The following is a 112,616-nucleotide window of genomic DNA, read 5'->3' as shown; positions in this document are numbered from 1 at the left end:
TGGTGCCCCAGTCTTCGTGCAGCTTCAAGCCGATGGCGCCGGCCTTGACCTGCTCGATCAACGGCTCGGGCAAGCTGGCGTTGCCCTTGCCGGTCAACCCTATGTTCATCGGGAACGAGTCGCTGGCCTGCAGCATGCGCGCCAGGTGCCAGGGCCCGGAGGTGCAGGTGGTGGCGTTGGTGCCGGTGGCCGGCCCGGTGCCGCCGCCGATCATGGTGGTGACGCCGCTGGTCAGCGCCTCTTCGATCTGCTGCGGGCAGATGAAATGCACGTGGGAGTCGATGCCGCCGGCGGTGAGGATCATGCCTTCGCCGGCGATCACTTCGGTGCTGGCGCCGATGGCCATGGTCACGCCGGGCTGGATATCCGGGTTACCGGCCTTGCCGATCGCGTGGATGCGGCCGTTCTTCAAGCCGACGTCGGCCTTGACGATGCCCCAGTGATCGATGATCAGCGCGTTGGTGATCAGGGTGTCGACGACTTCATGGGCGAGCAATTGGCTCTGGCCCTGGCCGTCGCGGATCACTTTGCCGCCGCCGAATTTCACTTCTTCGCCGTAGACGGTGAAGTCCTGCTCGACTTCGACGAACAGCTCGGTGTCGGCCAGGCGGACCTTGTCACCGACGGTGGGGCCGTACATGTCGGCGTAGGCTTGGCGGCTGATTTTCATGTGTGTGCCCTGAAATATTTGTGTTGAATGTGAAATCGCTATCGGGGGCAAGCCCCCTCCCACCTTTGGAATGCGTTCCCCTGTGGGAGGGGGCTTGCCCCCGATGAGGCCCTAAAGGTCGCCCATGATCCGCCCGGCAAACCCGAACACCCGCCGCCCGCCGCTCAAATCCACCAGCTCGACCTCACGGCTCTGCCCCGGCTCGAACCGCACCGCCGTGCCCGCCGGAATATTCAGGCGCATGCCGCGGCTCAATGGGCGGTCAAATGTCAGCGCGTCATTGGTCTCGAAAAAATGGTAGTGCGAACCCACCTGGATCGGCCGGTCGCCGCTGTTGGCCACGCTGAGGGTGACGGTGCGTCGGCCGACGTTGAGTTCGATCTCGCCAGGCTGGATCTGATATTCGCCAGGAATCATGCAGGTTGCCCCAGGGTCTTGAAGTAGATGGCGGTCGGGCTGTAGCGCCCGTCCGGGCTTTGGCAGTAGTCGGGCAGTTCACCGATCTTGGTGTAGCGCAGCGACTGGTAGAAGGCTTCGGCAGGCGAGCCGGCTTCGGTGTCCAGGTACAGCAGGCCGCGCTTGTGCTGACGCGCGGCGAGTTCCAGGGTGTTCATCAATTGTTGGCCCAGGCCGTGGCGCCGCGCGTTGCTGTGCACCAGCAGCTTTTGCACTTCGGCGCGGTTCAGGCCGTTGGCTTTCTGGCACAGCGCCAACTGTACGCTGGCGATCACCTGCTCATCGCGCACCACCACCCACAGCAACAGGCTGGCGTCTTCAATGCTCGCCTGTACCCCGTCCAGATAGGCACGGGCCTGGGCCTCATCGAAGTCGGCCATGAAACCCACCGACGCACCGTGCTTGACCGCATCCAGCAACAGCTCGATCAGGCCCCGACGGTAGTGGGCAAAACTTTCAGCATTGACTCGACGCAGTTGCGCGGCGTTCATCGAACTCACTCCTTGGGCGGTTGCGCGCCCGGATTCAATGTCAGTTGCATAAAGGTCAGGTCCAGCCAGCGGCCGAACTTGATGCCCACTTGGGGCATTTGCCCGGTGGTGACGAAACCCAGGCGTTCATGCAGGCGGATCGAGGCCCGGTTGCCGCTTTCGATGGCCGCCACCATTACGTGTTTGCCGCCACTGCGGGCGCGCTCGATCAGGGTTTGCATCAGGCGTGGGCCGAGGCCCTTGCCGCGCTGGTCGTTGCGTACGTACACCGAGTGTTCGACGCTGTAGCGAAAGCCTTCGAACGGGCGCCAGTCGCCGAATGAGGCGTAGCCGGTGACTTCATCGTTCTCCACTGCGACCAGGATCGGATAGCCCTGGGCCTGGCGTGCACTGAACCAGGCCTGGCGGTTGCCGAGGTCCACCGGTTGTTCGTTCCAGATTGCCGTGGTGTTGAGTACCGCGTCGTTGTAGATGTCGCGGATCGCCGGCAGGTCTTGCTCGGTTGCATCACGAATCATGGCCGTGCCTCACGCGATGGGTTGGTGGACGGTCACCAGCTTGGTGCCATCGGGGAAGGTGGCTTCCACCTGGATATCCGGGATCATTTCCGGGATGCCTTCCATCACCTGTTCACGGCTGAGCAGGGTGGTGCCGTAGTGCATCAGGTCGGCCACGGTGCGGCCATCGCGGGCGCCTTCCATCAAGGCGGCGGAGATATAGGCGATGGTTTCCGGGTAGTTGAGCTTCACACCGCGCGCCAGGCGCCGTTCGGCGACTAAGCCGGCGGTGAAGATCAGCAGTTTGTCTTTTTCCCGTGGGGTCAGGTCCATGGTTCAAGGTCCTTCAAAGAATGCATTCTTAAATACAACAGAGATCAAGTGTGGGAGGGGGCTTGCCCCCGATGGGGGGTGTCAGGCAATACATCTTTCACTGACCCACCGCCATCGGGGGCAAGCCCCCTCCCACATTTTGATCTTCATGTGCTCCATATTCGTGGTGAGACTGCTTCCCGTCCTAGCACCGCCGGGCGTAACAATTTCCATAAATCAATCAACCACCCCCGCGCCAGCAGCGCTTCGCTGGCCAGGCAGCGGGCGACCAGCAAGCCGGGCAGTTGGGTCAGATCGCCGCGCACGGCGTGGGGCATGGCGCGGCAGTGTTCGAGTAATTCGGGCTCGATATCGCCGGTCACCAGCAGCGTGGCGAACACCGGTTGGCCATCCAGGCCGATGGGCGAGTCGAGCAGGCCATCGGCGCCCACAATGCGCTGGCGCTCGTGCCAGAGCAACTGGCCGTCGCGGCGGATATCCAGGTGCGATTGAAAGTGGCCCAGGTCGAAGCGCTCGCCACTGGCCGGACGCCCCAGGGCGATCACGTCCCAGTAGAACAGCCGGGCATCGCCGTGCAGGTCGATGCGGGTGCTGAGTTCGGCCTGGGCGGCGCTGAACACGATGGTTTCCTGGGGCAGCCATTCCAGGGTCGCGCCGGCCTCCACCGTGAGATCAAGTTGCTGATACGCCGGGCCGCTGGCGCGATACCACTTCGCCGCGCCGGGGCTGGTCAATTGCGCCCAGGCACCCTCGGCGACATGGGCGCGGATGTCCAGGCGGTCGCCGCCGGCAATCCCGCCGGGCGGGTGCACGATGATGTGCTGGCACACCTCGGGGCCTTCGGCGTACAGGTGCTTTTGCACCCGCAGCGGGCCAAGGTGACGGCGCATCACCGGGCGCGTGGTGTCGCCGAAACGCGCGTAGCCGAGGTCCAGCTCGGCGTGCCAGCTGGGGGTGAACAGGGCAGGGGAAACGGGCAGGTTCATGGTTTCTTGTGCTTATCGTCAGGACGCTACAGGTTAGATGGTAACCAAACCGCGCACACCCTCACTCTCCATATTTTCACCACGGCCCTGCTGCACGATTTCACCGCGCGACATCACCAGGTACTGGTCGGCCAGTTCGGCGGCAAAGTCGTAGAACTGCTCCACCAGCAGGATCGCCATATCGCCGCGCGCCGCGAGCTTCTTGATCACGGCGCCGATCTCCTTGATCACCGAGGGCTGGATGCCTTCGGTGGGCTCATCGAGGATCAACAGGCGCGGGCGGCTGGCCAGGGCGCGGCCGATGGCCAACTGTTGCTGCTGGCCGCCGGACAAATCGCCGCCACGTCGGTGCTTCATTTGCAGCAAAACCGGGAACAGTTCGTAGATAAACGCCGGCACTTCCTTGGCTTCGGAACCGGGAAAACGCGACAGCCCCATCAACAGGTTTTCTTCCACCGTCAGCCGCCCGAAAATCTCCCGGCCCTGGGGCACGTAGGCGATGCCGGCGTGCACGCGCTGGTGCGGCTTGAAGCCGGTGATGGCCTTGCCCTCCCAGTTCACCGCGCCTTCCTTGGCCGGCAGCAACCCCATCAGGCATTTGAGCAGGGTGGTCTTGCCCACGCCGTTACGGCCGAGCAGGCAGGTGACTTCGCCGATCCTCACGTCGAAGGACAGCCCGCGCAGGATGTGGCTACCGCCGTAGTACTGGTGCAGCTTGTCGACTTGCAGCATGTTCAGTTCTCCTTAGCGACCGAGGTAGACCTCGATCACCCGCTCATTTTCCTGCACCTGTTCCAGCGACCCTTCGGCCAGCACGCTGCCCTGGTGCAACACGGTGACGTGGTCGGCAATCGAGCCGACAAAGCCCATGTCGTGTTCCACCACCATCAACGAATGCTTGCCCGCCAGGCGCTTGAACAGTTCGGCGGTGAATTCGGTCTCGGCGTCGGTCATGCCCGCCACCGGTTCGTCCAGCAGCAACAGTTGCGGGTCTTGCATCAGCAGCATGCCGATTTCCAGGAACTGCTTCTGGCCGTGGGAGAGCAAGCCGGCGGGCCGATGCATTGAGGCGGTGAGGCGGATGGTATCGAGCACTTCATCGATTCCATCCTTTTGCTCGCCGCTCAGGCGCGCACGCAGGCTGGCCCACACTGACTTGTCGGTCTTCTGCGCCAGCTCCAGGTTTTCGAACACGCTCAGGGCTTCGAACACCGTGGGTTTCTGGAACTTGCGGCCGATGCCGGCCTGGGCGATCTGCACTTCGCTCATGCTGGTCAAGTCGAGGGTTTCGCCAAACCAGGCCTTGCCGTGGCTGGGCCGGGTCTTGCCGGTGATCACGTCCATCAGTGTGGTCTTGCCCGCGCCGTTGGGGCCGATGATGCAGCGCAATTCACCGACGCCGATGTACAGGTTCAAGTCGTTGAGCGCCTTGAACCCATCGAAGCTGACGCTGATATCTTCCAGGGTCAGGATGGTGCCGTGGCGGGTGTTCAGGCCGGTGCCTGCGGCCTGGCCGATGCCGATGGCATCGCGGCCGCTGCCCGCATCGAAAATAGGTTCGAGCATGACGTTCCTCATTTCTTCAACAGCCCGATAACGCCCTTGGGCAGGTACAGGGTGACGATGATGAACAGCGCCCCGAGGAAGAACAGCCAGTACTCCGGGAAGGCCACGGTGAACCAGCTCTTCATGCCGTTGACCACGCCGGCGCCGAGCAACGGCCCGATCAGCGTGCCACGTCCGCCCAGGGCCACCCACACGGCGGCTTCGATGGAGTTGGTCGGCGACATTTCACTCGGGTTGATGATGCCCACCTGCGGCACGTACAACGCGCCTGCCAGGCCGCACAGCACCGCGCTCAGCACCCACACGAACAGCTTGAAGCCGCGCGGGTCGTAGCCGCAGAACATCAGGCGGTTCTCGGCATCGCGCAGGGCGGTCAGCACCCGGCCGAACTTGCTCCGGGCCAGGCGCCAGCCGATGTACAGGCTCGCCACCAGCAGCACCACCGTGGCCACGAACAGCACGGCCCGCGTGCTCGGTTCGGTGATGCCGAAACCGAGGATGCTGCGGAAGTTGGTGAAGCCGTTATTGCCACCGAACCCGGTCTCGTTGCGAAAGAACAACAGCATCCCGGCAAAGGTCAGCGCCTGGGTCATGATCGAGAAATACACGCCCTTGATCCGCGAGCGGAACGCGAAGAAACCGAACACCAGCGCCAGCACGCCCGGCGCCAGCACCACCAGGCACAGGGCCCAGAGGAAGTGCTCGGTGCCGACCCAATACCAGGGCAATTCGGTCCACGACAAAAACGTCATGAACGCCGGCAGCTCACTGCCTGCGGCCTGGCGCATCAGGTACATGCCCATGGCATAACCGCCGAGGGCAAAGAACAGGCCGTGGCCCAGGGACAACATCCCCGCGTAGCCCCACACCAGGTCCAGGGCGAGGGCGACAATGGCGTAGCAAAGGATCTTGCCCACCAGTGTCAGGGTGTAGGCCGATACATGCAGCGGGTTTTCCGGCGACAGCAGCGAACACACCGGCAGGGCCAGCAGCAGCAACAGCACCACCGCGCCGACTGCAATCGTCACCTGGGGGCCGGCCTTTTGCGTGGCCGTAAGCATCAATGGCTGGTTCATCAGTCGATCACCCGTCCTTTCAGTGCGAAGAGTCCCTGCGGGCGTTTCTGGATAAACAGAATGATCAGCGCGAGGATCAGGATCTTGCCGAGCACGGCACCGATCTGCGGTTCCAGGATCTTGTTGGCGATACCCAGGCCGAACCCTGCCATCACGCTGCCGGCCAACTGGCCGACGCCGCCGAGTACCACCACCAGGAACGAGTCGATGATATAGCTCTGGCCCAGGTCAGGGCCGACGTTGCCGATCTGGCTCAGCGCCACGCCGCCCAAGCCCGCGATACCGGAGCCCAGGCCAAACGCGAGCATGTCCACCCGCCCGGTGGGCACGCCGCAGCAGGCGGCCATGTTGCGGTTCTGGGTGACGGCGCGCACGTTGAGGCCCAGGCGCGTCTTGTTCAGCAGCAGCCAGGTGAGCACGACCACAAACAGCGCGAAGGCGATGATCACGATGCGGTTGTAGGGCAGCACCAGGTTGGGCAGCACCTGGATCCCGCCGGACAGCCACGCAGGGTTGGAGACCTCGACGTTCTGCGCACCGAACACCAGGCGCACCAGTTGGATCAGCATCAGGCTGATGCCCCAGGTGGCGAGCAGGGTTTCCAGCGGGCGTCCATACAGGTGACGAATCACCGTACGCTCCAGGGCCATGCCGATGGCGGCGGTGACGAAGAACGCCACCGGCAGTGCGATCAACGGGTAGAACTCGATGGCCTGGGGCACGTAGCGCTGCATCAGCAGCTGCACCACGTAGGTGGAGTAGGCACCGAGCATCAGCATCTCGCCGTGGGCCATGTTGATCACGCCGAGCAGGCCGAAGGTGATCGCCAGGCCCAGGGCCGCCAGCAACAGGATCGAGCCCAGGGACATGCCGCTGAAGGCCTGGCCGAGGATCTCACCCAGCATCAGTTTGCGTTTGACCTGGGCCAGGCTGGTCTCGGCGGCGGTGTGCACGGCGGCGTCGGTTTCCACCCCGGGCTCCAGCAGCGCTTCGAGGCGCGTGCGGGCCAGCGGGTCGCCGGTACTGCCGAGCAGACGCACGGCGGCGAGGCGCACGGCCGGGTCGGTGTCGACCAGTTGCAGGTTGGCCAGGGCCAGGCTGAGGGCGGAGTGCACGTCCTCGTTGGTCTCGGCGGCGACCTGCTGGTCGAGGAATTTGAGTTGCGCCGGTTGCGCGCTTTTTTGCAGGGTGCGTGCCGCGGCCAGGCGCACCTTGGGGTCGGCGGCGAGCAGTTGCTGGCTGGCCTGCACGTTGTCGATCAAGCCGCGCAGGCGGTTGTTCAGGCGTACGGTCCTGGTCTCGCCGTTGAGCGTGAGCTGGCCCTGTTGCAGGGCGTCCACCAACTCGATGCGCGCCGGGTCGGGCTGGGCGGCCCAGTCCTGGAGGAGCTTGGCTTGTTGCGTCGGGTTGGCGGCCAGGAAGTCTTCGGCGTCGCCGGCATGTACCGCCAAAGGCAGCAATAGCAGGGCCGTGAGGATGAAACGGTGCAGGGCAGTGGGCATACAAATTGTCCTGATCGTACGCGGTCAATTGTGGGAGGGGGCTTGCCCCCGATTGCGGTGCATCAGTCAGCACATGCAGTGCCTGACACTCAGCTATCGGGGGCAAGTCGAATCGTCGCACCGCCCCTCCCACATTTTTGATCTGTCGTGAGACTTAGTTGCTCTTCACCGCATAGTCCGGCTTCTTGTCATTGCCAGGAATGTACGGGCTCCACGGCTGCGCCCGGATCGGCTCCTGGGTCTGCCACACCACCGAGAACTGCCCGTCGGACTGGATCTCGCCGATCATCACCGGCTTGTGCAGGTGGTGGTTGGTCTTGTCCATGGTCAGGGTAAAGCCCGATGGCGCGGCAAAGGTCTGGCCGGCCAGGGCTTCGCGCACTTTGTCGACGTCGGTGGACTTGGCTTTCTCGGCTGCCTGCGCCCACATGTGGATGCCCACGTAGGTGGCTTCCATCGGGTCGTTGGTCACCGCTTTGTCCGCGCCCGGCAGGTTGTGTTTCTTCGCGTAGGCTTTCCAGTCGGCGACAAACTTCTTGTTCACCGGGTTCTCCACTGACTGGAAGTAGTTCCAGGCCGCGAGGTTGCCCACCAGCGGCTTGGTGTCGATGCCGCGCAGCTCTTCTTCACCCACGGAGAAGGCCACCACCGGTACGTCGGTCGCTTTCAAGCCCTGGTTGGCCAGCTCCTTGTAGAACGGCACGTTGGAGTCGCCGTTCACGGTGGAAATCACCGCCGTCTTGCCGCCGGCGGAGAACTTCTTGATGTTGGCGACGATGGTCTGGTAATCGGCATGGCCGAACGGGGTGTAGACCTCTTCGATGTCCTTGTCCGCCACGCCTTTGGAATGCAGGAACGAACGCAGGATCTTGTTGGTGGTGCGCGGGTACACGTAGTCGGTGCCGAGCAGGAAGAAACGCTTGGCGCTGCCGCCTTCTTCGCTCATCAGGTATTCCACCGCCGGGATCGCCTGCTGGTTCGGCGCCGCACCGGTGTAGAACACGTTCGGCGACATCTCTTCACCCTCGTATTGCACCGGGTAGAACAGCAGGCCGTTGAGCTCTTCGAACACCGGCAATACCGATTTGCGCGACACCGAGGTCCAGCAGCCGAACACCACGGCGACCTTGTCCTGGGTCAGCAGCTGCCGGCCCTTTTCCGCGAACAGCGGCCAGTTCGACGCCGGGTCCACCACCACCGGCTCAAGCATCTTGCCGTTCACCCCGCCCTTGGCGTTGATCTCGTCGATGGTCATCAGCGCCATGTCTTTGAGGGACGTTTCGGAGATGGCCATGGTCCCGGACAGCGAGTGCAGGATGCCGACCTTGATGGTCTCGGCGGCCTGCACGGTCCAGGTCAGGCCCATGGCGACAATGGAGGCGGACAGGGTGAAAGCCTTGATCAAGCTGCGACGCTTCATGGTGCGGTCTCCGTAAACGTTTAGTTTTTTTTGATAGGCCGATGTGAACGCTGAAGGGGTACTAGCAAGGGCTGTGCCCGATGGCGCAACGCCCGGTTTTGCGGGGGCTGGAGCCCGGTGCCTGGCGTTGGCGCACCAATGCGGAGCGTGCGGGCGTTGGCGGTGCAGGGGATGCGCCTAAAGAGTGCCGGTGGCCTCGATAACTATGCAGCGCCCTGCTGGCGGTTCAAGCGAGGACGCTTCTGCATGGCAAGCGTTGTGCGAGCCCGGTGCCCATGGGCACCGACGACGAACATGATCAAGGGAGTGTCATGCAAGAGCATTTATCCAGAGAGGAGCGCGCGGCAGCGAGGGGCCTTCGATATACCCTCAGCCCTGGGTTTATCAGTGCCGACGATGCTGCACGCTATGTGCACGAGCGCATTGGCGACAAGCGCGACCGCGAGTACGGCAGTGTCATTCTCCAGCGCCTGGCCGATAGCAAAGTGTTTGCCACCGAGCCGATTCCCGGCAAGGCGGCGACGTTCGACTTTTCGCTGTTGCTGGAGCGCGGGGCGCAGAACGAGTTCCTCGATCCTGAGGGCTACAAACTGGTGGGCGGGGTGCATTCTCACCCTGACCAGTTTGCCCAGCTCAAGGCCCTCAATCCCGGTTATCGGGACCGCCAGGTGCGTATCTTCAACAGCTTTTTTTCCACCCGCGATGTGGTCTTCAACCACTACGAAGGGCGTGCGTTCGGCACCGCCTACTTGTCGGGCCCCCAGGGCGTATTGCTCAAGTACCAGCCGGGTTTTTCCGAGGCCGAGCGCAAGTTTGTCGACTGGATCGACGACGTCAGTACAGCCGTGCCCGCCGATGGTCACGATGGCACGCTCGAAGGCTTTATCAGGAAAGTGGCGTCGGTAGGCCGCCTGTCGTTGCTGGTCGCCAGCGATGACTGGGGCGGGGTGCCCGGTGTCATCGATCAGCGCTGGCGGCCCTATCTGCCATTGAACAGCGGCCAGCCCACCATCGCCTGCGGGGCGGTGTATCCCGAGGTCACCCAGGCGCTCAACGCCGTGCAGGCGCGCATGCGGCGCATGCCGAATGTCAGCCAGATGGCCCTGCTGCTCAAGCATGAGCTGCGCGATGAGTTCGCCGCCACCCAGCCCTTCGTACTCAGCAGTGCAGAGCAGTTGCCCACCGACAACCACCTGCCTTTGCTGGCGGGCGGGCCACCCTTGCCGGAGGGCTTTCACCTGCAGGGCTTCTTCTATCTGTCGCGGCCGGTGCCGGCGCAGTTTCCGACGGTGGAACCGTGGCTGTACCAGCAGTTCTTCAGCCCTCGGGAGCTGGCGGCCTACATCGCCAAGGCCCGCCGCTACATGCATACGGCGCCCTCCGTGCTGGGCATCTCGCTGTACCTGCGCACCAAGGACAATGCCTTGCTGCGCTACCGGTTCAGCGGCTCACCGGCGGAAACGCGATTGTTCACCACCGATGAGCCCGGCCTTGACCTGGCCCTCGCGGCGGGAACCCTGACCCCGCGCCAGTTTGTGAAACAGGTGGCCGAAGCCGGTGAGTTGAGCGTCGAACAGACCAGCCCGCTGTGGGACGTGGAAGGCGTGGTCGAGAACAACTGGACGCCCTATGCACGCTTCCCCTTCAAGCAGGCCAGCCTCGGCCAGGCGTTTTCGTCGGCCGACAAGGCCGCACAGTTTGCCCATGCGCAGGTGGGCGAGCGCCGTGACCGCGCCTATGTGGCGCTGATTCTGAAGCACCCCGACCAGCACTTTGTACTGACGCAATTGCTGCAGGCGGGCACCAACCCTTATGGGTTCCAGGGGTTCTATCCGTGGGACGCTTACAGCAAACAGTTGGCGTTGCCCGGTGGTTATCAACTGCACGCCTGGTTCGGCTCGCACATGGCGTTGTCATGGGAGAACCTCGATGCCGACTTCAAGACGAAGTGGACCCGCGACGATGCCAGTGTCTACTTCCAGGGCTTTACTGACGTCGAGGCCCACAGGATTCATCAACTGCGCGTGCCGGGCTACCTCTCCGGCGCTGCAGACAGCCTGCTTGTGCTGGAGCCGGAAGGGGCGGACCAGGCCGCATTCACGCGATTGTTCGCGCCGGCGCCGGGCGGCAGCCTGATTGCCAGAGACCTGGCGGACGGTACCTATGCGCCTGCCGAAGGCGTGCGCAAGTTGGCTGGGGTCAGTCGCCTGCGGGTGGTCCTGGGCAATGCGCTATGGGGGCCGCCTGGCGCCATTGACCGGCACTGGCGAGCGTTTGCCGCTGCGCCGTCCCTGCCGAGCGCCGCGACCGCCGTGGCTTCCCTGCCGGCCTTGAGCCCGGCGTTTGTGTCTGCGGATGATGCGGCACTGTGGGCTCACCGGCGTATCGGGACGCGACGCGAGCGTGAGTTCGGTGGAGTCATCCTGAAAAAGCCTGGCGGGCATTTCTTTGCCACCGAGCCGCAAGTCAGCACCGGCGTGCGGTTCGACTTCCTCACCCTCCTGGGCACGGATGATCGCGCCCGGTTCATTGCTCCGCCCTCTTATGAATGCCAGGGCTTCTACCGTTCCTATCCGGCCGAGCCTGGCGAGGTGGAGCGCTACAACCCGGGCTTCAACCCGGACCAGGTTGCGCTGACCGGCAGCTTCTTCTCGAATGCCGATCAGGTGTTTGCCCTGTCCCACCGTGATTTCACCCCGGTGCATTATCTGTCCGGTCCTGACGGCGCATTGCTCAAGTACACGAGCAGCGGTTCCCAGGCCGAACAATCCCTGTTGCGGCAGTTGACGGGGATCGAGCCGGCGCAGCCTCTCACCGCGTTCGAGGGGGCGGTGTGGAACCTGGCGCAGGCCGGGGACCTGCGGGTCGTGGTGGGCAGCAAGGTCTGGGGTGGGGTGCGGGGGCGTGTGCTGCACGGCTGGACCCTGGGCAGCCCTGTCACCTCGGTGCAGGACCTGCCGTTTTTTACCCCGCTGCTGTCGATGGGGCACAGCGCGGTGCTGGTCGCCCTGAGCAGCGTCGACTTGCTGGGGCAGGCGGCGGTGGGCGTGGTGCTGAAACACCGTACCACCTCGAATTACATCGCTACGTTGCCGGCGCCGTTGGGGACGACCCTGGACAGTCTGTTTCCCGTGGGGGACCGCGGTGAGCCAAGGCTGGTGCCGAATTATCGCCTGGTGGGCCTCTACCACGCCCAGCCGGCCCAGGCGCCGGAGCGCCTTCCGCCCAAGGAGGCGTGGCTGTACAAGCGGTTTGCTACGCCGCCGTTGCTGGTGGACGCCATGAGGCAAGCGATCGCCAGCACCGGTATCCAGCTCGCTGAGCTTGGTCTCAAGCTGTATCTGCGCACCGCTGATAACGCTTTGCTGCACTGGCAGGTGCCGAGTGCCTCGTCTGCCAACGAGCTGTTTGTCGTCGACGGCCAAACCGTGACCGACAACGGCAATGAAGCGGCCTTGCTCGACGGCACGTTGTCGCCGCGGGACTTCGTGCGCCGAGTGATTCGCGCGGGCGCGTTGTCGGTGGTCCAGCAAGGCGGCCTGTGGAACACCCTCGGGCCGTTGTATGACAGCGAGCACTTGCCGCTCGGTTCAGGCGCGCTGCCCTTGAGCGGGATGTTCCTGACCGCGGACGACGCCGCGCGGCATGCCCATGAACGCATCGGCGTTCGCCGCAGCAATGCCTATGCCGGGTATGTCCTCAAGCGGGACGATGGGCGATTTGTATTCACTGAGCCGGTGGCCATTTCCGGCGACGGCTTCGCCTCCGACCTGCTGCGCCCTGCCAACGGCAGTGCTTATCTGGTGCCGCCTGCGGGCCATCAGCTGTATGCGCGCTACAGTTCGCATACCGCGTTATCCGTGGCTGACCTGGAACGCCAGCGGCGTCTTGGCTGGACGCTGGCCGATCTGGAAGTCAACGCCACGCTGTTCTCCGATGTGGAGATCCGTTCGGTGATCGAGTCGCGGCTGCCGGCCTATCTGAGCGGTTCGCCGAATAACCTGATCAGCTATCGCCCCAGTGGCTCGGCCAATGAGCTGCTGGTACTGAGCAATACCCGGCGCGAAGCAGGCCAGCATGGCTATTTCGAGCGGTTGGAGAGCGGCCGGCTCAAGCCGGTGGACATCGTCGCCCGGCTGGCCGATGCCGGCACCTTGAGCGTGCTGGTGCGCAGCGCGTTGTGGGGGCCGCGCGGCCGGGTCTACAACGACTGGACGCCCAACTTCGACTACGCCGAAGTCGATCTGCAGGCACCGGCGTTCGGCGCGATCTTCGACAGTCTCGATGCCGCGGCACTCAATGCCCATGTGCGCTGGTACGGCAGGAACCTGGATGCGCAACGCTGCACGGCGTACATCCTCAAGCATCCGCAGCGCGATGAGTTTGTGGTCAGTGAACTGCTGGCGATCACCTCCGGCGGGCGTTGGTTGAGTGACTCCTCCAGGGGCGTCGGTTATCTGGCCGGTGGCGAATTCGCCAAGGGGTTCGAGCTGGCCGGCCTGCTGTTTTCGCAGCAATGGGTGCCGGCGGGATTGCCCACCCCCGAGGCCTGGCTGGCACGGTTCTTCATCACCCCCGAGGTGCTGCTGCGCGCCGAACAGGATGCCCGGCATCTGCCGCGCCCGGCAGCCACTGCGATACTGCCGGTGTATGTGTCGACACACGATGGCGCCTTGTTGCGCTACCAACCTCCGGCATCCTCCCTGCTCAAGGAGGCCACCGACGGCACGGGCGTGATCATCGCCGGGATGAACCTGCACAACGGGACGCTGGACGTCCAGCGCTATGTGTCACAGGTCGCCCAGCCTGCGGACCTGCGGGTGCTCTACACCAGCCAGTGCTGGGACCGCCGGGGAGCGGTAGGCCAGGGTGGCGTGGCCTGGCGCCCCTACGCCAACTTCATCCGCCGTCGCCTGGGCCCGGCCTTTCATTCCCAGGACGATGCGGCCCGGCACGTCCGTTCGCTGCTGCAGGGCAATGGTCTGCTGGGCGGGTTGATTCTGCAGCGTCCCGATGGCCTGTTTGTCGCCACCGAACCGCTCAAGGTGCCCCAGGAAGACTTCGACCCCAAGTGGATTTTCCCGGATGAGGTGGTCAGTACCGGTGGCTTCCCGGCGGCCCATACGGTGGTTGCACGTTACCGCTCCAGCCCGGCCCGGGAGTTGCCCTTCGTACTCGAACTGGCGCAGGCCGGCCTCTATCGCAACATGCTGTCCACCCGCGTGATTTCTTCGGCCCTCGCAGGCCAGGACGCACGCCTGAACCGCGAGTACCTGCTGGGTTCCGATGGCTGTGTGGTGAGCTACACACGCAGCCACTCCGCGCTGGAGGAAGCGCTGAGAAAACAGCTTTTGCCCCTCGACGAGACACGACGCGATCGCCTGGAAAACCTGCTCGAACGTCAGATTCGCAACGCCGCGCTGGCGCCTGGCGAATTTGTCACGCGCCTGGCCAATGCGGGTGTCTTGCGGGTGGTGGAGGGCAGCCCGACGTGGGGCACGCCACGCCGGATCCTTGGCGCCTTCATCGTCAATAGCGACCGCCCCGCGCCATTGGCGATCCGGAACGCACTGGCAGACCCGGCGTTCAGCCCGCTGTTCACCCAGGAGCAGGACGCGGTGCGGTATGCCCATCAGCATCGTCGGCATGGCGAACACCTGCAGTTCGGCTACGTGTTCAAATCGCAGAAAAACGGGCACTACATGGTCAGCATGCCGCTGGTGCGCCAGAGTTATCGTGACTTTGCGCAAGTCTTTCCCGACGGTCTTTTCCCCCAGGGCTATGGGCTGGAAGGCTTCTACCTGTGTGCCAGCAGCGACAGCGTCACGCCGGCCACGGATCCGTTGCACCAGGCATTTTTTTCGCCCACGGACATGGACATCGGCATCCGCTTCTCGATTCACGGAATCAGGGGCAAGCAACTCACGTTTTACCTGTCATGCGCGGATGGTGCCCTGCTCAGGTATCAATACCTGGGCACGGATGCGCAGCTGGATTCGTGGGGCTCGCTGCTTGAAACACGGCAGCAGTTGCGCGCAGGCCGGATGACCCTGCTCAGTTACGTCCATCGCCTGCTCGACAAAGGGGTCCTGGATACGCTGGTCCGAGGCGAGGTCTGGACCACGCGCAATCGTGTCGATACGTTCTGGAAACCCGGTGTCGATGAGGTGTTTGTGCCGCCTTGGCGTGCGGCCTGCGGTCCGGTTTTTTCCGATGGGGATGATGCCGCGCGCTATCTCCGGCGCCAGCTTTCGCCGTATCAGGGCAAACAGTACCTCTCGGCGATACTCGCCAATGCGGCGGGCACGTCGTTCCTGGCTACCTTGCCGGTAGCGGCCGGGGCCGACCAGTCGCTGATTCTGCGCCTGTTCTACAGCGGGCCGCTGGGCCCTGTACAACCGGCGGTGCCGCCAGCGCCCCTGCCGGACTTTCCGCAGCCATATGCGGTTGCGGGTGTCCATCTGCTCTACAACAGCATGCCGGCCACCGACAGCCGGGCGCCGAAAGATATCGCCCTGACGCGTCATTTCGTGGCGCCGACCTTCCTGAGTTATTTCATCAGGGTGTTGCGCGGGCTGTCGCGGCCGTCGCCGGGTCTGTATCTGTCGAGCCAGGCCGGGGCGTTGTTGAAGTACCTGCCCAGTTATTCGGCGCAGGAAAGCCGGGTCCTGGTGGGCGGTCCCGACGTGTATCCCACCGTGTTCCTGAAGGGCGTGGCCAGGACCGGCAAGCTGTTCGTGCTGGACAAGGACGACTTCTGGATGAACGAGGGTCTACTGTCCGAACGGCAAGTGGAGCGCTCCAATGGCCTGGAAGTCGCCGTGCCCGAGGTCGACGAACCGCTGAGCCTGCGCGACCGCGACGAGCTGTAAACGTCAGCGCTTGCGCATCAGGCCGATGAAGAACAGGCCGCCGATCGCCGCCGTGGCCACGCCGATCGGCAGGTCTTCGGGGGCGATCAAGGTGCGCGCCGCCACATCGACCCAGATCAGGAACAGGCTGCCCAGCAATGCACACACTGGCAGCAAGCGACGATGCTCGGCGCCCACCAGGCGCCGGGCGATGTGCGGCACCATCAGCCCGACAAAGCCGATGGAGCCGCTGATGGACACCAGCACGCCGGTCATCAACGAGGCGACCAGGAACACCTTCAGCCGTACATTGCGGGCGTTCAGGCCAAGGGTCACGGCGGTCTGTTCGCCGGCCATCAGCGCGTTCAACGGGCGGGCCATGCCCACCAGCACCAGCAGCCCGAGCACTACGCTGGCGCCCGGAATCGCCAGCAGTTCCCAGCGTGCCAGGCCGAGGCCGCCGAGCATCCAGAACATCACCGCCGAGGCGGCGCGATGGTCGCCCATGAACAGCAGCAGATTGGCCGCCGCCATCATCACGAACGACACTGCCACGCCGCACAGCAACAGGCGATCACTCTCCAGCCGGCCATTGCGACTGGCTACCGCGAGCACCACGATCATGCTCGACAGGGCGCCGATAAAGGCGGCGATGGGCAAGGTCAGCAGACCGATGATCTCGCCTACATGCAGCACCACGATCACCGCGCCCAGGGTCGCGCCGGAAGTGACACCCAGCAGGTGCGGATCGGCCAGCGGATTACGCGTGACCGCCTGCAACACCGCACCGATCAACGCCAGCCCGGCCCCCACCAACGCCCCCAGCAGCATGCGCGGCACGCGGATCAGCCAGACGATAGGTGCCTGCCCGGCCGACCAACTCACTTCGCCGATGCCGAAGACCTTGTACAGCAGGATGCGCCACACCACGTCCGCCGGTACCCGCGCCGGGCCAAAGCCCAGGGATATCACACAGGACACCAGCAGCAATGCGCCCAGGACGGCAAGCAACAGGGGGTAACGACGGGTGATCATTCGCCGTGGAACCCCTTGGCCAGGGTTTCCACCGCCAGCACGTTATCGATGCCCGGCGTGGCTTGTACATACGGGATCACGATAAAGCGCTGGTTCCTGATCGCGTCCACCCCTTGCAGCGCCGGGTTGTTGAGCAGGAACTGCTGTTTTTGATCGGCGGTGACTTCGCTGTAGTCGACGATCACGATCACCTGTGGATTGCGCTCCACCACCATCTCCCAGTTGACGCGGGTCCAGCTGGCGTCGACGTCATCGAGGATGTTGCGCCCGCCGGCCGCGTCGATCAGCGCCTGGGGCATGCCGAGGCGGCCGGAGGTCATGGCGCGGTCTTCACCGCTGTCGTAGAGGAACACGCGCGGCTTGTGGGCGGGCAGGTCTGTCTGCACCTCGGCGACCTGTGCCTGCATCTGCGCGATCAAGGCATTGGCGCGGTCCTGCACGTCGAAAATCCTGCCCAGGTTGCGCAGGTCGTTATAGGTGTCGTCCAGGGTCGCGGCCGGGCGCTTCATCACGAAGGCGCACGACTCGGTCAGCTCGTACACGTTGATCCCCAGCGGCTGCAGGGTGTTCGGCGTCAGGTCGCCGCCCACGCGCATGCCGTAGTCCCAGCCGGCAAAGAAGAAATCCACATTGGCATTGAGCAGGGTTTCCACTGACGGGTACTTGCTCGCCAGTTCCGGCAGGCCATCGAGAGTCCGGGCCATGTCCGGGGTGACCGACTTCCAGCCGGTGATGCCGCTGTAGCCGGCCATCCGCGGTTTGAGGCCCAGGGCGAGCATCATCTGGGTCATGTTGATGTCATGGCTCACCGCATGCTTCGGCGCCTCCCGGAAGGTCACGTCGCGGTTGCAGCTTTTGACGGTGACCGGGTAATGGGTGGCTTCAGCGAAGGCTGACGAAGCACCGAACAGCAGGGCCACAAGGGCGAAGGCGCGCAGGATCATGGTTGGGTTATCCAGGTGATGCGGGGATGGTCGGCCAGGGGATGAGTGTCGATCAGCGCCTCGACGCCGAACACATCGCGCAGCAGTTCAGTGGTCAGCACCTGGTGAGGCGTGCCGCTGGCGACGATGCGCCCGTGGTCGATCACGTAGAGCCGATCACAAAAAGCGGCGGCCAGGTTGAGGTCGTGGATGCTGGCCAGGGTGCCGATACCCAGGCGCTTGACCAGCCTCAACAGCTCAAGCTGGTAGCGTGGATCGAGGTGGTTGGTCGGCTCGTCGAGGATCAGTAATTGCGGTTGCTGGGCCAGGGCGCGGGCGAGGATGACGCGCTGTTTTTCACCGCCCGAGAGGGTGGCGAAGGCATGCGCTTCAAAGCCCTGCATGCCCACCGATACCAGCGCCTGTTGCACCAGCTGCCGATCCTCCAGGGTGTCGCTGTCGAACAGGCCCTTGTGGGGCGTGCGGCCCATGGCGACCACTTCATCGACTCGCAGGCCAAAGGCATCCGGGAACTCCTGCAACACCACGGCGATACGTTGCGCACACCACTTGGCGCCTTGCTTCCACAGGTTCCGGTGGGCGAGCAATACGTCGCCGCGCTCCGGCTGGGTGAACCGATAGGCGCAGCGCAACAGGCTGGTCTTGCCGCTGCCATTGGGGCCGATCAGCCCGACGAACTCCCCCGCAGCGACGTGAAGGCCTGCGTCACGCAGTTGGAACGGGTGTTGGCTGTGGTTCGCTGGGGCCCAGTTGATGCGGGTGAGGGTGAGTGAAGTCATCAAGTCTCTCAAGGCCTGCAGGGATCCAACGGTGTTTGGGTCAGTTAGAAGGTGTAGTCCGCCGTGACGAAGAACGAGCGCGGTTCACCGAGGATCCATTGCTGGCCGTCGTTGTACTGGCTGACCGCGTAGGTGCGGTCGAACAGGTTGTTCAGTTGCAGGCCCAGGGTGGTGTTGCGCATCGCCTTCCACGACAGCGTGGCATCGACCACGGTGTAGCTCGGCAGCTCGTTCTGGTTGGCCATGTCGGCATACCGTGCATCGACATAGCGCACCCCGGCACCGGCGCGGATGTCGTCGCTCAGGGCCTTGCTCAGCCAAAGGTTGGCGGTGCGGCGTGGCACGTCCACCGGGCGATTGCCGTCGCGGGACACTTGTACGCCGTCGACAGCCTGTTTGAAGTCGTCGTACTGCGCCCGCACGACGGCTGCGTTGGCTTGCAGCGCCCAGGCGTGCGGCAGTTGCAGGTCGAGGCTGGCTTCCAGGCCGCTGGAGGATTGCTGGCCGACTTGCTGCTTGAGGTCCGGGTTGCCGGGGATGTCGGTGAGCAGTTTCTTCTTGACGATATGGTAGGCCGCCACTGTCCATTCGCCGCGTTGATCCCAGAAGGCCTGCTTGAGGCCGATCTCGGTTTGCCTGGCGGTGGAGAGGTCGAACTGCTGCTGGCCAGGGCTCAGGGAAATCAGGCCGCCGACCCCGTCGGTGCTGGTGGCGTACTGGCCGTAGACCGAGGTGTCGGGGGTGATTGCGTAGACCAGGCCGGCCTTCCAGTTATTACCGGTGAGGGTCTTGTCGCTTTGGCTGGCGTCACGCAAATCATCGCGCTCGACGTGGGCATAGTCGCGGCGGATGCCGGTGACCAGCGCCAGTTGGTCGGTGAGTTGCAGGCGGTTTTCGGCGAAACCGGCAACGGTTTTGGTGGTGGTGGCGAACAGCGGTTTGAACGGGTTCTGGCTGTCGAACCGAGCGGGCGCCGGATCGTTGATATCCACCGGCTGGCCGCCGGGCAGTGCGTCGTTGAACGGTGAGTTGCTGGCCAGGCGGAAACGGATGCGGTTGTATTCCACGCCCGTCACGGTCTGGCTGTCGAGGCCGAACAGGCTGTGCTTGAAGGTGAAGGTCTGGCGATCGCCGACCTGTTCCTGGTTGTGCTTGATGCCGAAGTTGCCGCTGCGGGTCAGTTGCCCGTTGGTGACGTTGTAGTTCTCGGCGTTCTGCCAGCGGCGCTGGTTCTTCAGGTAGAACAGTTCATTGGTGGCGCTGACGTTGTCAGTGATCTGCCACTCGCTGGTCAGGCGCGTCCACTGGTCGTTGTAGTGCTGGGTGTCGTTACTGACGTTGTAGTTCTTGTCGCGCAGGCCCTTGTGCAACTGGCCATTGATCAGCGGCGTGCCGAAGTAGTTCTGCGGGCGCTGGTCGCCGTAGTCGCTGGCCAGGGTGAAGCTCAGGTTGTCCGCCGCCTGCCAGCGCAGGGCGCCGCTGACGAAGTCGCTGCTGGAGTCGCCATGGTCGATAAAGCCGTGGCTGCGCAGGCGGTTGAGGTTCAGGCGATAGCTCAGGGTGTCGGTCAGCGAGCCGCCGCTGTCCAGGGCCTGTTGCTGGCGATCGTAGGCGCCGTAGCCGAGGCGGAGGTGGTTTTCGATCTCACCTTCGAAGGGTTTTTTCGGCACGGTATTGATCACCGCACCGGTGGCGCCTTCGCCGTACAGCACCGAGGCGGGGCCGCGCAAAACGTCTACGCGTTCCACCGCCCAGGTGTCCACCGGGAAGGTCGAGGTGCCCATGCCCATGTACATGCGGGTGCCGTCGTACAGTTGCATCACCGAGCCCTGGCCGGTAAAGCCACGGGCCGCCAGCGAGGTGCCGCCATCGCCCGGTGTGCCGGTGCGGCTGATGCCGGTGGCACGGGAAATGGCGTCCTGCACGCTGGCGTCGCCACGCGCGCGGATCTGCGTGCCGGTCTGGCTTTCGACACTGCCCGGGGTTTGCAGCGCGCTGAGATTCAGGCGCGAGCCTGCGGTGGTCGGTGTGTTCAGGTCGACGTGTTGGTCATCCACGGCCGCTGCGGTCACCGGGCTGGCGGGCAGGGTCAGGGCCTGGGCGCTGTCATGCAGGGCGAGCAGGCACAGGCCGGACACTAGGTACTTGTTCATTGGGCGGAAAATCGCTTCTTCGAGGCGGTGCTCGCCGCTGGGCGCGGCGAGCTGAGGTATGCAGTAAGTGTTATAAGTTAACACTTCCTGCGTCTTTGGCGAAAGCCCGCGTAAGACTACCTAACGCCTCTATGTAGGGCATCTCGCCTACTTCATAGCGAACCTGAGGTGGATTCACGTTGGCTGAACAACCGTGAAAACACCAGGCGATCCAGCGCCCAGACCGCGATCAACGAGGCGCCCACCAGCGGGAACAGGAGCGCCAGCCCGAGCATGATCACCATCGCGGTTTTCCACTTCGGCAGGTCATGACGCAACGGCGGAACTCCCAGGCCGCCCTGGGGCCGACGCTTCCACCAGATCAACACGCCACTCACCGCGCTGAGCAGGATCATCAGGCAGATCAGCAGCACGATCAGCTGGTTCACCCAGCCGAACATCTTGCCCTCGTGCAGCATCACGCCGGTCTCGGTGGCCCGCGCCACGGTGTTGTAGTGCGCCCAGCGCACATCGGCGAGGACTTTGCCGGTGTACTGGTCCACATGCAGGGTGGCGTCGTTGCGCGGGTCGTCGGCGAACACCGCGACGGTGAACACGCCTTCGGCAGTGGTGGGGAAAGTGATGCTGTAGCCGGGCTCGACCTTGCGTGCCGTGGCCAGGTCCACCACCTGTTGCAGGCGCACCGTGGGCGCGGCGGGAGCAGCGTGCATGGCGCCGTGGTTCATGTGTTCGGCATGGTCGCCGGACATCGGCATCGGCGTGTTTTCCATGGCCCAGGGCACGGTCTGTTGCGTTGCGGTATTGAGCACCCGCGCCTGCTGATCGGACTGCGGCACGTTGTTCCACATCGCCGCCGGGAAAGTGTTCCAAAGGTCGGCGTATTGCTTGCCCCAGAAGCCGGTCCAGGTCATGCCGCTGAGCAGCATCACCAGCAGAAACGCCGCGCCCCAGAAGCCGGCGACGGCATGCAGGTCACGCCAGAACACGCGGCCACGGCTCGTGAAACGCGGCCATAACACCCCGGCCGACGTTTTGCCGCGCGGCCACCACAGGTACAGGCCGGACACCACCAGCATCACGCCCCAACCGGCGGCGAGCTCCACCAGGCGATCGCCGACGGTGCCGATCATCAGCTCGCCGTGCAGGGCGCGGGCGATGGCTTGCAGGTTGTTTTTCGCATCCTGCTCACCGAGTACGGTGCCACGATAGGGGTCGACGAACACTGTCACTTCGCGCCCGCCGTCGTGCATCACGAACTGCGCGCTGCTGGTGGCGTCGGCGGGTGGCAGGTACTTGCTGATCTTGCCCTGGGGAAAGGCCGCCTGGGCGCGTTGCAACTGTTCGTCGGCGCTCAAGGCGTGCTCGGCGCTTTGCACCTTGAGCAGGTCGCTGTACATCAGCGGATCGAGCTGGGGTTTGAACAGGTAGATGATGCCGGTCAGGGCCAGCAGCACCATGAAAGGGGCGACGAAGAGGCCGGCGTAGAAGTGCCAGCGCCAGGCCAGGTTGTAGAAGGAAACTTTTTGAGTGGTCATCAGGGATGCTCCGCAAAGCTTGAATTTTTTGTCGTTGGTCAGACTGCTATCGGGGGCAAGCCCCCTCCCACATGTGGAATGCATTCCAACTGTGGGAGGGGGCTTGCCCGCGATGCTTTTAGAAGCTCATGTCAACCTTGGTCCACAGGGTGCGCCCCGGCTCCTTGATGGCCTGCGGGTCGTTGGCCGGGTAGCCGAACCCGGCGTTGCCGGCCAGGTTCAGGTGCTCGGCGTAGGCTTTGCCGAACAGGTTGTCGACGCCGGTGCTGACCTTGAAATTCTTGTTGATGCGATAGGCGCCATTGACCGAGAACACGCCAAAACCGCCGCTCTTGTCGTAGTCCTTGCCGACCACATTGCCCTTGTTCTGGTCGATGCGGTTCTGCGCCGCCACTACCCGCCACAACGCGCCGGCACTCCAGTCGTCTTCGCTGTAGGTCAGGCCGAAGCGTGCATCCAACGGTGGCATTTGCGGCAGGGCCTTGCCGTCGCTGCTGTTCTTGCCCCAGGCGTAGGCGAGGGTGGCATCGGCTTTCCAGTTCTGCGTCAGTTTGTAGGCCGCGCCGAGTTCACCGCCCATGATGCGCGCGTCCACATTGCGCGCCTGGGAGGTGGTGCCCATCATCCCCGCCCGGTAGTCGAACAGGATGAAGTCACGCACCTGGCCGACGTAGCCCGAGGCCCAGGCTTCGAGGTTGTCGGCTTTGTACTGCGCGCCGACGTCGAGCTGGGTGGTTTTCTCCGGCTTCACGCCGTCGAAGGCGTTGACCGAGCCGACTGCGCCGGTGTTGGGCGAGAACAGCTCCCAGTAATCCGGGAAGCGCTCCGAGTGGCCCAGGCCGGCATAGAGGGTGGTCGGGCTGTCGGCCAGGTCGTGCTCATAACGCATAAAACCCGAGGGCAACGTATCGGCGCGGGTGTCGTCGGCGGTCGGGTTGGCGCGTGCACTCATCCCGGAGCCGGTGGTTTGCCGGAAATCCTTGGCCGAGGTGCGGTCCAGGCGCGCGCCGGTGATCAGGCGGTCACGGTCGGCGGCGTACCACGTCAGTTCGCCGAATACGCCGTAGTTGTGGAAGTTGGCGTCCTTGACCTTGGGCAAGTCCTTGTAGGTGTCGATGCCCATGCTGCTACGTTGGCGGTGTTCGTTGGTCTGCGCATCCAGGCCGCTGATCAGTTGCACATCGGCCCAGCGCCAGGTGGCCTTGATGCGCGCGCCGAGGGTGCGGCGGTCGACGTTGGAGGCCATGGGGCCGGCCATCATCCCGGTGCCCGAGGGCGTGCGCAGGCTGTAGTTGTCCATCACATGGTCGGCGTAGTTGTAGTAGACCTGGGCTTCGACCTTATCCAGCACTTCGCCGATATTCGATTTTTCGAAGCGCAGACCCAGGCTTTCGCGCAGGAACTGCGAACCGTCCATGCCGCGCCCGGCGTAACGCGCTTCGCCGTCGCCACGGCCGGCGGTGAGCTCCAGCAGGGTGTCGGCATCCGGGGTGAAGCCGACGGCGACGTCGCCATTCCATTTGTCGTAGCGCGAGGCGACGGTGTCGTTGTTGCCGTCCTTGTAGTCATCGGCATGGGCCTGGTTGCCGATCACCCGCACATAGCCCAGCGGCCCACCGGCGGCGGCATCGATGACCTTGTCGAAGCGCCCGTTGGAGCCGGCCAGCACACTCGCGTTGAGCCGCGTGCCGAGTTCACCGAAGTGTTCCGGTTCGCGCTCGAACAGGATGGTGCCGGCTGAAGCACCGGGGCCCCAGAGTACGGTCTGCGGGCCTTTGATCACGGTGAGCTTGTCGTAGGTTTCCGGCGAAATGTAGGAGGTCGGCGCATCCATCCTGCCGGGGCAGGCGCCGAGCATCATGCTGCCGTTGGTGAGGATGTTCAGGCGCGAGCCGAACATGCCGCGCAGCACCGGGTCGCCATTGGTGCCGCCGTTGCGTACCAGGGCGAAGCCGGGGATGGTCTTGAGGTAGTCGCCGCCGTCGCTGGCGGGCACCGGTTGGCGTGGGTCTTTGGGGTTGGTGACCACGGTCAGCGGCGAGCTGGGCGCAATGGCGGTGATCACCGTGGGCGTCAGCTCATGCTCGGCGTGTTCATCGGCCTGGGCGTGGGGAACGAGCAGGGCGCCGCATAGGGCAGCGAGCACAGAGGTGCTTCCCAAACGGGAGTCAGCAGTAAACCTGGACATGACAAATTCCATCAATCAATCGTAAACAACACGGCCAGCAGCCTGCGGCTGTCTGTCTAAAGTCGGCCGGGGTGAAGTAACGGTGTCAGGTGCTTACGAGGCGATGGGCGGGGCGCGGCTGCGGGCGCCGGGGAAGATGCTCTGCCGGGCATGGCCCAGGCGCGGTGCGGGGGTAAGGGCATTGGCCGGCGGCGGGGTACCGATGGCCGTGAATGACACGCTGCCGGGCAGGGCCGGGCAACTGTAGAGCAAGTCGCAATAGCCGCACTTGGACCAGAGCGCGTGGTGTTCGTCAGGGGCTTTCTTGTGATGGACGTCGCCGTGGTCGCCGGGCATGTCCATGGACATGTTCATCGACATACCGGCGTGATGATCCATCGGCATCGCTTGGGAAATCAGCGGACCGATAAAGATCATCAGCATGGCGAACAGGCTGATCCAACTGCCGCGCTTCACGCGGCGGTGTGGGGATAGCCTGGCGCGAGGGGCGCCCATCTGGAGTCAGTCTATTGAGGGTGCTTGTGCGCGTGGCCGGCCATCGGCGGTACTTTCTGTACCGACACTTCCACCTCGACCTTGCCGGCTTTTTCAAAGGTCAGGGTCAGCGGGAATTGCTTGCCATCGGCCAGCAGGCTGCGGTCCTTGAGGCCCAGCAACATGACGTGATACGCCATGGGCGCGAAGGTCAGGTCACCCTTGGCCGGTACGGCAACGCTGGGGACTTGCTGCATCTTCATCAAGTCGCCCTGCATCACATGCTCATGCAGCTCGGCCTTGTCGGCCACTGGTGTGTCGACACTGAGCAGGCGGTCCGGGGTAGCGCCGGTGTTATGAATCACGAAATACGCGGCGACGGTGGGCGCGTTGGGCGGCAATTCCTGGGACCAGGGATCGCTGACCAGCAGGTCGCCGGCCTTGTAGTCTTCGGCATTGGCAGCACTGAACACCGGCAGCAGCAACGCAGCCAGAAGCAGGGAAGATTTAAGCATGGCAGTTCTCCAGAACGGTTCTAAACGCAGTTCACTTGCGAAGAAGATCAGGACGTTGGAGAGGCGCGGGGGTTAAGGCTCGGCCATTGCTGGCGCGGGGTGGGGGTTTGCAATGGGGTGTGTGGTTGACGCTGTACCGTCTCGAATCGCGTGAGATACAACTGCGGCACATGCCCCGGCAACGCCACCAACGGCGCCGAGCCCGAGCAACACCAGCAATGCTGCATGGTGGAATGATCGTCCGGCTGCGGCGCCGGAATCTCCAGCTTGCCCAGGGCAATGGTCTTCAGGCTGGCGCCATTGGACGAACAGAAACTGCCCCACAGCAATTGCTGCACGGGGTCCTTGGATTGTTGCATCGCGCTGGCCATTGGCATGGCAAAGGCGTTGAACAGCACTGCAAGGCAGGCGATCCAGGCAATTGCAAAGCGTTGACGGGCCATGGCGGACAATCCGTAGGGTTAAACGATCAGGCGGGTATTTAGCCTGATCGGGGGGGATAAGTAAAAAGTGGTGGTGTGGTTTGGTGTCGCAGTGCTGGGTTTGAGGATAGACGGGGAATCGAGAGGATGCCGATCTTCAAGTCAACGCCCCTCCCACATTTTGGATTGTGTGTGGCTATTGCTTCGCGTTGAGCCTGCGAGTCGCGCGGGCAATGTCGGCTCGCGCCACCTTGATCAATGAGCCATCGCCTGGGTCTTCTTCGATACAGGCTTCAAGGAAAGCATCCATCTCTTCTTGTGTGTGGAGATGGTCAGCAGCGTCGAAAACTGTGAACGTCGTCTTTCTGTCAGATAGGTATTGGGCTTTTTCCAGCCATTGGTTTAATCGAGCTGCGACTTCGGGTTCATCCAATTTTAGTTCGTCGGCCTCAAGGCTTAGCGCGTGCGCGAACTCTGGGTTCGCGATTATGTGCTCGATAATTGTGCTTTCAGCAGGTCGAGTCAGGTGCTGCGTACGGGGTTTGTTAGTCATGTGAACCTCATGTTTACGCCGTAGGACAAAGCGTCGAGGATCATCGCCAAGGGTATGCGGTTCTAGGTAGTCAGCGGGTTCCGTTACGCATGTAGGTAAATTCTCCTTGATCCGCCGCGCAGCCCGAATATGAGGTCGTTCCACAGAAACTTCCGACAACTCTTTGAGGTTGCCGGTAGGAAACTCAATCTCTAGTCTTCGTACACCGCTGCAAATGCCGCGGACGGGCGTCGCGGCCCGACTTCCTAAGAGCAAAAGCGCTATCGTCTGCTTTCAGTTGATGCTTTTTTATCGTCTACTGTGCGGCGCTATGGCGGCTGTGCGCGGGATACCTTTGGGTATGCCGGGTTGCCTCGGGACCGGTCCGCGAACCTGCGTACAGCTGCCACCCTATCGCGTCGCGGCGAATCAGTGGCAGCTCCACATTCCTGAGGAGCTTCACAATGATCAAACCCACCCCCAATCCCCCCGTCCGGCTGTTCACCGTGGCCGATGGCATCAGCACCGAAGACCTGTTGGTCAACCTCAGCGAAACACTTGCCTCGGCCAACGCGCTGAGTTGCGACCTTGCCTTTAACCTGGAAGGCGCACCACGCGAGGAATTACTGGGCGTTGCGCAGTTGATCGAGCTGGCACAATTGCTCGCTGACAGGGTGCACGAAGGAGCAGGGCAGGCAACCGCCGCGAGTAGTTAACAAGTTCGATGAGCGATCGTTCCTGCGCATATGTGTGGGAATGATCGTGTGGCAGGTCTTAGACCTCCCAGCTGGCTTCCCGTATATGATTGAAGTTGACGACATCTACGCAGTGCTGATGAGCAAACCCAGCGACTCTGAGATCGTCAGTCAAAACCAGATAGTTATCTTTTGCTGCGGCAACAATGCCAACGTCGGTAAGGCCGTAGGGTGAAAGCTCATAATCGCGACTTATATCCAAGGCTGGATGATGGACCTCGATTATTGTTGATAGTGAGTTTTTTAACGTTGCATAAAAATCGCGCAGCTTGTTTCCATGAAGTCCATTTGTCAGGTTGCTGACTTCAGCGAGAATGTGAGGGGTTGAAACAAGTTTTTCGAACTGGTCAATCACTTTGAGCAAAAGTTGATAGTCTGCATCGCTGTAGCCGCGTGTTCTCTTGAACTCCACGATGCTGGACGTTCCTCCTATCAGTGCCAGAAGCAGCAAGTTAGTATCAACGATGATTCCTTTTCTTCGGTATTGCTTGATGTAGGCTTCGATCATACTTCGCGAATCTTCATGGAGCGGAACTCGCCAGTCTCCGAGTCGATGATGAATGTTTTGTATTTTCTTGCATGCATTTGTCCGGCTAAAGATGCGCCTAGCCTTTCATAGTTATTAGGGGTGGGGACATTGAAGCCCAGTGTTATTGCCCAGGTTTTATTGTCTGGGTCTAACTCTACTTCCTCAAGCATCAGGTCTTGTAGTGCTGTTTCTTGCCCGAGAAAGTCGTTTGCGACCGCCTTGGCGAGTTGTACGGCTTCTTTAACTTCTATCATGTCAGCTCCTGAATACCGTTGGGCCTGGCTTGAACTGTTCCTGGAGTTTAGCACTTCGTGTTGTGGGTTCATCGCCGTCCCTTGAGGTAACAAAAAGATTGGATAGAGGGTGGCGGATGATCCTGATCTATCGAATGAAATCTGCCAACGAATCGATTGTTTCTGCGGGCGACAAAAGCTCCCGATCCACCGCCGCCAACACCGGCCGCTTCAACACCAACACCGGCACCCCCCGTTCCCGCGCCACTTCCAATTTCGGCTCGGTGGCGGTGCTGCCACTGTTCTTGCTGATCAGCACATCGATCCCACGCCGTTCAAACAACGCGCGTTCATCTTCGATCAGAAACGGTCCGCGCGCGCCGATCACTTCACAGCGATCATTCCCCGGATACACATCCAGCGCGCGCAACGTCCAGAACTGCTCGGCGGGGATTTCGTCGAGATGCTGCAATGGCTCGCGACCCAAGGTGAACAGCGGACGCTTGAAGGGTTTCAAGGCGTCGATCAACTCAGCCCAGTCACTGACCTCCCGCCAGTCATCGCCGACCTGCGGCTGCCACGCCGGGCGACGCAATGCCCAACACGGCACACCGCTCAACCGTGCAGCCTCGGCGGCATTGCGGCTGATCTGCGCCGCATACGGATGGGTCGCGTCGAGGATCAGGCTGATCTGTTCGTCGCGAACAAACTGCGCCAACCCTTCGGCGCCGCCATAACCGCCGACACGCACCTGGCAGGTAAGATCGGTAGGCACACGCCCCACACCCGCCAGGCTGTAGATATGCGCCGGCCCCAAGGTGCGCGCTATAGCCAGCGCTTCGGTCACACCGCCCAGCAGCAGGATGCGTTTCATCGCGGCTTGACCACTTCCAGCAGGGTGATTGGAAGCGCCTGGCGCCACGTATCGAACTCACCCAGTGGCTGGGCCTGAGCGACGTGGATGCGCGTCAGTTCGCCGCCATGCGCCGCGCGCCAGTTCATCAAGGTCATTTCGCTTTGCAGGGTGACGGCATTGGCCACCAACCGACCCCCGGGGCGCAGGTGTTGCCAGCAGGTGTCGAGCACGCCGTCGCGGGTGACGCCGCCGCCGATGAAGATGGCGTCGGGAGCTGTAAGGCCGTGCAACGCTTCCGGGGCTTTGCCACGAATCAACTGCAAACCGGGCACGCCGAGGGCGTCGCGATTGTGTTCAATAAGGCCCTGTCGGCCTTCGTCTGCTTCAATTGCCAATGCTCGGCAGCTCGGATGGGCGCGCATCCATTCGATACCGATGGAGCCGCTGCCCGCACCCACGTCCCACAGCAGTTCGCCGGGCATCGGGGCGAGGCGGGCGAGGGTCATGGCGCGCACATCGCGTTTGGTCAGTTGGCCGTCGTGCTGGAAGGCGGAATCGGGCAAGCCAGCGAGGCGCGACAGACGTGGTGTGTCGCTGGAGGCCACGCAGTCGATGGCGACCAGGTTCAAATCGGCGACACAGGCGTGCTGCCAATCCTCAGCCAAACCGTCGATGCGCCGCTCATTTGCGCTGCCCAGGTGTTCAAATACTGTCAATCGGCTGGGCCCAAACCCGGATTCAGCCAACAACGAAGCAATCAACGCGGGACTGCCGCCGTCATTACTCAGTACCAATAAACGCACACCTGTGGCCAGATGCGCATTGATCGCCGCCACTGGCCGGGCCACTACTGACAGCGTCACCACCTCCTGCAACGGCCAGCCCAGCCGCGCCGCCGCCAACGACACCGACGACGGCGCCGGCAAAATCAGCAGTTCTTCAGCCGCCACCTGTCGCGCCAGGCTGGCCCCCACGCCATAAAACATCGGGTCACCACTGGCCAGCACGCACACAGGCTCGCCACGCCGCGCCAGTACCGGTTCCAGGGAGAACGGGCTCGGCCACACCTGGCGCTCACCGCGAATACACACCGGCAACAGGTCCAACTGGCGCTGACCACCTATAATCCGCGAAGCGCGCAACAGGGCATGCCGGGCATTCCTGCCCAGCCCCTTGAAGCCGTCTTCACCGATGCCTACAACCGTCAGCCAGGGCGACATATCAATTCCTTGAGCGACATCCGACGGGCAGGCTTTTCATGCCGCCGGACAAAGCAGGCATAATACCGCGCCTTTACCCGTCAACCGGTAGCCCCGTGAACCCAACGCCCGCTGTGAATACCTTGCGCCCCTCGGCTTGTCCGGGGTTGCTGCGTATCGTCCAGGCGCTGGATGGCGGCATCTGCCGGATCAAACTGGCCGGTGGCTCGATCAGCGCCGCCCAGGCCTGTGCCGTGGCAGACGCGGCCCAGGCCTATGCGGGCGGGGTGATCGAGGCGACCAACCGCGCCAACTTGCAGATACGTGGGATCGGTGCCGAGCAAGACGCCTTGATCGCCATGCTGCTGGCCGCCGATCTGGGCCCGAGTAACGCCGCTGGCGATGACGTGCGCAACCTGATGCTCAGCCCCAGCGCCGGTATCGACCCGCAGATGCTGTTCGACACCCGGCCGCTGGCCGAGCAGATTCTCGCCAGCCTGCAAAACCGTCCGCGTTTCCATGAGCTGTCGGCCAAGTTCGCCGTGCAACTGGATGGCGGCGAGGCCCTGGCGATGCTCGAGCATCATCATGATCTGTGGCTGTCGGCGTTCGTACGCAATGGCGAGACGCTCCTTGCGTTCGGCCTGGCGGGTTGTCCAGGGCAGGATGCGCCGTTGGCCGCCGTGCCGTTGGCACAGGGCCATGGGTTGGTGGTGGCGGTGCTGGAGGCGTTTCTTGACCTCGCCACCCCAGAACAAACCCGCATGCGCCACCTGGCTGTGGATAAGTTGCTGAGCCGCCTCAGCCTGCCGCTGCTGCCGGCCGATGGCTTCAAACGCCCGCCCAGCGGCGCTTTGCTGCACCTCGGGAGTTATCCACAGGCTCAAAGCAATCAATTCTACGTCGCGGCCATCGCACCCTTGGGGCGCCTGGATTCGACGATGCTCACAGGCGTGGCGCAGCTCGCCAGCGAATATGGCGACGGCACCGTGCGCTTCACCCCCTGGCAAGGTGTGTTACTGCCCAACGTCGAAAAACCTCACGCCGTGACCCAACGCCTGGCGCAACTGGGTTTCCTCTGCACCGTCGACCAACCCTTGGCCCGCGTGATCGCCTGCACCGGTTCCAGCGGCTGCGCCAAAGCCCTCGCCGACACCAAGCCCGACGCCGTGCACTTGGCCGCGCTGCATCCCGGCCATGACGTGCACCTGTCCGGCTGCTCGCGTTCCTGCGCCGCCGCACATATCGCGCCGGTCACCTTGCTGGCGGTGAGCCCCGGCCACTACGACCTGTATTTTCGCGATGCAGCCCACCCCGGTTTCGGCCGGCTGCACGCACGCACCCTTTCCATTGAAGCGGCGGGCGCCTTGCTGCGCGCTCACCCACGGAGCAACACCGATGATTGATTACATCCGCGACGGTCAGGAGATCTATCGCAACTCCTTCGCCATTATTCGCGCGGAAGCCAAGTTGGAGCGTATCCCGGCCGACCTGGAGAAACTCGCGGTGCGGGTGATCCATGCCTGCGGCATGGTCGAGGCCATTGATGGCCTGCAGTTCTCCACCGGTGCGGGCAAGGCCGGGCGCGATGCGCTGGCCGCTGGTGCGCCGATTCTGTGTGATGCGCGGATGGTCTCCGAAGGCGTGACCCGTGCGCGCCTGCCGGCCAACAACCCGGTGATCTGCACCCTGCGCGACGACAGCGTGCCGGAGTTGGCGCGGGAGCTGGGCAATACCCGTTCCGCTGCGGCCCTGGAGCTGTGGCGTCCGCACCTGGAAGGCAGCGTGGTGGTGATCGGCAATGCGCCGACGGCGTTGTTCTACCTGCTGGAAATGCTCGACGCGGGTGCACCAAAACCGGCGTTGATCCTCGGCTTCCCGGTCGGCTTTGTCGGCGCGGCCGAATCCAAGGCGATGCTGGCAGCGGACAGCCGCGGCGTACCGTTCGTGATCATGCAGGGCCGCCTGGGCGGCAGTGCCATGGCCGCCGCGGCGGTGAATGCGCTCGCCACGGAGGTCGAATAATGCCGGCACGCGGACGTTTGATCGGCCTGGGCGTCGGCCCCGGCGACCCGGAACTGATTACCCTCAAGGCCCTGCGCCTGCTGCGCGAATCGCCGGTGGTGGCGTATTTCGTGGCCAAGGGCAAGAAGGGTAACGCCTTCGGCATCATCGAAGACCACCTGGTGCCACAGCAAACCCTGATGCCGCTGGTGTACCCGGTGACCACCGAAGCGCTGCCGGCGCCGTTGTCCTATGAACAAGTGATCAGCGACTTCTACGACACCGCCAGTGTCGAGGTGGCCGTGCACCTGGACGCCGGTCGCGACGTGGCGGTGATCTGTGAAGGCGACCCGTTCTTCTACGGCTCCTATATGTATTTGCATGACCGCTTGGCCGAGCGCTACGAAGCCGAGGTTATCCCCGGTGTGTGCTCGATGCTTGGCGGCGCCTCGGTGCTGGGCGCGCCGTTGGTGTATCGCAACCAGAGCCTGTCGGTGCTGTCGGGCGTATTGCCCCACGAAGACCTCAAGCGCCGCCTGGCGGATGCCGACGCGGCGGTGATCATGAAGCTGGGGCGCAACTTCCCCAAGGTGCGCCAGGTACTCGAAGAACTCGGCCTGGCCGAGCGCGCACTGTATGTGGAGCGCGCGACCATGGCCAACCAGAAAATCGTGGCGCTGGACCAGGTGGAGCCGATGTCTTCGCCGTACTTCTCGCTGATCATCGTGCCGGGTGAACGGTGGCAAGGTTGATGACCCCGGCGATTGTCATTCTGGGCCAGGGCAGCCTGGCCACCGCGCGCAGGATCCAGCAGGTTTACCCTGGGGCACTGATCCACGGCCTGGCCGGGCGGGTTGAGGGGGCGGACCAGCCTTACGGCGAATTCGGCGCGACCCTGCGTCAGCTCTACCAGCAGGGCACGCCGCTGATCGCCCTGTGTGCGGCCGGCATCGTGATCCGCACCCTGGCGCCGCTGCTGCTGGAGAAAGGCGAAGAACCCGCCGTGCTGGCCGTGGCGGAAGATGGCAGCGCCGTGGTGCCGTTGCTCGGTGGTCTTGGCGGTGTGAACGTCATGGCGCGGGACATCGCGGCAGCACTGGGTGTCGCTGCGGCGATCACCACCAGTGGCGAGCTGCGTTTCGGCACCTGCCTGCTCAACCCGCCTGCGGGTTATGAGCTGGCAGACCTGGAACTGGGCAAGCGCTTCGTGTCCGACCTGCTGGCGGGCGAAAGCGTGCGCATCGAAGGTGCGGCACCGTGGTTGGACCAGGCGAATTTGCCTCAGGACCAACAGGCGCATCTAGCCATTCACGTGGGCAGTGCCGAGCGTGTGCCTGCCGCCAACGAGTTGCTGATCTATCCAAAGACGGTGTGCGTGACCTGCAAGCCGGGTGCGCAGTTGGCCGAGCGTGTGCGCGCGGCCTTGCACGAGGCGGGTATTGCCGTGCAATCCCTGGCGTGCCTGTTGGCCAGCGATACGCAGATGGCTGACCCGTCGTTGCACGAAGCCGCGTCGGCGTTGGGCGTCCCGCTGCGCTTTGGCGGCGTTACCCAGGCTGCCGATATTGTCATCGAGGTGGCTGACCAACCGCTGGAGCTGGCCCAGGTTGGCCGCCGCCGCGGCCGCCTTGCCGTGATCGGCCTGGGCCCTGGCGCCGCCGAGCTGATGGTGCCGGCGGTCAAGGCCGAACTGGCGCGCTGCACCGATGTGCTGGGCTATGAAACCTACGTGCGCATGGCCGGGCCGTTCCGTGACGATCAGGTACAGCATTGCACCGATAACCGCGAAGAGATGCAGCGCGCCCGCCACGCCTTCGAGCTGGCCGCCCAGGGGCGTTCGGTGGTGGTGGTGTCGTCCGGCGACCCGGGCGTCTTCGCCATGGCGGCGGCGGTGATCGAGGCGTTGCACGAGTCCGGCGATCCGGCGTGGCATCAGGTCGACCTGGAAATCCTGCCGGGGGTTTCGGCCTCCCTGGCCACTGCCGCCCAGGCCGGCGCGCCGTTGGGCCACGACTTTTGCGTGATGTCGCTGTCGGACAACCTCAAGCCCTGGTCGATCATCGAAAAGCGCCTGGACCTCGCGTCCCAGGCCGACCTGGCCCTGGCGTTCTACAACCCGATCTCGCGTTCGCGGCCTTGGCAGCTGGGGCGCGCCCTGGAAATCGTCGCGCAACACCGCAGGCCTGAGACCCCGGTGGTGCTGGGTCGCGATATCGGTCGCCCCGGCCAGACCCTGCGCGTCACCACCCTCGGGCAACTCACGCCAGACCAGGTGGACATGCGCACCATGGTGCTGGTCGGCTCATCCACTACCTGCACATTCCCTCGCGCCGGTGGCGGTGAATGGGTGTACACACCGCGCTGGTACGGTGCAAAACCCGCCTCCTGAAAACGCCTGGATGGCTGCACGAAAGCTCCGAATGACAATGGGTGATCACCTGCTGTTGCTCGGGGCTTTTTCTTTTTTGAGTGACGAAAGCCGGAAGGCCACGAGGGGCGCCCTGTCATTGCTGGGCAGCGTTTTTTGCCGCGTTCCGGCAAGCGATGTTTGTGGCATGGAAGAGCCGCCGCTGACTGGACTAGTGTGGACACAAGCCCCGAGCCGGGGTGTTTGTGGAGAACTGAAATGGAGCGACATCACAGAAGGATCAACAACACAAAACGGCGCAAGTTGATTGCGCGCTACACATTGCCGAGGGCGCGAGGTGCGCAGCCCTCATTGCCGCTCGACACGGAGGACGACTGCAACGCGGCGGTGGTCAACAACAGCGTGATTTCGTTTGCCGAGGGGCTGTCCGGGTTGAACCGGGAATACATCCGCAAAAGCTATCTGCTGGCCAGCAGCTACGTCAGCGATGTATTGAAGATCCAGCGAGGTACCGAGGCCTGGTACGACGAATTTATCAAGGTGATGATCAGCCTGGGCTGGCTGCCGGTGCGCAGCAGTTTCAAGCGGGTCTCACAGTCGGGCAAGGGCCTGACCGTGCAATTGGCGGCGCTGAATATCATCGCCACGATACTGGCGGGGGCGTCGGTTTCGGGACCGCTGGTTACGGCGCTGCCGAAACTGGCAGCCGATGCGCTGGAGGCACTGAAGCAGCAACCGAGTTCTTTCGAACTGTTCAAGCGCAACAGTACGGTGCACCAGGGCGGTGATTTCGGCCTGGCATCCTGCGCCGAAACCGACGGCGAATTGATGATGGTGCTGGTGACGTACAGCACCCAAGGCGTGAACAAACAGGTGGGGCTGCCGTTTCTGGAGTGGGACAGTTCCTCGTTCGAGGCCTTCAGCGGGCAGACCTGCCTGGTGCTGAATACCTCGATGGTCAACGAAAAAACCATCCAGCTGATGCGCGAGAGCGCGGGCGACAAGGTGCAGTCGGCGATCGCCAAATACCGGATCTAAGGCACCAGGTAGCCGCGCACCCCGGTAAAGATGATTTGCGCGGCGAGGGCACACACGAACAATCCCATCAACCGACTGACAATCTGCAAGCCCTGGTCACCGAGAATCCGTTCGATACGGTTGGACAGGTACAGCACCACACCGACCGTGAGGCTGGCCAGGGCGATGCTGAGGATGGCCGTGATCTTGTCATCCCAGTGCGGTTGGCTGACGCCCATGACCAACAGCGCACCGATGGTGCCGGGGCCGACCGTGAGGGGAATGGTCAGCGGCACGATGGTCACGTCCTGCTGCACATTGTCGGTCTGCACGGCCGACTTGCCCTGGGCCATGCCCAGGGCGGAGATAAACAGCACACTGCCGGCGCCGATGCGAAAGGCATCCACGGTGATGCCGAACACGCTGAAGATCACCCGGCCGAACAGGTAGAGCAACACGCTGGACACCAGGGTCGCCAGCGCTACTTTCCAGGCCAGGCGCCGCCGCTCTTTACTCGAATAACCACGGGTCAGGCTGATAAAGCAGGACAGCACGAAGAACGGGCTGTAGAGCACCAGCATCTTCAGGTAAACGCTGAATAACACGTGGAGCATGGGGGGGGGCTCGCGGGCGGGGAAAGTGTGGAGAGTCTATCAGGCGCCAGAGATCAAATGTGGGAGGGGGCTCGCCCTAATTCCAGTCAGTTACAGTGTTCGCTCTTGACTGAAGCAAGCCCCTACCCAGATTGGAATTGCATTTAAAGTCAGGACGGGGCGTGTTCAGGCCGTTGTTGACGCTGCGCCACCCAGAACTCCACCAACTCACGCAATTGTGATAACTCCACCGGCTTGGCCATGTGCCCGTCCATCCCCGCCTGGCGTGCGCGCTCTTTGTGCTCCGAGAGGATATGCGCCGTGAGCGCTACCACGGGGGTACGAATGCGCTGGTGGCTGACTTCCCACGCCCGCAGTTGCTGGGTGGCCGAGAAACCATCGAGAACCGGCATCTCACAGTCCATCAACACCAGGTCATAACGCTGGGCCTTCATCGCCTCGAGGGCTTCCTCACCGTTGCTGGCGGTATCCGGGTCGAGGTTGAGCTTGCCGAGCATGCCGCGAATCACTTTGGTGGAGATGCTGTTGTCTTCGGCCACCAGGATCCTGAAGTCGCTGGGCACGGTCACCGCCGCCGGGACGCTGAGGGGCGGACGGGGCTGCACGCCACCTTTGCTGCGTTGGGTCAACTCGTCGGCCAGGGTGGTCTTGAGGGTGTAACCGGCAACCGGCTTGGCGAGGATGCGCTTGATCCCGCAGTTACGCGCGATGATCTTGCTCGGCGCATTGCTGATGCCGGTGAGCATGATCAGCAGGATGTCGTGGTTCAGGCTCGGGTCTTCCTTGATCTTCGCCGCCAGTTGCATGCCGGTCATGCCGGGCATGTTCTGGTCCAGCAGCACCACATCGAAGTAATCGCGCAGGTGCGCCTTGGTCCGCAGCAACGCCAAGGCCTCTTTACCCGACGGCACGGCGCTGACATTCAGGCCCCAGGCCGAGCATTGCTGCACCAGCACTTTGCGGCACGTATCGTTGTCGTCCACCACCAGCACGCGCGCGCCTTTGAGCGGGCCGTCGAGGTCGGAGGTGGGGTGTTCCAGGCGTTCCGGGTCCAGCGGCAGCGTCAGCCATAGCGTGCTGCCCTGATGGCTGCCGCTCTTGATGCCGAACTCACCGTTCATCAACAGGATCAACTGGCGCGCGATCACCAGGCCCAGGTGGCCGCTCAAGCGGGTGGCCGAGAGGAAGTTCTTGCTGTGCAGCTCGCTGTGCAGCAGGGCCTCGCGTTCAGCGGCTTCCATTGGCAGGCCGCTGTCCTGCACGGCAATGCGCAGGCGCGGCTTGGTGCTGCGGTCGTCCAGGGCGACGACGATCAGCACTTCGCCTTCGTCGGTTTTGTGCAGGGCGTTTTCCAGCAGGCTCAGCAGCGCCTGGCGCAGGCGGGTCGGATCGCCGCTGATGACGCGGGGTACCTGGGGCTGGATGAAGCTGATCAACTCGACGTTCTGCTGCTCGGCCTTGGCGCGGAAGATGCTCAGGCAGTCTTCGATCAGCGCATTGAGGTCGAATTGCACGTCATCCAGCTCGATCTGCCCGGATTCGAGCTTGGAGATGTCGAGGATCTCGTTGATCAAGGTCAGCAGCTCGTTACCGGCGCTGTGGATGGTTTGTACGTAGTCGCGCTGCTTCACCGACAGTGGCGTGCCCAGCAGCAGTTCGGTCATGCCCAGCACGCCGTTCATGGGGGTGCGGATTTCGTGGCTGATCTTGGCCAGGAATTCGGCCTTGGCGGCGATCTCGGCATTGCTGGCGGCCAGGTCGCGGCTGAGGCTGAAGCGGGCCTCGACAATCGCACGCTGGCGCTCGCCCAGGGCCAGGCTCATCAACAGGCCGCTCAGGCAGATGAAGGCCAGCAATGTGACGATCAAACCCTGGGGCGACACCATCGTCAGCCCCAGCAACGCCGGGAGAATGATCAGCGTACCAATGTTGAACACCACCATGCCCGCCACGAACAAGCGCGCCGGGCGATAGCCTTTCTGCCAGTGATACGCCGAGACAAACAGCATGCTCAGGCCCGCCAGGGCCACCAGCGCGTAGGTGATGATGTTCAGCGGCAGGGTACTGACGAACAACAGCAGCAGGCCGCACAGCACGATAAACAGGATGTCGGCCATCAACAGCTTGTTCAGCGGGTGCGGACCCAGGGGCATGAAGAAGCGATAGGCAAACATCAGCCCGCAGGGCGCGGTCAGCAGCAGGGCCAGGTAGGCGCCCGGGGTCTGGACCGCGTGCCAGTTCGGCAGCCATGGGCCTACCAGGTTGAGCAGCAGCGCCAGGCTGAGCATCAGCAGCAGTTCGCAGGCCGCCAGCCACAGGCTGCTGCGCGAGCGGTGGTAAGCGAAGCGCGTGAGGTTGTGCAGGATCAGCATCAGCAGGCAGCCGAACAGCAGGCCGTAGATCAATGTCTGGGTCTGGTCGGCGGCGGCCAGCACGGCCGGTTCCAGGGTGATATAGGGGCGCAGTTCGTGCTCGGAAACCAGGCGCAGGTAGACGTCGAGGGTCTGTTGGCTCTGGGGCATCGGCAGCATGAAATCGTTGCTGGGCAGCGGGCGTTCCGCCTGGGGCTGGCGGTTACCGCTGCTTTGTTGCTCGATCAGGGTGTCGCCGTCCAGCACATAGAGGCTCAGGTGCGCCAGGTCCGGGGCGAATACCCGCAGCACCTGCTCGTGCTTGCCGGGTTGCAGCTTGAAACGTACCCACAACGCACCGTCCGGTTCCGCGGCGGTAATGCGGTCCAGTTCGATGGGGCTGAATTGATTGGTGTAGCGCGAGGAGCGGATGTCGCTCAGCTGCAGGTCGGCCTGTTCATCAAGCAATACTGCCCAGCCACTGCCTTGCGCGGCGGCCTGGGCCGGGAACAGGCAGAGCAGCGTCAGCAGACTGACAGTGAAACCTATGGCGATCCTGAGCCAGCGCACGGCGAAATCCCTTCGTAGGTTGATGCACGGTTAACTATGCGCGGGGAGGCCTGTATACGGCAAGGGCCAGAAGCCCTTGCCTAACCGAACGGATAGCTAGCGTTACAGGCTTTCGCCACGTTCACGGGCAATGGCGCGGTAGCCGATGTCCGTGCGGTAGAAGCAGCCTTTCCAGTCGATTTTTGCAGCCAGCTTGTACGCCTGTTGCTGTGCGGCGTCGACGCTGGCACCCATGGCGGTGGCGCACAGCACACGGCCTCCGGCGGTCACGACCTTGCCGTCCTTGAGCGCGGTGCCCGCATGGAACACCTTGCCTTCCAGGGTAGCAGCCGCGTCCAGGCCTTCAATCACATCGCCCTTGGCGTAGTCGGCCGGGTAACCACCGGCGGCCAGCACAATGCCGACGCTCGGACGTGGATCCCACTGCGCTTCAACCTTGTCCAGGGCCTGGGCCAGCGCGGCTTCCACCAGCAGCACCAGGCTCGATTGCAGGCGCAGCATCACCGGTTGGGTTTCCGGGTCGCCGAAGCGGCAGTTGAACTCGATGACTTTCGGGTTGCCGGCTTTGTCGATCATCAGGCCGGCGTAGAGGAAACCGGTGTACACATTGCCTTCATCGGCCATGCCACGCACGGTCGGCCAGATCACCAGGTCCATCACGCGCTGGTGCACCTCGGCGGTCACCACCGGGGCAGGGGAGTAGGCACCCATGCCGCCGGTGTTCGGGCCAGTGTCGGCGTCGCCGACGCGTTTGTGGTCCTGGCTGGTGGCCATCGGCAGCACGTTCTTGCCGTCGACCATCACGATAAAGCTGGCTTCTTCGCCGTCGAGGAATTCCTCGATGACGACGCGCGAACCCGCGTCACCAAAGGCGTTACCGGCGAGCATGTCACGCACGGCGTCTTCGGCTTCCTGCAGGGTCATGGCGACGATCACGCCTTTACCGGCGGCCAGGCCGTCGGCCTTGATCACGATCGGCGCACCTTTTTCACGCAGGTAGGCCAGGGCGGGCTCGATCTCGGTGAAGTTCTGGTAGTCGGCCGTCGGGATCTTGTGGCGCGCCAGGAAATCCTTGGTGAAGGCTTTCGAGCCTTCCAGCTGGGCCGCGCCGGCGGTTGGGCCGAAGCAATCCAGGCCGCGGCTGCGGAACAGGTCTACGACACCGGCAACCAATGGCACTTCCGGACCGACGATGGTCAGGGAGACGTTTTTCTCGGCGAAGTCGGCCAGTTGCTCAAGGGCCAGTACGTCGATGGCGACGTTTTCGCACTTGGCTTCGATGGCGGTACCGGCGTTGCCGGGGGCGACGAAGACTTTCTGGACCCGTGGGTCCTGGGCAACTTTCCAGGCCAGGGCGTGTTCACGGCCACCGCTGCCAATGATCAAAACATTCATTTCAAAAACCTCAAATTCTGTAGGCGCTGCACGAGCGCTTTAATGTGGAGCCGGACTCTTGTGGCGAGGGCGCTTGCTCCCGTTCGACAGCGCAGCTGGAGCCCGCTTTTGGGGGCGCTTCGCACCCCAGCGGGAGCAAGCTCCCTCGCCACAAAACCGGCTGCCACATTTCGCTCGAGTTGGATCAGTGACGGAAGTGGCGCATGCCGGTGAAGACCATGGCAATGCCGGCTTCATCGGCAGCGGCGATCACCTCGGCATCACGCATCGAGCCGCCCGGTTGGATCACGGCAGTCACGCCGGCTTTCGCGGCGTTGTCCAGGCCATCACGGAACGGGAAGAATGCATCCGATGCCATCACCGAGCCGGCCACCTGCAAACCGGCGTGCTCGGCCTTGATCGCGGCGATACGCGCCGAGTTCACGCGGCTCATCTGGCCAGCGCCGACACCGATGGTCTGGCGGTTCTTGGCGTAGACGATGGCGTTGGATTTAACGTACTTGGCCACTTTCCAGGCGAAGATCAGGTCGTTGATCTCTTGCTCGGTCGGGGCGCGCTTGGTCACTACCTTGAGGTCTGCGCTGCCGATCATGCCAATGTCGCGGCTCTGTACCAGCAGGCCGCCGTTGACGCGCTTGTAGTCCCAGGCAGCGGCACGTTCAGCCGACCACTCGCCGCAGGCCAGCAGGCGCACGTTGGCTTTGGCCGCCACGATGGCGCGGGCTTCTTCGCTCACGGAAGGGGCGATGATCACTTCGACGAACTGACGCTCGACGATGGCCTTGGCCGTCTCTGCATCCAGTTCACGGTTGAACGCGATGATGCCGCCGAACGCGGATTCGGTGTCGGTGGCGTAGGCCAGTTCGTACGCCTGGCGAATGCCACCTTCAGCGTCCGGGCTCACGGCCACGCCGCACGGGTTGGCGTGCTTGACGATCACGCAGGCCGGCTTGACGAAGCTCTTCACGCATTCCAGAGCGGCGTCGGTGTCGGCCACGTTGTTGTAGGACAGTTCTTTGCCTTGCAGTTGGGTCGCAGTGGCGATGCCCACTTCGGCAGGCTTGGCTTCCACGTAGAACGCCGCGCTCTGGTGCGGGTTCTCGCCGTAGCGCATTTCCTGGGCCTTGATGAACTGGCTGTTGAAGGTGCGCGGGAACTGGCTGCGGCCTTCTGTGCTCAGGGTGTCGGCGGCCTGGTTCACGGTGCCCATGTAGTTGGCGATCATGCCGTCATAGGCGGCGGTGTGTTCGAACGCCTTGAGCATCAGGTCGAACCGCTGGGCGTAGGTCAGGCCGCCGGCTTTCAGGCTTTCCAGCACGTGGGCGTAGTCGCTGGCGTTGACCACGATGGCCACGTCTTTGTGGTTCTTGGCCGCCGAGCGAACCATGGTCGGGCCGCCGATATCGATGTTTTCGATGGCGGTCGGCAGGTCGCAGCCCGGCTTGTTGATGGTGGCTTCGAACGGGTAGAGGTTGACGGCCACCAGGTCGATCGGCTTGATGCCGTGCTCGGTCATGATGGCGTCGTCGATGCCGCGACGGCCGAGGATGCCTCCGTGGATTTTCGGGTGCAGGGTCTTGACGCGACCGTCCATCATTTCTGCGAAACCGGTGTAGTCCGCCACTTCCACTGCGGCCACGCCGTTGTCCCGCAGCAGCTTGAAGGTCCCGCCCGTGGAGAGGATTTCCACGCCCAGGGCTTCCAGCTCCCGGGCAAATTCGAGGATCCCGGTCTTGTCGGAGACACTGATCAAGGCGCGGCGGATCGGCAGGCGGGTAGTCTGGTCGGTCATTTCAATTTCCATCAAAAGCAAAGGAGTCAGCAAAAAAGGCGACCGGTTTTACGCGGGCGCCTTTCTGGTTTGATTGAATGCTTACAGCAAATCGTATTGCTTGAGCTTTTTGCGCAAGGTGCCACGGTTGAGGCCCAGCAGCTCACTGGCTTTGGTCTGGTTGCCCTTGACGTAGTTCATCACGCTTTCGAGCAGGGGCGCCTCGACTTCGGAGAGCACCAGGTTGTACACGTCCGTGACGGAAGCGCCCTCAAGGTGGGCGAAATAATTATGCAGCGCCTTCTCGACACTCCCGCGAAGGGTCTGGCCTTCTTCGCTCGGCGTGTTGAGGTGCTGTTTCAAATTGACGTTGTCGCTCACGGGTGTTGTTCCACTCACTAAAGTCTCGGTCATCATCGTCATGCGGCCACCCATTCTCCGTCCCCTGCTCTCAGGCTCTTGTCTCGTTCGGCAAAAAACTCACGAACGGCGGTGACCTGTGCTTGCGTTTCATCCAAACGATTGAACCCGGCGCGAAACTCCCTGGCGCCTGGCAGGGTTGCGAGATACCAACCCACATGCTTGCGAGCAATACGCACGCCCATCACCTCTCCATAGAAGGTGTGAAGTGCAGCCAGATGCTCTAGCAGAATACGTTCCACCTCGACCAGTTCCGGCGCCGGCAGGACTTCACCCGTACGCAGGAAATGCTCGACCTCACGAAAAATCCACGGCCGCCCCTGGGCGGCCCGGCCAATCAACACACCATCGGCACCGGTGGCGTGCAGCACGCGCCGGGCTTTTTCGGCCGAGTCGATGTCGCCATTGGCAAATACCGGCATCGACACCGCCTGCTTGATCGCGGCGATGGTGTCGTACTCGGCTTCACCGGTGTAAAGGTCGGCGCGGGTGCGACCATGCACCGCCAGCGCTGTAATGCCTGCCTGTTCGGCGATCTTCGCCACCGTCAGGCCGTTCTTGTTGTCCCGGTCCCAACCGGTACGAATCTTCAGGGTCACCGGCACATCCACTGCGGCAACAACGGCCTGCAGGATCTCGGCAACCAACTGCTCATCTTTCAACAGCGCGGAACCGGCGGCCTTGTTGCAGACCTTCTTGGCCGGGCAGCCCATGTTGATATCGATGATCTGTGCGCCCAACTCCACGTTGGCCCGGGCTGCATCCGCCAGCATCTGCGCATCACCGCCGGCGATCTGGACCGAGCGGGGCTCGGGATCACCTTCGTGGATCATGCGCATCCGCGATTTGCGGGTGTTCCACAAGCTCATGTCGCTGGTGACCATTTCCGAGACTACTAGACCCGCGCCCAAACGCTTGCACAGCTGACGAAAGGGCTGGTCGGTGACGCCCGCCATCGGGGCGAGAATCAAGCCATTCTGCAATGTATATGGGCCGATGCGTACCGCCGACATAGGACTTCCCTGTTGTGGGGCCGGATCATTAGAGTTCGAAAAAGGGTTGGCATGATACCCGCTCTCGATGACTGGATAAAGGCTGAATTGGATAAAATCTGAACAGTTATTTCTTTATCGCCGCCGGTTTGGATGGGCGGGGCCCAGTCAATACTCCACCGTCAAGCGACGGTGTGTAGGCCGATTCACTCGGGCGAGTGGAAGCTCAGGCTGTAATTCACGGCTTTATTGCCCGGATCGAGGATATCCAGGGAGATATGGATCGGGGTCTGTGATGGCATTTCGCTCACCCCGGCCAATTCGCCGCTCAGGTATTCGGCGGGCTTGAAGCGACGACTGGCAATCAGGTTGCCGTTGAGGTCGGCGAAACGCAGTTCCAGCAGCGGAAAGGGCTGGGAGAACGTCGCGCGGTTATAGATGATCGCATCCACCACCAGCGCCCCGGCGAACTCCGGGTGGCTGCGTACCACCAGGTTACTGCTCTTGATATGGGCGATATCGACCCGCGACGGCACCGTGCAGCCCAGTGTCGGGCACAGTTGCTGGAACCACGGGCGGTAAGCGTCCTGGCGGGCCAGATCGTCGAACTGATAGGCAATGTACTGCGCGGCCAGGCCGGCGGCGGCGATCAGTACCAGCAGCATCCAGATCAGGCGACGGCCCAGGCCCTGCGGGCGTTTTTGCGCGTACAGGTGCAGAGGGTCGTCTTCCAGGTCCTGGAGCAGGTCGTCATGGACGCCGGCCTCGGGGCGTGGGCGCTTGCGACGGGGTTGCGCGCGCTCTTCGGGCTCCGCTTCATCCGCTGCCGCTGTCAGGGGCGTGAACGGAGGGTCGATGTGTTCATCTTCCGGGGTTGAGCGCAGCGCGGGCTCATCGTCGAGGTGCAACGACATGGAGGGCTCGGTGCGCTGCCGGGTCGCAGTGGCTTTGGTCGGTTCAGGTTCGTCTTCGGCGGCGGAGGCGCGTTCTTCAGGCGGTTCGCTGAACAGGCTGGCGGCCCATTTTTCTTCTTCGGCCTTGACGGTTTCGCGGCTGGCGCTGAGGGCGTCTTCTTTCTGCCGACGGTCGGCACCGGGCTGGCGGCGTTCCGCGCCCACGGGCAGTGTGTGCTGAATCTCGCGGCGTTCCAGCTTGGCCAGTTCCTGGTCCAGGTCCAGGTTGTCCAGGTCCAGCTCTTCGGCGCTCCATTGCTTCTGGCTGATTGCCCGCTGTGGCTCAGGCGCGGCTTCGCGCACGGGCTCGATCGTGGTCGGCTGCTCCGGCGCAGGCGCCTGGGCGCGCTGCTCCAGCAGCTGGCGGGCAGCGTTGAAGACTTGCAGGCACGAGCCGCAGCGAACCACGCCGCGAGCCACGCTCAATTGGGCGTGGTTGACGCGAAAGCGGGTTTGGCAATGCGGGCACTGGGTGACGAAACTGTCGGTCATGCGGCCATCCGATTCAGGCAAGCGCTCATTCTAGCGCCGACGTCCGCTGATGCGTACCCAGCCATCACGGTTAGCGATCGGATCCAACTCGAAATCCTTGGCGTAGGCGGCGGCGACATCTTCGCCCTGCTCGGCGAGGATGCCCGACAGCGCCAGGCGCCCGCCCGGCTTGACCAGGCTCGACAGTTGCGGCGCCAGGGACACCAGCGGGCCGGCGAGGATATTGGCGACCAGCACGTCGGCCTGCACCTGGGGCAAATCCTGCGGCAGGTAGAGCGGGAATTTGCCTTCAGGAATGTTGTTGCGCCCGGCGTTATCCCGGGACGCTTCCAGGGCCTGCACGTCGATGTCGGTGCCCACGGCTTCCTTGGCGCCCAGCAACAGGGCGGCAATCGCCAGGATCCCCGAGCCGCAGCCGAAATCCAGCACGTGGCTGTCCGTCAGGTCCTGGCCGTCCAGCCACTCCAGGCACAACGCGGTGGTGGGGTGGGTGCCGGTGCCGAATGCCAGGCCCGGATCCAGCAGCAGGTTGACCGCGTTCGGCTCCGGGGCGGCATGCCAGCTCGGCACGATCCACAGGCGCTGGCCGAAGCGCATCGGCTGGAAGTTGTCCATCCAGCTGCGTTCCCAGTCCTGGTCTTCGATGATTTCGCTGTGATGCTCGGGCAACGGGCTGCCGGTGAGCAATTCCATATGGGCCAGTACGGCGGCGGCGTCGGTGCCGTCTTCGAACAGGGCCAGCAGATGGGTGTGGGACCACAGCGGGGTGGTATTCAGCTCGGGTTCGAAGATCGGCTGGTCTTCGGCGTCCATGAAGGTCACCGAGACGGCGCCCACTTCGAGGAACGCGTCTTCGTAGGTTTCGGCTTGTTCTGGGCTGATGGCGAGACGGACTTGCAGCCAAGGCATGGCGGGCACCTTTGAAAAAAATGAGTGTGCAGCGGGGTAGGCTGCGAAAGCGCGCAAGTTTACGCGAGCGGCGGGCAGAAGACGACACTACTGACTGCACGCCGGTCAAATGTGGGAGGGGGCTTGCCCCCGATTGCAGTGTGTCAGTCTCAGCATCTGTAACTGATCCACCGCCATCGGGGGCAAGCCCCCTCCCACATTTTGACGGTGTACATCTTCAAAAAAGTAGAGGGCCCACAAACAACAAAGCCGCCCGAAGGCGGCTTTGTTGGGTGGAGCACTTACTGGTTGGCCAGCTTGTGTTCCAGGTAGTGAATGTTCACACCACCCTCGCAGAAGCCTTCATCGCGAACCAGGTCCCGGTGCAGCGGGATGTTGGTCTTGATGCCGTCGACCACGATTTCGTCCAGGGCATTGCGCATACGGGCCATGGCCTCGTCGCGGGTCGCGCCCCAGGTGATCAGCTTGCCGATCAGCGAGTCGTAGTTGGACGGAACCTTGTAACCGCTGTACAGGTGCGAATCCACACGTACGCCGTTGCCGCCGGGCGCGTGGAAATGCTTGACCAGGCCAGGGCTTGGGATAAAGGTCTTCGGGTCTTCGGCGTTGATCCGGCACTCCAGGGAGTGACCGTGGATCTTCACGTCGTCCTGGGTGAAGGACAGCACGTTGCCGGCGGCGATGCTGAGCATCTCCTTGACGATGTCGATACCGGTGACCATCTCCGACACCGGGTGCTCTACCTGCACACGAGTGTTCATCTCGATGAAGTAGAAACGGCCGTTCTCGTAGAGGAACTCAAAGGTACCGGCGCCACGGTAGTTGATGTCGATGCACGCCTTGACGCAGCGAGCCAGGACTTCCTGACGCGCTTTTTCATCCAGGCCCGGTGCCGGGGCTTCTTCCAACACCTTCTGGTGACGACGTTGCAGCGAGCAATCGCGGTCGCCCAGGTGGATGGCGTGGCCCTGGCCGTCGGACAGTACCTGCACTTCCACGTGACGTGGGTTGGTCAGGTACTTCTCCAGGTAGACCATCGGGTTGCCGAACCAGGCAGCCGCTTCGGAGCGAGTCTGCTTGGCCGCTTCGATCAGTTCTTCTTCCTTGTGCACCACGCGCATGCCGCGACCACCACCGCCACCGGCGGCCTTGATGATCACCGGGTAGCCGACTTCGCGACCAATGCGCAGTGCGGTTTCCTCGTCTTCAGGCAGTGGGCCGTCGGAGCCCGGAACGGTTGGCACGCCGGCCGCGATCATGGCGTCCTTGGCCGAGACCTTGTCGCCCATCAGGCGAATGGTTTCGGCTTTCGGGCCGATGAAGGCAAACCCGGATTTTTCCACCTGTTCGGCGAAATCGGCGTTTTCCGCGAGGAAGCCGTAGCCCGGGTGGATGCCATCAGCGCCGGTCACTTCAGCGGCGGCGATGATGTTCGAGACTTTCAGGTACGAGTTCGTGGCCAGTGGCGGGCCGATGCAGATGCTCTCGTCCGCCAGTTTCACGTGCATCAATTCGGTATCGGCCGTCGAGTAAACAGCGACGGTCTTGATGCCCTCTTCCTTACAGGCGCGCAGGATACGCAGCGCGATCTCGCCGCGGTTGGCGATCAGGACTTTTTGCAGTTTCTTCGCAGGTTTCAACATCGAAGGCGCTCCGCGGTTCAAACGATGGTGAACAGCGGCTGGTCGTACTCAACCGGCTGACCGTTTTCTACCAGGATGGATTCGATGACGCCGGCTTTTTCGGCCGTGATGTGGTTCATCATCTTCATCGCTTCAACGATGCAGATGGTGTCGCCCACTTTCACGGTCTTGCCCACTTCAACGAAGGCTGGCGAGGTCGGTGCCGGGGTGCGGTAGAACGTACCGACCATTGGCGACTTGACCACGAAACCGTTCAGCGCAGGGGCTGCCGGTGCGGCAGGTGCGGCGGCAGCAGCAGGCGCGGCGGCCGGAGCAGCAGCCGGTGCCGGTGCCTGCATCTGTGGTGCGTAGAACTGTTGGGCCGGGGTCTTGCTGTGGCGGCTGATCCGTACGGACTCTTCGCCTTCCTTGATTTCCAGCTCGTCGATACCGGATTCTTCCAGCAGTTCGATCAGTTTCTTAACTTTACGGATATCCATGAATCATCAACTCCCAAGGGTCGGTCAGGGGCGCTTGGCCTGTTCTTCAAGCTGTTCCAGGGCGGCCTCCAGGGCCAGTCGGTAACCGCTGGCGCCAAGGCCGCAGATCACTCCTACCGCAACGTCGGAGAAGTAGGAGTGATGGCGGAAAGGTTCGCGTTTGTGCACGTTCGATAAATGCACTTCGATGAATGGGATGCTCACCGCCAGCAGCGCGTCACGTAATGCAACACTTGTGTGCGTAAAAGCGGCGGGATTGATCAGGATAAAGTCCACGCCTTCGCCACGGGCAGCATGGATGCGATCAATCAATTCATACTCGGCATTGCTTTGCAGGTAGAGCAAATGGTGGCCGGCTTCACGTGCCCGTCGTTCCAGGTCAAGGTTGATCTGATCGAGGGTCACTGCCCCGTAGACGCCCGGTTCACGGGTGCCGAGCAGGTTCAGGTTGGGTCCGTGAAGAACCAGTAAGGTCGCCATCGGCTGTTCCTTGTTATTGATGTGGGCAAGGCAGAACCCGGCGACTATGCCGCAAAGCCTTTGTGACTGTCCAGTTCTATGCAGTAGGCGGCACGATTAGCGAGGATTGCGCAAAATTTGTGACTGGTGGCTGGGATCCGGTCATTGGTAATACGCCCTTGAATACTGTGGAGATCAAATGTGGGAGGGGGCTTGCTCCCGATTGCAGTGTGTCAGTATCGACATCTGTAACTGATCCACCGCTATCGGGGGCAAGCCCCCTCCCACATTTTGATCTTCATTTGATTTTGGATCTTCATGGGGCGGGTCAGACACGGAACGCCTGCACAGCCGTATTGAGCTGCCCACCCAGCACCAGCAAATGCTCACCCTGGCTGCGGCCCTGGCCGATGCGCAGCAAATTATCCTCACCCAACTGATGAATCCGCTCGCTGTTGTCGCGAATCTCACTCACGGCGCCACTTTGCTGCGCCGTTACATCGGCAATCCGCACGGCGGTGTCGGAAATGGTCTGGATCGCGCCGACGATTTCATCCAGCGCGCCATCCGCCGCCTGGGCTTGCTGGGCGGTAGCCTCGGCGTGTTCAACCTGGGCGCGCATGCCCTGCACCGATTGGTGCGCAGCGGTTTGCAGGCCGGTGATCAGGCCCTGGATTTCGGCGGTGGCGCCAGCGGTGCGTTGGGCCAGGGTGCGCACTTCGTCGGCGACCACGGCAAAACCGCGTCCGGCTTCACCGGCGCGTGCGGCTTCGATGGCGGCGTTGAGCGCCAGCAGGTTGGTCTGGTCGGCAATCGAGCGAATCACGGTCAATACGCCGCCAATGGTGGCGGACTCCTCGGCAAGTTTCTCGATCATCTGCGCATTTTGCTGCACTTCACCCACCAGCGCGTGCAGGCCGGTCAGGCTCAGGCCGATCACGCGCTGGCCTTGCTCGACCGCCTGGCCCGCGCTGCGACTGGCGCCGGCCGCCTGGCTGGCATCACCGGCGACTTGCTGGATGGTGGCTTCCAGTTCGCCCAGGGAATCACGAATCTGCGCAGTATCCCCGGCCTGGCGTTCGGCGCCGTCGTGCAGGCCACTGCTCAGCTCGGCCAGGGCGCGGCTGCTGCCGGCCACTTCTTCGGCATTGCCACGGATGGTACCCACCAGATCCACCAGGTAGGCGCGTAAACGGTTGAGGGACGCTTCGATGTCGCGCAGTTCGCGGTTGGTCTTGCCCAAGGTGATCGGTTGGCTGAAGTTGCCCTCGCCCCAGATCGACAAGGCCGGGGCCAGGTTGGTCAGCACCCGCGCCAGGCGCCGCTGCAGGGTGTCGATCAGCAGGGCGATCAGCAGAATCAGGCCGATCATCACGCCTTGCATCAGGCGCACTTCGCCCTGGATCTTGCCATGTTGCGCACGTACCACCGGCTCGAGGCCGGCGATGGCCTGCTGAACGGCGGCGATTTTCAAGTGGGTGGCGGCGGCCAGGTCGGCACGCTGCTGGATCTGCGTGCGGGTGCGCTGGAGTTCGGCGGGGTAGCGGGCCAGCAGGCCGTTGAGTTCGCGCTTGAGGTCGACGCCGGTGTCCTGGGCTTCGGCTTTTGCGCTGTTTTCCAGGCCCATCAAGGCCGAAAAGTCATCGGTGTTGGATTCTGCGCTGGCCTTTACCCCGAGTAATGGCAGTTGCTCCAGCAGGTCGGCCTGGCTGCGCATATTGCCGACTTCGCGTTCCACATCGTCCGCCAGTTCCGCGCGGCCGCTGCTCACCAGTTTGTCGCGGGCCAGGGACAGCTTGTCCAGGTGCAGTGAGGCCGCCAGCAGCGGTGGCAGGTAGCGCGCGGCTTCGGCGCTGTTGACGCCCATGGCGTATTGGCTCAACTGCTCCAGGTTGGCGCCCAGCTCCCGCTCGGCTTGCAGCAACAAGGCTTGCGGGTCGCCGGCCAACTTACCGGCCGCCAGCAGGTCGGTCTTGCTGAAGGTGTCCAGGTCCACAAGGCTGGGGCGCAGGTTCTGTGCGAGGTCGGCGGGCAGTTCATCCAGGTGCTGCAACAGGCTTTCCAGGCTCTGGCTGGCGCTGCTCAAGCGCAATGCATCACCGCTGCCCAGGTAGTCGTCGATATTGCGCGCGGCCTGGTTCTGGAAGGCCTGTGACAGACCGAGGTAGCGTTCCATCAGCAAATAAGGCCGTTCCAGCGCTCGTTGCGACCACCACAGCGTCGCTCCAAGTGCCAGGCACACGGCCACCAGCAGGAGGGTATTGAGATTGGTCAGCAGCTTCAGGCGCATGCGGGGTATCAACCGACAGCAAAAGGTAAGTGCCTGAAGTTATTGCGTTTTCATTACAGGGTTATGACGGAATCAGTGGATTCTGGTGAAAAGGTGGCACTTTGCTTTGACGTGCGTGCCGCTTGCACGCGGTTACGCCCGGCGTCCTTGGCGCGGTACAGCGCCTCGTCGGCCTGGGCGGCCATCATCAGGCTGTCGGAGCCGTCACACAGCTCCACCACCCCGGCGCTGAAGGTGCACCACAAATCCTGCGGCTGCGCCGGGTAGTGAATCTCGGCAAAGCGCCCACGAATTTCATCCAGTACCTTGCAGGCCGAGTCCAGGTCGGTGTCGGGCATCACGATGGCGAATTCTTCACCGCCGTAGCGGCCGATGTAATCGGTCTTGCGCAGGCGTTGCTTGAGAAACAGCGCCAGGCTCTTGATCACGCGGTCGCCCATGGGGTGGCCATGGCTGTCATTGACCCGCTTGAAGTGATCGATGTCGAGCATGGCAAAGCTCAACGGTTTGTTCTCGCGGCGCGCGCGGAAACTGCAGTCTTCAAGCAATTGCAGGATATGGGTGTGGTTGTACAACCCGGTCAGGCTGTCGCGCACCATCCGCGCCTTGAGGTTGCGCGCACGGGCGGCGCGGTTGCGCACCGTGGTGATCAGGTGGCGCGGCTTGATCGGTTTGGTGAGGAAGTCGTCGCCGCCTTCGCTCATGGCGTCCAGCTGCTTGTCCAGGTCGTCTTCGGCCGACAGGTAGATGATCGGCACACTGACGTAACGGTCATTGTGGCGAATGACCTTGGCCAGTTCGGTGCCGGTACAGGCCGGCATGTACATGTCGAGGATGATCAGGTCGGGCTGGAAGTCTGCCAGTTCGGCCATGGCCTGGATCGGTTCGATCAAGGTACGGGTGACGATGCCGGCACTGTTGAGCAGACGCTCGGTGTGCAGCGCCTGGGCCCGCGAGTCATCGATGATCAGCACTTTGTACGGTTCGTACTGGGCGACGCAGGTCAGCACTTCGATCTTTTCCAGCAGGCTGGAGGCTTCCAGCGTGCCGGTGAGGAATTCCTGGCCGCCGGCGCGCACGGCGGCGAGGCGAGTGGGGGTGTCGGTTTCGTGCAGGCTGAAAAACAACAGCGGCAGCTTATGCTCCAGGCCTTCCTGGGCTTCGGCGGCGAGCTTGAGGCCCAGGCCGGTGCCGCAGAAATCCACGTCCATCACGATCGCTGACGGCAGGCGCTCGGCCAGGGACGCGCGAAACGCCGCGACGCTGTCCAGGGATTGGGCGCTCATGCCAAAGAATTCCAGCTGCTTGGCCAGGCGCTCGGCGCGGTCGTGATCGGCCAGCATCACGTAGATCGGCTTGCGCATCGGCGGCAGGAAGGTTTGTTCCAGCTGGTCGCCCTGGCGCAGGCCGGTGCGGGACAGGCGCTGCATCAAGCGGTTGAGTTCGGTGATCAGGTGGCTGCTCAGGCGCCCGCGGTTTTCGTCGACGGCCTTGAGCGATTCGCCGATGTGCCGGGCCAGTTGGCCGTGTTCGGGTTGTTCGAAGCGCTCGGCAAAGCGCTGCAGGCGCAGGTTGGCCTCGCTGAGTTCGGAGAGGTCGGCGCCTGACCATTCGCTGCGTTGCAGGCGCTGCCAGATCTCAAGAATTTGACGTGCCTGATGAATTACCCGCTGGGCAAAATGCTGCTTGAGACGCTCACGGCTGGGGTCTTCTGGCTCGGTCATATCCTGACTACTAGTGAGGGTGCATGCTGAGGTCGAACTGATGGCTCTATGCTAGCACCTCTTTCCAATGGGATGAGTGTCATATGTCAATTAACTGCGTGTCCCTGATATTCAGTTGGTGACCTGACGGTCGCGCAGCTTAAAAAGCGTGCATCCTTTATAGTCGAATGCCTGCCGTATGCACGTTTGGTGAAAAGCCCCGCATGGGCGGGCACGATGGGGTAGGGTTGTGGTCGGAGTGTTTGAACGCACGCCCTCAATTCAAGTGCATGAACTCAAGTGATTGAAAGGATATCGCCATGCTGGACTGGAAAAACCGTGCGGGCAGTGCCAAAGGCCCTGCCCCTGAGCCCAAGTCGGCCAACCGCAGCTATTTTCATACCCTGCTGATGAGCCGAGCCGTGCTCAGCGTGCTCGGCCTGTATCTGTTGGTCACCGGCGCCCTGGGCTGGTACTGGAGCGAAGAGCCGGCGCTGTTCCCGGTCCAGCAGAATGCGCAGCTTGCCGCCGAGAAGGAAGGCAAGCAGATGGTGGTGGGCTATACCACCGTCGAAACCCTCAAGACCGTAGTCGGCACGTTGCTGAACAAGCCCGGTGGCTATATTTCCAACGACCGTTTCCCGCCGGGCCTGTGGATGGACAACATGCCCAGCTGGGAATACGGCGTGCTGGTGCAGGTGCGCGACCTGACCCGCGCCTTGCGTAAAGACTTCGCCCGCTCCCAGTCGCAGTCGGCCGAAGACGCCGATCTGGCCAAGGCCGAGCCGCGTTTCAACTTCGACAACAAGAGCTGGGTGCTGCCGTCCAGTGAGTCGGAGTACCAGGAAGGCATCAACTCCCTGAACCGCTATGAAGCGCGCCTGTCCGACCCGAACCAGCGTGGCGCCTTGTTCTATGCCCGTGCCGACAACCTGAACAACTGGCTGGGCGATGTGGCCACCCGCCTGGGCTCGCTGTCGCAACGCCTGTCGGCCAGCGTGGGACGGGTCAAATTGAACACCGCACTGAAAACCGAGGCCCTGGCGCCAGGTGAAGTGCCGCAGGTCGACGAAGAAGTGGTGGAAACCCCATGGATGCAGATCGATAACGTGTTCTACGAGGCCCGTGGCCAGGCCTGGGCGCTGTCCCACCTGTTGCGTGCCATCGAAGTCGACTTTGCCGACGTGCTGGCCAAGAAAAACGCCACCGTCAGCGTGCGCCAGATCATTCGTGAGCTGGAGGCTTCGCAAGAGCCGGTCTGGAGCCCGATGATCCTCAACGGCAGCGGTTTCGGCGTGTTGGCTAACCATTCGCTGGTCATGGCCAACTACATTTCCCGGGCCAACGCGGCGGTGATCGATTTGCGTCAACTGCTCAACCAGGGTTGATGATGGACACAGCTCAAAACGAGGCCGCGCACCGTGCGGCCTCTGATGCCGAACTGATCTGCTGGGTCGACGAGCGGGACAACCTGCTCGGCCACCTCGTCAGGTCCGATTTGCGCCAGCGCGGCCTGATCGGCCGTTGCACCTTTATCTTCCTGTTCAATTCCAAGGGTGAGCTGTGCGTGCATCGGCGCACCCTGAGCAAGGCCCTGTACCCGGGTTTCTGGGACACGGCGGCGGGCGGGATGGTCGCGGCGGGCGAGTCCTACGCGTTATCGGCGGCCCGCGAGCTGGAAGAGGAACTGGGTGTCGGCGGGGTGGAACTGACCGAGCATGACCATTTCTACTTTGAGGATGGCAACAGCCGGCTCTGGTGCAAATCCTACTCGGCGACCTGGGATGGGCCATTGCGCCTGCAGCCTGAAGAAGTCATGGAAGCGCGCTTTTTGCCCGTGGAAACGGTCCTGCAGGAAGCCGAGCACAAGCCTTACTGCCCGGACGCCCAGGAGGGCTTGCGGCGCTATCTGGCCTCACGTCGCTAAAGCTGCATAAATTGGCGCCATTTGGCTCTTAGCAAGTGGGCTTTTTGCCGTTACACTGCGCGACTTTTCACCCGAACCGCCTTGGCGGGTCGGTAGCGCTGCCCCTGCCTGAGTGGGGCTTCGCGGTCGGTCGTCCATTAGCGGAGGCCGATCAGTCTTTGTCCTCCCGAGAGGATTGCCGGTGGCCAAAAAAGCCGCATCCTTCGCCGCCCTCGGCGGCCTGGTATTTTCCACCGACGCAGGTCGACACTGCCCGGACTGTCGTCAGCCCGTGGATTCGTGTACCTGCAAACAGACCCTGATCCCCGAAGGCGACGGTATTGCCCGCGTGCGCCGCGAAAGCAAAGGCCGTGGCGGCAAGACGGTGACCACCATCACCGGCGTGCCGTTGGCCGAAGAGCCGCTCAAGGCACTGGCCACCACGCTGAAAAAGCGCTGTGGCACCGGTGGCGCGTTGAAAGACGGTGTCATCGAGATCCAGGGCGATCACGTCGAACTGCTGTTGGCCGAGCTGATCAGGCTGGGTTACAAGGCCAAGAAGTCCGGCGGCTGAGAGCCTCTTCCCAACCTGTGTCTAAACTCTGTCCTGCGAGTGGGGTCTACCTTGCTTACAGGCAAATCGTCATTTTCATTCTTTAGACTGCGCCAGCCTCGAACGCGAGGCGGCGCCTTCGCCTTCATTTATAGGGGACTTCGATGTCCGTACGACGCACACGCAAAGACGATGGCAGCCAATGGACAGTTGCGGACAGCCGCAGTGTTTACGGGATTCGCCATTGGGGGGCCGGGTATTTCGCGATCAATGATGCCGGTCGCGTTGAAGTCCGTCCGAACGGCCCGAACAGCACACCCGTCGACCTCTACGAGCAAGTGGACGAGCTGCGCAAGAGCGGCCTTTCCCTGCCGCTGCTGGTGCGTTTTCCCGACATCCTGCAAGACCGTGTACGCCAGCTGACCGGCGCTTTCGATGCCAACATCGAGCGCCTGGAGTACCAGAGCAAGTACACCGCGCTGTACCCGATCAAGGTGAACCAGCAGGAGGCGGTGATCGAGAACATCATCGCCACCCAGAACGTTTCCATCGGCCTCGAAGCCGGCTCCAAGCCTGAGCTGCTGGCCGTGCTGGCCCTGGCGCCGAAGGGCGGCACCATCGTCTGCAACGGTTACAAGGACCGCGAGTTCATCCGCCTGGCACTGATGGGCCAGAAGCTCGGCCACAACGTATTTATCGTGATCGAGAAAGAATCCGAGGTTGAACTGGTGATCGAAGAGGCCGCCAGCCTCAAGGTCAAGCCACAGGTGGGCCTGCGCGTGCGCCTGTCGTCCCTGGCGTCAAGCAAGTGGGCGGACACCGGTGGCGAGAAGTCCAAGTTCGGGTTGTCGGCGGCGCAGCTGCTGTCGGTGGTCGAGCGCTTCCGCGCGGCGGGCCTGGACCAGGGCATCCGCCTGCTGCACTTCCACATGGGTTCGCAGATCGCCAACCTGGCCGACTACCAGCATGGGTTCAAGGAAGCCATTCGTTACTACGGCGAACTGCGCAACCTCGGCCTGCCGGTGGACCACATCGACGTGGGCGGCGGCCTGGGCGTGGACTACGACGGTACCCACTCGCGTAACGCCAGCTCGATCAACTACGACATGGACGACTACGCCGGTGTGGTCGTGGGCATGCTCAAGGAATTCTGCGACGCCCAGAGCCTGCCGCACCCGAATATCTTCTCCGAAAGCGGCCGCTCCCTGACCGCCCACCACGCCATGCTGGTGGTGCAGGTCACCGACGTCGAGAAGCATAACGACGAAATCCCGGTCATCGAAAACAAGGAAAGCCTGCCCGAGACCGTGCAATGGCTGGTGGACCTGCTCGGCCCGACCGATATCGAAATGGTCACCGAAACCTACTGGCGCGCCACCCACTACATGAGCGATGTGGCCACCCAGTACGCCGACGGCAAACTGACCCTGGCCGAGAAAGCCCTTGCCGAACAGTGCTATTTCGCCGTGTGCCGCCGCCTGCACAACTCGCTCAAAGCCCGCCAGCGCTCGCATCGCCAGGTGCTGGACGAACTCAACGACAAGCTGGCCGACAAGTACATCTGCAACTTCTCGGTGTTCCAGAGCCTGCCGGACACCTGGGCCATCGGCCAGGTCCTGCCGATCCTGCCGCTGCACCGTCTCGACGAAGAGCCGCTGCGCCGTGCTGTGCTGCAAGACCTGACCTGCGACTCCGACGGCAAGATCAAGCAGTACGTCGACGAGCAGAGCATCGAGACCAGCCTGCCGGTGCACGCCTTGAATGAAGGCGAAGACTACCTGCTGGGCATCTTTCTGGTGGGCGCCTACCAGGAAATCCTTGGCGACATGCACAACCTGTTCGGTGACACCGACTCGGTGAACATCTACCAGCGTGAAGACGGTTCGGTGTACAGCGCCGGCATCGAGACCCACGACACCATCGAAGACATGCTGCGCTACGTGCACTTGTCGCCGGAGGAGTTGATGACTCACTACCGTGACAAGTGCGCCAGCGCGAAGATCAGTGCCAGTGAGCGTACGCAGTTCCTCGACGCCTTGCGTCTGGGCCTGACGCGTTCGTCCTACCTGTCGTCCTGATGCTGGGTTGAACGATGCGCGGGGATACCCGCGCGTCGTATCGGTGGGTGGTTCAGTACGTGACCAGGCAGAGCTTGACCGAGCATTGGCCTGGGTTGAACTGAAAGACAACCCGGTCAAGTTTGTCGGCACCGGTGGTGGTGGGCGCCACCGTGACATTTTGGCTGTTAAAGGGCAGTTCAATATTTGCACCTGGAGCGAGGGCGTGTCGCTCGGTTCCCTGGATGAGTGTCAGATTGGACTGGCTACTGTTTGTAACTCGCAGTCTGTCCTCGGTAGTGTTCGGCCCTTGCCCATTGCTGCATCCCGCGATGCTCGCCAGTGTGCAAGCCGTAGCGATCCACAGTGCTTTCGTGATGTTCATATCCGACTCTCCTTGAATCTATGGGATGGGTTTTACCCATGGCCATTCAACGCCCGGAATGTCGGTCTGTAACCTGTCAGAACTAACAGGTAGGTTCAGTCGGCACGGGCACCGAACCACTCTCCCCGCTGCTTGAGCCGCCAGGCAATGACCCCCAGGGTCAGGCTGCGCAAGGCCATGAACAGCAGGAATGTCATCCACAGCCCGTGGTTGCCCAGGCCTTGCAGTGCCCAGGCAAAGGGCAACACCATCAGCACCGTCAGCAACATGCCATTGCGCATTTCCTTGGCGCGCGTAGCGCCGATAAACAACCCATCCAACAGATAACTCCACACCGCAATCAACGGCAGTACCGCCAGGTACGGCAGGTAGAGATCGGCGGTTTCGCGCACGCTGGGGATATCGGTCTGCATGGCAATAAACAGGTGGCCGGCGAGGGTGAACAGTAGGGCAAACCCCAGACTGGCGATCAGCGACCAACCGCCGGCAACCACCAGCGAACGGCGCAGGGCCGGGCGGTCACGGGCGCCAATGGCGTGTCCGCACAGCGCCTCGACGGCGTGGGCCAAGCCGTCCAGCGCATGAGCGGTCAGCAGCAGGCCGTTGAGCAACAGCGCGTTGGCCGCCACGGTGGCATCGCCCAGGCGTGCGCCTTGTACCGTGATCATGAAAAACACCGACTGCAGCGCCAGGCTGCGGATAAAGATGTCGCGGTTCACCGCCAGCAACGGGCGCCAGCTTTGCCACCGTTTCAACGCAGCCCAGGCGATATGCCCGGGGTAGGCGCGCAGGGCTTTTTGCGTGAGGGCCAGGCCGAGGAGGGCGCCGGTCCATTCGGCGATCACCGATGCGCGGGCCGAGCCGACCACGCCCCAGTCCAGGCCCAATACGAACCACAGGTTCAGGGCGATGTTCACCAGGTTGGTGGTCAACAGGATTGCCAATGGCGCCCGGGCGTTTTGCGTGCCGAGAAACCAACCCACCAGCGCGTAGCTGGCCAGGGCGGCGGGCAGGCCGAACAGGCGGGTGTGGAAGAACTCGCGGGTCAATTGGTTGAGTTCGGGGGACGGTTGCATCCATTCCAGGGCCAGATGGCTCAGCGGAATGCCGACGGTCCCCAGCAACATCGCCAACCCCAGCGCCAGCAGCAAACCTTGCAGCAGGATCTGTCGCAGTGCCGCACCATCCTTGCGCCCGGCGGCCTGGGCGGCGAAACCGGTGGAACCCATGCGCAGAAAACCCATGGCCCAGGCGAGGAAGGTATACAAGCTGGCACCGACGGCCACGGCGCCCAGCTGGTGAGCGTGGGGCAGGTGGCCGATGACCATGCTGTCGACCAGTGCCACCATCGGCACGGAGATGTTCGAAAGAATCATCGGCGCGGCCAAAGCCCATACGCGGCGATGGGTAGGGCGGTCGCGCCAGTCGGTCAGTAAGGTGGACATGCAGGCTCCTTGGGGGAGCGGCATTGTAACCGTCCATTGGCAGCGCAACAGGGCCAATGTGGAATGGAGCCCTATGCCTGTGGGATTTGGCTGGGACTTGAGACCGTTGAGAACCAACTCACCCTCCGTCGGTCAATGTGACCAGCGCCACATCGGCTTGGCCGGCGCTGATATATAGTTCACCCCTCGGTTCCCTCTGACTACGAGTGCCCCATGCTTAACAAAGGATTGTTCCTGGCCTGCGCGCTGGCCCTGCTGAGCGCCTGCGATTCTTCCGATAAACCGGCAGCACCGCCTGCGCCCACCGTGGCGACGGCGCCGAAACCGGCCAAGGCCGCGGTGGATGTGGCGGCGCTCAAGCAGCGTTATGTCGGGCGTGAGTTGAGTGTGGTGGACGTGTCCGAGGTGCAGTTGGACGGCGCCAGCACCTTGTCGGTGAGTTTTTCCATTCCGTTGGATCCGGAGCAGAAGTTTGCCGACAAACTCCATCTGGTCGACAGCAAGTCCGGCAAGGTCGATGGCGCCTGGGAGCTGTCCGATAACCTCATGGAACTGCGCCTGCGTCACCTGGAGCCCCAGCGCAAACTGGTGCTGACGGTGGATGCCGGGGTGAAGGCGGTCAACGCCAACACGCTCGCCGCCGAGTACATCGCGCGCCTGGAAACCCGTGACCTGCAAGCCACCGTCGGCTTCGCCAGCCGTGGCACATTGTTGCCGACGCGCCTGGCCGAAGGCCTGCCGGTGATCGCGTTGAACGTCGACAAGATCGACGTTGAATTCTTCCGGATCAAGCCCGAATCCCTGCCGTCGTTCCTGGCACAGTGGGGGCGCAATACCAGCCTGCAAAGTTATGAATCCCGCGAACTGCTGCCGCTGGCCGACCTGGTCTACGGCGGTCGTTTCGACCTGAACCCGGCGCGCAATACCCGTGAAACCCTGCTGCTGCCGATTGCCGGCCTCAAGCAATTGCAGCAGCCGGGCGTGTACCTGGCGGTGATGCGTGCTTCGGGCACCTACAACTATTCGCAACCGGCCACGCTGTTTACCTTGAGCGATATCGGCCTGTCGGTGCACCGCTACGCCAATCGCCTGGATGTGTTTACCCAGGCGCTGGAAGGCGGCAAGGCGTTGGATGGCGTCGACCTCGAAGTGCTCGACGCCGACGGCCGTGTGCTGGGCCAGGGCAAGACCGAAAAGGGCGGTCACGCTGAGTTGCCGTTGCCGAAAAAGGCCCAGGTGCTGCTGGCCAAACAGGGCGAGCAGACCAGTCTGCTGCGCCTGGACAGTGCTGCGCTGGATCTGGCCGAGTTCGATATCGGCGGCCAACCTTCCCATCCGTTGCAGTTCTTTGTGTTCGGCCCGCGCGACCTGTATCGCCCCGGCGAAACCGTGCTGCTCAACGCCCTGCTGCGCGACAAGGACGGCAACGCGGTCAAGCCGCAGCCGGTGAGCGTCGAAGTGCGTCGCCCGGATGAACAGGTGAGCCGCAAGTTCGTCTGGGATGCCGATGCCTCGGGCCTCTACCAATATCAACTGCAACTGGCCGGCGAAGCACCGACCGGTCGCTGGCAGTTAGTGTTCGACCTGGGTGATGGCAAGCCGCAGCTGTATGAATTCCTCGTCGAAGACTTCCTGCCCGAGCGCCTGGCGCTGGAACTCAAGGGCAGCGACACGGCATTGAGCCCGGCGGATAACCCGGTGATCAAGGTCAACGGTCGCTACCTCTACGGTGCTCCCGCGTCGGGCAATCGCGTCAGCGGGCAAGTCTATGTGCGCCCCCTGCGCGAAGCGGTCAAGTCGCTGCCGGGCTATCAATTCGGCTCCGTCACCGAAGAGGAACTGAGCCAGGACTTCGAGCTCGACGAAAGCGTGCTCGACGCCAAGGGCCAGGAAGACTTGACCCTGGAAAGCAAATGGGCGGAGGCCAAATCTCCCCTGCAACTGATCGTGCAGGCCAGCCTGCACGAGTCGGGCGGGCGGCCGATCACCCGGCGCCTGGTGCAGCCGATCTGGCCCGCCGAGCAACTGCCGGGCCTGCGTGGCCTGTTTGACGGCAAGGAAACCAATGGCGACGGCCCGGCGGAATTCGAAGTGCTGCTGGCCAACCAGGACGGGCAGAAACTCGCCGCGCAAGACCTCAAGGTCCGCCTGGTACGCGAGCGCCGTGACTACTACTGGAACTACTCCGACAGCGATGGCTGGAGCTATCACTACAACGAAAAATTCCTCAACCTCGACGAACAGACCCTGAACATCAAGGCCGGCGATACCGCCAAGGTCAGCTTCCAGGTGGAGTGGGGCCCGTACCGCGTCGAGGTCGAAGACCCGCAGACCGGCATGGTCAGCAGCCTGCGCTTCTGGGCCGGCTACCAGGCCCAGGACAACACCGAAGGCGGCGCCGTACGCCCCGATCAGGTCAAGCTGGCGCTGGATAAACCCGCCTATGGCGACGGCGATACCGCCAACGTCACGGTCACGCCGCCGGCGGCCGGTAAAGGCTACCTGTTGGTGGAGTCCGCCGAAGGGCCGCTGTGGTGGCAGGAAATCGACGTGCCGGCCGAAGGTAAAAGCTTTGCCGTGAAGCTTGATCCGAAATGGTCGCGCCATGACCTGTACGTCAGCGCCCTGGTGATTCGTCCCGGCGAGCGCAAAGCCAATATCACCCCCAAACGCGCGGTAGGCCTGCTGCATCTGCCGCTGCATCGCACCCAGCGCAAGCTGGGCGTGACCCTGACCGCGCCGGAAAAAATGCGCCCCAAACAACCGCTGACGGTGAAGATCGCCGCCAAAAACGCCGATGGCAGCGTGCCGAAACAGGTGCACGTGCTGGTGGCTGCGGTGGACGTGGGCATCCTCAATATCACCGAATACCCGACGCCGGACCCGTACTCCAGCCTGTTCGGCCGCAAGGCCTATGGCGTGGACCAATTCGATATCTACGGCCAGTTGATCGAAGCCGGGCAGGGCCGCCTGGCCAGCCTGGCCTTTGGCGGTGACGCCGCGCTGGCCAAGGGCGGCAAGCGTCCGGACACCAGTGTGACCATCGTTGCCCTGCAAAGCGCGCCGGTGACCTTGAATGAGCAGGGCGAGGGTGAAGTCAGCGTCAACATCCCCGACTTCAACGGTGAACTGCGCCTGATGGCCCAGGCCTGGAGCGATGACCGCTACGGCATGGCCGAAGGCAAGACCGTGATCGCCGCGCCGCTGATCGCCGAGCTGTCGGCCCCGCGCTTCCTCGCCGGCGGTGACCAGACAACGTTGGCCCTGGACCTGTCCAACCTGTCGGGCAAGGCGCAGAAACTCGATGTGCAACTGAGTGCCGAAGGGCAGTTGGAGCTGGTCAACAGCGGCGCGCAGAGCGTCGAGCTCAAGCAAGGCCAGCGCACCACCCTGCGTATCCCGGTGAAAGCCTGGGGTGGCTTGGGTCAAGGCAAGGTGAAGGTCACGGTCAATGGCCTGGACCTGCCCGGTGAGAACCTGCCGCCGTTCAGCCGCGAATGGACCCTGGGTGTGCGCCCGGCCTACCCGGCGTTGCTCAAGCATTACCGCGCGGTGCTCAAGGGCGAGCCGTGGAGCCTGCCCGCCGGCGCATTGGATCAATTCGATGCTTCTGGGCGTGAGGCGCTGCTGAGCCTGTCAAGCCGGCCGCCGCTGAACCTGGGCGCGCAGATCTCGGCGCTCAAGGCCTATCCTTATGGGTGCCTGGAGCAGACCGCCAGTGGTCTGTACCCGTCGCTGTACGCCGACGACGCGCTGCTCAAACGCTTGAGCATCAAGGGCGAGCCGGATGCTGAGCGCAAACGCAAGATCGAGCTGGGCATCGAGCGCCTGCTGGGCATGCAGCGCTATAACGGCAGCTTCGGTTTGTGGGGCGCCGATGGCGAAGAGGAATATTGGCTGACGGCTTTTGTCACCGACTTCCTGTTGCGTGCCCGTGACCAGGGCTTTGCGGTACCGCCCGAAGCGCTGAAGAAAGCCAGCGAGCGCCTGCTGCGTTATGTGCAGGAGCGTAACCTGATCGAAGTCGACTACAGCGACAACGCCGACCACACGCGCTTTGCCGTGCAGGCCTACGCCGGCATGGTACTGGCGCGCAGTCAGCAGGCGCCGTTGGGCGCATTGCGCAGTATCTTCGAGCGGCGCAGCGACGCGCGTTCCGGGTTGCCGTTGGTGCAGTTGTCCATCGCATTACAGAAGATGGGTGACCAGCCCCGTGCGGATCAAGCCTTGCTGGCCGGCCTGGCGGCGCAACGCAGCGCCAAGGAATGGCTGGGTGACTACGGCAGCCCGCTGCGCGATCAGGCGATGATCCTGGCGTTGCTGGAAGAAAACGACTTGGCCAAGGGCAAGCGTGAGGAGCGTTTGTTTAGCCTGTCGGACCAATTGGCGGCCAGCCCGTACCTGTCGACCCAGGAGCGCAACTCGCTGTTCCTGGCCGGGCGCCTGGGGTTTGCCCAGCCCGAGTCGGCCTGGAAGGTCCTGCTCAATGGCAGCGGTGGGGAACATGAGCTGAACAATCAACAGTCGACGCTGGACCTGGAAGGCAAGCTGCTTTCTGGCGATCTGAACCTGACCAATCAGGGCGATGTGCCGGTCTACCAGCAACTGACGATCTCGGGTTATCCCCAGGTGCCACCGGCACCGGGTGGCGACAACCTGAGCATCCGCCGGGAATACCTAGGCATGAATGGCCAACCGCTGAACCTGCGCAACCTCAATAGCGGCGACCTGGTGCTGGTGCACCTGGCGGTGAGCGCCAGGCAGCGCGTGCCGGATGCCTTGGTGGTCGACCTGTTGCCGGCGGGCCTGGAGCTGGAAAACCAGAACCTGGCCCAAAGTGCCGCCAGCCTGGAAAACGCCAGCAGCCAGGTGAAGGAATGGCGCGGGTCGATGCAGAACGCGGCGCTCAAGCATCAGGAGTTTCGTGATGACCGTTACGTGGCGGCCATCAACCTTGACGGCGATGGCACCACGCACTTGCTGTACCTGGCCCGTGCCGTGACACCGGGCACTTACCGCGTGCCGCCGCCGCAGGTGGAGTCGATGTACCGGCCGAACTGGCAGGCAGTGGGGGAGACGCCGGCGGACCTGGTGATCAAGGGACGCTGAAATTTGACGGTTGATCACTGTAGGAGCGGGCTTGCCCGCGAGCGAGCTCGCTCCTACAGTGGCTGGGTGTTCTTGGGTTTAGTGCACGACCCAACTGAGCAGCCACAGGCCAAGTATCAGCCAGATCACCCCGAAGATAATCGAAGCGCGCATGAAGGCGCGTACGGCTGAGTACAGAAACAGCAGGCCGACGATCAGGGTGAGGATGCTGATGATCGAGGTGTCCATGCCCAATGTGCGTGACAGGCCTTCGACAAAGTTGCCGCCGGCGTGGGTCAAGGCTCCGAACAATCCGCTGAGCCCGTCGACGATAAAGCGGATGACGGAACCGAGCGCCTGGCCCAACCATTCGAAAAAGCTTTCTACCTGCATATGTGTGTCCTGATAAGAAGGTGGGCGTATCTGTGCCTTTGGTTGTTATTGCAACAGGCTAGTTCCCTACAAGCATAGAGGTTTGCCCGCTTGAATTTGCGTTTACTTGTCCGCTGGACCCTGGCGAGCCTGGTCTTGATGATTGCCCTGCTGTGGCTGGCCGATCGTATCTGGCCGTTGCCGTTGCCCAGGGACGACCTGGCGCGGGTGGTGCTGGCCGAGGATGGCACGCCGTTATGGCGGTTTGCCGATGCCAACGGTGTGTGGCGTTATCCGGTGCAAACCAGCGAAGTGTCGCCGTATTACCTCGATGCACTGCTCACCTACGAAGACCGCTGGTTTTATCAGCATCCCGGTGTTAACCCGTTGGCGCTGGTGCGGGCGACGTGGCAGAACCTGACGGGCGCGCGGGTGGTGTCGGGTGGCAGTACGTTGTCGATGCAGGTGGCGCGCCTGCTGGATCCTCACTCGCGGACCTTCCACGGCAAGTTGCGCCAACTGTGGCGCACGGCGCAGTTGGAGTGGCACCTGTCCAAGGAACAGATTCTCAACCTGTACCTGAACCGCGCACCGTTCGGCGGCACGTTGCAGGGCGTGGCGGCCGCCAGTTGGGCGTACCTGGGTAAATCCCCGGCGCAACTGACCCACGCCGAAGCCGCTTTGCTCGCGGTATTGCCCCAGGCGCCGAGCCGCCTGCGCCCGGATCGCCACCCGCAGCGCGCCCAGGAGGCCCGCGACAAAGTACTGCGCCGCCTCGCCGAGTTCCAGGTGTGGCCACAAGCCGCCGTCGACGAAGCGCTGGAGGAGCCGTTGCTGCTCGCCCCGCGCCTGGAGCCGAGCCTGGCGCCGCTGCTTGCCCGCCGCCTTAACCGTCCGGACAGCCCGCCGCTGATTCGCACCACGCTGGATGCCGCCCTGCAGCGCCGTCTTGAAGACCTGTTGCTGGGCTGGCGTGCGCGGTTGCCGGAATACACCTCGGCCGCGATCCTGGTGGTGGAAGAAGAAAACATGGCCGTGCGCGCTTACCTGGGGTCAGTGGACATCAACGACGCTAAGCGCTTTGGCCATGTGGACATGATCAGCGCGCTGCGTTCGCCGGGCTCTACCTTGAAGCCGTTCCTGTATGGCATGGCCCTGGACGAGGGCCTGATTCACTCCGAATCGCTGCTGCAGGATGTGCCCCGGCGTTATGGTGATTATCGCCCGGGCAACTTTTCCATGGGCTTTACCGGCGCAGTGCCGGCGAGCACGGCGCTGTCCAGTTCGCTGAACCTGCCGGCGGTGCAGTTGCTGGAAGCGTACGGGCCCAAGCGGTTTGCCGCGCAGATGCGCATCGGCGGCGTGCCATTGGCCCTGCCGGCGTTGGCCGAGCCCAACCTGGCGCTGATCCTCGGCGGCGCGGGCAGCCGCCTGGAGGATCTGGTCAGCGGCTACAGCGCCTTCGCCCGCAACGGCAGGAGCGCCACCCTTCGATTGCAGCCGGACGATACGCTGAGAGAACGGCCCTTGCTGTCGCCAGGGTCCGCCTGGATTGTTCGGCGCATCCTCAGTGGCCAGGCGCGGCCTGATCGCGACCCGCGTGCCGAACTGGTGCAGCGCCCGGTCCTGGCCTGGAAAACCGGGACCAGCTACGGTTTTCGCGATGCCTGGGCGATTGGCGTGGGGCCGCGCTATTTGATCGGTGTGTGGATCGGTCGCCCGGACGGCACGCCGGTACCAGGGCAGTTCGGTTTGGCCTCGGCGGCGCCGCTGATGTTGCAGGTGCATGACGTGCTGACCAATCGCGACAGCCAGCGCGGCATCAGCGCGCAGGTGGTGGCGGTGCCGACCAATGTCGGCGTGGCGGCGATCTGTTGGCCGCTGGGCCAGCCCATGAACCGCGGCGATCCGAATTGCCGCCGCCAGCGCTTTGCCTGGACCCTGGACAACACCACGCCGCCGACCTTGCAGGCGCTGGATCAGCCGTTGAGTGTGGGCTTGATGGAAAGCGTCTGGGTCAACGCCAAGGGCTTGAGGGTGGATGCCCATTGCCCTGGCGCGGTGTCTAAAAGTATCGCCCTGTGGCCCGCACCGCTGGAGCCATGGTTGCCCAGGATCGAGCGCCGTGAAGCGCGGATTCCCGCCGCCGACCCCGATTGCCCGCCACCGGCGCTGGCGGCGTCTTCGCCGCTGTCGATTGTCGGCGTGCGCGAAGGCGACCAACTGCGCCTGCCCGCCGCCAGCCAGCAAACCCTGCGCCTCAAGCTTTCCGCCCTGGGCGGCAGCGGCCGGCGCTGGTGGTTTCTCAACGGCGCCCCCCTGGGCGACAGCGCCAACCAGGACAGCATCAATGCCAGTTTCGAGCGCTTGGGCCGCTACCAACTCAGCGTCCTCGACGAAGCCGGCCAGACCGCCCGGCTCGAATTCAGCGTGGTGGATTAGGGCCTCATCAGGGGCAAGTCGAATCGTCGCACCACCGCTATTCACTTGCCTTCACTCTCCATCCCCCTGAAGCTATACCCATTCAGGAGCCCCCCATGAACCTCGAACACCTCACCGAACGCCTGCACCGCATCCGCGATACCAACGACTGGAAGCCATTCCACAGCCCGAAGAACCTGGCCATGGCCGCCAGCGTGGAAATGGCCGAACTGGTGGAAATCTTCCAGTGGCTCACCGAAGACCAGTCCCGCCAGTTACCCGCCGACAAACTTGCCCACGCCGGCCAGGAAGTGGGCGATATCGTGCTGTACCTGCTGTTGCTGTGCAGCGAGCTGGGCCTGGACATGAACGAGGTGGTGCGCGCCAAACTGGCCGACAGCGAGCGGCGGTTTGCCCATGAGTGACCGGCATTTCGACCAGTTGGCCACGCGCTTCGCCGAGAAAATCTACGGCGGCGCAAAAGGCGCGATTCGCCTGGCAGTGCTCCAGGCCGACCTGGCTGAGGCCCTGCCGGAGCGCCCGTTACGCGTGCTGGATATCGGCGCGGGCCTGGGGCATATGTCGCTGTGGCTGGCCGAACGCGGCCATCAGGTGACCCTGGCCGAACCCGCCGAGCCGATGCTCGAGGGCGCGCGCCAACGCTTCGCCGAGGCCGGGCAGGACGCCACCTTTATCCACGCGCCGTGGCAAGACTTGCTCGGCCAGCTCACCGAGCCCTACGACCTGGTGCTTTGCCACGCCGTGCTGGAATGGCTGGCCGAACCCCACGGGATCCTGCCGGTGCTGCATCAGCTGACGCTGCCCGGTGGCTGGCTGTCGCTGGCGTTCTACAACCGCGATGCGCTGATTTATCGCAACCTGCTCAAAGGCCATTTCCGCAAGATGCGCAAGAATGACATGGCCGGCGAAAAGCAGAGCCTGACCCCGCAACAGCCCCTCGACCCGCGCGAGCTGGCGGCGCAACTCGAAGGGCTTTGGCAGGTCGAAAGCCAAAGTGGCGTGCGGGTATTCCACGACTATATGCCGGTGGAATTCCAGGCCCGCGCCGACTTGAAGGACCTTGTAGAGATGGAGCTCGCTCACCGTCGTCACCCAAGCTTTGCCGGACTTGGGCGTTATTTGCACTGGATCTGCCGTCCGGTATAAGCGGCCCAGTCTGCGGAGGTCGAAATGCGTCGTCTCTGTTTGATCCTGTTATCCCTCGGGCTGGGCGCCTGCTCCAGCCCCAACCCTTATGTGGCGGCTTCTGCGCCCATGCCACCGGCGCCCGCGCAGGCGGCCACGACCTTCGACGCCAGCGCCTACCCGGCACCGGTGCGCGACTATGGCGCCTACCGCAATTGGGCCTGGCGCAACGGCCAGCTCCCGGCCGGCACGGCCTGGGCGGACTCGGCGCAGGTCGCCGAAGCGGTCAGCGGTGCCCTCGACCAGCGCGGCCTGCGGCCCTTGCACGACAACCGCCCGGCGGACCTGCTGGTGAGCGCCGATGTACGCCTGGAGAAGCGTCTCAAGCAGGTCCAGGACGATTACGGCTACGGATACGGCGGCTATAACCGCTACGGCCCGGGCTACGGCATGTACAACTCGGTGCCGATCGTGCGCACCTATGAAGTTCAAGTGGTGGTGGTGCGGGTTAATCTGTTCGACGCCCGCAGCGGCCAGCCGGTGTGGAGTGCCAGCGCGGAAACCGGCAGCCAGGGCAGCCTCAGCGAGCGCGCGGATGCGTTGCGCCAGGCCGTGCAAAAGGCGATGACCGCCTATCCTCCGAGTTAACCGCTATTCTCATCTAAAGCCCGGTCCCTTGTTGGAGATCAACCATGTTTCGTCGTATCGCTACGCTAGCTTTTGTTGTGCTGCTGGGCGGTTGCCAGACCAGCCAGGTCAACCACGATTTTGATGCCAGCCGCGACTTCGGCGCCTACCGCAACTGGGCCTGGAAAGACCCGGCGCTGCAATACCGCCCCGATGATCCGCGGATCAAGAGCGACCTCACCGAACAACGCATCCGCCAGGCCGTGGGTGAACAGCTTGACCAGCGCGGCCTGCGCCCGGCAGCCGCAGGCACCCGGGCTGACCTGAACGTGCAGGCCTACCTGATCGTCGAAGACCGCCAGCAACAAGTCACCACCAACTATGGCGGCGCCTGGGGTGGCCCGTGGAACGGCTATTGGGGCGGGCCGATGTACAACGAAACACGCAACATCACCTACAAGGTGGCGACCATCCAGATCGACCTGCTCGACGGCAAGGACGGCAAGCTGGTGTGGCGCGGCAGTGATGAACAGATGATGAGCAGCACGCCCAACCCCCAGGATCGTAATAACGCGATTCGCACGACGGTGACCCGGATCCTCTCCAGCTACCCACCGCACTGACCGTTTGTAGCGACCGGCCGGCGCACCTGCCAAGCCTTGTCTACACTCCACGGCAACACGGAGAGTAAGCGCTAAGGAGTGCCTGATGTCTCCCCGACTCGGTTGCAGGCAGCGTGGTGCGATTGGCTTGATGGCAGCGGGCACCCTGGCGTTAGCGCTGGTGTTCCTGCTGCTGGCGGTGGACAGCGGCCGCCTCTACCTGGAAAAGCGCAAGCTGCAGTCCATTGCCGACACCGCCGCCCTGGAGGCCGCCGGGCGTGGTGGCCTGTGCAGCCCGACCACCAGCGCCAACGACTATGCCGTGCAGAACGCCGCGCGCAATGGCTTCACCGTGGTTGCCGGCGACAGCAGTCGTGGCCTGGCCGTGACCTGCGGCACATTGACGACCAATGCCGGCAACATCCGCGTATTCAGCGCCGACGCCAGCAAAAACGAGGCCATTCGGGTAGTGGCGACGCGCAGCGTAGTAACCAGCGTCGCCACGGGTATCTGGAATATGTTCAGCGGTACGCCGGCGTCCACCCAGATGACCCTGGCTGCCAGCGCCGTGGCCGCGTACGCGCCGCCAGTGGCGCAACTGACGATTCGCAGCAGCCTGGCGACGGTGGATTCGGCGAAGTCCCCGCTATTGAACATGGTCATTGGCAACCTGTTGGGCGGCAGCCTGTCGCTGACGGCGGCGGGCTGGAATGGCTTGCTGGCGACGAACCTCAACCTGCTCGGCTACCTGGACCAGTTGGCGATTGAGCTGAACGTGACGGCGGGTGACTACGATGCGCTGCTCAACACCGCCGTATCCGCCAACCAGCTGATCGATGCCGCGGTAAAGGTGCTGCAAAAAAACGGAGCGGTGGCGACGGCGGTCATCAACGATGTGATTTCATTGAAAGCCATCGCGCCCAATACCCAGCTGCTGAAAGTCGCAGACCTGCTGAAGGTTGCCAGCGGAACACCGGCCGCGGCGCTGAATACCAACGTGCAGTTGTTTCAATTGCTGGAGGCCGTGGCGCAGCTGTCCAATAGCAAGGGTGCGGTGAGTGCGGCCGCTCAGGTGAATATTCCCCTGGTGGGCAATGTCTCGATCCAGACCAAAGTCATCGAGCCGCCGCAATTGTCGGCCATCGGTAATCCGGCGAAGGCCAAGGCGGGGCTTCTGAATAACCCGCAGACGGATCAGATTGTTGTCCGAACCGCGCAAGTGCGCACATTGGTTACGGTGGATGCGCCGATCATCAAGCTGGTGTCGGGGGTTTCATCAATCCTGACCGGGTTGGCGACACCGGTGTCGAAGGTGGTCGGCGGCCTGTTGAACCTGAATATCCCGGCAGTGGTGGGCGGCGTGTTGTGCCTGGTGGCGTGTAACGTCACCGACGTGGATATCACACAATCACTGTCCATCTACATCGAAGCGGCCAGTGCGCAGAGTCAAGTCACGGACTACAGCTGTGCCACGCCGGCCACAAAGTCGCTAACGGTGCAGGCCACCACCGCCATGGCCACCCTGGGCTTGGGCTATGTCGACCCTGCCACCGCGTTTTCGTCATCGGCGCCAGTCACCGTGCAGCCGGTCAGGCTGATCGATTTTGGCCAGCGCTACTGCATTGTGCTGTCGCAGATATGTGGCACGCGTACAGCGGGTGTAGGCGGTGGTTTGAATGTGAAGGCGTTGTCTACCGTGGCGGCGCAGACCAGCTCGTTGCTGTTCTTACCGGTAGCCGATATGAATGCCGTGCCGACCTACAAAAGTCCACCCGGCACCGCCAATATCGTCAATAGCCTGGGAGCAACCCTGAGCGGCCTGCAGGCTACCTACGTACCGCCCAGCGGCAGCACGCCCGGTGCGGCGAACGGCACGGTTACGACGGCCCTGGCTACCATCACCAGCGCGGTGGTCACCCTTGTCCAGGACGTCCTGTCACCGCTGCTCGACCCCATTGTCAACACGCTGCTCTCGGCCCTGGGCATCAACCTGGGCAACGCCGAAGTCGGCGCCAACCTGACGTGTCAGATGGGCCGCGCCTACCTGGTGATCTGAACCACCGGCAGTTCCACACAAAACCGTGCGCCGTCCTCGCCATTGATCACGCTCAAGCGCCCACCCATGTTTTCCACGATCCCGTAGCTTACCGACAGCCCCAGGCCGGTCCCCACCCCAATCGGCTTGGTGGTAAAAAACGGCTCGAAAATCCTCTCCAATAATCGTGGGTCGATGCCGCCCCCGTTGTCCTCGACCCAGATGCGCACATGCCGGCTGTCGTGCTCGCAGTGCAGCGCAATCCAGGGGCGCGATTGCGCGGCTGTTTCGCGCTGGCTCAATAGCGCATCGCGGGCGTTGACCATCAGGTTGATCAACACCTGCTCAAGCTGGTCGACATGACCTTTGACCTGCACCCTGAAGTCCGCAGGTGTGATGCGCAGGTCCACGCCTTTGCCGCGCAGGCCTTCACTCAGCAGCGACAAGGTCCCTTCCACGGCTTGCACTGGGTCGAACGGTTGCTGTTCGATTTCCGAACGGCGGCCAAATACGCGCATATGGTCCACCACCCTCGCCGCGCGTTGCACTTGGGTGTCGATGCGCTTGAGTTTTTCGGTGAGGTAGTCGATCTGCGCGTCGCCGTTGGCCAGGCGCTTGAGCACATTGACGATCGCCATGCGCATCACGTTCAGCGGCTGGTTGATCTCATGGGCCAGGCCCGTGGCCATTTCGCCGAGGGTCGCCATCTTGGCGCTCTGGGTCAGTTGCTGCTGGGAGCGACGCACTTCGGTGTTGTCGCGGCCCACGGCCTGCACTTCCACCAGTTGACCTTGTTCATCAAACACACCACGGTCGGACCATACCCACCAGGCATGTTCGCGCCCGGGCAGCTGCAGGCTGATTTCGGCGGTGCTCACCGGAAACTCGGGGGTCAGTCGGCGGATGCGTTGGATAAATGCCTGGCGCTGTTCATCCGACAACCACGCGTCCAATTGCCGCCCCGGCAGTTGCGCGGGCAAGCACTCCAGGTAGTTGGCCAGCGGCGTGTTGCCAAACGTCAGGGTCAGGTCCGGGCGATAACGGCAGATCATTGCCGGCGAGTCTTCCACCAGGATGCGGTAGCGCTCTTCGCTCTGCCTGACCTGTTCGGCGGCCAGGGTCGCGTCGGTCACATCGAGCCATAGCCCCACGGCCTCCACCGGCAGGCCCAGGTCATCGCGCAGCAGCTTGGCCTCGTCGAGCAGCCAATGGTAGTCGCCGCGGGTGTCGCGCACCCGGTAGCGGCTGCGTACATTCCCTTCGCGTAGTAATTGACGGGTGCGTTGGAAGTACAACTCACGGTCTTCGGGATGGATCAACGAGGCCAGGCCGTCGTGGCTGCAATCGGCCAGGCTCCAGCCCAGCAGCGGCAACAGGCTGTCGCTGAAAAACGCCGGGTGCAGCGCGCCGCCGACGTAGCGCTGCACGTAGATCACCGCCGGTGAACTGGCGATCAGGTTATCCAGGCGTGCATGGGCGGCGGCGGCTTGCAGTTGCTGGTTCTTGATGTCGCTGATGTTGAGCATGAAACCGACCCAGCGCCGGTTGTCGCCCACGCCCAGTACCTGGCCCTGCACGCGATACCAGATGGGCGTGTGGTCCGCGTCACTGCCTGGCAGGCGCACGTTGGTCAGCAGGGGTTTGTCCAGTGCCTGCAGGTCTTGCAGGTGGCTGAGCAGTTCCTGGCGATCAGCGGGGTGGATCAGCTCCAGCCACAGGGCCAGTGCCTGGCGCGTGGCGCCGTGTTCCTGGCCCAGGCTATGCAACAACTGGGGAGCGAGCTGGATCTCCTGGGTGGCGGGCAGCAGTTCCCACCAGCCGGTGCCGAGCAGTTCTTGCAGGGCCTCCATGCGCTCCAGTTGCTGATGGCTGCGTTGTTCGCGCAGGCGGCTCAGCAGCGGGGCGGCGAGTGCGGCGGTGAGGTCCAGCCAGTCACGTTCGCGGGTGTGCGGTTCGCCGCCGTAGAAACCGCAGAGCAGCCAGGCCGCCACGCCCTGGCTGTCACGGTAGGGCACCAGAAAACCGTCGATATCGCCGAAAATGCTCTGCAGGCGGGGGTTGTCAATGCGCCCGTGGGCCAGGCTCAGGAGCGCGTTGCCGTTGACACTGTCCAGGCTGGCCCCCAGATGTTGGCCGGTTTGCCACAAGCCCGGGGCGTCGTGAGCGGTGTATTGGCTGTAGATCCGCCAACCCTGGTTGGTTTCATCGAGCAATGCCAGGGCCACACAGGGGATACGCCAGCGTTGGGCCAGGCTGCGCAGTTGCTCGTTGAACGTCTCGGGCAGGCGACTCAGGCTGCACACTCGCAACTGTTCGCTCATCCTGCAGGCGAGTTGGTGGTTCTGCTCGCGCTGTTCAGCCAGGTGGCGGCCGGCGAGCAAGTCGCTGATGTCCAGCAGGTGCAGCACCCAGCGGTCGCCCTCCGGCTCGACCCAGCCGCGGGTGGGCAGGACCTGGCCGGCAGAGCCCTTGAAGTCCAGGTCCAGGGTATGGCGTTGCCAGTCGGCAGGGCTGCCTTCGATACTCAAGGCGCTGCTGGCGCACAGCAACTCCCGCAGCAGCGGCCGTGCTTCACCCCCGACGGGCATGGCGAGTTGCGAACGCAGTGTGCCGCGGATGTCCACCACATGGCCTTGATGATCCAATAACACGCGCAGCCCTGCTGCAGGGACAGTGGGTGCCTCGAAGGCCTGGGTGCCGACACGGCCCCGCAGGCGCTCGAAGAAATTATTCCCCGCAGTCAAAACTGAAGACTCGAGCTGGCCGAAAGGTTGGTCGGCAGGTTCGGCACAGTGCCAATGCCTGGCACCACCAGCGCCGGGAATACGGAGTAGAGGTTGGAGGAGGGGTATTTGATCGTGACAGTCAGCGTGGTGCCGGTGTAGGTGGCGCTGATGAAGGACGGCTGGAACTGGAAGTTGGCGGGGATCCAGCTCAATTGCGCCGCTACCGCATCTTTCGCACGCTGGGTGACAAGGTTGGGGTAGGCCGATCCTGCCGCAACCGGGTCTACCGCCATGGCCTGGCGCACGGCCTCGGCCGCTGCCTGGTTGAACGACTGCATCAACAGCAGCGGCAGGCTGAAGCTGATCAAGCCATAGAACACCGCAAAAAAGATCCCGAAGACCAAGGCGAATTCGATCGCCGCAGCCCCTTTTTGCTTTGCCGGCAGGCCTGTTTTCATGACTGCGTCTACCCTGACGTCTACGACTCGATATCAGCATAGAATCATTCAGCGAAAAGGAACGTTTTTTACGTGATTCATGGCGTAGTGATAGTGATCTGGCTGGGAGTCTGTGCGGTGCAGGATATTCGCCGGCGACAGATCGCCAATGGCTTGACCCTGGGCGTGGCGTTGCTGGCGCTGTTATACCTGTTGTGCACAGGTGCCACCTGGCTGGGCGCGCCAGCGAGCGCCGGTCTCTTGGCGTTTGCCCTGGCACTGCTGTTGACCCTGCCGGGCTATGCGCTGGACCGCTTCGGTGCGGGCGACGTGAAGCTGCTCGCGGCGCTGGGCCTGGCCACCACGGTGGATCATGTGTTGTGGTCGCTGATCGGTGCCGCCATCACCCTGGTCGGCTGGTTGGTCGTTCGTCAACAGCTCGGTCCGCGCGCTGCTGATCGGGTACAAGGCCCGCCTGCCAAGCAGCCTTTCGCCGCGTTTTTATTCGCGGGTTTTGTGCTGTATGGGGTGTGGACCCTTTAGTCGCACAATGCCTCTATTGCTATGTACAGAGTCGGAAAGTAGGTCTACGTTTATGGAACGGATGTATAGGATTCTTCGTCCAAACGGATAGGTCAGTCTTTTGGCTTGCCAGGCATGGAGTCGCGTGTGAACAAGCTGAAATCGGCTGTAAAAGTGCTAGTGGTCGATGACCAACCGCTGATCGTGGAGGAACTCTGCGAATTTCTCGAAAGCAGTGGCTACCACTGCGTCCCGTGCGAATCCAGCCGCCAGGCCTTGCAGCGTTTCAGCGAGGACGCCGAGGTCGGCCTGGTGTTGTGTGACCTGCACATGCCGGACATGGATGGGATCGAGTTGGTGCAGTCGATGCAGAAGATCGCCGGCAAGCGGCGTGCGTTCGAGGCCATCATGCTCACCGGGCGTGCCGACAAACAGGACGTGATCAAGGCCCTGCGCGCGGGCATCTCGGATTACTACCAGAAGCCGATCAACCTCGATGAGTTGCTCGAGGGCCTGCAGCGCCAGGAAGCGGCGCTGGAAGAGCGGCAAAAGGAGCTGCAACTGGGGCACTTGAACCAGAAACTGCAGTACCTTTCCGAATCCATCAATGACTTGTACCAGGACCTCGACAAGGTACGGCGCGGCCCGCTGCAGGACGCTGACGCCGAGGGCGGGCAAGACGCCGGGCCGGCGCAGATTCCATCCATCTTCAACCAGTTGTCACCGCGTCAGATGGAGGTTGCGTGGCTGGTAGGCAAGGGCCAGACCAATTACCAGATCGCCTGCGAATTGGGCATCACCGAAAACACCGTCAAGCTGTATGTGTCCCAGGTGTTGCGCCTGACCCATATGCACAACCGCACCCAGCTGGCGCTGGCGTTGTCGCCAAGCCACTCGCCGATGCGCCAGCAGATGAGTGCGCACTGACGCACGGGGTTCATTGGCTCTTGCCGCCCGCCTCCGACTTGGTTTCAAAGAACTCCGGAATCGGGTGCTTGTGACTGTCCAGCCAACGCTGCAAGGCCTGCTCCTTTTCCGCCGGGGTGGTGCTCTGCGGTGTCGGCGAGGCTGCCCGCCCATCGACCTGCAACGCCATCCAGTTTTCCGTTTCGGCCTGCTGCGGGGACGAAGGCCCCGGTGGAATAGCCGAGGCGCTCAATGGCAGCAGCGCCAGACACACAACGTAATGGGCTTTCATCATCGACTCCTTACTTGATACTCACCGGCAGGGCATCGGCGGTCGTCGCGACGTTGCGCGCGGTCCTCGCTGAGTGCTTGAGCCGGGCCGCGCGGGCCTGTGCCTCGGTGACCTGGCCGGGGTTCAAACCCAGCTGGCTGACCACTCTGGCCGCTTGCCCCCAGTCATCCTGATAAATCAGCAAGGTCACCAGGTTGACCGCAGCCAACGTGTCGCCCTGTTTGAGCTCGATAGCCGTCATGAACTCAAAGCGTGCGTCTTCCAGGCGCAATTGGTTGAGGTACACCACGCCCAGGTCATTGCGGATTTTTTCATCGGTGGGCGCCAGGCGCGCGGCCCTTTGCAGGTGAGCCATCGCCTGTGGGTGGTCGCCCTTGGCCGCTGCCAGTTGCCCCAGCCCATGTTCGCCTTCGGCGGTCATGCAAGTACCCAGCAGGCTGCGATACAAGGGTTCGGCCTCACTGCGGCCCAGCAAGCGAAAGTTACGGGCCTGGCGCTGGCGCACCTGGGGCAAGCTGTCGGGCAGGTTCTGCAGGTTGGCCAGGCTGGCGTGCAGCTTGCCCTCGTTGGCCAGGTCATCGGACAGGTTCAGCGTCAGTTCCTGCTCCGCACTGGGTTTGGCGCAACTGCCCGGCGAGGTCAGAGCGGCCCATGGGGTGTGGCCGTCGGTGGCGCATCCGCCGAGCATCAGCAGGGTCAGGCCGGCAATCAGTGGTTTCATCAAGGTGGTCCTCAGAATTGGCTCAAGGCGCGGGCGATGCCGATAAAGGCGGGGCCGCCGAGCACGATCAGCAAGGCGGGAAACAGGAACACCATCATCACCACCGACATTTTGGCCGACATTTTCGAGATGTATTCCTGCATGCGGGTCAGGCGCCGGTCGTCGAGCAATTGCTTGAGCGTCAGCAGGGATTTCATCGCGCCACCCCCCTGCTGGATCAATTGCTGGAGGATGATGCAGGTGTCGGTGAACTCATCCACCTCCAATATGCGCGCGGTCTTGCCCAGTTCTTCGCTCAGTTCCAGGCCGGAGTCGACTCGCGCCAGGATCAGGCGCAATTCGTGGGTCAGGTCTGGAAGCAAGCGCTGGGCTTCGTTGGCCATCACGCGCAAGGATTGTTCAATCGCCATGCCCGACTCGAACAGGATGCGCAGCAGCGGAATGAAGGTTGAGATTTCCTTGGCGATGCGCTGCTGGCGGAATTTGGCGGCAGCGGCGAGCACGCGTTTTGGCAGCAGGTAGCCGATGCCCAGGGCGACCGCCGGGGCAATCCAGGCGGGACTGGCGTGAGGGAAAAGTAGTTGCTGGCCGAGCAGGGTCAGGCCCATCGCCGCGACAGGCACGCCGATCTGGAAAGCGGCAAACAGCGAGCGCTGGCTGGCCTTGCGCCAACCGACCCGGTTGAGCAGGACCTGGGTCTCGTTATCCAGGCTGACTGAGCGCTGGGCCAGCGTGCTTGCGCCCAGTTGGCGCATGAACGTGCCAAGTTTGTCATCGCTGGCGCTGCGCCCTTGCAAGCGCTCAACGACCCGGCGATCACGACGGCGATGTTCGAGCCATTGCCCGCCCACCAGTACCATGGCGGCGAGCGCCAGCAACAGGCTGACCATCAGGGCCATCTCACACACTCCTCAGCATGCGCCACATGGCAAAGGTGCCCGCCAGGTCCATCGCCAGTGCGCCGAACAGCAGGGAGCGCCCCGTGTCGTCGTTCCACATGGTCATCAAGTAGCCAGGGTTGACCAGGATGAAGTAGCCCACGATCAGGATCGGCAAACCGCCCAGCACGTAGGCCGTCATGCGGGTCTCGCCCGTCATCGCCTTGAGTTGCCGGGCGCCCTGGTCCCGCTCGCGGATCATCTTGATCAGGTTTTCCAGCAGTTCGCTGGCGTTGCCGCCGTAGCGGTGGTTGACCTTCAGGCCAAGGGCGAACAGGCGGAACTCGTCCTGTTCGTAGAATTCAGCGAAGTCGCTGGCCGAATCCGGCAGGCTCACCCCCAGGCGCACGTTGCGCTGCATGCGGCCCATGGCGTGCTTGAGCGGGTTTTCCACGCTCTCGATACCGCCCAATACCGCGTCGGCCAGGGTGCGGCCGGATTTGAGGCTGCGTACGCTATGGTCCAACAGCTGCGGCAGTTGCTCGACCATGCGTTGCACCCGTTGCTGGTAACGCCAGGCGATATACGCACGCAATGCCAGGGGCGGGCCCAGGGCCATCAACACCAGGCCCAGCCAGTCGGCGACCCAGTAGCCCAGCAGGGCGCCGACCACCCACGCGCTCAGCCACAGGCCGAGGCGTTCCTTGGGTTTGCCCAGCCCGGCGCGCAGAAACATGCGCTCAAGGCCGGTCCAGGTGCCGGGCTGCTCCTGGGCCTCGGGTTGGCCATCGCCGAGGCGCTCCAGCACGCGAATGGTCCGGGCCTTGCGCAGGCCATGCTGAAACAGCCAGAACGACAGACCGATCAGCAACAGGCAAACCAGCAGCAATACAGGTCCGGTCATCAGGCGCTCCCTACAGCGGCATGACTGTGGCGCGGCGCAACTTATCGCCGGCCGGGTTGATGGCTTCGCGCAGGAAACCGACGCCGGTGCGCCGGTCCAGCCGGAACAGGGTATTGGTGACATACACATCATCGCGCACACCGACCACTTCCACCACCTCGCTCACGCAACGACGGCCATCGGGCATGCGCGTCAGCTGGATCACCACATCCAGCGCGGCGCAGATCATCTGGCGCAGGGTTTTTTCCGCGATCACGCGGCCGGTCAGGCCCACCAGGGTTTCCAGGCGCAGCAACGCATCCTGGGCATTGTTGGCGTGCACGGTGCTCATGGAACCGTCGTGGCCGGTGTTCATGGCCGTCATTACGTCGAGCACTTCCACGCCACGGATTTCCCCCAGGATGATACGGTCCGGGCGCATCCGCAGGGCGTTGCGAATCAGGTCGCTGGACCTGACCTCACCGTGGCCCTCGGCATTGGGCGGGCGGGTTTCCAGGCGCACCACATGGGGATGCCCCAGTTGCAATTCGGCAACGTCTTCGATGGTCACCAGACGCTCGTGGGGATTGATCAACTGGCTGAGGATATTGAGCAACGTGGTCTTGCCGGTGCCGGTGCCGCCGCTGATGAGGATATTGCAGCGCCTGCCGACGGCTTCCTGGAAAAACTCGAAGATACTCTGGTCGATGGTCTGCATGGCAACCAGGTCGCTGCTCTTGAGCATGTCCTTGCGGAACTTGCGGATTGACAGGCATGGCCCATCCAGGGCAATCGGCGGGATGATCGCGTTGACCCGGCTACCGTCAGGCAAGCGTGCATCGACCATCGGCGAGGACTCGTCCAGGCGCCGGCCCAATGGCGCGAGGATGCGTTGCATCACGCGCTCCACGTGGTGGTCGTCGATAAAACGCAGGTCACTCTGATGCAGCAGGCCCTCACGTTCGATAAACACCCGGTGCGGCCCATTGACCAGGATTTCGGTGACCGATGGGTCGCGTAGCAGCACCTCCAGCGGGCCGAAACCGGTAAGTTCATCGACGATCTCTTCGGCCAGGCGTTCCATCTCATAGCGCGAGATCGCCAGGCGCATGCGCGTGATGTACTCGGACACCTTGTCGACGACAAATTGCGCCAGGGATTGGCGCGTGTCTTCAAGCAGGTTCTTACCCGACTCCTCGATAGCGTCGATGATGTAGCGATGCAACACCAGCTTCAAGCCATCGTGATCCGTGTTGCCGCCGCTGCGGGCCGGGCCGCCGAAGAGTTTCTCGCCGTTCATCGCACTGTCCCCAGGATGCGTTCGAACCAACGCATTGATGGTTTTTCCAAGCCCTCGGAGCGTTTCGCCAGGCGTTCGCCCAAGGTGCGCACGGCCAGGCTCAACGCTTCACGTGGGGCCAGGGCAAACAGGGTCTGGCCCTGGTTCTTTACGTTCAGGCGCAGTTCGGCGCTCAGCGGCAGCACGGCGATGCACTCAAGGCCGTAGCTTTTTTCCAGGGTGTCGGTGTCTGGTACGCAGGACTTGATATAACGGTCGACCACCAGCCTGGCGTGGTCGAGTTTCATGCCTTTGTCGCGCCAGCGGTTGAGCACCGCGAGGTTGCGGCGACAGTCCAGTACGTTCTGGTCGGTGCACCACAGCAGTTTGTCGCAGTGGCCGACAAAGGTGCGCAGTGCGTCGCTGTCCGGTTGCCCGGTAAGGTTCACGACGATGTGCTGGAAGTGCTGGCGCAATGCACTGAGCAGCATGTACAGCTCGGCGGCGCTGGTCAGTTTCAGCGGTTCGTCGCCGGTGGCATACGCCAGGATGCGCAGGCCATCCACGGTTGTGGTAAAGGCGCTGTTGATCAGCGTGGTATCGAGGCGGCGCAAATGCCGCAACGCGTCACCGAAGTTGAAGGTGCTCTCCAGCCCCAGCAGCGCCAGGCTGTCGCTGCGTGGCAGGCCCAGATCCAGCAGCAGGGTCTGCTGGCCGCTTTTTTGCACCACCAGGGCCAGGTGGGTCGCCAGCATCGCGCCGTCGGCGTTGCTTTGGGTGCCAAACAGAACGGTCAGGCCACCCAAATGCGCACTGGGGATGACGGTCGGCAGGCGCTTGCTCAAGCGGCGCACCAGGCCGGCCACTTCGCTGGAGCGTGAGCCGTAGGCGACGAAATCCCGGGCGCCGGCCCGCATGGCGTTGAGTACCAACTGGTTGTCCATGCCGTCGCCCAGGGCGACCACGGCGAGCATCGGCTTGGCCTCCAGGGCGCCTTCGATCAGCGCACTCTGGGCCACCAGGTTTTCACGGTCCAGGCCGATGAACACCAGGTTGGCAAAGGTCACGTCGACCAGCGCCAGCAGCTCGTCCAGGCTGCCGGTGCCAGCGCTCACGACTTGGCCAAGGGGGGCCAGGGCACCCTGCAGCCACTCCAGGTCGATGGTGTTGCGAGTGATGGCGAGGAACGTCTGGCTCAAGCTATCGCTCATTGGGAAAGTCCACTGCGGCGGTCGAAATTACCGTTTTCGAGGAAAAACAGGCGGTACCAGTTGGGGTCATAGTTGCGCAGTTTTTCGCCGGGCAAGGAAGGCAGCTGAGCGTTGGCCGCCAGCGGTTGCACCAGGTGCGGCGTGACGATCATCAGCAGCTCCTTTTCTTCACGGCGGATATTGGTGTCGCGGAAAAACGCACCCAGGACCGGGATATCGCCCAACCCTGGAAACTTGCTGATGCTGGAGCGGTTATTGGTGCTGATCAGGCCGCTGATCACAAAACTTTCGCCATCGGCCAGGGACACGCTGGTGTCGGTGCGGCGTACGGTCAGGGCCGGCACCTGGATGCCCTGGATCTGTACGGCGTTGCTGTAGTCCAGCTCGCTGACCTCCGGCGCTACCTTGAGGGTGATGCGGTTGCGATCAATCACCGTCGGCGTGAGGGTCAGGCGAATGCCGAATTCCTTGTATTCGATGGAGATGGTGTCACTGCCGGCGCTGGGTACGGGTATAGGTACTTCACCGCCGGCCAGGAAGGTCGCGCTCTGGCCGCTCAGCGCTACCAGGCTGGGACGCGCCAGGGTGTAGGCAAAACCGCTGCTCTCGAGGGCGTTGATCATCGCTTTGACCCGACCGCCGCCAAAACCGACATTGAAAGACTCGGCACTCACCGGCAGTTTGAACACGCCTTCTGCCGGGGAGAGAAGGTTGGGGCTGCCGAGGAAAAAATTGTTGCCCAGCCCCAGGAACTGGGTGCTGGCTTCCTTGAGCTTGGTGCGGCTGACTTCGACAAAGCGTATATCCGTCTGCACCTGGCTGGGCAGCAATGGGTCTTCGGAGGGTGGCCGCGACAAACTGGTCAGTGCCGACGTGGCCTTGCCCTTGACGAACACCATGCTCTGGCGCGGCGCCTTGGTACAGGCAGTCCACACCATCAGGCTGGTAGCGCCGCTGGCGACGCCGGTCAGCAGGAATTGACGGTCGCCATTGACGCGCACATCCGCGATCTTCGGGTCGCCAATCGCCAGGCGGGTGATTGGCACCGGCGATTGCAGCTCCTGTTGCAAGCCTTCGCCCACCTCGACCACGGCAGGCAACTGGCCCATGGCGCTGCAATTGCCGGGTGCCGCCAGGGTCATGGCGGCTGGCAGGCTTGTCAGCATCAAGGCCCAGGCAATTGGCGTGAACATGAGGGCGTAGCGATGGCTCATTCAAGGCATCCTTGCTCAATCACGGGGTTTGTTCAGTGGCCTGCGCGCCGCGAATCACCTCGACGCCCCGGCGTACAGCAGGTGCGCCGCTGATTTGCGCGACGCTTTTGGGCGGTCCCACAAGGGCAAGCTGGGTGAATTGGTAGAGGTCACGATTGGCATTGGCCAGTTTGTCCGAAGCGTCGTTTTCCCCGGCCCAGTACTGGCTGAGCAGTTGCTCCTCGGCACTGCGCACGGCCAGGCGCAAGGTACCGGCTTGCGACGCCAGCATCAGGCGGCTCAATAGAGGCTCCGGCACGGCTAGCACCACGGTGCGTGCAGCAGCGCGACGCTGGGCAGCCTGGGCGCGCTCCTCGGGCGTGGTGGCGGGCGGCACGGCCGGCAAGCCATCGTTGGCCAGGCCCAATTGGTCACCGACGCTGAGCAGGCGCAGGGCCGGAAGGACGATTTGTGCCGACTGCTCCGCGTTGCCAGCATCCTGGCGCAGGAACAGCAGCACATCCACATAGTCGCCGGGGCTCAGTTGGCCTGCCGCGCCGATCACCTCGTCGACGGCCACGGCCAATGCGCGCTCATCGGGACGAATCATGCGGGCAAGCGGGCCGCCGGCGCTGAAGCTTTCTTCGCTGAGCCAGGTACCTGCTCCCAGTGCGCGCAGTGGTTGGCGGCCGATGGCCTGGTCCAGCCGCGTCAGGCTGCCGGCCGGCACCGTGCGGAGTTTTTCCACGACCAGGTCGGCAGCGGTAAGTGCAACGAAGGCAGGGACGTCATGCGCGAGTACGACCACTGGTTGGCGGGTCTGGTCTTCGACGACAGCAGTGGGCTTTTCGGCAGAAATGACAGGTGTTGCGACGGGCTCCGGTTGGCGGCTCAACACCAGCCCCCAGTACCCTGCAATCAATGCCCCGATTAGCAGCACAGCGGCCAGGGCCATGCTGATGCGACTGTTCATGACGGCTCTCCCTTTCCCGTTGCACTACCTGTTCGTCAATCCAAACGAACTAATTCGCAACCTGGCTGTGATGAACATCTAACGATTTGGCTATTTGAAGGTAGCTCAGCCAGGACGAAACGCCATTTGTCACGGATAAAATTTTATTTGAACGCTATTTGCAGCCGGGTAGTCAGGCATGGGCCGACGACTAATACTTTGTGATTAATGAGTTCTTACAGTTGTGAGGCTGAGGTTTGTTGGCAATGCTCTAATTGCACGTCGCAAACATCGTGCTAGAGCCGTACTGGCTTTTAGTGGCGTATTAGGGAGAAGTCGTATGTTCCTTGACCTGATGTTGAAGTTATATGTTCAAACACAACTGTTCTTCAAACGCAAAGAGGCTGCTTCAGGTATTGAATACGCCATTATCGTGGCGCTGGTGGCCCTTGTCATTGTGGGTGCCGGAACCGGCCTGGGCACCAAGATAAGTGGAATTTTCACGTCGATCGCTACCAAGCTGCCAACGGCGACCTGACTGCCAAGTTGCAGCAGCTATTCTTCAATTACCCCATTCTTCCAGGTACGGCCATGAGCACATCTTCTTTGTCTCGCCAACAAATACTATTGGTGGACGACGAAGAGGATGCTCTGGTTGAGCTGGCCGAATCCCTCGAACACGAGGGCTTTGTCTGTTTTACCGCCACCTCCGTGACCTTCGCCTTGCAAGAATTGACACTGCATCCGGATATCGCCCTGGTCATTACCGACCTGCGCATGCCTGAGGAAAGCGGCATTTCCTTGATCAAGCGCCTGCGCGAACACACCTCGCGCTCGCACCTGCCGGTGATCGTGATGTCCGGCCATGCCGAGATGGATGACGTCAGCGACATGCTGCGCCTGCAGGTGCTGGACCTGTTCCGCAAGCCGATCTATCTGGTGCGCCTGATCGATACGCTCAACAACCTGTTTCCTCTCTCTCACTCCAGGTATTAAGCGCTCATTCACAGCTGATAAGTGAAGCTCAGCGTATACCGCGGCCGTCGGTCGAAGTTATCCCGCGCCACATCTGCCATCGGCTTGGCCGCTTCCACGGAAATGTTGTAGTACCTGGCGTCGCCAAAACGCAGGCCCAGGGCCGCCGATGACATATCGCTGCCCTTGACCGGCAGGTCGTTGAACCAGGCCCTGGCGCGGTCGAGCACCATATAGGGCTGCAGGATCCGCACCCACTCGCCAGCACGGTTGTAGCTGTAGTTGATCTCATACGCCACGCCCCAGCCTTTGTCGCCGGAGCCCTGGTCATCGGGGTAGCCACGGCCGAAATTCTGCCCGCCGAAGGTGGCACGCTCGCTGTCGGGCAGGTCGTGGTGGCTCCAGTAGAGTGCGCCGGAGAGTACACCTTGCCAGTTATCGAAGAGCCTGTTGCTCTGCACGCCGGAGAGGCGCAGGCGGAAGAAGTCGAGGTCCGGCTTGAGCCCGCCGAAGTCTGTGCGGGTCTTGGCGCCCATGCCGTTGATGCCTTGGTACACACCGGCGCTGAGGATGCGCAACTGGGTCGTGTCGGCCTTGCGCCAATCGCCTTCGAACGCCAGTGCGCGCAGGTCTGTTTGCAGCGCCAGGCGTTGCGGGAAACCTTCGAGCTTGTAGCGCGTAGTCTGGTCGACGGCATAGTAGCGCGCGCCCAGGTTCAATGACTCGTTGGGCGACGCGATCAGCGGGTGGCTGAAGCCGATGGCGTAGCGGTCGATTTCCTGGTGTGGCTTGAGCTCCAGGCCTTCGCCCAGTTGCAGGCTGGTGCGTGGATCGGCGCGGTAGCGTTCACCCGCCAGCGTGAGCTGGGTGCCCTCGGCATTGATGAATTGGCTGTAGGCTGCGCGGTAGTAATGTTCTTTGTCGTCGCCGGGCGGGAACAGGCCGCTGAGGCTCAGTTGTTCGCCCATGGAGGTCCATGAGTTGCCGGTGCCGGTGAGCAGCGCCTGCGTGCCGCCTCGGCTGGCCTCGTTGAGGCTCATGCTGGTGGTGAAGGGTTTGCGGCTGGCGGTGATGTGCATCGGCGTGCCGCCGTCGGTGGTGGCGGGCGGCGGTACCTGGGCCTGCAAGGTTACGCCCGGGATGGCGCTCATCAGTGTCGTGTAACGCTCGAACGTCTTACGGGTGAGTGGACGTTCGGCCTTGAGTTTTTCGGCGAGTTTGTCGACGTAGGACGAAACCGGGCCGATGTCGCCTTGCAGCTGGTAATCGCGGATATAGCCTTCGACCAGCACCACATGCACCAGACCGCCGTCGAAGCGCTGTTCCGGCAGGAACGCGTAGGACAGCAGGTAGCCATCTTCCTGGTAGCGGCGGGTGATGCTGCGGGTGGCTTCGATCAATTGCGCCAGGTTGGTCTCATGGCCGATCAGCGGTTCGAATGCCTGGGCGACGTCCTTGAGCGGGTAGACCGTGCCGCCGTCGATCTGCAGCTTTCGAATGGTCACCTTGGTGTCCATCAGCAACGGCTGCTCCGCGCTGGCAGCAGGGGCGGGCAGTCGGGTCTGCGGGGGCGCCGGTCGATAGGCGTCGGCGGGCAGGTTAGGCACGGGCAGGTTGCGGACGGTGTCGTTGCTATTCAGGAAACTGGGCAGGGGGCCGGCGTGGACGGAAGCACTGAGGGTGAGCAGTAACAATGGTGTCAAAGCGCGCATAGGACACTCCATGGTCAAAACTGCTGCAGCGTTTTGCAGGTTCCCGTCGGGCTCGAGGAGCGCGGTCTGGGTTTTTTCAGGGGGCGATCATTGACCCATGAAAAAAAGACGAGAGACTTAGCTGGTCTCTCGTCTCAACCAAGCGTAGGCGCTGTAGGTGAGGCCGTCTAATCGGCCAGGTGCAATCATTTTCTGCCGGTCAGGCCACCCAGCAGCCCGCCCAGGGCACCGCCATTCGTGCTGGTGCTGGCACCCGCGGAGCTCGTCACCGCCAGGCCGCCGCCGAGCAAACCACCACCGGTGTTGGGGCCGCCGCTGACCAATCCTCCGACCGAGGCCACGGTGCCACCCACTGCGTTGACGGTACCACCCAAGGCGTTGATGACCGGGTTGGCGTTGGTGCCGGTGATTTGGCTGCCCAGCCTGCTGACGGCGCCGCCGGCGTTGGTGGCCAGGCCGTTGATTGGAGTGCCCAGGCCGGTGACATTGCCGACGTTTTGAGTGAGGCGGGTGACGCCACTGGTGACGGGGTTCAACGCGCCGCCGACCTGGCTGGTCAACGTGGCAATGGGGGCACCTGCGGCGGTGTTGGGGACGCCACTGCCGCCCAGAAGGGTGCCCAGGGATGCCACGGTAGTGCCCGCCTTCACGCCGGTGACGCCGGTGGCGCTGACCAGGCCGCTGCTACTGCCGGCATTGAGGCCGCTGCCGGCACCCGCTATCACGCCGCCGATGAGTTCCGCCAGGCCCGGTCTGCGGTTGCTGCCGCCACCGTTACCCGTGGCGTCGACATAGCCGCTGGCCTTGCCGACCACGGTACCCACGCCATTGAGCACGCCGCCCACGGCGCCGGTCGCCGGGTTGCCGCTGCCACCGGTGTCGGCGACTTGATTGCCCAGGCTATCGACGGTATCGCCGAGCTTTTGCAGCAGGCCGCCCACGGGGCTGTCCAGGCCGGTCGTGCTGCCGATTTTACCGGTGGTGCTTTCCACCAGCGACACCACCGGGACCAATACCTTTGCGCCAAGCGTATGGGTGGCCGAACCCAGCGGGCCGGTGGTGCTGGCGGTGCTGAGGGTGTCGCCGAGCATGGTCACGGCATTGCCGAGCTTGCCGACGACGTTGCCTGCCACCGGTGCCGCGCCGCTGACCACCGGCACGTGCCCCAGCAAGGTGGCGACGTTCTGGCCGGTGGCGGTCACGCCTGCACCGAGGTCGGAGACGCCGTCGGCCACGCCCGCGACGGTGTTGCCCAGTGCATTGCTGTCGGTACCCAGTGAACCGAGGCCATCCGACAGGCCGTCGCCGATGCTGCTGACGGCGTTGCCGGTGGCACGCACCAGGCTGCGCGTAGTTGCACCCACGATAGGCAGGCTGCCCAGGGTAGTGCCCAGGCTGCTGACGGTGCCGCCGAGGTCGGTCACGGTATCGCCCAGGGTGTCGGCCACGCTGGCCGTTACCAGGGTGCTGGTTGTGCCGGTACCGCCACCGTCTGTACCGCCGCCACCGCTGCCGCCACCGCCAGCGGCAGTATCCGAGGAAGCAGAGCCCCCACTGTGATGTCCGCCGCCACCGCTGCTGCAACCGCCGAGTGTGAGTGCGATTGCCAGTGCCAGCGTGGTACTTGCTTTCCAGAACATCACTTGAGTCTTCATGATTGAGTTCCTTGCACCTGTACAACCTGAGTTGTCTCAAACGCTGGCTATTTCTGCGGATAGCGATGCGTTTGTCCGTGTGGCTATAACAGGCCCGGGCGCTCTTTCTCTCAATGCTCAACTTGGTATTAATGATTTATATACGGCTGGGTTGTACCGTTTAAGCGACTAATGCCAAAGGTATAGGGCATGATGTTTCTGGCTGTATATATGTTTAAAATCAAAAACCTGCATATAAAAAGCGAGCCTGAAAAGGCCCGCTATCACTTAGGGTGTATATATACAATTTATCAGTCGCTTTTATGCAATGGGCTGCCATTTGCCCAGCATATGCTCGATGTCACCCGCGCCTTTCAATAAGAATTCGCCGCTGGAACCGGCGGCGCTGGCCAGTAGCCTGACGTCACTGGGCAGGCGCACGGGCTTCCTGAACTCCACGTCTATTTCTATATTGGCGGCAGGCAGGTGCTCGCCCAAGGCGGCGAGGGTGTGCGCCTTGTTCCATAGCCCGTGGGCGATGGCCTGGGGGAAACCGAACAGTTTGGCGGTCAGCGCACTGAGGTGGATCGGGTTGTAGTCTCCTGACACCCGTGCGTAGCGGCGACCGATGTCGGCGGGGGCTTTCCAGCGGGTCAGGTCGTTGACCTGGGTGGGACTCTGTGGCGCATTGTCCGTCGTTTCGCCTTGCAGTTTTACACCCCGGCACAGCATGCGGCTCTCGGCTTCCCAGAGCAGGCCGAGGGAATCTTCGACCGTGGTGACTACTTCAAAGGTTGCGCCCTTGGGGTGGGGCCTGAGGTTCTGCGTGTGCACGCCGATGGACAATTCGCTGACTCCGCCCAGTGGGCGATGGATGCGGATACGGTTACTCAGGTGAATCAATCCCAGCAGAGGGAAGGGAAACTTCTTATCGGTGAGCAACTGCATCTGAAGACCGAATGCCAGGATGTGCGGATAGGTCGCCGGCAGCATGGGGCTCTCGGTAAACCCGCAGACCTGGCGGTACGCCGCCACCTGCTTGGGGTCGACGCTTACCCGACAGCGCAGGCCTTGTTCGGGCAGCGTGTTGCCGGTGATCTTGCGCTTGAGCGCTGCCCGCCAATACAACGGTGGCAGAAACGGCGTACTGCCTAAGGTTTGCCAATCCATGCTTACGCTCCCAATAGACTTTGTCCACACACCCGCAGCGCTTGCCCGCTGACCGCACCGGAACCCGGCTGGCTCAGCCAGGCCACGGCTTCGGCGACGTCCTGCGGCAAACCGCCCTGGCCCAGGGAACTCATGCGCCGCCCGGCTTCACGCAGTGCAAATGGAATATGCGCGGTCATCTGGGTTTCGATAAAGCCTGGGGCTACGGCGTTGATACTGATCCCGCGTTCTTCCAATAACGGCGCCCATGCCTGTACCAGGCCGATCAAGCCGGCCTTGCTCGCGGCATAGTTGGTCTGCCCACGGTTGCCGGCGATGCCGCTGATGGAGGCCAGCACCACCACACGGGCATTGTCGCGCAGGGTACCGCTGTCCAGCAGTGCCTTGGTCAGCACTTGCGGGGCATTGAGGTTGACCGCCAGCACCGCGTCCCAGTATTCCGGGGTCATGTTGGCCAGGGTCTTGTCACGGGTGATCCCGGCGTTGTGCACCAGGATGTCGAGGCCGTCGGGCAGGTGTTCGATCAACTGGCCGGCGGCGTCTTCGGCGCAGATATCCAGCACCACGGTGCGCGCACCCAGGCGTGCGGCCAGGGCCTCGAGGTCGGCCTTGGCCTGGGGCACGTCGAGCAGGATGACTTCGGCGCCGTCGCGGGCCAGGGTTTCGGCGATGGACGCGCCAATGCCACGGGCTGCGCCGGTGACCAATGCCTTGCGCCCGGCGAGGGGGCGAGTCCAGTCTTCGACGGGCGTGGCACAGGCCTTCAGGCGAATCACCTGGCCGGAGATATAGGCGCTTTTCGGTGAGAGGAAGAAGCGCAGCGCGCCTTCCAGTTGGTCTTCGGCACCGTCGCCGACGTAGAGCAATTGCAGCACGCCGCCGTTGCGCAGTTCCTTGGCCAGAGAACGGCTGAAACCTTCGAGGGCGCGCTGGGCGCTGGCGGCGAACGGGTCGCTGAGGCTTTCCGGCGCGCGGCCGAGGATCACCAGGTGTGCACTGTGATCCAGGTTTTTCAGCAACGGTTGGAAAAACTCACGCAGTTGCTTGAGCTGGTCGGTGTGTTGCAGGTCGCTGGCATCGAACACCACGGCCTTGAGCTTGGGGCCGTGGCCGGGAATCCAGGTCGAAGTGTCGGCGCCGTACGTGTAAATGGCGTCGGTGAGCCGGTTGGCAAATGCTTTCACGTTCGTTGCCAGCGCGCCACCACCCAGTAACAGCGCACCTTCCACCGGGCGCAGGCGCCCGGCTTGCCAGCGTTCCAGGCGTACCGGTGACGGCAGGCCAAGGGCGGCGACCAGGCGATGGCCGAGGCTTGAGTTGGCGAAGTCGATATAACGGTCAGACATGGAACGCTCTCCGAAGGCTGGGGTTCAAAGGGTTGACCATCCCAGGGTAGCAGTCGTTCGACTAGGCTCAGTTATCCAGACCACAACCGACAGGGAGCTTTCCATGACTCAATTGCGCCGTGTAGCGATCATTGGCGGTAACCGCATTCCTTTCGCCCGCTCCAATGGCCCTTACGCCACGGCGAGCAATCAGGCGATGCTGACCGCGGCCCTGGAGGGCCTGATCGAACGCTACAACCTGCACGGCCTGCGCATGGGTGAGGTGGCCGCCGGCGCGGTGCTCAAGCATTCCCGCGACTTCAACCTCACCCGTGAATGCGTGCTGGGTTCACGCCTGTCGCCGCAAACCCCGGCCTATGACATTCAGCAGGCGTGCGGCACGGGGCTCGAGGCGGCGTTGCTGGTGGCCAACAAGATCGCCCTGGGCCAGATCGAATGCGGGATTGCCGGGGGGGTGGATACCACCTCCGACGCGCCTATCGGCGTGAATGAAGGGCTGCGCAAGATCCTGCTGCAAGCCAATCGCAGCAAGTCCATGGCGGATAAATTAAAAGTCCTGTTACAACTTCGTCCCCAGCACCTCAGGCCTGAGCTGCCGCGTAACGGCGAGCCGCGCACCGGTTTGTCCATGGGCCAGCATTGCGAATTGATGGCACAGACCTGGCAGATTCCCCGTGCCGAGCAGGACCAACTCGCCCTTGAGAGCCACCATAAAATGGCCGCTGCCTATGCCGAAGGCTGGCATAACGATCTGCTCACGCGGTTTCTGGACCTGACCCGCGACAACAACCTGCGTCCCGACCTGAGCCTGGAGAAACTCGCCGCGCTCAAGCCCGCGTTCGAACGCAGCGAAAAAGGCACGCTCACGGCCGGCAATTCCACACCGCTCACCGACGGTGCATCCCTGGTGCTGTTGGGCAGCGAGGCGTGGGCCCAGGCGCGTGGTTTGCCGATCCTGGCGTACCTGCGCGATGGCGAAGCGGCGGCGGTGGATTTCGTCAACGGCGCCGAAGGCCTGCTGATGGCGCCGGTGTATGCGGTGCCCCGCTTGCTGGCGCGCAACGGCCTGACGCTGCAGGACTTTGATTACTACGAGATCCACGAAGCCTTCGCGGCCCAGGTGTTGTGCACGCTCAAGGCCTGGGAGGATGCGGATTACTGCAAGACGCGCCTCGGGCTGGACGCACCGTTAGGGGCCATCGATCGCAGCCGCCTGAACGTCAAGGGCAGTTCTCTGGCGGCCGGGCATCCGTTTGCCGCCACCGGTGGGCGCATTGTCGCCAACCTGGCCAAGTTGCTCGACGCGGCGGGCAAGGGGCGCGGGCTGATTTCGATCTGCGCCGCCGGCGGCCAGGGCGTGACGGCGATCATCGAACGGTGAATTCGCCGAAATTGGCATATTGGATGCATTCTTGAGTGGTCAGAGGTCGGTAGCCCCTCCCACCGGCGAGCCGATTGCCGTATAACGAGTGCCATACGCGTATTTGGTAATAAAGGACCCACAATAAAAGCTGATGAAGACTCCTAAACGCATTGAACCCCTGATCGAAGACGGTCTGGTCGACGAAGTGCTGCGCCCACTCATGAGTGGTAAAGAAGCAGCTGTTTATGTGGTGCGCTGCGGCAATGAATTGCGTTGCGCCAAGGTTTACAAGGAGGCGAACAAACGAAGTTTTCGTCAAGCGTCCGAATACCAGGAAGGCCGTAAGGTCCGTAACAGCCGGCAGGCCCGGGCCATGGCCAAGGGCTCGAAATTCGGCAAGAAAGAAACCGAAGATGCCTGGCAGAACGCCGAAGTAGCGGCGTTGTTCCGCCTGGCCGGTGCGGGCGTTCGCGTGCCCAAGCCATACGACTTCCTCGAAGGCGTGCTGTTGATGGAACTGGTGGCCGACGAGTACGGCGATGCCGCGCCACGCCTGAATGACGTGACCTTGGAGCCGGACCAGGCGCGTGAATACCACGCCTTCCTGATTTCCCAGATCGTGCTGATGCTGTGTACCGGCCTGGTGCACGGTGACCTGTCCGAGTTCAACGTACTGCTCACGCCGACCGGCCCGGTCATTATCGACCTGCCCCAGGCAGTGGATGCGGCGGGCAACAACCACGCGTTCAACATGCTGGAGCGGGATGTGGGCAACATGGCTTCCTACTTCGGGCGTTTTGCCCCGGAGTTGAAGAAGACCAAGTACGCCAAGGAAATGTGGGCGCTCTATGAAGCCGGCACCTTGCACCCGGCCAGCGTATTGACCGGCGAGTTCGACGAGCCGGAAGAGCTGGCGGACGTGGGCGGTGTGATCCGCGAGATCGAAGCGGCGCGGCTGGATGAAGAACGGCGCCAGGCCATTCGGGCGGCGGATGATGCGCCACCGAGCAAAGCGTCGGAAGAACCGCCGCCGCCGCCCTGGATGCAGTGATCCGTGGCTGGATGAGGATCAAAATGTGGGAGGGGGCAAGCCCCCTCCCACATTGGTTTTGTAGTTAGTCAGTTAGAGCCTCACGCGCAGCAGCTTCCCGACGCCAACTCCTTGAGAATCGGACAATCCGGCCGGTCATCCCCGTGGCAGTGTTCCACCAGGTCCTGCAACGTATCGCGCAGTTGCCCCAACTCCAGGATCTTCTGGTTCAGCTCATCGATATGTTGGCGCGCCAGGGCTTTCACATCGGCGCTGGCCCGTTGCCGGTCCTGCCACAGGGGCAGCAGTTTGCCCACCTCTTCCAATGAAAACCCCAGGTCCCGCGAGCGTTTGATAAACGCCAGGGTGTGCAGGTCGTCGGTGCCGTAGATGCGGTAGCCGCTGTCGGTGCGATGGGCCGCCTTGAGCAGGCCGATGGATTCGTAGTAGCGAATCATCTTCGCGCTCAGCCCGCTTTGCCGGGCGGCTTGGCCGATGTTCATGGGCGTTGATCCTCCAATTCCTTGGGTTTCCAAGTTTTCAACAGCAAGGCATTGCTCACGACACTGACGCTGGACAAGGCCATGGCCGCACCTGCAAGCACCGGATTGAGCAGGCCGAATGCGGCCAGGGGAATGCCGATCAAGTTATACACAAAGGCCCAGAACAGGTTCTGGCGGATTTTGGCGTAGGTCTTGCGGCTGATCTCCAGGGCGGCCGGGACCAGGCGTGGGTCGCCGCGCATCAGGGTGATACCGGCGGCATGCATGGCCACGTCGGTGCCACCGCCCATGGCGATACCGATGTCGGCGGCAGCCAGGGCCGGGGCGTCGTTGATGCCGTCGCCGACCATGGCCACCACGCCGGTTTTTTTCAGTTCGGCGACGGTGGCGGCTTTATCGGCGGGCAGGACTTCGGCGTGTACGTCATCGATGCCCAGCGCTTCGGCGACTACGCGGGCGCTGCCGCGATTATCGCCGGTGAGCAAGTGGCTGCCGATGTGCCGGGCCTTGAGTTGTGCCACCGCTTCCAGAGCGCCAGGCTTGAGCGTGTCACCAAAGGCAAACAGCCCGAGCACACGGGGTTGCGCGCCTTGCTCGATCAGCCAGGACAAGGTACGGCCCTCGGCCTCCCAGGCGGTGGCAGAGTCGGCCAGCCCACCCGCGGCCAGGCCGCTCTCTTCCAGCAGGCGACGATTCCCCAATGCCAGTTGGCGCCCGTCGAGGGTACCGGCAATGCCACGTCCGGTCAGGGATTGGCTGGTGCTTACGTCCGCCACCGTCAGGCCTTGCTCGCTGCACGCATCCAGCACCGCCTTGGCCAACGGGTGTTCGCTGCCGCGTTGCAGCGCACCGGCCTGTTGCAGCAATGTGGCTTCATCGCCATCCACTGCCGCCAAATGGGCAATTTTCGGGGTGCCGGAAGTTAGAGTGCCGGTTTTGTCGAACACCACGGTGCTCACTTCATGGGCGCGCTCCAGCGCTTCGGCGTCCTTGATCAGGATGCCGTAGCGTGCGGCGACGCCGGTGCCGGCCATGATGGCGGTCGGTGTGGCCAGCCCGAGTGCGCACGGGCAGGCGATCACCAGCACCGCCACGGCGTTGATGATCGCGGTCTCCAGCGGCGCACCGTACAGCCACCAGCCCACCAGCGTGATCAACGCCAGGACCAGCACGGTCGGCACGAATACCTGGCTGACCTTATCCACCAGCTTCTGGATCGGTGCCTTGGCGGCCTGGGCGTCTTCCACCAGGCGGATGATGCGCGCCAGTACGCTTTCGGCACCAAGCGCGGTGGTGCGCACCAGCAGGCGGCCTTCGCCATTGATGGCACCGCCGGTCACGGCGTCGCCAGGTTGCTTCGGCACCGGCAGGCTTTCGCCGCTGATCAGTGCCTCATCGGCATGGCTCTGGCCTTCTACCACTTCACCGTCCACCGGGAAGCGCTCGCCGGGTTTGACCAGCACCAGGTCATCGAGCTTGAGCGCACTGATGGCCACATCCTCCTCGCGGCCAGCCTGTACACGTATCGCGCGTTCAGGGCGCAGGGCTTCCAGGGCGCGGATGGCGCTGGCGGTCTGGCGTTTGGCGCGGCTCTCCAGGTATTTACCGAGCAGCACCAGGGCGATCACCACGGCCGACGCTTCGAAGTACAGATGGGGCATGGTGCCCGCGGGCGCGGTCAGCCATTCATAGAGGCTCAGGCCGTAACCGGCGCTGGTGCCGATGGCCACCAGCAGGTCCATATTGCCGGCGCCGGCCCGTACGGCCTTCCAGGCTGCGATATAGAAGCGTGCACCGAAGATGAATTGCACCGGGGTCGCCAGGAGGAACTGCACCCAGGCCGGCAGCATCCAGTGCAGGCCGAAGGGCTGCACCAGCATCGGCAGCACCAGGGGCAATGCCAGCACAATCGCCAGCAGCAGCGACCAGCGCTCGCGGTGCAGGCGTTGGGCCTGATCGGCCTCTGTCCTGGTTTCGCTTTGCGGCAGGCTGGCGGTGTAGCCGGCTTTGTCGACGGCGGCGATCAGCACGGCCGGGTCGATCTGGCCCTGCACTTCGACGTGGGCGCGCTCGTTGGCCAGGTTGACGCTGACGCTTTGCACCCCCGGCACTTTGCCCAGCGCGCGCTCGACACGCCCGGCGCAACTGGCGCAGGTCATGCCGCCGATGGGCAGGTCAAAGGTGGTGGATCCATTCATGGGGCAGTCCTCCAGAGAAGTTGCCCCCAGGATCAACCTTGACCTGTGGGGAAGGTCAAGCGTCTTCAGTATTCCAGTGCGGCGGGTTTGAGGTACATGCCTTCCGGGCCCTGGGCAATGCGCAACTTGCGTACGTCACCGGCCTTGAGCGTGATGTTCTGCGCCGGCGGCGCGAGCAGGCCCGGCAAGCAACCTGGTGATTGGCCCGGCAGCAGTTTCAGGCGCAGCGACACATTGCCGGCGGGCAGGTTGAACGAGGTGGACTGTTCCTGGAACAGGCGCCCGGCCAACTGGTCCTGGATGTACAGGCCGATCTCGCAATTGGTCGGTACTTCCAGGCGTTCGCGGGAAATGATCAGCACCGCATAGTCTTCTGCGGCGAGGGCCTGGGGCGCAGCGGCAGACAAGCTCATCAGGCCGACAAGGCCAAAAAACGACCAGCGCATGGCGAATGCTCCGTGGTTTGAATCGAAGATGGGTGAAGCTTGGCCGACGTCGCGGTGTAATACCAGCCCGGCCGAAAGTTTCAGAACTTGACCTTGCCATCGTGGCAAGGTCAAGACTGGGTTCAACCTCATCAAAGGAGTCATGTCATGCAAATATTCAGCGTTGAAGGAATGACCTGCGGCCACTGCGTTCGGGCCGTGACCCAGGCGGTGCAGAGCCAGGATCCGGCGGCCAGCGTGAAGGTCGACCTGGCGGCGAAAGAGGTGGGCGTCGAAAGCCGCCTGTCTGCCGAGGAAGTGATCAGCCTGATCAGCGAAGAGGGCTACAGCGCCAAGCTCGCCTGACCCATTCAAATAGTTAGCGAGCTATCGTATTCAATGCACCCAAGCGCGGCTAAACTGTCGGGCTGCCGACACACTTGGGTGCCTGATGAACCTTCGCATAATCCTGATTCTGGGCGCCTTGAGCGCCTTCGCGCCGCTGGCGATCGATTTCTACCTGCCGGGCTTTCCTGCCATGGCGACGGCCTTCGGGACCGACGAAAAACATATCCAGTTGACCCTGGCGGTGTATTTCGCCGGCCTGGCCATCGGCCAACTGATCTACGGCCCACTGGCAGACCGCTTTGGTCGACGCGGCCCGCTGCTCAGCGGCGTGACCCTGTTTACCCTGGCGTCCTTTGCCTGCGCGTATGCGCCGTCCCTGGAATGGCTGATTGGCGCACGTTTCGTGCAGGCCCTCGGCGGTTGCGCGGGCATGGTGATTTCCCGCGCCGTGGTCAGTGACAAATGTGATGCGGTGGGCTCGGCGAAGGTGTATTCGCAACTGATGCTGGTGACCGGCCTGGCGCCGATCCTTGCGCCGTTGGCAGGCGGGGTGATGGTCGGGTTATGGGGCTGGCAGTCGATTTTCCTCGCGCTGTCGATCTTCAGCGTGATGGCGGCGATTGCCGTGGCGGTCGGTTTGCCGGAAACCTTTCCGGCCCATCAGCCGCGTCAACCCTTGTCCGGGTCGCTGCGCCGCTACGGCGCGCTGTTGTCAGACCGGGTCTACCTCGGTTACGCCCTGACCGGGGGCATTTCGATTGCCGGGATGTTTGCCTACATCGCCGGCTCCCCGTTCGTATTTATCAAACTCTACGGCGTGCCCGCCGAGCATTACGGCTGGCTGTTCGGCTCCAACGCCGCCGGGTTCATCCTGGTTGCACAGGTTAATGCGCGGCTGCTGGCCAAGCGTGGCCCGGCGTTTCTGCTGTCGCGCACGGTGTGGGTCTATCTGCTGGCGGCGCTGTCGCTGTTGGGCATCGCGGCCTTGCGCACCGAAGCGTTATGGCCGTTGCTGGTACCGCTGTTCATCTGTATCGCCAGCCTGGGCTGCATTCTGCCCAACACCTCGGCCTGCGCCATGAGCGGGCAGGGCGCCCGGGCCGGCAGCGCGTCGGCCTTGCTCGGTTGCATTCAGTTTGGCGTGGCGGCAGGGGCGGCTTCGTTGGTGGGCGTGCTGCACGACGGCACAGCGATGCCGATGGCGATGGTCATCAGCTTGTGCGGGGTGTTGGCGGTGACGATTGCGATGTCGACCCAGCGCCTGCAACGGGCAAGGGCCACGCAGGCGCAGGGCTGAAATGCAGGTCAGCCAGCGGCGGAGCGTTGCTGGCTGAGTGGAAAACGGTGAGGAGCCTGGATACGGGCTTGCAGGGTATCGGCGAAGGCGCGGGCCTCGGCCTCGCTGCGGAAGGTGAACGCATCGCCGTCGAGGCGAACCTGCCATTTATTGCCGGGGGATTTTGCTAACGCTTTTATCAGGATTTTCATTGCTGACTTCCTCACGTAAAAGAATCGTGGCAAAGGCGGCCAATATAAACCCGAATACGCTCACAAATATGACAAAGATCAACTCTCTGACTAGCGGTGTCGTCCATCACTCACACGAATAACGGACGACACTGACAGACGTTATCTTCAGAACCCTTCCAGCACGATCTTGCCCTTGGCCTTGCCGCTTTCCAGCAGGGCATGGGCACGGCGCAGGTTCGCCGCATTGATTACACCGAAGTGTTCGCCCACCGTCGTTTTCAAGATGCCGGCGTCGATCAGTTCGGCCACGCGATTGAGCAGGTTGTGCTGCTCGATCATGTCCGGAGTCTCGAACATCGAGCGCGTGTACATGAACTCCCAATGCAGCGACAGGCTCTTGCGCTTGAGTTTGCTCACGTCCAGCGCCTTGGGGTCGTCGATCAGCGCCAGCTTGCCTTGGGGTTGCAGCGCTTCGACCAGTTGGTCCAGGTGATGCTCGGTCTGGGTCAGGCTGGCGACGTGGGTCACCTGCGGGTGGCCGGCTTGTTTCAGCGCTTCGCTCAGCGGTTGGCTGTGGTCGATCACCAGGTCGGCGCCGAGTGCCTTGGTCCATTCCTGGGTTTCCGGGCGCGACGCGGTGCCGATCACCGTCAAGGCGGTGAGCTGGCTGGCCAGTTGGGTCAGGATCGAACCCACGCCACCGGCGGCACCGACGATGAGCAGGCTCTGGCCTTCAGCCTCTTTACCTTCACGCACTTGCAGGCGTTCGAACAGCAGCTCCCAGGCGGTGATGGCGGTCAGCGGCAGCGCGGCGGCTTCGGCAAAGCCCAGGCTCTTGGGCATATGGCCGACTATGCGTTCATCCACGATGTGCAGTTCGCTGTTAGCGCCCGGGCGGACCAGGGAACCGGCGTAGAACACCTTGTCGCCGACTTTGAACAGGCTCACTTCACTGCCGACGGCCTTGACCACACCGGCCACGTCCCAGCCCAGCACTTTGGCCGCGCCGTTCTCAGGGGCGACGTTCTGGCGCACCTTGGTGTCCACCGGGTTGACCGAGATGGCTTTGACTTCTACCAGTAGGTCACGGGGGCCGGCGACGGGCTCCGGCAGCTGGATGTCTTGCAGGGATTTTTCATCGTTGATCGGCAGTGATGCGTAGTAGGCAATGGCTTTCATGGGGGCTCCGGAAAAAGGCGGTGATCAGGCGAGAAACTTCAGGCGCTTGAGTTCGAAGTGTTCGATGACATCAGCGGCTTTAGCGCGAAAATGTTGGATATGCGCGCTCTGGTCGTGGTCGGCCAGTGCGGCGTCATCGCTCCAGCGTTCGAGCATGTAGAAGGTCTCAGGGTGTTGCAGGTCCTGGTGCAGGTCGTATTGCTCGCAGCCGGCTTCAAGACGGGTGGGTTCCAGCAGGTCGCGCAGCAGCGGCTCCAAGGTGGCCTGTTGGCCAGGTTTGGCGATCAGCGTGGCGATGACGTTAAAGGCTGTGGACATATTCAACTCCAGACACGTGATAACGGGATGGGCAGATGATTGGCCATTTCCCTGCAAGATAAAAGCGGCTAAAACAGCACTCTGTTTCAATAATATTTTGATAATGGGTGGTTTAATGCTGCGTTTTGATGATTTGCAGTTGTTTGTACGCGCCGCGGACCTGGGCAGTTTGTCGGCGGCGGCGCGGGTGATGGACCTGTCGCCCGCCGTGGCCAGCGCGGCGCTCAAGCGTATCGAACAGCAGCTGGGCACGCGTTTGCTGGCGCGCTCCACCCGCAGCCTGCGCCTGACCGCCGAAGGTGAAGGCTTCCTGCAATATGCCCGCGCTGCGCTGAGCGCCCTGGACGAAGGACGGCGCTTATTGGCCAGTGGCCAGGACCATGTCAGTGGGGTGTTGCAACTCTCGGCGCCCTCGGATTTCGGTCGTAACCAATTACTGCCCTGGCTGGACGAATTTCAGCTCGAGTACCCGCAACTCACCGTGCGCCTGCTGCTGGGCGATCGGATTGCCGACCTGTTCCGCCAGCCGGTGGACATTGCCCTGCGCTATGGCGAGCCCGAAGACTCCAGCCTGGTCGCCCTGCCCGTCGCGCCGCACAACGTTCGCGTGTTGTGCGCAGCCCCCAGCTATCTCGCGCGTTATGGCGAGCCGCGACAGCTGGAGCAATTGGCCCAGCACAATTGCTTGCTTTACATGCTTGGCAGCCGAGTGCATGACCACTGGAGCTTTCACGATGGCAAACGCGAAGTCAGCCTCACGGTCGGTGGTGATCGCTTCAGCGACGATGCCGATGTGGTGCGCCGCTGGGCGGTGGCGGGCGTGGGCATTGCCTACAAATCCTGGCTGGATGTGAGCACCGATGTGCTGGCCGGGCGCTTGCGCCTGGTCTTGCCTGAGTTGCGTGGCGAGCGCACACCGCTCAATTTGCTGTGCGCCCATCGGGCCCAGTTGAGCAAACCCATCAACCTGTTGCGGGAAATGCTCGTGTCGCGCTGTGCGACATTGACCGCTCAATTGCCGGAGCGATTGGGTACGCCGTAACAGCCTCCATCACACAAGGAAATTTCACTCAGCTCCTGTCCCTATTCATGCTGTCAGACGCCGCGGAACCGCTGGTTTACGCACCTATACTTTGGCGCCCACCGCAGCAGAAAAATAATTCGACAGGGAGTGAATCGATGGAAGAGGCACCATGCATCAGTCAGATCGCCAGCTTGCTCGCCGAACCCAAACGCACCGCCATGCTCTGGTCCCTGATGGACGGCTCGGCCAAGTCCTCGGAGGAATTGGCAACGCTTGCCGGGCTGTCACCCGCCTCGGCCAATGCCCATCTGGCACGGCTGACGGGGAGTGGTTTGCTGCGTACCGAGGGCCGGCGTGGCAAGCGACTGTTCCGCGTGGCGGCTGCCGATGTCAGCGTCGCCATCGATGCCTTGGCCAGTACGACCCTGGCCAGCGCCGCACGTAGTGCGCCACATGCTTCACCGCCGGTGTTGGTGGCGCCGCCATTGTTGCGACATGCGCGGATGTGCCAGGGCCACCTCGGCGGCGAAGTGGCGGCGCAGCTGCATGAGCGGATGTTGGCGGCGGGGTGGATCGAGCGTCATGAGCAACGCATTGAGGTGACGATCAAGGGCGCACAGCACCTGGCGGGCCTGGGTATTTATACCCAGGCGCTGGCGTCGCCACTGGTATGCGACTGCTTCGATTGGAGCCAGCGGCAACCGCATCTGGGCGGCGCGCTGGGTGCGGGGCTGTTGCAGTTGTTCCTGCAATCGAACTGGATCAGCCTGGTCAATGAGTCCCAGGCGGTGCAGCTCAGCGACAACGGGCTGGCAGAAATCGCCCGATTGGCCATGTCCGAACAACCTTAGCCTTGAGGGTTTGCCATCATCGCCCTGGCCTTTTTGATTCCATGGACCTGGCGATGATGACTTTGCGTGCAGTCAGGGTTTTACCAGGCGCGCATCCAGGCTGTTCTGCGCCAGGCGTTTGGCCTGGTCCTGGGTCATGCCCAGCGAGGTGTACAGCGCGTGGAAGTTTTCGGTGACATAACCGCCGAAGTACGCCGGGTCATCCGAGTTCACCGTGACCTTCACGCCACGCTCGAGCATGTCGAGGATGTTGTGCTGGGCCATGTCGTCGAACACGCAAAGTTTGGTGTTGGACAGCGGGCAGACGGTCAACGGGATCTGCTCATCGATGATGCGCTGCATCAGGCGCTCGTCTTCGATGGCGCGTACGCCATGGTCGATCCGCTGGATTTTCAGCAGGTCGATCGCTTCCCAGATGTACTCGGGCGGGCCTTCCTCACCGGCGTGGGCGACGGTGAGGAAGCCTTCGTGGCGGGCACGGTCGAACACTCGCTGGAACTTGCTCGGCGGATGACCCATTTCCGAACTGTCCAGGCCCACGGCCACAAACGCATCGCGGAACGGCAGCGCCTGGTCGAGGGTTTTCTCGGCTTCGGCTTCGCTCAGGTGGCGCAGGAAACTGAGGATCAAGCCGCTGGTGATGCCCAGCTGCTGTTCGCCATCTTTGAGCGCCGCGGCGATGCCGTTGAGCACCACTTCGAACGGTATGCCACGGTCGGTGTGGGTTTGCGGGTCGAAGAAGGGCTCGGTGTGGATCACGTTCTGGGCTTTGCAGCGCAGCAGGTAGGCCCAGGTCAGGTCGTAGAAATCCTGGGAGGTGCGCAGCACATCGGCGCCCTTGTAATAGAGGTCGAGAAACTCTTGCAGGTTGTTGAAGGCATAGGCCTTGCGCAGGGTTTCCACGTCGTTCCACGGCAGCGCGATCTTGTTGCGCTCGGCCAGGGCGAACAGCAGCTCAGGCTCCAGCGAGCCCTCCAGGTGCAGGTGCAATTCAGCCTTGGGCAGGGCGTTGAGCCAATCGTACATTTTCTAAATTCTCATCAGGTGCAATGGCGGCATTCTACAGGCCATGGCTGAAATAATCGGCAAAACCTGACCAGCAGGAGAGTATTCGATTTATTCACGCAAGGGCTGTGTGAACTAAGGTGTAACGAAACGTTAGCGGCTTGGCGCAGTCTGTACCCCATCAATGACTGATTTGCCGTACTAAAAGGCCCGGAATGCTCACATCCCTCAAGCAAGAAAAATTCATGCTGCTGGCGCTGATTGCCGCCATCGCCGCCTACCCGCTGGAGCACTGGATGCTGCACAGCGGGCAAATCGTGGCACTGTTGGCCGGCGTGGTGTTGATCGGTTTTATCGTCGTGGCGTCGATGCGCGTGGCCCACCATGCCGAGCAACTGGCGGAAAAGGTCGGCGATCCCTACGGCACTATGATCCTGACTCTCGCCGCAGTGCTGGTGGAGGTGGTGATCCTGGCGATCATGATGAGCAACGAGCCATCACCCACCTTGGTGCGGGACACCATCTATTCGGCGGTGATGCTCGATATCAACGGCATCCTCGGCCTGGCAGCGTTGATGGGCGGCATCAAGCATGGCGAACAGTCCTACAATGATGATTCGGCGCGGACCTACAGCGTAATGATCCTGACCGCCATGGGCGTGTCGATGGTGGTGCCGGAATTTATCCCCGAAGCCGACTGGAAAATTTACTCGGCCTTCACCATCGGCGCGATGGTGGTGCTCTACACCTTGTTCCTGCGCATGCAGGTAGGGCCCCACAGTTATTTCTTCAGCTACAGCTACCCGGAAAAGCGTCGCAAGAAGCTGCCGGAGGAACAAGAGTCGCCGCCGGTGAACCTGGCGTTCTCCATCGGTACCCTGGTGTTTGGCGTGATTGTGATTGGCGCGCTGGCCGAGGTGATGTCCAAGACCCTCGACCTGGGCTTGGAAGGCACGGGCGCACCGCCGGTGATCACGGCGATCGTGGTGGCGGCTATTTCGGCGGCACCGGAGATTCTGACGGCCTTGCGCGCCGCATTGGCCAACCGCATGCAGTCGGTGGTGAACATCGCGCTGGGCGCGTCGTTGTCGACGGTGATCCTGACGGTGCCGGTGATGGAAGCCATGGCGCTCTATACCGGCCAGCCGTTCCAGATGGCGATGACGCCGGTGCAAACGGTGATGGTGTTTATCACGCTGATCGTCAGTGCGATCAACCTCAACGATGGCGAAACCAATGCCATCGAAGGGATGACCCATTTTGTGTTGTTTGCGACCTTTATCATGTTGTCGCTGTTGGGCTTGTAAGCACCGTGCACTTCAAGTGGGAAGGCGATTGCCCTCCCACATGTCGAGCGGTGTCTGGTTTAGGTTCCGGCGATTAGCCGCCGTGCCGCCTGGCTGTGATCGGCGATCAAGCCTTTCAGGTCCAGGCCTTCCACCTGTCCGTTGATAACCCGCCATTTGCCGCCGATCATCACCCGGTCCGCCCGATCCGCGCCGCACAGCAGCAATGCGGAGATCGGATCATGGCTGCCGGAGAAACGCAGTTCATCCAGTTTGAACAGTGCCAGGTCAGCCTGTTTGCCTACGGCCAGTTCACCGATATCCGTACGCCCCAGTAGCTGCGCCGACCCCTTGGTCGCCCAACCCAGCACGCCTTCGGGGGTGATCTTTTCGGCGCCGTAACGCAGGCGCTGGATGTACAGGGCCTGGCGGGTTTCGAGGATCATGTTCGACGCATCGTTGGAGGCAGAGCCGTCCACACCCAGGCCGATGGGGGCGCCGGCAGCGATCAGGTCCAGGGTCGGGCAGATGCCGGAGGCCAGGCGCATATTTGAGCTTGGGCAATGACAGATGCCCGTACCGGCGGCGCCCAGGCGCGCAATTTCATCCGGGTTGAAGTGAATGCCATGGGCCAGCCAGGTGCGCGGGCCGAGCCAGCCGACGCTGTCCAGGTAATCCACCGTGCGCAGGCCGAAGCGCTGCAGGCAGAAATCTTCTTCGTCGAGGGTTTCGGCCAAGTGGGTGTGCAGGCGCACATCCAGGCTGTTGGCCAGTTCGGCGCTGGCTTGCATGATTTGCGGGGTGACGGAAAACGGTGAGCAGGGCGCCAGGGCAATCTGGATGTACGCGCCGTCGCCGCGTTGATGGTATTCGCGGATCAGGCGCTGGCTGTCGTCAAGGATGACCTGGCCCTGTTGCACGGTCTGTTGCGGTGGCAGGCCGCCGTCGGCTTCGCCCAGGCTCATGGAGCCGCGGGTGAGCATGGCGCGCATACCCAGTTCGCGCACGCTGTCGACTTGTACATCGATGGCGTTTTCCAGGCCATCGGGGAACAGATAGTGATGGTCTGCCGCCGTGGTGCAGCCCGAGAGCAGCAACTCCGCGAGCGCCACCTTCGACGCCAGGGCGAGTTTTTCCGGAGTCAGTCGTGCCCAGACCGGGTACAGGGTTTTCAACCAGGGAAACAACGGCTGATTGACTACCGGCGCCCAGGCGCGGGTCAGGGTCTGATAGAAGTGATGGTGGGTGTTGATCAGCCCGGGCATGACCACATGCTCACGCGCATCGAACGCTTGGGCGCAGGGCTGTGCGGGTTGCTGACCCTGTGCCAGCACTTCGGCGATCACACCGTCTTGCAGCACCAGGCCGCCACGGGCGTCGAGGCTGTTGGCGGTGAAAATCGCGAGGGGGTTTTTTAACCAGATACGGGTCGCAGGCATTGGCCGGCTCCTCTGAATGATGGGTTCAGGTTTGCCAGCTCAGTGATGCCCTGTCTGCTGATCCAGGGTCGCCGGTGAGGGCGAGGTGGGTAGATTACGTGTAGTTCGAGATCGGGTCTACCTGTAGGAAAACGAACGCGATCAGTGTGGGAGGGGGCTTGCTCCCACATCTCGATCAGCGGGGTTTACCAGGCGATGGTGTCGCCCTTGTAGTCCACGAAGTGATGGCCGCCCTTGCCGGTGTAGGCGTTCACCTGGTCCACCAGGCCGCGCACGCTGGTGTCGACATCGATGTGCGCGTTTTCGCCGCCCATGTCGGTCTTCACCCAGCCCGGGTGCAGCGACAGCACGGTAAGTTTGTGATCGCCCAGTTGGGTAATGAAGCTGTTGGTCATGGAGTTGAGTGCGGCCTTGCTGGCCTTGTACAGCGCCAGGTCCGAGCCATCGGGGATGGTCACGCTGCCCAGTACTGAACTCATGAACGCCAGCACGCCGCTGTCCTTGCGGATCTGCCCGACAAAGCGCTGGGCCAGGTTGATCGGCGCCACAGCGTTGGTGAAGAACAGCTGGCCGACTTCCGCCAGGGTGGCATGGCCAGGTTCTTGATTGGCCGGGCCCTTGACGCCTGCGTTGACGAACAGCAGGTCGAAGGTGCGCTCCTTGAGGCGTTGGGCCAAGGCGATCACGGCTTGCTGATCGTCCATGTCGAGTTTCTCGATCTGCACCGGGCCCACGGCTTTCAGGGCATCGGCCTTGTTCGGGTCACGCACGGTGGCGGTCACGTCCCAGCCGTCCTGGAGCAATTGCTTGACCAGGCCGAGGCCCAGGCCGCGTGAGGCGCCGATGATCAGTGCGGTTTTTGGCGTAGACATGAAGGCTTCCTTTAAAAGTCGCGGTTCAGGGTGTTCAGCGGACAACATTAGCAGTTTCAGCGTTGCAGCAGGATGCGCCCACGGCTCAGGTCGGCGAGCTGGGTTTGCAGGGTGTCGATGTGGGCTTCGCCCAGGGCCAGTTGTAACTCCACGCCATTGGCGGTGAAGGTTTCTTCCAGCACCAGCCCGCCCAACTCGGCGACTCGCAATTTGACCAGGTTCAGCTCGGAGAATCCGCAGGCGCAACTCAGCGGCACGCGGCTGATCAGTTCGATGCGCTCGGCATTTTGCAGGCACTTGTTCGCACCGCCGCCATAGGCGCGGGCCAGGCCGCCGGTACCGAGTTGTATGCCGCCATACCAGCGAATCACCAGCACCGCGACCTGATCGAAACCTTGGGCCTCGATGGCCGCCAGGATCGGCCGCCCTGCGGTCCCGCCGGGTTCGCCGTCGTCACTGCTGCGGTATTGATCGGCCAGCTTCCAGGCCCAGCAGTTGTGCGTGGCGTTAAGGTCGCTGTGCTGCTCGAAAAATGCCTGGGCTTCTTGCGGGCTGGTGATCGGTGCGGCCAGGGTAATGAAGCGGCTTTTGCGAATTTCTTCGCGGAACTCGCAAAGGCCGGTGAGCGTGAAAGACATAGATGGCTTCGTCTAGAGGGCCGGCTTGATGCCGCAGCCCTTGAGAATGATGTGGATCAGGTTGGTGCCGGCGTCTTCCATATCCTGCTTGGTCAGCTTGGTGCGACCGGTGACGCGGCAGATCTGGGTGGCGAAGTCGGCATAGTGCTGAGTGCTGCCCCACAACAGGAAGATCAGGTGCACGGGGTCGATGGGGTCCATCTTGCCGGCGTCGATCCAGGCCTGGAACACCGCCGCCCGACCACTGAACCAGGCGCGGTAGTCCTGGCTGAAATATTCGGTCAGGCATTCGCCGCCGCTGATGATCTCCATGGCGAAGATCCGCGAGGCCTGGGGCTGGCGCCGCGAAAACTCCATCTTGGTGCGGATGTAGCGGGAGAGGGCCACGGCCGGGTCGTCCTCGGCGGTCAGCGTGTTGAAGGTGCTGTCCCACAGTTCGAGGATATTGCTGAGCACCGCGATATACAGGCCCAGCTTGTTGGTGAAGTAGTAGTGCAAGTTGGCCTTGGGCAGCCCGGCGCTGGCAGCGATGGTGTTCATGCTGGTGCCCTTGTAGCCATGGCGCGCGAACTCATCTTCAGCAGCCTGGAGAATCGCTTGTTCGTTCTTTTGCCGAATGCGGCTGGCGGGCTTACCGGCGTGGTTGCTGTGGGCAGGAACTTCGAGGCTCATGGAGGTTTCCGTGCTGATCGATAGAGACGACGTGTGCACAGATAACCCACCCTCAAGCCCCAGACAAGTCCCGATGCAATAAAACCGTCAAAGCGGTTCCAGGGTGTCGCTTTCCTGCGCCTGGTTTGCGGCAGGAGCGGGCACCTTGGATTCCGGCAGTAACAGGCACAACACGATCGCGGTCAGGCCACCGCTGGTGATGGCCGAGTCGAACAGGTTCTGCACCAGGGTCGGCATCAGGTGCAGCAGGTTCGGTTGAGCGGCGATGCCCAGGCCGACGCCGAACGAGGTGGCGATGATCAGCATGCTGCGACGGTCCAGTGGTGCCTGGGCGAGGATGCGTACGCCGGCGGCGGCCACACTGCCGAACATCACCAGGGTTGCGCCGCCCAACACGGGCTTGGGGATTTGTTGCAGCACGGCACCGATCAGCGGGAACAAACCCAGGCAGAACAGCACCACGCCGATGTACAGGCCGACGTAGCGGCTGGCCACGCCGGTCAGTTGGATCACGCCGTTGTTCTGGGCAAAAGTGGTGTTGGGGAAGGCGCTGAACGTGGCGGCGATCATGCAGCTGACGCCATCGCCGAGGACGCCGCCTTTGAGCCGGCTTATATAGGAAGGGCCGCTGATGGGCTGGCGCGCGATCATGCAGTTGGCGGTGAGATCGCCGACGGTTTCAATGCTGCTGATCAGATAAATCAGCGCGATCGGCAGGAAGGCGCTCCAGTCGAAGTTGAAACCGAATCGAAACGGGATCGGCAGGCTGACCAAAGGCAAGTCGCCCAGGGCCTGGGGCACCAGCTTGCCGCTGAACCAGGCGGCGAGGCTGCCGAGGGCCAGGCCGATGATGATCGCCGAGAGGCGCACCCAGGGTGTGTTGGAGCGATTGAGCAAGATGATGGTCAGCACCACGAACAGGCCCAACGCAAGGTTGGCCGGTGCGCCGAAGTCCGGTGCGTTGAAACCGCCGCCCAGGTCGGTGATACCGACCTTGATCAGGCTGATGCCGATCAGGGTAATGACAATCCCGGTCACCAGCGGGGTGATCACTCGGCGCAGCTGACCAATAAAGCGGCTGAGAACGATCTGCACGGCAGCGCCGAAAAAGCACACGCCGAAGATCATCGCCATGATGTCTTCCGGACTGCCGCCGCGTTGCTTGACCAGAAAGCCGGCCGACAGCACCGCGCCGAGAAACGCAAAGCTGGTGCCTTGCAGGCAGATCATCCCGGCGCCGATCCCAAATGGCCTACGGGCCTGAATGAATGTGCCGACACCGGACACCATCAACGCCATGCTGATCAGGTAGGGCAGATGTGCGGTCAGGCCCAATGTGGAGCCGATGATCAGCGGTGGCGTGATGATGCCGACGAATGCGGCCAGCACATGTTGCAGTGCGGCCAGCAATGCAGGGGCGGGTTTGGGGCGGTCATTGAGGCCGTAGATCAGGTCGCTGGGGCTGGAGGATTCTGGTGGCATGGCAAGCAAACTCGAGGCGGATGGTTCTAGGTCCTCGTGTCCTTGCAAAAAGCTGTCCAGGTGCTCAGCTTTTTACGTAAGGCCCGCGTTAGCGCGTTGCCGCCAGGCTTTCCAGGAAGCTTTCCAGCACCAAATGAGGGCGACGGCCTTTGCGCGTGACCGATGCCAGGCTTAAATCGTAAAAGCGCGTAGCCGGTTTCAGCGCGCGCAGTCGGCCTTGTTGCACCCATAGGCTGGCGTAGTGGTCGGGCAAGTAACCGATGTAGCGACCGGTGAGAATCAGGAATGCCATGCCTTCGCGGTCCGAGGCGCTGGCGGTGCAGTTGAGCGCCTGGTAGTGGGCCTGGATCTCGGCGGGCAGGCGGAAGGTGGGGGCGATGGCGTCCTGGGCGTCGATGCGCTCGTCGCCCAGTTGCTTGTCGTCGGCATAAAACAGGGGGTGGCCAACCGCGCAGTAAAGCAGCGAGCGTTCGCTGTACAGCGCCTGGTATTCCAGACCGGACAGGGCGCTGGCCTGGGGCACCACACCGACATGCAGGCGGCCGTCGAGTACGCCTTGTTCGACCTCATTGGGGGCGATCATGCGGATCTGGATCTGTACGTCCGGCCCGCGTTCCTTCAACTGTGCCAAGGCGTGGGTGATGCGCATGTGGGGCAGGGTCACCAGGTTGTCGGTGAGGCCGATGATCAACTCGCCGCGCAAGTGCTGGTGCAGGCCGTTGACCTCGGTGCGGAAACTTTCCAGGGCGCTTAATAGTTGCAGGGCCGATTGGTAGACCTCCCGGCCTTCTTCGGTCAGCGAGAAACCGGCACGGCCACGTTGGCAAAGTCTTAATCCGAGCCGCTGCTCAAGATCGCTCATTTGCTGGCTGATGGCGGAACGGCCGATGCCGAGCACGGTTTCCGCCGCCGAGAAGCCGCCGCACTCCACGACGCTGCGAAAGATGCGCAGCAGGCGAATATCGAAGTCGCTGACTTGGGCCAGGGGATCGGGTCGACGGCTGCTCATAGTTTAGTGAAGGCCTGACTGAAGGTTAGAAGAGTTGGATTTCACCGACTTTATCCCCGTGGCAATTTAGCTGCAACAACGCTTTTTCAATCCCGACGCTGCCTGTTGCCCTGCGAGGTTTTGCTGATGAACATGCCCGAAAACGCCCCATCGTCCCTGGCCAGCCAACTGAAGTTGGACGCGCACTGGATGCCTTACACCGCCAACCGTAACTTTCAGCGTGACCCGCGCCTGATCGTGGCCGCCGAAGGCAGCTGGTTGACCGATGACAAGGGGCGCAAGGTCTACGATTCGTTGTCGGGCCTGTGGACCTGTGGCGCCGGGCATACGCGCAAGGAAATCCAGGAGGCGGTCGCCAAGCAACTGGGCACGCTGGACTACTCCCCAGGCTTCCAGTACGGCCATCCACTGTCCTTCCAGCTGGCGGAAAAAATTACCGATTTGACCCCAGGCAACCTGAATCACGTGTTCTTCACCGACTCCGGTTCCGAGTGTGCCGATACCGCGGTGAAGATGGTGCGTGCCTACTGGCGCCTGAAGGGCCAGGCCACCAAGACCAAGATGATCGGTCGCGCCCGTGGTTATCACGGTGTGAACATCGCCGGTACCAGCCTGGGCGGCGTCAACGGCAACCGCAAGATGTTTGGTCAGGCGATGATGGATGTTGATCATCTTCCGCATACCCTGCTGGCGAGCAATGCGTTCTCCCGGGGCATGCCGGAGCAGGGCGGTATCGCCTTGGCCGATGAGTTGCTCAAACTGATCGAACTGCACGACGCGTCGAACATCGCCGCGGTGTTTGTCGAGCCGATGGCCGGCTCCGCTGGCGTGCTGGTGCCGCCACAGGGTTACCTCAAGCGCCTGCGTGAGATCTGCGACCAGCACAACATTCTGTTGGTATTCGACGAAGTGATCACGGGCTTCGGTCGTACCGGTTCGATGTTTGGCGCTGATAGCTTCGGCGTGACCCCGGACCTGATGTGCATCGCCAAGCAAGTCACCAACGGCGCGATCCCCATGGGCGCGGTGATTGCCAGCAGCGAGATCTATCAGACTTTCATGAATCAGGCGACGCCTGAGTACGCTGTGGAATTCCCCCACGGCTACACCTACTCGGCGCATCCGGTTGCCTGCGCGGCAGGGCTGGCCGCATTGGACCTGCTGCAGAAAGAAAACCTGGTGCAGAGCGTGGCCGAAGTCGCCCCGCACTTTGAGAATGCGCTGCACGGCCTGAAGGGCAGCAAGAACGTGATCGACATCCGTAACTACGGCCTGGCCGGTGCGATCCAGATCGCCCCACGTGACGGTGATGCCATCGTGCGTCCATTCGAGGCCGGCATGGCTCTGTGGAAAGCGGGATTCTATGTGCGCTTTGGCGGTGACACGCTGCAGTTCGGGCCAACCTTCAACAGCAAACCGCAGGACCTGGATCGTCTGTTCGATGCGGTCGGCGAAGTGCTGAACAAGATCGACTGATTTCTCCTTCTATATAGAACAACTTTTCAGGAGCCCTGCATGAGCCTTATCCAGCATTTGATCAACGGTGAGTTGGTCAGTGAGTCCGGCCGTACTGCCGATGTGTATAACCCGTCAACCGGCCAGGTGATTCACCAGGTGCCACTGGCCAGCCGCGAAACCATTCAACGTGCTATCGACTCGGCCAAGGCGGCCTTTCCGGCTTGGCGCAGCACGCCGGCGGCCAAGCGCGCCCAGGTCATGTTCCGGTTCAAGCAATTGCTGGAGCAGAACGAAGCGCGCATCTCGCAGCTGATCAGTGAAGAGCACGGCAAGACGCTGGAAGACGCCGCCGGCGAACTCAAGCGCGGGATCGAGAACGTGGAGTATGCGTGCTCGGCGCCGGAGATTCTCAAGGGCGAGTACAGCCGCAATGTTGGGCCGAATATCGATGCCTGGTCTGATTTCCAGCCGTTGGGTGTGGTGGCGGGTATTACCCCATTCAACTTCCCGGCGATGGTGCCGCTGTGGATGTATCCGCTGGCGATTGTTTGCGGTAACTGTTTCATCCTCAAGCCTTCGGAGCGTGATCCGAGTTCGACGCTGTTGATCGCGCAACTGCTGCAGGAGGCCGGTCTTCCCAAAGGTGTGCTGAGTGTTGTGCACGGCGACAAGGGCGCGGTGGATGCGTTGATCGAGGCGCCGGAAGTCAGGGCCCTGAGTTTTGTGGGGTCGACGCCGATTGCCGAGTACATCTATTCCGAAGCGACCAAGCGTGGTAAGCGCGTACAGGCGTTGGGTGGGGCGAAGAACCATGCGGTGCTGATGCCGGATGCTGACCTGGATAACGCGGTCAGTGCTTTGATGGGCGCGGCCTATGGTTCCTGCGGCGAACGCTGCATGGCGATCTCGGTGGCGGTGTGCGTCGGTGATCAGGTGGCGGATGCGTTGATCGCCAAGCTGGTGCCGCAGATCAAGGCGCTGAAGATCGGTGCGGGCACTACCTGTGGGCTGGATATGGGGCCATTGGTGACGGGCCAGGCGCGGGATAAGGTCAGCGGCTATATAGAAGACGGTGTTGCGTCTGGTGCGGAGTTGGTGGTTGATGGTCGTGGACTGAGTATTGCCGGGAATGAAGACGGCTTCTTCCTGGGGGGCAGTTTGTTCGACCGTGTGACGCCGGAGATGCGCATCTATAAGGAAGAGATCTTCGGGCCGGTATTGTGCGTGGTCCGGGTGAGCAGCCTGGAAGCGGCGATGCAACTGATCAACGATCACGAGTATGGCAACGGTACGTGCATCTTCACCCGTGACGGTGAAGCGGCGCGTCTGTTCTGTGACGAAATTGAAGTGGGTATGGTCGGTGTGAATGTTCCATTGCCAGTACCGGTGGCGTATCACAGCTTTGGTGGCTGGAAGCGTTCGTTGTTCGGCGACTTGCACGCCTATGGGCCGGATGGGGTGCGTTTCTACACCCGCCGCAAGGCGATCACCCAGCGTTGGCCGCAACGGGCCAGCCATGAAGCGTCGCAATTCGCTTTCCCTAGTCTGTAAGGCTCAGTAAGCAGAAGGCCGGCTCCTTGGGGCCGGCTTTTGCGTTTTTGGGCGTTTTTGACTTATATGACAGAAAGATGAAAAAGAAGGTTGACGGCAGATCCTGGACGTCTATAATTCGCCCCACTTCCGGCGCAGTCGAAACGTAAAACTCCTTGGTAAACAAAGAGTTATGCGGAATAAGGCAGCGGATTGCTTCAGTTCATCGAAGACCAGAAGGAGTTGGTAGAGTCGTGTTGTTTGGCGCTATTAACGATTCGATCTTCTCGGTCGAAAGCGGAGAAAAAGAGGTGTTGACAGCAGCGTGTAACGCTGTATTATTCGCCTCCCGCTGACGAGAGATCGGAAGCGCAAGTGGTTGAAGTTGTTGAAGAAATCTTCGAAAGCTTCTGAAAATAATCACTTGACAGCAAATGAGGCTGCTGTAGAATGCGCGCCTCGGTTGAGACGAAAGCTCTTAACCAACCGCTCTTTAACAACTGAATCAAGCAATTCGTGTGGGTGCTTGTGGAGTCAGACTGATAGTCAACAAGATTATCAGCATCACAAGTTACTCCGCGAGAAATCAAAGATGTAACCAACGATTGCTGAGCC

101 protein-coding genes (1 of these 101 running past the window's edge) are annotated in these 112,616 nt (G+C 62.7%); 32 read left to right on the top strand and 69 right to left on the bottom strand.

Annotated elements, in window-relative coordinates; translation table 11 throughout:
* From ureC to urtA, 11 genes are all read right to left on the bottom strand, one after another.
* Window positions 1–670 carry the beginning of an urease subunit alpha gene (gene ureC / locus BLQ09_RS25370; RefSeq protein WP_027607723.1) on the bottom strand. 1,031 nt of this gene lie to the left of the window's left edge, so 670 of the gene's 1,701 nt are visible here — the first part of the coding sequence; the start codon lies at window positions 668–670; its stop codon lies beyond the left edge, outside the window.
* 111 nt (window positions 671–781) lie between these two features.
* Window positions 782–1,087, bottom strand: a complete 306-nt coding sequence (locus tag BLQ09_RS25365) for an urease subunit beta (RefSeq protein ID WP_027607724.1) — start codon at window positions 1,085–1,087, stop codon at window positions 782–784.
* Entirely contained in the window at window positions 1,084–1,617 is a 534-nt protein-coding gene (locus BLQ09_RS25360) for a GNAT family N-acetyltransferase (RefSeq protein WP_027607725.1), read from the bottom strand. Before BLQ09_RS25360 ends, BLQ09_RS25365 begins: the two co-directional genes overlap by 4 nt.
* A 5-nt stretch (window positions 1,618–1,622) precedes the next feature.
* The gene (locus BLQ09_RS25355; protein WP_027607726.1) at window positions 1,623–2,135 is read right to left on the bottom strand and encodes a GNAT family N-acetyltransferase; all 513 of its coding nucleotides are present in this window, start codon (window positions 2,133–2,135) and stop codon (window positions 1,623–1,625) included.
* A 9-nt stretch (window positions 2,136–2,144) separates the two neighbouring features.
* The gene (ureA, locus tag BLQ09_RS25350) at window positions 2,145–2,447 is read right to left on the bottom strand and encodes an urease subunit gamma (RefSeq protein WP_003171437.1); all 303 of its coding nucleotides are present in this window, start codon (window positions 2,445–2,447) and stop codon (window positions 2,145–2,147) included.
* A gap of 146 nt (window positions 2,448–2,593) precedes the next feature.
* Window positions 2,594–3,433, bottom strand: coding sequence for an urease accessory protein UreD (locus BLQ09_RS25345; RefSeq protein ID WP_092358948.1), 840 nt, complete (start codon window positions 3,431–3,433; stop codon window positions 2,594–2,596).
* Window positions 3,434–3,466: 33 nt separating this feature from the next.
* On the bottom strand, window positions 3,467–4,165 hold the full coding sequence (gene urtE / locus BLQ09_RS25340; RefSeq protein WP_092358946.1) for an urea ABC transporter ATP-binding subunit UrtE: 699 nt from the start codon (window positions 4,163–4,165) through the stop codon (window positions 3,467–3,469).
* Window positions 4,166–4,177: 12 nt separating this feature from the next.
* Window positions 4,178–5,011, bottom strand: coding sequence for an urea ABC transporter ATP-binding protein UrtD (urtD, locus tag BLQ09_RS25335; RefSeq protein WP_043293781.1), 834 nt, complete (start codon window positions 5,009–5,011; stop codon window positions 4,178–4,180).
* A complete protein-coding gene (gene urtC, locus BLQ09_RS25330; RefSeq protein ID WP_092358944.1) occupies window positions 5,008–6,075 on the bottom strand; it encodes an urea ABC transporter permease subunit UrtC in 1,068 nt (355 codons plus the stop codon). The genes urtD and urtC overlap by 4 nt, the downstream gene beginning before the upstream one ends.
* Window positions 6,075–7,577, bottom strand: a complete 1,503-nt coding sequence (gene urtB, locus BLQ09_RS25325; RefSeq protein ID WP_027607731.1) for an urea ABC transporter permease subunit UrtB — start codon at window positions 7,575–7,577, stop codon at window positions 6,075–6,077. Before urtB ends, urtC begins: the two co-directional genes overlap by 1 nt.
* A 154-nt stretch (window positions 7,578–7,731) precedes the next feature.
* Window positions 7,732–8,997 carry an urea ABC transporter substrate-binding protein gene (urtA, locus tag BLQ09_RS25320; RefSeq protein WP_027607732.1) on the bottom strand — a complete coding sequence of 422 codons (1,266 nt, stop codon included), beginning with the start codon at window positions 8,995–8,997 and terminating at the stop codon, window positions 7,732–7,734.
* 311 nt (window positions 8,998–9,308) lie between these two features.
* Here urtA and BLQ09_RS25315 point away from each other — a divergent pair, with 311 nt between their 5' ends.
* Window positions 9,309–15,869: a DUF4329 domain-containing protein gene (locus BLQ09_RS25315; protein ID WP_159457358.1), complete on the top strand. Its 6,561-nt coding sequence runs from the start codon at window positions 9,309–9,311 to the stop codon at window positions 15,867–15,869.
* 3 nt (window positions 15,870–15,872) lie between these two features.
* On the opposite strand, the gene BLQ09_RS25310 is transcribed toward BLQ09_RS25315, so the two are convergent.
* The 10 genes from BLQ09_RS25310 to BLQ09_RS25265 all read right to left on the bottom strand — a co-directional run bounded on the left by BLQ09_RS25310 (window position 15,873) and on the right by BLQ09_RS25265 (window position 26,446).
* Complete coding sequence (locus BLQ09_RS25310; protein ID WP_092358942.1) at window positions 15,873–16,883, bottom strand: FecCD family ABC transporter permease; 1,011 nt, start codon at window positions 16,881–16,883, stop codon at window positions 15,873–15,875.
* A complete protein-coding gene (locus BLQ09_RS25305) occupies window positions 16,880–17,827 on the bottom strand; it encodes an ABC transporter substrate-binding protein (RefSeq protein WP_027607735.1) in 948 nt (315 codons plus the stop codon). Before BLQ09_RS25305 ends, BLQ09_RS25310 begins: the two co-directional genes overlap by 4 nt.
* The gene (locus tag BLQ09_RS25300) at window positions 17,824–18,606 is read right to left on the bottom strand and encodes an ABC transporter ATP-binding protein (RefSeq protein WP_092358940.1); all 783 of its coding nucleotides are present in this window, start codon (window positions 18,604–18,606) and stop codon (window positions 17,824–17,826) included. Before BLQ09_RS25300 ends, BLQ09_RS25305 begins: the two co-directional genes overlap by 4 nt.
* A 44-nt stretch (window positions 18,607–18,650) precedes the next feature.
* Complete coding sequence (locus tag BLQ09_RS25295) at window positions 18,651–20,759, bottom strand: TonB-dependent receptor (protein ID WP_092358938.1); 2,109 nt, start codon at window positions 20,757–20,759, stop codon at window positions 18,651–18,653.
* Window positions 20,760–20,911: 152 nt separating this feature from the next.
* On the bottom strand, window positions 20,912–22,294 hold the full coding sequence (locus tag BLQ09_RS25290) for a PepSY-associated TM helix domain-containing protein (protein WP_027607738.1): 1,383 nt from the start codon (window positions 22,292–22,294) through the stop codon (window positions 20,912–20,914).
* A 118-nt stretch (window positions 22,295–22,412) separates the two neighbouring features.
* Entirely contained in the window at window positions 22,413–24,482 is a 2,070-nt protein-coding gene (locus BLQ09_RS25285; protein WP_027607739.1) for a TonB-dependent copper receptor, read from the bottom strand.
* A gap of 93 nt (window positions 24,483–24,575) precedes the next feature.
* Window positions 24,576–24,977, bottom strand: a complete 402-nt coding sequence (locus tag BLQ09_RS25280) for a DUF2946 domain-containing protein (protein WP_027607740.1) — start codon at window positions 24,975–24,977, stop codon at window positions 24,576–24,578.
* An 11-nt stretch (window positions 24,978–24,988) separates the two neighbouring features.
* Window positions 24,989–25,471, bottom strand: coding sequence for a copper chaperone PCu(A)C (locus tag BLQ09_RS25275; protein ID WP_027607741.1), 483 nt, complete (start codon window positions 25,469–25,471; stop codon window positions 24,989–24,991).
* 47 nt (window positions 25,472–25,518) lie between these two features.
* Window positions 25,519–25,914 carry a DUF2946 domain-containing protein gene (locus BLQ09_RS25270; RefSeq protein ID WP_027607742.1) on the bottom strand — a complete coding sequence of 132 codons (396 nt, stop codon included), beginning with the start codon at window positions 25,912–25,914 and terminating at the stop codon, window positions 25,519–25,521.
* Window positions 25,915–26,089: 175 nt separating this feature from the next.
* Window positions 26,090–26,446, bottom strand: coding sequence for a helix-turn-helix domain-containing transcriptional regulator (locus BLQ09_RS25265; protein WP_043293782.1), 357 nt, complete (start codon window positions 26,444–26,446; stop codon window positions 26,090–26,092).
* A gap of 443 nt (window positions 26,447–26,889) precedes the next feature.
* Here BLQ09_RS25265 and BLQ09_RS25260 point away from each other — a divergent pair, with 443 nt between their 5' ends.
* Window positions 26,890–27,141: a DUF6124 family protein gene (locus BLQ09_RS25260; protein WP_027607743.1), complete on the top strand. Its 252-nt coding sequence runs from the start codon at window positions 26,890–26,892 to the stop codon at window positions 27,139–27,141.
* 58 nt (window positions 27,142–27,199) lie between these two features.
* Here the strand turns inward: BLQ09_RS25260 and BLQ09_RS25255 are convergent, their stop codons facing one another.
* The 4 genes from BLQ09_RS25255 to BLQ09_RS25240 all read right to left on the bottom strand — a co-directional run bounded on the left by BLQ09_RS25255 (window position 27,200) and on the right by BLQ09_RS25240 (window position 30,018).
* Window positions 27,200–27,688, bottom strand: coding sequence for a PIN domain-containing protein (locus BLQ09_RS25255; RefSeq protein WP_027607744.1), 489 nt, complete (start codon window positions 27,686–27,688; stop codon window positions 27,200–27,202).
* Window positions 27,685–27,963 carry a hypothetical protein gene (locus tag BLQ09_RS25250; RefSeq protein WP_027607745.1) on the bottom strand — a complete coding sequence of 93 codons (279 nt, stop codon included), beginning with the start codon at window positions 27,961–27,963 and terminating at the stop codon, window positions 27,685–27,687. Before BLQ09_RS25250 ends, BLQ09_RS25255 begins: the two co-directional genes overlap by 4 nt.
* 127 nt (window positions 27,964–28,090) lie before the next feature.
* Entirely contained in the window at window positions 28,091–28,816 is a 726-nt protein-coding gene (locus BLQ09_RS25245) for a cobalt-precorrin-6A reductase (RefSeq protein ID WP_027607746.1), read from the bottom strand.
* A complete protein-coding gene (locus tag BLQ09_RS25240; RefSeq protein ID WP_027607747.1) occupies window positions 28,813–30,018 on the bottom strand; it encodes a bifunctional cobalt-precorrin-7 (C(5))-methyltransferase/cobalt-precorrin-6B (C(15))-methyltransferase in 1,206 nt (401 codons plus the stop codon). The genes BLQ09_RS25245 and BLQ09_RS25240 overlap by 4 nt, the downstream gene beginning before the upstream one ends.
* A 38-nt stretch (window positions 30,019–30,056) precedes the next feature.
* On the opposite strand from BLQ09_RS25240, the gene cobG reads away from it, so the two are divergent.
* The 5 genes from cobG to BLQ09_RS25215 all read left to right on the top strand — a co-directional run bounded on the left by cobG (window position 30,057) and on the right by BLQ09_RS25215 (window position 35,407).
* A complete protein-coding gene (gene cobG, locus BLQ09_RS25235) occupies window positions 30,057–31,403 on the top strand; it encodes a precorrin-3B synthase (RefSeq protein WP_027607748.1) in 1,347 nt (448 codons plus the stop codon).
* Complete coding sequence (locus BLQ09_RS25230; RefSeq protein WP_027607749.1) at window positions 31,396–32,022, top strand: precorrin-8X methylmutase; 627 nt, start codon at window positions 31,396–31,398, stop codon at window positions 32,020–32,022. Before cobG ends, BLQ09_RS25230 begins: the two co-directional genes overlap by 8 nt.
* Window positions 32,022–32,753, top strand: coding sequence for a precorrin-2 C(20)-methyltransferase (locus tag BLQ09_RS25225; RefSeq protein ID WP_027607750.1), 732 nt, complete (start codon window positions 32,022–32,024; stop codon window positions 32,751–32,753). Before BLQ09_RS25230 ends, BLQ09_RS25225 begins: the two co-directional genes overlap by 1 nt.
* Entirely contained in the window at window positions 32,753–34,390 is a 1,638-nt protein-coding gene (gene cobJ, locus BLQ09_RS25220; RefSeq protein WP_027607751.1) for a precorrin-3B C(17)-methyltransferase, read from the top strand. The genes BLQ09_RS25225 and cobJ overlap by 1 nt, the downstream gene beginning before the upstream one ends.
* 237 nt (window positions 34,391–34,627) lie before the next feature.
* The gene (locus BLQ09_RS25215) at window positions 34,628–35,407 is read left to right on the top strand and encodes a hypothetical protein (RefSeq protein ID WP_027607752.1); all 780 of its coding nucleotides are present in this window, start codon (window positions 34,628–34,630) and stop codon (window positions 35,405–35,407) included.
* Here BLQ09_RS25215 and BLQ09_RS25210 read toward each other — a convergent pair.
* From BLQ09_RS25210 to BLQ09_RS25150, 13 genes are all read right to left on the bottom strand, one after another.
* Entirely contained in the window at window positions 35,404–36,000 is a 597-nt protein-coding gene (locus BLQ09_RS25210; protein ID WP_003217330.1) for a MarC family protein, read from the bottom strand. The two genes, BLQ09_RS25215 and BLQ09_RS25210, sit on opposite strands and share 4 nt — an antisense overlap.
* A gap of 149 nt (window positions 36,001–36,149) precedes the next feature.
* Window positions 36,150–38,921 (bottom strand): hybrid sensor histidine kinase/response regulator, encoded by a 2,772-nt coding sequence (locus BLQ09_RS25205; protein ID WP_027607753.1) that lies wholly within the window; start codon window positions 38,919–38,921, stop codon window positions 36,150–36,152.
* Between the two features lie 102 nt (window positions 38,922–39,023).
* The gene (gene purD, locus BLQ09_RS25200; protein ID WP_027607754.1) at window positions 39,024–40,316 is read right to left on the bottom strand and encodes a phosphoribosylamine--glycine ligase; all 1,293 of its coding nucleotides are present in this window, start codon (window positions 40,314–40,316) and stop codon (window positions 39,024–39,026) included.
* A 184-nt stretch (window positions 40,317–40,500) separates the two neighbouring features.
* Window positions 40,501–42,108 (bottom strand): bifunctional phosphoribosylaminoimidazolecarboxamide formyltransferase/IMP cyclohydrolase, encoded by a 1,608-nt coding sequence (gene purH / locus BLQ09_RS25195; RefSeq protein WP_092358936.1) that lies wholly within the window; start codon window positions 42,106–42,108, stop codon window positions 40,501–40,503.
* Window positions 42,109–42,189: 81 nt separating this feature from the next.
* Window positions 42,190–42,510, bottom strand: coding sequence for a DNA-binding transcriptional regulator Fis (gene fis, locus BLQ09_RS25190; protein WP_002555375.1), 321 nt, complete (start codon window positions 42,508–42,510; stop codon window positions 42,190–42,192).
* A complete protein-coding gene (dusB, locus tag BLQ09_RS25185; RefSeq protein ID WP_027607756.1) occupies window positions 42,507–43,520 on the bottom strand; it encodes a tRNA dihydrouridine synthase DusB in 1,014 nt (337 codons plus the stop codon). Before dusB ends, fis begins: the two co-directional genes overlap by 4 nt.
* A 185-nt stretch (window positions 43,521–43,705) precedes the next feature.
* Window positions 43,706–44,944 carry a DUF3426 domain-containing protein gene (locus tag BLQ09_RS25180; RefSeq protein WP_027607757.1) on the bottom strand — a complete coding sequence of 413 codons (1,239 nt, stop codon included), beginning with the start codon at window positions 44,942–44,944 and terminating at the stop codon, window positions 43,706–43,708.
* Between the two features lie 30 nt (window positions 44,945–44,974).
* Window positions 44,975–45,853, bottom strand: coding sequence for a 50S ribosomal protein L11 methyltransferase (gene prmA / locus BLQ09_RS25175; protein WP_027607758.1), 879 nt, complete (start codon window positions 45,851–45,853; stop codon window positions 44,975–44,977).
* Between the two features lie 281 nt (window positions 45,854–46,134).
* Window positions 46,135–47,496, bottom strand: a complete 1,362-nt coding sequence (gene accC, locus BLQ09_RS25170) for an acetyl-CoA carboxylase biotin carboxylase subunit (protein WP_027607998.1) — start codon at window positions 47,494–47,496, stop codon at window positions 46,135–46,137.
* A 17-nt stretch (window positions 47,497–47,513) separates the two neighbouring features.
* Entirely contained in the window at window positions 47,514–47,975 is a 462-nt protein-coding gene (gene accB, locus BLQ09_RS25165; RefSeq protein ID WP_027607997.1) for an acetyl-CoA carboxylase biotin carboxyl carrier protein, read from the bottom strand.
* Between the two features lie 24 nt (window positions 47,976–47,999).
* Window positions 48,000–48,455 (bottom strand): type II 3-dehydroquinate dehydratase, encoded by a 456-nt coding sequence (gene aroQ, locus BLQ09_RS25160; protein WP_003171482.1) that lies wholly within the window; start codon window positions 48,453–48,455, stop codon window positions 48,000–48,002.
* A gap of 307 nt (window positions 48,456–48,762) precedes the next feature.
* Complete coding sequence (locus BLQ09_RS25155; RefSeq protein ID WP_027607996.1) at window positions 48,763–50,724, bottom strand: methyl-accepting chemotaxis protein; 1,962 nt, start codon at window positions 50,722–50,724, stop codon at window positions 48,763–48,765.
* A gap of 53 nt (window positions 50,725–50,777) precedes the next feature.
* A complete protein-coding gene (locus tag BLQ09_RS25150; RefSeq protein WP_027607995.1) occupies window positions 50,778–52,448 on the bottom strand; it encodes a response regulator in 1,671 nt (556 codons plus the stop codon).
* A gap of 389 nt (window positions 52,449–52,837) precedes the next feature.
* On the opposite strand from BLQ09_RS25150, the gene BLQ09_RS25145 reads away from it, so the two are divergent.
* The 4 genes from BLQ09_RS25145 (at window position 52,838) to speA (ending at window position 56,964) form a co-directional block, all read left to right on the top strand.
* The gene (locus BLQ09_RS25145; RefSeq protein ID WP_370671257.1) at window positions 52,838–53,815 is read left to right on the top strand and encodes a DUF2333 family protein; all 978 of its coding nucleotides are present in this window, start codon (window positions 52,838–52,840) and stop codon (window positions 53,813–53,815) included.
* Window positions 53,816–53,817: 2 nt separating this feature from the next.
* On the top strand, window positions 53,818–54,354 hold the full coding sequence (locus BLQ09_RS25140) for an NUDIX hydrolase (protein WP_027607993.1): 537 nt from the start codon (window positions 53,818–53,820) through the stop codon (window positions 54,352–54,354).
* A gap of 181 nt (window positions 54,355–54,535) precedes the next feature.
* Window positions 54,536–54,907 (top strand): translation initiation factor Sui1, encoded by a 372-nt coding sequence (locus tag BLQ09_RS25135; RefSeq protein ID WP_027607992.1) that lies wholly within the window; start codon window positions 54,536–54,538, stop codon window positions 54,905–54,907.
* A 143-nt stretch (window positions 54,908–55,050) separates the two neighbouring features.
* On the top strand, window positions 55,051–56,964 hold the full coding sequence (speA, locus tag BLQ09_RS25130) for an arginine decarboxylase (RefSeq protein ID WP_027607991.1): 1,914 nt from the start codon (window positions 55,051–55,053) through the stop codon (window positions 56,962–56,964).
* A 52-nt stretch (window positions 56,965–57,016) separates the two neighbouring features.
* On the opposite strand, the gene BLQ09_RS25125 is transcribed toward speA, so the two are convergent.
* Window positions 57,017–57,328 (bottom strand): hypothetical protein, encoded by a 312-nt coding sequence (locus BLQ09_RS25125; RefSeq protein WP_027607990.1) that lies wholly within the window; start codon window positions 57,326–57,328, stop codon window positions 57,017–57,019.
* 95 nt (window positions 57,329–57,423) lie between these two features.
* A complete protein-coding gene (locus tag BLQ09_RS25120; protein ID WP_027607989.1) occupies window positions 57,424–58,773 on the bottom strand; it encodes an MATE family efflux transporter in 1,350 nt (449 codons plus the stop codon).
* Window positions 58,774–58,986: 213 nt separating this feature from the next.
* On the opposite strand from BLQ09_RS25120, the gene BLQ09_RS25115 reads away from it, so the two are divergent.
* Complete coding sequence (locus BLQ09_RS25115; RefSeq protein ID WP_092358934.1) at window positions 58,987–63,882, top strand: alpha-2-macroglobulin; 4,896 nt, start codon at window positions 58,987–58,989, stop codon at window positions 63,880–63,882.
* A 78-nt stretch (window positions 63,883–63,960) separates the two neighbouring features.
* Here the strand turns inward: BLQ09_RS25115 and BLQ09_RS25110 are convergent, their stop codons facing one another.
* Window positions 63,961–64,254 carry a hypothetical protein gene (locus BLQ09_RS25110; protein WP_027607987.1) on the bottom strand — a complete coding sequence of 98 codons (294 nt, stop codon included), beginning with the start codon at window positions 64,252–64,254 and terminating at the stop codon, window positions 63,961–63,963.
* Between the two features lie 90 nt (window positions 64,255–64,344).
* Between BLQ09_RS25110 and pbpC the strand changes: the two genes are divergently transcribed.
* From pbpC to BLQ09_RS25080, 6 genes are all read left to right on the top strand, one after another.
* Window positions 64,345–66,675: a peptidoglycan glycosyltransferase PbpC gene (gene pbpC / locus BLQ09_RS25105; protein WP_092358932.1), complete on the top strand. Its 2,331-nt coding sequence runs from the start codon at window positions 64,345–64,347 to the stop codon at window positions 66,673–66,675.
* A gap of 95 nt (window positions 66,676–66,770) precedes the next feature.
* A complete protein-coding gene (locus BLQ09_RS25100; RefSeq protein ID WP_058423592.1) occupies window positions 66,771–67,079 on the top strand; it encodes a MazG-like family protein in 309 nt (102 codons plus the stop codon).
* The gene (locus BLQ09_RS25095) at window positions 67,072–67,821 is read left to right on the top strand and encodes a methyltransferase (RefSeq protein WP_027607984.1); all 750 of its coding nucleotides are present in this window, start codon (window positions 67,072–67,074) and stop codon (window positions 67,819–67,821) included. Before BLQ09_RS25100 ends, BLQ09_RS25095 begins: the two co-directional genes overlap by 8 nt.
* Window positions 67,822–67,845: 24 nt before the next feature.
* Window positions 67,846–68,448 carry a DUF4136 domain-containing protein gene (locus BLQ09_RS25090; protein ID WP_027607983.1) on the top strand — a complete coding sequence of 201 codons (603 nt, stop codon included), beginning with the start codon at window positions 67,846–67,848 and terminating at the stop codon, window positions 68,446–68,448.
* A 44-nt stretch (window positions 68,449–68,492) separates the two neighbouring features.
* Window positions 68,493–69,050: a DUF4136 domain-containing protein gene (locus tag BLQ09_RS25085; RefSeq protein WP_027607982.1), complete on the top strand. Its 558-nt coding sequence runs from the start codon at window positions 68,493–68,495 to the stop codon at window positions 69,048–69,050.
* 85 nt (window positions 69,051–69,135) lie between these two features.
* On the top strand, window positions 69,136–71,085 hold the full coding sequence (locus BLQ09_RS25080; RefSeq protein WP_092358930.1) for a pilus assembly protein TadG-related protein: 1,950 nt from the start codon (window positions 69,136–69,138) through the stop codon (window positions 71,083–71,085).
* On the opposite strand, the gene BLQ09_RS25075 is transcribed toward BLQ09_RS25080, so the two are convergent.
* Entirely contained in the window at window positions 71,070–73,808 is a 2,739-nt protein-coding gene (locus BLQ09_RS25075) for a PAS domain-containing sensor histidine kinase (protein ID WP_092358928.1), read from the bottom strand. The genes BLQ09_RS25080 and BLQ09_RS25075 overlap by 16 nt on opposite strands.
* Window positions 73,805–74,248: a TadE/TadG family type IV pilus assembly protein gene (locus BLQ09_RS25070; RefSeq protein ID WP_027607979.1), complete on the bottom strand. Its 444-nt coding sequence runs from the start codon at window positions 74,246–74,248 to the stop codon at window positions 73,805–73,807. The genes BLQ09_RS25075 and BLQ09_RS25070 overlap by 4 nt, the downstream gene beginning before the upstream one ends.
* 72 nt (window positions 74,249–74,320) lie before the next feature.
* Between BLQ09_RS25070 and BLQ09_RS25065 the strand changes: the two genes are divergently transcribed.
* A complete protein-coding gene (locus BLQ09_RS25065) occupies window positions 74,321–74,770 on the top strand; it encodes a prepilin peptidase (RefSeq protein ID WP_027607978.1) in 450 nt (149 codons plus the stop codon).
* 126 nt (window positions 74,771–74,896) lie between these two features.
* Entirely contained in the window at window positions 74,897–75,676 is a 780-nt protein-coding gene (locus BLQ09_RS25060) for a response regulator transcription factor (RefSeq protein ID WP_092358926.1), read from the top strand.
* 10 nt (window positions 75,677–75,686) lie between these two features.
* Here BLQ09_RS25060 and BLQ09_RS25055 read toward each other — a convergent pair whose 3' ends face one another.
* From BLQ09_RS25055 to cpaB, 8 genes are read right to left on the bottom strand one after another with little or no spacing between them, the layout of a single operon-like run.
* Window positions 75,687–75,947, bottom strand: a complete 261-nt coding sequence (locus BLQ09_RS25055; RefSeq protein WP_027607976.1) for a DUF3613 domain-containing protein — start codon at window positions 75,945–75,947, stop codon at window positions 75,687–75,689.
* A gap of 10 nt (window positions 75,948–75,957) precedes the next feature.
* Window positions 75,958–76,668, bottom strand: a complete 711-nt coding sequence (locus BLQ09_RS25050; protein WP_092358924.1) for a tetratricopeptide repeat protein — start codon at window positions 76,666–76,668, stop codon at window positions 75,958–75,960.
* An 11-nt stretch (window positions 76,669–76,679) separates the two neighbouring features.
* Complete coding sequence (locus tag BLQ09_RS25045; RefSeq protein WP_027607974.1) at window positions 76,680–77,567, bottom strand: type II secretion system F family protein; 888 nt, start codon at window positions 77,565–77,567, stop codon at window positions 76,680–76,682.
* A 1-nt stretch (window position 77,568) separates the two neighbouring features.
* On the bottom strand, window positions 77,569–78,450 hold the full coding sequence (locus BLQ09_RS25040; RefSeq protein ID WP_092358922.1) for a type II secretion system F family protein: 882 nt from the start codon (window positions 78,448–78,450) through the stop codon (window positions 77,569–77,571).
* Window positions 78,451–78,460: 10 nt separating this feature from the next.
* Window positions 78,461–79,729 (bottom strand): TadA family conjugal transfer-associated ATPase, encoded by a 1,269-nt coding sequence (locus BLQ09_RS25035; protein ID WP_092358920.1) that lies wholly within the window; start codon window positions 79,727–79,729, stop codon window positions 78,461–78,463.
* Window positions 79,726–80,919, bottom strand: coding sequence for a CpaE/TadZ family protein (locus tag BLQ09_RS25030; RefSeq protein WP_092358917.1), 1,194 nt, complete (start codon window positions 80,917–80,919; stop codon window positions 79,726–79,728). Before BLQ09_RS25030 ends, BLQ09_RS25035 begins: the two co-directional genes overlap by 4 nt.
* Complete coding sequence (locus tag BLQ09_RS25025; protein WP_092358915.1) at window positions 80,916–82,133, bottom strand: type II and III secretion system protein family protein; 1,218 nt, start codon at window positions 82,131–82,133, stop codon at window positions 80,916–80,918. The genes BLQ09_RS25030 and BLQ09_RS25025 overlap by 4 nt, the downstream gene beginning before the upstream one ends.
* Window positions 82,134–82,152: 19 nt before the next feature.
* The gene (cpaB, locus tag BLQ09_RS25020) at window positions 82,153–83,085 is read right to left on the bottom strand and encodes a Flp pilus assembly protein CpaB (protein ID WP_027607969.1); all 933 of its coding nucleotides are present in this window, start codon (window positions 83,083–83,085) and stop codon (window positions 82,153–82,155) included.
* Window positions 83,086–83,404: 319 nt separating this feature from the next.
* Between cpaB and BLQ09_RS25015 the strand changes: the two genes are divergently transcribed.
* Window positions 83,405–83,602, top strand: coding sequence for a Flp family type IVb pilin (locus tag BLQ09_RS25015; RefSeq protein ID WP_027607968.1), 198 nt, complete (start codon window positions 83,405–83,407; stop codon window positions 83,600–83,602).
* Between the two features lie 53 nt (window positions 83,603–83,655).
* Window positions 83,656–84,060 (top strand): response regulator, encoded by a 405-nt coding sequence (locus tag BLQ09_RS25010; RefSeq protein ID WP_027607967.1) that lies wholly within the window; start codon window positions 83,656–83,658, stop codon window positions 84,058–84,060.
* A gap of 8 nt (window positions 84,061–84,068) precedes the next feature.
* Here BLQ09_RS25010 and BLQ09_RS25005 read toward each other — a convergent pair whose 3' ends face one another.
* Window positions 84,069–85,751: a ShlB/FhaC/HecB family hemolysin secretion/activation protein gene (locus BLQ09_RS25005; protein ID WP_092358913.1), complete on the bottom strand. Its 1,683-nt coding sequence runs from the start codon at window positions 85,749–85,751 to the stop codon at window positions 84,069–84,071.
* Between the two features lie 185 nt (window positions 85,752–85,936).
* On the bottom strand, window positions 85,937–87,406 hold the full coding sequence (locus BLQ09_RS25000; protein ID WP_092358911.1) for a collagen-like triple helix repeat-containing protein: 1,470 nt from the start codon (window positions 87,404–87,406) through the stop codon (window positions 85,937–85,939).
* Here BLQ09_RS25000 and BLQ09_RS31350 point away from each other — a divergent pair.
* Complete coding sequence (locus BLQ09_RS31350) at window positions 87,405–87,578, top strand: hypothetical protein (protein ID WP_155954386.1); 174 nt, start codon at window positions 87,405–87,407, stop codon at window positions 87,576–87,578. The two genes, BLQ09_RS25000 and BLQ09_RS31350, sit on opposite strands and share 2 nt — an antisense overlap.
* A 128-nt stretch (window positions 87,579–87,706) precedes the next feature.
* Here the strand turns inward: BLQ09_RS31350 and BLQ09_RS24995 are convergent, their stop codons facing one another.
* Window positions 87,707–88,555, bottom strand: coding sequence for a MaoC family dehydratase (locus tag BLQ09_RS24995; protein ID WP_027607964.1), 849 nt, complete (start codon window positions 88,553–88,555; stop codon window positions 87,707–87,709).
* Window positions 88,556–88,557: 2 nt separating this feature from the next.
* Window positions 88,558–89,901, bottom strand: coding sequence for a 3-oxoacyl-ACP reductase (locus BLQ09_RS24990; RefSeq protein ID WP_027607963.1), 1,344 nt, complete (start codon window positions 89,899–89,901; stop codon window positions 88,558–88,560).
* Between the two features lie 103 nt (window positions 89,902–90,004).
* On the opposite strand from BLQ09_RS24990, the gene BLQ09_RS24985 reads away from it, so the two are divergent.
* The gene (locus BLQ09_RS24985; RefSeq protein ID WP_092358909.1) at window positions 90,005–91,282 is read left to right on the top strand and encodes an acetyl-CoA C-acetyltransferase; all 1,278 of its coding nucleotides are present in this window, start codon (window positions 90,005–90,007) and stop codon (window positions 91,280–91,282) included.
* A gap of 133 nt (window positions 91,283–91,415) precedes the next feature.
* A complete protein-coding gene (locus tag BLQ09_RS24980) occupies window positions 91,416–92,315 on the top strand; it encodes a PA4780 family RIO1-like protein kinase (protein WP_027607961.1) in 900 nt (299 codons plus the stop codon).
* A gap of 80 nt (window positions 92,316–92,395) precedes the next feature.
* Here BLQ09_RS24980 and cueR read toward each other — a convergent pair whose 3' ends face one another.
* The 3 genes from cueR to BLQ09_RS24965 all read right to left on the bottom strand — a co-directional run bounded on the left by cueR (window position 92,396) and on the right by BLQ09_RS24965 (window position 95,441).
* The gene (gene cueR / locus BLQ09_RS24975) at window positions 92,396–92,797 is read right to left on the bottom strand and encodes a Cu(I)-responsive transcriptional regulator (RefSeq protein WP_092358907.1); all 402 of its coding nucleotides are present in this window, start codon (window positions 92,795–92,797) and stop codon (window positions 92,396–92,398) included.
* Window positions 92,794–94,995 carry a heavy metal translocating P-type ATPase gene (locus BLQ09_RS24970; RefSeq protein ID WP_092358905.1) on the bottom strand — a complete coding sequence of 734 codons (2,202 nt, stop codon included), beginning with the start codon at window positions 94,993–94,995 and terminating at the stop codon, window positions 92,794–92,796. The genes cueR and BLQ09_RS24970 overlap by 4 nt, the downstream gene beginning before the upstream one ends.
* A 65-nt stretch (window positions 94,996–95,060) precedes the next feature.
* Window positions 95,061–95,441: a hypothetical protein gene (locus BLQ09_RS24965; RefSeq protein ID WP_027607958.1), complete on the bottom strand. Its 381-nt coding sequence runs from the start codon at window positions 95,439–95,441 to the stop codon at window positions 95,061–95,063.
* Window positions 95,442–95,588: 147 nt separating this feature from the next.
* Between BLQ09_RS24965 and BLQ09_RS24960 the strand changes: the two genes are divergently transcribed.
* Window positions 95,589–95,786 (top strand): heavy-metal-associated domain-containing protein, encoded by a 198-nt coding sequence (locus tag BLQ09_RS24960; RefSeq protein WP_027607957.1) that lies wholly within the window; start codon window positions 95,589–95,591, stop codon window positions 95,784–95,786.
* A gap of 85 nt (window positions 95,787–95,871) precedes the next feature.
* A complete protein-coding gene (locus BLQ09_RS24955; protein ID WP_027607956.1) occupies window positions 95,872–97,065 on the top strand; it encodes a multidrug effflux MFS transporter in 1,194 nt (397 codons plus the stop codon).
* 8 nt (window positions 97,066–97,073) lie between these two features.
* On the opposite strand, the gene BLQ09_RS24950 is transcribed toward BLQ09_RS24955, so the two are convergent.
* From BLQ09_RS24950 to BLQ09_RS24940, 3 genes are all read right to left on the bottom strand, one after another.
* Window positions 97,074–97,256 (bottom strand): hypothetical protein, encoded by a 183-nt coding sequence (locus BLQ09_RS24950; RefSeq protein ID WP_027607955.1) that lies wholly within the window; start codon window positions 97,254–97,256, stop codon window positions 97,074–97,076.
* Between the two features lie 147 nt (window positions 97,257–97,403).
* Window positions 97,404–98,417 carry a zinc-binding alcohol dehydrogenase family protein gene (locus BLQ09_RS24945; RefSeq protein ID WP_092358903.1) on the bottom strand — a complete coding sequence of 338 codons (1,014 nt, stop codon included), beginning with the start codon at window positions 98,415–98,417 and terminating at the stop codon, window positions 97,404–97,406.
* Between the two features lie 24 nt (window positions 98,418–98,441).
* Window positions 98,442–98,735, bottom strand: coding sequence for a putative quinol monooxygenase (locus BLQ09_RS24940; protein WP_065925529.1), 294 nt, complete (start codon window positions 98,733–98,735; stop codon window positions 98,442–98,444).
* A gap of 115 nt (window positions 98,736–98,850) precedes the next feature.
* Between BLQ09_RS24940 and BLQ09_RS24935 the strand changes: the two genes are divergently transcribed.
* Together BLQ09_RS24935 and BLQ09_RS24930 are read left to right on the top strand one after the other, a co-directional pair.
* A complete protein-coding gene (locus BLQ09_RS24935) occupies window positions 98,851–99,777 on the top strand; it encodes a LysR family transcriptional regulator (protein WP_092358901.1) in 927 nt (308 codons plus the stop codon).
* 137 nt (window positions 99,778–99,914) lie between these two features.
* Window positions 99,915–100,610 carry an ArsR/SmtB family transcription factor gene (locus BLQ09_RS24930; protein ID WP_092358899.1) on the top strand — a complete coding sequence of 232 codons (696 nt, stop codon included), beginning with the start codon at window positions 99,915–99,917 and terminating at the stop codon, window positions 100,608–100,610.
* Between the two features lie 72 nt (window positions 100,611–100,682).
* On the opposite strand, the gene BLQ09_RS24925 is transcribed toward BLQ09_RS24930, so the two are convergent.
* Complete coding sequence (locus tag BLQ09_RS24925; protein WP_027607950.1) at window positions 100,683–101,636, bottom strand: adenosine deaminase; 954 nt, start codon at window positions 101,634–101,636, stop codon at window positions 100,683–100,685.
* 194 nt (window positions 101,637–101,830) lie between these two features.
* Here BLQ09_RS24925 and BLQ09_RS24920 point away from each other — a divergent pair, with 194 nt between their 5' ends.
* Entirely contained in the window at window positions 101,831–102,922 is a 1,092-nt protein-coding gene (locus BLQ09_RS24920) for a calcium:cation antiporter (RefSeq protein ID WP_027607949.1), read from the top strand.
* Between the two features lie 59 nt (window positions 102,923–102,981).
* On the opposite strand, the gene BLQ09_RS24915 is transcribed toward BLQ09_RS24920, so the two are convergent.
* From BLQ09_RS24915 to BLQ09_RS24890, 6 genes are all read right to left on the bottom strand, one after another.
* Window positions 102,982–104,340, bottom strand: a complete 1,359-nt coding sequence (locus BLQ09_RS24915; RefSeq protein WP_092358897.1) for an 8-oxoguanine deaminase — start codon at window positions 104,338–104,340, stop codon at window positions 102,982–102,984.
* A 185-nt stretch (window positions 104,341–104,525) separates the two neighbouring features.
* The gene (locus tag BLQ09_RS24910; protein WP_027607947.1) at window positions 104,526–105,212 is read right to left on the bottom strand and encodes an SDR family oxidoreductase; all 687 of its coding nucleotides are present in this window, start codon (window positions 105,210–105,212) and stop codon (window positions 104,526–104,528) included.
* Between the two features lie 56 nt (window positions 105,213–105,268).
* Window positions 105,269–105,850, bottom strand: a complete 582-nt coding sequence (locus BLQ09_RS24905; RefSeq protein WP_027607946.1) for an IMPACT family protein — start codon at window positions 105,848–105,850, stop codon at window positions 105,269–105,271.
* Between the two features lie 12 nt (window positions 105,851–105,862).
* Complete coding sequence (locus BLQ09_RS24900; RefSeq protein ID WP_027607945.1) at window positions 105,863–106,522, bottom strand: TetR/AcrR family transcriptional regulator; 660 nt, start codon at window positions 106,520–106,522, stop codon at window positions 105,863–105,865.
* A gap of 87 nt (window positions 106,523–106,609) precedes the next feature.
* Window positions 106,610–108,004 (bottom strand): uracil-xanthine permease family protein, encoded by a 1,395-nt coding sequence (locus BLQ09_RS24895; protein ID WP_092358895.1) that lies wholly within the window; start codon window positions 108,002–108,004, stop codon window positions 106,610–106,612.
* An 88-nt stretch (window positions 108,005–108,092) separates the two neighbouring features.
* On the bottom strand, window positions 108,093–109,013 hold the full coding sequence (locus tag BLQ09_RS24890; protein WP_027607943.1) for a LysR family transcriptional regulator: 921 nt from the start codon (window positions 109,011–109,013) through the stop codon (window positions 108,093–108,095).
* 126 nt (window positions 109,014–109,139) lie between these two features.
* On the opposite strand from BLQ09_RS24890, the gene BLQ09_RS24885 reads away from it, so the two are divergent.
* On the top strand, window positions 109,140–110,489 hold the full coding sequence (locus BLQ09_RS24885) for an omega-aminotransferase AptA (protein WP_027607942.1): 1,350 nt from the start codon (window positions 109,140–109,142) through the stop codon (window positions 110,487–110,489).
* Window positions 110,490–110,528: 39 nt separating this feature from the next.
* Complete coding sequence (locus tag BLQ09_RS24880; RefSeq protein WP_092358893.1) at window positions 110,529–112,022, top strand: CoA-acylating methylmalonate-semialdehyde dehydrogenase; 1,494 nt, start codon at window positions 110,529–110,531, stop codon at window positions 112,020–112,022.
* A gap of 317 nt (window positions 112,023–112,339) precedes the next feature.
* Here BLQ09_RS24880 and BLQ09_RS31430 read toward each other — a convergent pair.
* Window positions 112,340–112,616, bottom strand: a 277-nt coding sequence (locus BLQ09_RS31430) for a hypothetical protein (RefSeq protein WP_256569110.1), incomplete at its 5' end; no start/stop codon positions are given.

Origin of the sequence: Pseudomonas sp. NFACC25 (assembly GCF_900100935.1) — a bacterium.
Taxonomy (GTDB): Bacteria; Pseudomonadota; Gammaproteobacteria; order Pseudomonadales; family Pseudomonadaceae; genus Aquipseudomonas; species Aquipseudomonas marginalis.
This window is presented reverse-complemented; position numbering and strand designations above follow the sequence as displayed.

Excerpts from the sequence above, each read along its gene's own strand:
- speA (WP_027607991.1), top strand. The coding sequence starts at position 55,051 with ATGTCCGTACGACGCACACGCAAAGACGATGGCAGCCAATGGACAGTT.
- BLQ09_RS25280 (WP_027607740.1), bottom strand. The coding sequence starts at position 24,977 with ATGGGCGCCCCTCGCGCCAGGCTATCCCCACACCGCCGCGTGAAGCGC.
- BLQ09_RS24940 (WP_065925529.1), bottom strand. The coding sequence starts at position 98,735 with ATGTCCACAGCCTTTAACGTCATCGCCACGCTGATCGCCAAACCTGGC.
- prmA (WP_027607758.1), bottom strand. The coding sequence starts at position 45,853 with ATGCCTTGGCTGCAAGTCCGTCTCGCCATCAGCCCAGAACAAGCCGAA.
- BLQ09_RS25095 (WP_027607984.1), top strand. The coding sequence starts at position 67,072 with ATGAGTGACCGGCATTTCGACCAGTTGGCCACGCGCTTCGCCGAGAAA.
- BLQ09_RS25155 (WP_027607996.1), bottom strand. The coding sequence starts at position 50,724 with ATGCGCCTGAAGCTGCTGACCAATCTCAATACCCTCCTGCTGGTGGCC.
- BLQ09_RS24925 (WP_027607950.1), bottom strand. The coding sequence starts at position 101,636 with ATGTACGATTGGCTCAACGCCCTGCCCAAGGCTGAATTGCACCTGCAC.
- BLQ09_RS24985 (WP_092358909.1), top strand. The coding sequence starts at position 90,005 with ATGACTCAATTGCGCCGTGTAGCGATCATTGGCGGTAACCGCATTCCT.
- BLQ09_RS25115 (WP_092358934.1), top strand. The coding sequence starts at position 58,987 with ATGCTTAACAAAGGATTGTTCCTGGCCTGCGCGCTGGCCCTGCTGAGC.
- BLQ09_RS25265 (WP_043293782.1), bottom strand. The coding sequence starts at position 26,446 with ATGACTAACAAACCCCGTACGCAGCACCTGACTCGACCTGCTGAAAGC.
- BLQ09_RS25100 (WP_058423592.1), top strand. The coding sequence starts at position 66,771 with ATGAACCTCGAACACCTCACCGAACGCCTGCACCGCATCCGCGATACC.
- BLQ09_RS25215 (WP_027607752.1), top strand. The coding sequence starts at position 34,628 with ATGGAGCGACATCACAGAAGGATCAACAACACAAAACGGCGCAAGTTG.
- BLQ09_RS25360 (WP_027607725.1), bottom strand. The coding sequence starts at position 1,617 with ATGAACGCCGCGCAACTGCGTCGAGTCAATGCTGAAAGTTTTGCCCAC.
- BLQ09_RS24935 (WP_092358901.1), top strand. The coding sequence starts at position 98,851 with ATGCTGCGTTTTGATGATTTGCAGTTGTTTGTACGCGCCGCGGACCTG.
- BLQ09_RS25345 (WP_092358948.1), bottom strand. The coding sequence starts at position 3,433 with ATGAACCTGCCCGTTTCCCCTGCCCTGTTCACCCCCAGCTGGCACGCC.
- cpaB (WP_027607969.1), bottom strand. The coding sequence starts at position 83,085 with ATGAACAGTCGCATCAGCATGGCCCTGGCCGCTGTGCTGCTAATCGGG.
- BLQ09_RS25125 (WP_027607990.1), bottom strand. The coding sequence starts at position 57,328 with ATGAACATCACGAAAGCACTGTGGATCGCTACGGCTTGCACACTGGCG.
- BLQ09_RS31350 (WP_155954386.1), top strand. The coding sequence starts at position 87,405 with ATGATTGAGTTCCTTGCACCTGTACAACCTGAGTTGTCTCAAACGCTG.
- BLQ09_RS25120 (WP_027607989.1), bottom strand. The coding sequence starts at position 58,773 with ATGTCCACCTTACTGACCGACTGGCGCGACCGCCCTACCCATCGCCGC.
- BLQ09_RS24880 (WP_092358893.1), top strand. The coding sequence starts at position 110,529 with ATGAGCCTTATCCAGCATTTGATCAACGGTGAGTTGGTCAGTGAGTCC.
- BLQ09_RS25290 (WP_027607738.1), bottom strand. The coding sequence starts at position 22,294 with ATGACCACTCAAAAAGTTTCCTTCTACAACCTGGCCTGGCGCTGGCAC.
- BLQ09_RS25230 (WP_027607749.1), top strand. The coding sequence starts at position 31,396 with ATGATTGATTACATCCGCGACGGTCAGGAGATCTATCGCAACTCCTTC.
- BLQ09_RS25000 (WP_092358911.1), bottom strand. The coding sequence starts at position 87,406 with ATGAAGACTCAAGTGATGTTCTGGAAAGCAAGTACCACGCTGGCACTG.
- BLQ09_RS25045 (WP_027607974.1), bottom strand. The coding sequence starts at position 77,567 with ATGGCCCTGATGGTCAGCCTGTTGCTGGCGCTCGCCGCCATGGTACTG.
- urtB (WP_027607731.1), bottom strand. The coding sequence starts at position 7,577 with ATGCCCACTGCCCTGCACCGTTTCATCCTCACGGCCCTGCTATTGCTG.
- BLQ09_RS24970 (WP_092358905.1), bottom strand. The coding sequence starts at position 94,995 with ATGAATGGATCCACCACCTTTGACCTGCCCATCGGCGGCATGACCTGC.
- accC (WP_027607998.1), bottom strand. The coding sequence starts at position 47,496 with ATGTTGAAACCTGCGAAGAAACTGCAAAAAGTCCTGATCGCCAACCGC.
- BLQ09_RS24910 (WP_027607947.1), bottom strand. The coding sequence starts at position 105,212 with ATGTCTACGCCAAAAACCGCACTGATCATCGGCGCCTCACGCGGCCTG.
- BLQ09_RS25010 (WP_027607967.1), top strand. The coding sequence starts at position 83,656 with ATGAGCACATCTTCTTTGTCTCGCCAACAAATACTATTGGTGGACGAC.
- BLQ09_RS24950 (WP_027607955.1), bottom strand. The coding sequence starts at position 97,256 with ATGAAAATCCTGATAAAAGCGTTAGCAAAATCCCCCGGCAATAAATGG.
- BLQ09_RS24900 (WP_027607945.1), bottom strand. The coding sequence starts at position 106,522 with ATGAGCCTCGAAGTTCCTGCCCACAGCAACCACGCCGGTAAGCCCGCC.
- BLQ09_RS25260 (WP_027607743.1), top strand. The coding sequence starts at position 26,890 with ATGATCAAACCCACCCCCAATCCCCCCGTCCGGCTGTTCACCGTGGCC.
- BLQ09_RS25025 (WP_092358915.1), bottom strand. The coding sequence starts at position 82,133 with ATGAGCCATCGCTACGCCCTCATGTTCACGCCAATTGCCTGGGCCTTG.
- BLQ09_RS24965 (WP_027607958.1), bottom strand. The coding sequence starts at position 95,441 with ATGCGCTGGTCGTTTTTTGGCCTTGTCGGCCTGATGAGCTTGTCTGCC.
- BLQ09_RS25305 (WP_027607735.1), bottom strand. The coding sequence starts at position 17,827 with ATGATCCTGCGCGCCTTCGCCCTTGTGGCCCTGCTGTTCGGTGCTTCG.
- BLQ09_RS25040 (WP_092358922.1), bottom strand. The coding sequence starts at position 78,450 with ATGACCGGACCTGTATTGCTGCTGGTTTGCCTGTTGCTGATCGGTCTG.
- urtD (WP_043293781.1), bottom strand. The coding sequence starts at position 5,011 with ATGAGGAACGTCATGCTCGAACCTATTTTCGATGCGGGCAGCGGCCGC.
- purD (WP_027607754.1), bottom strand. The coding sequence starts at position 40,316 with ATGAATGTTTTGATCATTGGCAGCGGTGGCCGTGAACACGCCCTGGCC.
- BLQ09_RS25005 (WP_092358913.1), bottom strand. The coding sequence starts at position 85,751 with ATGCGCGCTTTGACACCATTGTTACTGCTCACCCTCAGTGCTTCCGTC.
- BLQ09_RS25080 (WP_092358930.1), top strand. The coding sequence starts at position 69,136 with ATGTCTCCCCGACTCGGTTGCAGGCAGCGTGGTGCGATTGGCTTGATG.
- BLQ09_RS24905 (WP_027607946.1), bottom strand. The coding sequence starts at position 105,850 with ATGTCTTTCACGCTCACCGGCCTTTGCGAGTTCCGCGAAGAAATTCGC.
- cueR (WP_092358907.1), bottom strand. The coding sequence starts at position 92,797 with ATGAACATCGGCCAAGCCGCCCGGCAAAGCGGGCTGAGCGCGAAGATG.
- BLQ09_RS25270 (WP_027607742.1), bottom strand. The coding sequence starts at position 25,914 with ATGGCCCGTCAACGCTTTGCAATTGCCTGGATCGCCTGCCTTGCAGTG.
- BLQ09_RS24945 (WP_092358903.1), bottom strand. The coding sequence starts at position 98,417 with ATGAAAGCCATTGCCTACTACGCATCACTGCCGATCAACGATGAAAAA.
- BLQ09_RS25145 (WP_370671257.1), top strand. The coding sequence starts at position 52,838 with ATGAGCCGAGCCGTGCTCAGCGTGCTCGGCCTGTATCTGTTGGTCACC.
- BLQ09_RS25300 (WP_092358940.1), bottom strand. The coding sequence starts at position 18,606 with ATGACTTCACTCACCCTCACCCGCATCAACTGGGCCCCAGCGAACCAC.
- BLQ09_RS25180 (WP_027607757.1), bottom strand. The coding sequence starts at position 44,944 with ATGACCGACAGTTTCGTCACCCAGTGCCCGCATTGCCAAACCCGCTTT.
- BLQ09_RS25285 (WP_027607739.1), bottom strand. The coding sequence starts at position 24,482 with ATGTCCAGGTTTACTGCTGACTCCCGTTTGGGAAGCACCTCTGTGCTC.
- ureA (WP_003171437.1), bottom strand. The coding sequence starts at position 2,447 with ATGGACCTGACCCCACGGGAAAAAGACAAACTGCTGATCTTCACCGCC.
- BLQ09_RS24980 (WP_027607961.1), top strand. The coding sequence starts at position 91,416 with ATGAAGACTCCTAAACGCATTGAACCCCTGATCGAAGACGGTCTGGTC.
- urtA (WP_027607732.1), bottom strand. The coding sequence starts at position 8,997 with ATGAAGCGTCGCAGCTTGATCAAGGCTTTCACCCTGTCCGCCTCCATT.
- aroQ (WP_003171482.1), bottom strand. The coding sequence starts at position 48,455 with ATGGCGACCTTACTGGTTCTTCACGGACCCAACCTGAACCTGCTCGGC.
- BLQ09_RS24885 (WP_027607942.1), top strand. The coding sequence starts at position 109,140 with ATGAACATGCCCGAAAACGCCCCATCGTCCCTGGCCAGCCAACTGAAG.
- BLQ09_RS25365 (WP_027607724.1), bottom strand. The coding sequence starts at position 1,087 with ATGATTCCTGGCGAATATCAGATCCAGCCTGGCGAGATCGAACTCAAC.
- BLQ09_RS25275 (WP_027607741.1), bottom strand. The coding sequence starts at position 25,471 with ATGCTTAAATCTTCCCTGCTTCTGGCTGCGTTGCTGCTGCCGGTGTTC.
- BLQ09_RS25110 (WP_027607987.1), bottom strand. The coding sequence starts at position 64,254 with ATGCAGGTAGAAAGCTTTTTCGAATGGTTGGGCCAGGCGCTCGGTTCC.
- urtE (WP_092358946.1), bottom strand. The coding sequence starts at position 4,165 with ATGCTGCAAGTCGACAAGCTGCACCAGTACTACGGCGGTAGCCACATC.
- BLQ09_RS25085 (WP_027607982.1), top strand. The coding sequence starts at position 68,493 with ATGTTTCGTCGTATCGCTACGCTAGCTTTTGTTGTGCTGCTGGGCGGT.
- BLQ09_RS24960 (WP_027607957.1), top strand. The coding sequence starts at position 95,589 with ATGCAAATATTCAGCGTTGAAGGAATGACCTGCGGCCACTGCGTTCGG.
- BLQ09_RS25035 (WP_092358920.1), bottom strand. The coding sequence starts at position 79,729 with ATGAACGGCGAGAAACTCTTCGGCGGCCCGGCCCGCAGCGGCGGCAAC.
- BLQ09_RS24915 (WP_092358897.1), bottom strand. The coding sequence starts at position 104,340 with ATGCCTGCGACCCGTATCTGGTTAAAAAACCCCCTCGCGATTTTCACC.
- BLQ09_RS25240 (WP_027607747.1), bottom strand. The coding sequence starts at position 30,018 with ATGTCGCCCTGGCTGACGGTTGTAGGCATCGGTGAAGACGGCTTCAAG.
- BLQ09_RS25295 (WP_092358938.1), bottom strand. The coding sequence starts at position 20,759 with ATGAACAAGTACCTAGTGTCCGGCCTGTGCCTGCTCGCCCTGCATGAC.
- BLQ09_RS24995 (WP_027607964.1), bottom strand. The coding sequence starts at position 88,555 with ATGGATTGGCAAACCTTAGGCAGTACGCCGTTTCTGCCACCGTTGTAT.
- BLQ09_RS24930 (WP_092358899.1), top strand. The coding sequence starts at position 99,915 with ATGGAAGAGGCACCATGCATCAGTCAGATCGCCAGCTTGCTCGCCGAA.
- BLQ09_RS25090 (WP_027607983.1), top strand. The coding sequence starts at position 67,846 with ATGCGTCGTCTCTGTTTGATCCTGTTATCCCTCGGGCTGGGCGCCTGC.
- BLQ09_RS24955 (WP_027607956.1), top strand. The coding sequence starts at position 95,872 with ATGAACCTTCGCATAATCCTGATTCTGGGCGCCTTGAGCGCCTTCGCG.
- urtC (WP_092358944.1), bottom strand. The coding sequence starts at position 6,075 with ATGAACCAGCCATTGATGCTTACGGCCACGCAAAAGGCCGGCCCCCAG.
- purH (WP_092358936.1), bottom strand. The coding sequence starts at position 42,108 with ATGACCGACCAGACTACCCGCCTGCCGATCCGCCGCGCCTTGATCAGT.
- BLQ09_RS25150 (WP_027607995.1), bottom strand. The coding sequence starts at position 52,448 with ATGACCGAGCCAGAAGACCCCAGCCGTGAGCGTCTCAAGCAGCATTTT.
- dusB (WP_027607756.1), bottom strand. The coding sequence starts at position 43,520 with ATGTCGGCGGTACGCATCGGCCCATATACATTGCAGAATGGCTTGATT.
- BLQ09_RS25070 (WP_027607979.1), bottom strand. The coding sequence starts at position 74,248 with ATGAAAACAGGCCTGCCGGCAAAGCAAAAAGGGGCTGCGGCGATCGAA.
- BLQ09_RS25355 (WP_027607726.1), bottom strand. The coding sequence starts at position 2,135 with ATGATTCGTGATGCAACCGAGCAAGACCTGCCGGCGATCCGCGACATC.
- BLQ09_RS25050 (WP_092358924.1), bottom strand. The coding sequence starts at position 76,668 with ATGAAACCACTGATTGCCGGCCTGACCCTGCTGATGCTCGGCGGATGC.
- BLQ09_RS25015 (WP_027607968.1), top strand. The coding sequence starts at position 83,405 with ATGTTCCTTGACCTGATGTTGAAGTTATATGTTCAAACACAACTGTTC.
- BLQ09_RS25225 (WP_027607750.1), top strand. The coding sequence starts at position 32,022 with ATGCCGGCACGCGGACGTTTGATCGGCCTGGGCGTCGGCCCCGGCGAC.
- BLQ09_RS25255 (WP_027607744.1), bottom strand. The coding sequence starts at position 27,688 with ATGATCGAAGCCTACATCAAGCAATACCGAAGAAAAGGAATCATCGTT.
- BLQ09_RS25315 (WP_159457358.1), top strand. The coding sequence starts at position 9,309 with ATGCAAGAGCATTTATCCAGAGAGGAGCGCGCGGCAGCGAGGGGCCTT.
- accB (WP_027607997.1), bottom strand. The coding sequence starts at position 47,975 with ATGGATATCCGTAAAGTTAAGAAACTGATCGAACTGCTGGAAGAATCC.
- BLQ09_RS25310 (WP_092358942.1), bottom strand. The coding sequence starts at position 16,883 with ATGATCACCCGTCGTTACCCCCTGTTGCTTGCCGTCCTGGGCGCATTG.
- BLQ09_RS25030 (WP_092358917.1), bottom strand. The coding sequence starts at position 80,919 with ATGAGCGATAGCTTGAGCCAGACGTTCCTCGCCATCACTCGCAACACC.
- BLQ09_RS24895 (WP_092358895.1), bottom strand. The coding sequence starts at position 108,004 with ATGCCACCAGAATCCTCCAGCCCCAGCGACCTGATCTACGGCCTCAAT.
- BLQ09_RS25245 (WP_027607746.1), bottom strand. The coding sequence starts at position 28,816 with ATGAAACGCATCCTGCTGCTGGGCGGTGTGACCGAAGCGCTGGCTATA.
- BLQ09_RS24890 (WP_027607943.1), bottom strand. The coding sequence starts at position 109,013 with ATGAGCAGCCGTCGACCCGATCCCCTGGCCCAAGTCAGCGACTTCGAT.
- BLQ09_RS25140 (WP_027607993.1), top strand. The coding sequence starts at position 53,818 with ATGGACACAGCTCAAAACGAGGCCGCGCACCGTGCGGCCTCTGATGCC.
- cobG (WP_027607748.1), top strand. The coding sequence starts at position 30,057 with ATGCCGCCGGACAAAGCAGGCATAATACCGCGCCTTTACCCGTCAACC.
- cobJ (WP_027607751.1), top strand. The coding sequence starts at position 32,753 with ATGACCCCGGCGATTGTCATTCTGGGCCAGGGCAGCCTGGCCACCGCG.
- BLQ09_RS25055 (WP_027607976.1), bottom strand. The coding sequence starts at position 75,947 with ATGAAAGCCCATTACGTTGTGTGTCTGGCGCTGCTGCCATTGAGCGCC.
- BLQ09_RS25210 (WP_003217330.1), bottom strand. The coding sequence starts at position 36,000 with ATGCTCCACGTGTTATTCAGCGTTTACCTGAAGATGCTGGTGCTCTAC.
- BLQ09_RS25250 (WP_027607745.1), bottom strand. The coding sequence starts at position 27,963 with ATGATAGAAGTTAAAGAAGCCGTACAACTCGCCAAGGCGGTCGCAAAC.
- fis (WP_002555375.1), bottom strand. The coding sequence starts at position 42,510 with ATGACGATGATGACCGAGACTTTAGTGAGTGGAACAACACCCGTGAGC.
- BLQ09_RS24990 (WP_027607963.1), bottom strand. The coding sequence starts at position 89,901 with ATGTCTGACCGTTATATCGACTTCGCCAACTCAAGCCTCGGCCATCGC.
- BLQ09_RS24920 (WP_027607949.1), top strand. The coding sequence starts at position 101,831 with ATGCTCACATCCCTCAAGCAAGAAAAATTCATGCTGCTGGCGCTGATT.